Here is a 111471-nt window from a genome sequence, read left to right on the forward strand (position 1 = left end):
ATCGTCTTCTCCCTGTTCGGCGGCGTGGGCACGGTGGTCGGGCCCATTGTCGGCGCGGCCGTGCTGTACACGCTGTACTCGGCCATCGGCATTTCCACGCCGCAGTACTTCCAGCTGGTCTACGGGCTGCTGATCGTGCTGCTGGTGCTGTTCCTGCCCGGAGGCATTTTGTCCTTGTTCAGCCGCAGGGGGATCCGTGTCTTCTGAACCTCTGCTGCGCCTGGAAGGCGTGTACAAGCGTTTCGGCGGCCACGCCGTGCTCAACGACGTGAGCTTCGCCGTGGGGCCCGGCGAGATCGTCGGCCTGGTCGGCCCGAACGGTTCGGGCAAGACCACCACCATCAATGTCATTTCCGGGGTCCACCGCGCCGATGCCGGCGCCGTCGTGTTCGACGGCCGGCCGGTGCACAAACTGCCCACGTTCCGGTTGGCGCGCCTGGGCATCAACCGCACCTTCCAGGTGCCCAAGGTGTTCCGCGACATGACGGTGCGCGAGAACATCGAAGTCGCCGCGCACTTCGGCCGCGCGCATGACGCCGACGTGGGCGCCATCCTGGCCGACATCGACCTCGCCGCGCAGGCCGACCAGCTGGCCGGCTCGCTCACGGTGAACCAGCAGAAGCTGCTGGACCTCGGCCGGGCGCTGGCCACCGGCCCGAAGCTGCTGCTGGTGGACGAGATCGGCGCCGGCTTGAATCCGGCCGAGCTCGGCGGCATCGCCACGCTGCTGCAGAAGCTGGCGGCGCGCGGCATCGCCCTCATCGTGGTCGAGCACCTGCTGGACTTTCTCAACCGCATCACGGCGCGCGTCATCGTGCTCGGCGCCGGTCGCATGCTGTTCGAGGGTCCGCTGGACGCCGCCTCGCGCGACCCCGAGGTCGTCGCGGCCTTCATCGGAGGTTGAGGCCATGAAGCCCACTGCACGGCCGCCCGAAAGTGGGCGAATTCCCTCCGGGAGGGAACGCGCGCAGCGCGAGGGAGCACAGATGATCTCACTGCACGGCCGCCCGAAAGTGGGCGAATTCCCTCCCGGAGGGAACGCGCGCAGCGCGAAGGAACACCCATGAGCCTGCTTTCCCTGCAAGGCGTCGAGTCCGGCTACGGACCGATGCAGATTCTCTGGGGCATCGACCTCGATGTCGCCGCCGGCGAAACCGTGCTGCTGCTGGGCGCCAACAGCGCCGGCAAGACCACCCTGTTGCGCACCATCATCGGCCTGCTGCCGTGCTGGCGCGGCGGCATCCGCTTCGATGGCGAGCGCATCGACACGCTGGCGCCCGATCAGCGCATCCGCCGCGGCATCGCCTTCATGTCCGAACTCGGCGTGTTTCCCACCTTGTCGATCGACGAGAACATCGCGCTCGGCGGCTATTTCCTGCGCGACGCCGAGGTGCGGCGCCGCCGCGAGCGCCTGTTCGAGCTGTTCCCCGATCTGGCCGCGAAGCGGCGCGACGCCGCCGGCTCGCTTTCGGGCGGGCAGCGCAAGATGCTGGGCATCGCCAAGGTGCTGGTGTCCGAGCCCAGGTTGTTGCTGATGGACGAGCCTTCGTCGGGACTGGCGCCGGTGTTCGTCAAACAGGTGATCGAGGTGCTCAAGACCTCCATCGGCAGCGGCACATCGTTGCTGATCGCGGAGCAGAACGTCGCCTTCCTGGCGCTGGCCGACCGGGGTTACCTGATCGACCACGGCAAGGTCAGGCTCTCGGGCACGCGGACCGAACTGGAGTCGAGCGACGCGGTGCGCGAAGCCTACTTCGGGCTTTGACGCCGCCGCGGCCATTTCGGCCGCCGGCCGCGGGGCTTAAGGCAGCAGGCCTTTGAGCTTGTCCTGCAGCCTGTCGCGCAGCTGCTGTTGCGGGTTGGGGCCGAGGCGTTTTTCCAGCTCCTGCCGGGCGCGATTCCTCACCGCGTTCTCGATGGCGCCGCCCGCCGCCTGCGACCACAACACGGCGTACTGCGGCTGGGCGAAGGATCCCGAGATCCGGACCGGAACCGTCAGCCCCTTGAGGGCCGCCGCCCGCTCCCCGCCCTGGCCGGCCAGGGTGCCGACGATGGTGGGGCGCAGCACATAGTCCAGGGTTTGCGCGGGGAGGTCGAAGCGGCCCTTGCCGCTCACGCGCAGCAGCGGGCTTTGCAGGTTCAGGTCGGAACTCGACGCCACGCCTTGCGCAAGCTGGAAGCTCACCGACAGCGACGTGAAGTCGGTCTGCTGCGTGCCGCTCGTCACCGCTTGGCGATCTTGCCTAAGGCGCAGCAGGCTGTTCGCGTCGCGCAGGCTTTGCGCCAGGTTGAAGCCCTTGAGCGCGCCGTTGCGCACCTCGAACTGCGCGGTGCCCGACAGCGCGCGCAGCCATGCCTCGGGGGTCTTGCCCTGGGTGTCCAGTGCAAGCGAGCCATTGGCCGTGCCGAGCAGGAAGTCGCGCCCGCTCAGGGCCTGGATGATGGGCTGGATCTGCAGGTTGCGCGCCGACTGCCTGAGGGTGTAGTGCGCCGTGCCCAGGTTGACGCGCGCGGTGCCGGACAGGCTGCCGCCATAGCCCTGGACCGAGAAGGGGTCGACCGTGACGGCCTTGCGGTCGTCATGCACGCGCATCTGCAACTGGCTCCACTGCATGCCCTTGAAACGCAGACGGCCGATTTGCAGGCGGGCGTCCAGGTCCAGTGCCTGCAGCGCAGAGAGGTCGATGGGTTGGGCCGGGGCCTGGGCTGGCGCCGCAGGTGCGGCGGACTTGGCCGCAGTCGCGGTCGGCGGTCGAGCCACCGTGGCGTGCGTGCCGAGCAGGGCATCGAGGTCGAGCTGGTCGGCGCTCGCGTTCAACGTGATGGCGCCCTTCTGGCTGTTGCCCGCGAGCTTGATGTGCGAGGCGCCGGCAAGTCCCGCCAGGTCGACGCTCGCCGTCGAGCCGGCCAGGGCGTAGGTCATGCTGCCTTGCAGGTCGAGGGGCAGCGGCTTGGCGCCCGGCCGCGCGGCTTGCCAGGTGCCCTGCAGCCTTGCGGCGTCGAGCGTCGCTTCGATCGTTCGCAGGTTCAGGCTCAGATTTCCGCGCAGCTCGGCGTGGACACCGGCGGCGCCGGCTGTCATGCCCTGTTCGACGGCGAGTTGGACGTCGGGCCATTGCAGCTTGTCCATCGCGCCGGAGGTCGCCGGGGCGCTGATCGTCACGCGCGTGGTGCCCGGCGCAGCGCCCAGCAGGGCCTTGGCCTCGAACGCGCCGGCCGCGATGCGGTGGCCGGCCCACGACAGCTGGGGCAGGCTGGCTTCGGCCTGCAGGGGCTGGCCCTTGGCGCCCTGGCCCTGGGCCTTGAGCTCGAAAGCCTGCACCTCGAGCTTGGCCGTGTTCGGGTCGGGGGTCGGCGCGCCCTGCGCCGCGGTGTAGCTCAGGCTGCCCGACACATTGGTCAGCAGTTTCTTGATGCCCAGCACGCTGCCGTCGCTGCGCAGCATGAAGTCTTGCAACGCGAGCGGACCCCGGGGCGTGGCGAGCAGGCGGCCTTTCAGACTGAAGTTGGTATCGAGCTGCGGCTTGGTGAAGACGGCGCGCGCGCTCAGGCGCATCGGACCTGGCGCGGATGCGCCGATTCCGGCCAGTTCCAGGTTCAGTGCCGCAAGGTGGCCGGCGACGCCGGTCTTGGCGTCGTGCAGGGTGATGGTCCCGTCCGTGACGCTCAGGCTGCGCACCAGCAGGTCCAGCGGCGGCGCGGGATTGTCCGACGTGTCTTCGGCCTGCGGCGTGCTCGGCTTGGGCAGCAGGTCATCGAAATTGAAGCGGCCCTGCGCGTCGCGCTGGATGATCACCCGCGGCGCGTCCAGCGCGATGCGGTCGACCACGATCTTGCGCCGAATCAGGGCGAAGAGGTCGAGATGCAGGCGCATGTCTGCGGCTTGTGCGAACAAGGCATCGCTGCCGGGCTCGCTCAGGCGCATGGGCCCGGTTTCGAGTGTGAATGGCGGGAACAGCCGCAGATCGATGGTGCCCGGCAGGGCCAGGGTGCGGTGGTAGCGCTCCTGGACCACATGGATGAGCGCCGACTTGTACTGGTTCGGGTCGAAGGCCAGCAGGATCAGCCCCACGCCTCCCACGACGAGGATGAACAGCGCGACCAGCGCCGCCACGGTGAACTTGATCAGCTTGCCTGTCATGCGCGGCTCCTGCAGGCGAGCCGCGCAGCGTGTCCTCGTGCCTGGTGTGTCATCGTGACCGTGGCGCGCCGCTGTGGGCGGGAGGCGCAAAATGAAGGGTCGTTCCATTCTAGGCACAGGATTCGTGTTCCATGACTTCGCGTACGGATGATGTCGTGATCGCCGGTGGCGGCCTGGTCGGCAAGGCCGTCGCGCTGGCGCTGGCGCAGGCCGGTTTGCGCGTGCTGCTGTGTGGCGCCAGGCCCGCCGCGGCAGCGCCCGCCGAGGGCTACGGCCAGCGCGTGTATGCCATCAATGCGGCCTCCCGCCGGTTTCTGGAAGGCCTGCGCGTGTGGCCGCAGCTGCCGTCCGAACGGATCCAGGCGGTGGAGCGCATGCGGATTGCGGCGGACGGCGCCAAGCTCGAATTCAGCGCTTACGCGCAGGGCGTGGAGGCCCTGGCGTGGATTGCCGAGTCCGACGCGATCGAACGCGCGCTCGATCTCGCCCTGCAGTTCGAGCGCGGCGCCAGCATCGCCACCGCCAGTGTGGAACAGGCGCAACAGGAGGGCGGTCAATGGGACGTGCGGCTTGCCGACGGCGCGCAGGCGCGCGCCGGGTTGCTGCTCGGAGCCGACGGCCGCAACAGCCGCGTGCGTGCTTGGGCCGGGATCGGCGTGCGCAGCAAACCCTATGGTCAGACCGGCATGGTGTGCAATTTGCGCTGCGCGCAGGGGCATGGCGGGGTGGCGTTCCAGGCGTTCACGGCGGAGGGGGTGATCGCCCTGCTGCCCCTGCCTGCGTGGAATGGCGAGCATCAGGTCTCCCTGGTGTGGTCGGCGCCCGCGGACCTGGCCGCGCAACTGCAGGCGGCGGGCGCCGACACCTTGGCGCAGCGGCTGCATACCCACCTCGACGCCTTGGGGGCCGGGCATCTTGCGCCGATCTCGGCCGCGGGCGGGATCGGCGCATGGCCGCTGGTGTTGCAGCGCGCCGACAGCCTGGTGGCCGATGGCGCCGCGCTGCTGGGCGATGCCGGCCACGTCATCCATCCCCTGGCCGGGCATGGCCTCAATCTCGGCCTGCAGGATGCCCAGGCGCTGGCTGCCGTGCTTGCCGGGCGCGGCGCCGCGCAGGCGGTGGGCGACGCGCGCGTGCTGCGGCGTTATGCGCGGGCGCGCGCCGAGCAGGTCCTGGCCCTGGAATGGGTCACGGACGGCCTGCAGCGGCTGTACGCCCCGGGCATGGCCTGGCTCGCTCCACTGCGCGCCTTGGGATTGGCGGGGACCAATCACCTCACGCCCGTCAAGCGCTGGCTGGCCGGCTATGCTTCGGGCTTGGCCGTGGCGCCCTGAATTCCCAGGGCGCGCGTTCGTCCGCGGCAACATCCCCACCCTCAGGAATTCCCATGAAATTTCGCTTCATCGCAGCCCTGCTCGGGCTCGCCGCCAGTCTGGTGCTGGCCACCGCCAGCCAGGCCCAGACCACGGCCGAGGTGCGCAATGCCCTCGCCAAGGTGCTGCCCAACTTCCCTGCATCGGCCAAGATCATCAAGACCCCCTACGCGGGCCTGTACGAAGTGGATATCGGCGACCGTGTGTTCTACACCGACGCCAGCGGCCGCTATTTGTTCGCCGGCGAGATCCTGGACACCAAGACCGGCACCAACATGACCAAGGAGCGCATCACCGAATTGCAGAAGATCAGCTGGAAGGATCTGCCGTTCAAGGATTCGTTCAAGGTCGTCTACGGCAACGGCAAGCGCCAGATCGCCGTGTTCGAGGACCCGTATTGCCCTTACTGCCATCAGCTCGACAAGACCCTGGAGAAGATGAGCAACATGACCGTGCACGTGTTCCTGTTCCCGGTCATCCGTCCCGAGTCCCCGGTCAAGTCGCGCGAAGTCTGGTGCGCGCCCGACCGCAGCAAGGCCTGGCAGGCATGGATGAACGACCAGAAGGATCCGCCCAAGGCTCCGGCCGGCTGCGCGGATCCTCTGAAGGCCAACCTCGCCCTCGGCCAGCGCCTGGGGATCGAGAGCACGCCCACCATGTTCCTGGAGAACGGCCAGCGCATCACCGGGGCGGTCGATGCCGCCGAGATCGAAAAGCGCATGGCGATGAAGTGATCCCGGCGCGTCCCACGCGGGACGCGCATGCGCGGGCTCGCGCTGCGCCCCGCGCCGCGGCCGCGGCGCTTCAGGCGGTGGCGATCTTGCCCGTCTGTTTCAGGAACTGCGCCCAGTCTTCGAGTTCACGCGGTTCGCCGAACAGGTAGCCCTGCATCACGCGCAACCCGAGCGCGTGCAGCGCCTCGGCGTTTTCGTGGGTTTCCACGCCTTCGGCCACGACCTTGATGTCCAGGCGCTGGGCCAGGGCCACCAGCGAACGCACGATTTCCTCGTTGCGCACGTCGCCCTTGAGTTCGGAAGTGAAACCCGACGGGATTTTCAGGTGCGCGGGGCTGAGCCGCTTGAGGTATTCGAACGAGGCATAGCCCTCGCCGAAGTCGTCCATCGCGATCAGGATCCCCGCCTGCTGCAGGGCCGTGATGTTGCGCAGCACGCTGGGAAACACCGGGATGGGCCGGCGTTCGGTGACTTCCATGATGAGCCGGTTGGCCGGCCACTGGTTGCGCTGCAGAACCTGTTCGATGCGGCGCACCAGATCCGGGTCGCCAAGCTGGTCGGCCTCGATGTTGACCGAAATGTAGCCGCGCCAGCCGGTCCAGTTCGACAGCACGCGCGCTTCCGAGACGGCTTCGTCGACCACCCAGAAAAACAGCTCGCTGGTCTGGGTCGGGCTGAGCTGGGGCAGGAAGGTCAAGGGGGAGTGGCGCCTGGGCGCCGTTTCGGCGCGCCAGCGGAACAGCACCTCGAGGCCGAGGATTTCTCCTCCCGGATACTGCACCTGGGGCTGATACACGAGAGACGGCGAGCCTGAGCCGGCATGGCCGGCAATTTCGCTGAACACGTCACGTTCCACAGCTTCCCTCGGTCTGTTTTGATTTTGATGAGGCAGATTAGCATGGAGTCGGCTTCCCCTCCGCGGGGGCGCATGCGGCCACGGATGCCGATATGCGTTTTGCGCGGGGCGCGTCGCCTTGTCCACATCCTGTCCCGCACCATGCCATCAAGCCCTACACCCGTCGCACGCAAGCGCAGTTCATCGGCCCTGCCGGCCCCGACCCCGGATGCGCAAGGCCGGCAGGGGCCGCATTACACCGTGGGCATGGACGACGCGCTCGCGCACCGGTTTTCCATCGAACTCGATCTCGCCTCGCCTGCCCCGCAGGGGCAGGAATTCTGGCTGCCGGTGTGGATTCCCGGAAGCTATCTGGTGCGCGAGTTCTCGCGCCATGTGCTCGCCGTGGAGGCGGCCTGCGCGGGCAAGCCGGTGGCCTTGCGCAAGGTGGCCAAGAACCGTTGGCGCGCGGCGCCCTGCAAAGGGCCGCTGCGTCTGCGCTGGACGGTGTATGCCCACGACGCCTCGGTGCGCACGGCTTTTCTCGACGCCTCGCGCGGCTTCTTCAACCCGTCCAGCCTGCTGCTGGCGGTGGACGGGCAGGAGCAGGCCGCGCACACCCTGCGCATCCTGCCGCCGGCGGCGCAGCCCGCGTGGACGGTCGCCACGACGCTGCCGGGCGTGGACGTGGACGCGCGCGGTTTTGGCCTCTACCGGGCGGACAGCTACGACCGGCTCATCGACCATCCCGTCGAAGTCGGCCGACTGCTGCGTCTGCCGTTTCGCGCCCACGGCGTGCCGCACGAGATGGTCATCGCCCACGCCGACCGCCTGGAAGGCCAGGTCGACACACGGCGGCTGGCGGCCGACCTCAAGCGCATTTGCGAAGCCGAGATGGCCCTGTTCGAGCCGCAGCGGCCGCGGGCTCCATTCAAGCGCTACGCCTTTCTCGTCGCCCCGACCAGCAACGGCTACGGCGGGCTGGAGCATGCCGACAGCACCGCGCTGATCTGTGCCGAAGCGGACCTGCCCCATCCGGCCGACGGCAAGACGCGCAGCGCCGGCTACCGCCAGTTCCTCGGCCTGTGCAGCCACGAGTACTTCCACGCCTGGAACGTCAAGCGCATCCGTCCGCAGGCGTTGACGCCTTACGACCTCGAGCGCGAGAACATGACCAGCCTGCTGTGGCTGTTCGAGGGCTTCACCTCGTATTACGACGACCTCATCCTGCGTCGCGCCGGTCTGCTGGAGCCGCAGCAATACCTGGATCTGCTGGCGCGCGCGATCAACGCCGTGCAGGCCACGCCGGGGCGCCACGTGCAGAGCCTGGCCGACGCCAGTTTCGACGCCTGGATCAAGTTCTACCGCCCCGACGAGAACACGCCCAACGTGACCGTCAGCTACTACGCCCTGGGCGGATTGTTCGCCCTGGCGCTCGACCTGACCCTGCGCATGCGCAGCAAGGCCACGCTCGACGACGTGATGCGCCTGCTGTGGCGCCGCTACGGCCGCGACGATGCGCCCTTGCGCGATCAGGGTTTGGCCGAGGACGCCCTGCCCGCGCTGGTGCGCGAGGTCAGCGGGCTGGACCTGCGCGGCTTTTTCGCGCGCCATGTCGACGGCACCGCGGAACTGCCGCTGCAGCGCCTGCTCGCCGCCATCGGCGTGCGCTGGAGCCACGGCAAAGCGGACGTGCTCACCGGGCTGGGGCTCAGGCTGGACGACGCACAGGGCTGGCCCAAGGTGCGCCAGGTACTGGCCGGATCCTGGTCGCAACAGGCCGGCCTGTCGCCCGGCGACCTGCTGCTCGCCGTGAATGGCGAACGCACCAGCCCCGAGCACCTCAAGCGCCTGCATGCGCGGGCCCGCATGGGCGACCTCTGGCAGGTGCATGCCATGCGCGACGCGCGGCTGGTGCAACTGCAGGCGCCTCTGCCCACGCTCCCGCAGGGCCCGGTGCAACTGGCCCTCGCCGACAAACCGCCAGCGCGCGCGCTGCGCTGGCGCAAGGCTTGGCTTGGCGCGTGAACGGGGCCGTCGCCGTCGCCTGAGGCCGGGTCGGCTCCTATGCTTGAACATTCGAGACACCGAACGAGGAGACTTTCATGACCTACGAAACCCTGCTGACCGAAACCCAGGGCCGGGTTGCGCTCATCCGCCTGAACCGCCCCAAGCAGCTCAATGCCTTGAACGACATCCTGATGGATGAGCTGGGTGCGGCGCTCACCGGGTTCGATGCCGACGACGGCATCGGCTGCATCGTGCTGACCGGCAGCGACAAGGCCTTCGCCGCGGGCGCCGACATCGCCATGATGGCGCAGAAAACCTTCATGGAGGCGTACCGGGGCGACTTCATCACCCGCAACTGGGAGCGCATCGGGACGGTGCGCAAGCCCGTCATCGCCGCGGTGGCGGGCTATGCCTTGGGCGGCGGCTGCGAGCTGGCGATGATGTGCGACTTCATCATCGCCGCCGACAACGCGCGGTTCGGCCAGCCCGAGATCAAGATCGGCATCATCCCGGGCGCGGGCGGCACGCAGCGTCTGCCGCGCGCCGTCGGCAAGAGCAAGGCCATGGACCTGGCGCTGACCGCGCGCACGATGGACGCCGCCGAGGCCGAACGCGCGGGCCTGGTGTCGCGCGTGGTGCCCGCCGACAAGCTGCTGGACGAGGCTCTGGCCGCAGCCCAGGTCATCGCCGGCTACCCGCTGCAGGCGGTGATGATGGTCAAGGAATGCGTCAACCGCGCCTACCAGGCGCCGCTTTCCGAAGGGCTGCTGTTCGAGCGCCGCGGCTTCCACAGCCTGTTCGCCACCCACGACCAGAAGGAGGGGATGGCCGCCTTTCTCGAGAAGCGCGCGCCGCGTTTCGAGCACCGGTGAAGCGGCGGGGATGGGCGCAAAGGGCGCGCGCGGCGGCCGCTTGTGCGGCGGCTTGAATCGGCCTGCACGGCTTGCGTATAATGCCCGATCTTTGGCGCTTTAGCTCAGTTGGTTAGAGCGACGGAATCATAATCCGCAGGTCCGGGGTTCGAGTCCCTGAAGCGCCACCACCATTTTCGATGTCCGGCCGTTGTTCAAACTTTGAGCCGTTCAGGCCGACACGGCCCGAGCCGCAAGACCGCATTCCGGCGCTTGCGGCTTTTTCATGCGCCTCGCACAAGGGGCGCCCTCGCGGAACAGGGATTTCGACATGACCATGCCACCATCCCGCAAGGGGCTCATCCTCGCCGGCGGCTCCGGCACGCGGCTGTATCCCGTGACCCAGGCGGTGAGCAAGCAGCTGCTGCCGGTGTACGACAAGCCGATGATCTACTACCCGCTGTCGGCCCTGATGCTGGCCGGCATGCGCGACGTGCTCATCATCTCCACGCCGCAGGACACGCCGCGCTTCGAGCAGTTGCTGGGCGACGGCAGCCAGTGGGGCATCAACCTCCGCTACGCGGTGCAACCGTCCCCCGACGGCTTGGCGCAGGCCTTCGTCATCGGGCGCGATTTCGTCGGCAATGCGCCCTCCAGCCTGGTGCTGGGCGACAACCTGTTCTGGGGCCACGACTTCCAGGCCCAGCTGCAGCGGGCCAGCGCCCAGGAACGCGGCGCCACCGTGTTCGCCTATCACGTGCACGACCCCGAACGCTACGGCGTGGTCGCGTTCGACGCCACGGGACGCGCCAGCAGCATCGAGGAAAAACCCGTCCAGCCCAAGAGCAGCTACGCCGTCACCGGGCTGTACTTCTACGACCAGCAGGTGCTGGACATCGCCGCCAGCCTCAAGCCTTCGCCGCGCGGCGAACTGGAGATCACCGACGTCAACCGCGTCTACCTGGAACAAGGCAGCCTGCAGGTGCAGACGCTGGGGCGCGGCTATGCTTGGCTGGACACCGGCACTCACGAGTCCCTGCTCGATGCCGGGCAATTCATCGCCACCCTCGAAAAGCGCCAGGGCCTGAAGGTGGCCTGCCTGGAGGAGATCGCCTACCGCCAGGGCTGGATCGGCGCCGAGCAGTTGCTGCGCCTGGCCGAGCCCTTGAAGAAGAACGGCTACGGCCAGTACCTGCTGCGCGTCCTGCAAGAATCCGGAGCCTGAACACCAACCGCAATGCGCCTGCCATGCCCTATACCGTGACGCTCACCGCGCTGCCCGAAGTCCTCATCCTCGAACCCCGCGTGTTCGGCGATGCGCGCGGCTTTTTCTTCGAAAGCTACAACCGGCGCGACTTCGCCGCCGCCACCGGGCTGGACGTGGAGTTCGTGCAGGACAATCATTCGCGCTCGGTGCAAGGGGTGCTGCGCGGCATTCACTACCAGATCGTCCGCCCCCAGGGCAAGCTCGTGCGGGTGGTGTCGGGTGCGGTGTGGGACCTTGCGGTGGATCTGCGCCGCAGCTCCCCGCGCTTTGGCCGCTGGGTGGGCGTGGAGCTTTCCGCCGACAACAAGCGCCAGCTCTGGGTGCCGCCGGGCTTCGGGCATGCTTTCCTCACCTTGAGCGCGTCGGCCGAATTCCTCTACAAGACCACCGACTACTGGTACGCCGAGCACGAGCGCAGCGTGGCGTGGAACGATCCGGCCCTGGCCATCCCCTGGCCGCTGTCGGGGCTGGATCTTCCCGACGGCCAGCCCAAGCTGGCGGGCAAGGACGCGGCGGCGCCGCGCCTGGGCGACGCCGCGGTGTTCGACTGAAGCCGCGGGCGGCGCGAGGCCGGCTCATGCACCCTCGACTGCTAAGATTGCCCGCCAGCGCAGGCGCGTCCTGCATGTTCCGGCCGAACGGCCCCACGCCTCTGGATCCACACCATGAACCGCGTGTCTCGCACTCCGCAACGCAAGCCCGCCCGCCTCGGGCCCGTCCTTGTCCGGCTGGTCTGCGTCCTGGCCTTCGGCTTGTCGGGCCTGGCCCAGGCCCAGCAGCAGCGCCTGTACCCGGCCGGCAGCTTGCAAGGCTGGGCCACGTTTGGCGCCTGGCCCGAGGTCACCATCAACTGCACCCCCTACCGCCTGGGGCCGGGCATACGCGTGCTCGATCCCGAACAGCATGTTCTGCTCACGGGCAAGCTCCCTGGCTTGCAAGCCAGGGTGGTGTTCCAGCGCGATGCAATGGGCCAGATCTTCCGAATCTGGCTCGTGGGGGCCCAGGATGGCGCGCTCGCGACGGTGCCCGTGGCGCCTTCCAATTGCCTGTTCGGCAGTTCCTGATCCCTTCGGCATCCAGTAACCAGTAAGGCTGCGCCGTGGGTGCGGCCTTGGCTCTTCAGGCGCCGCACGCCAGTTTCAAGACCCATGAAAAAACTCTATATCAAAACCTTCGGTTGCCAGATGAACGAGTACGACTCGGCCAAGATGGCCGACGTGCTCGGCGCCGACCAGCACTACGAAGCCGTGCAGAATCCCGAGGACGCCGACCTCATCCTGCTCAACACCTGCTCGATCCGCGAGAAGGCGCAGGACAAGGTCTTCAGCGATCTGGGGCGGCTGCGCGCGCTCAAGGGCGAAAAGCCGGGGCTGCGCATCGGCGTGGCCGGTTGCGTCGCCAGCCAGGAAGGTGCGGCCATCATCGAGCGCGCGCCCTATGTGGACCTCGTCTTCGGTCCGCAGACCCTGCATCGACTGCCCGATCTGCTCGCTGCGCGCGAGCGCACCGGGCGTGCCCAGGTGGACATCAGCTTTCCCGAGATCGAGAAGTTCGACCACCTGCCGCCCGCGCGTGCCGAAGGCGCGACCGCCTTCGTGTCCATCATGGAAGGCTGCAGCAAGTATTGCAGCTACTGCGTGGTGCCGTACACGCGCGGCGAGGAGGTGTCCCGCCCGCTGGAGGATGTGCTCACCGAGGTGGCCGAACTCGCGGCGCAAGGGGTGAAGGAAATCACCCTGCTGGGGCAGAACGTCAACGCCTGGCGCGGCGTGGTGGATGGGCAGCCGGCCGATTTCGCGCTGCTTCTGGAGTACGTCGCCGAGATCCCGGGCGTCGAGCGCCTGCGCTACACGACCAGCCATCCGAACGAATTCACCGAGCGGCTGATCGAGGCCCACGGGCGCATCGCGCAGCTCGTGCCGCATGTCCACCTGCCCGTGCAGCATGGGTCGGACCGCATCCTGGCCGCCATGAAGCGCGGCTACACCGCGTTGCAGTTCAAGCACATCGTGCGTCGCCTGCGCGCCGTGCGGCCGGGCATCAGCATTTCGTCGGACTTCATCGTCGGCTTCCCCGGCGAGACCGATGCCGATTTCGCGCAACTGATGAGGCTGGTCGACGACGTCGGCTTCGACGCCAGCTTCAGCTTCATCTTCAGCGCCCGCCCCGGTACGCCAGCGGCCAGCCTGGCCGACGACACGCCGCAGGAGGTGAAGCTGGCGCGACTGCAAGCTCTGCAGGCGCGCATCGAGGCGCATGCCCAGACCCTCTCGCAGGCCATGGTCGGGACGGTGCAGCGCGTGCTTGTGGAGGGCGTCAGCCGCAAAAGCGCGGCCGAACTGCAGGGGCGCACGGAGAACAACCGCATCGTCAATTTCGCCGCCCCGGCGCGGCTGATCGGCGAGATGGCGGAAGTGCGCATCCTGGCCGCCTTGCCGCACTCGCTGCGTGGCGAGGTGGTGCGGCGCGAGGCCGTTCAGGCAGCGGCCTGACCCCGGCCCCGCTGCGGATCCGGGGTCAAGGGAGCTACTGAATCGCCAGGCGCAGCGCGTCCCAGACGCGCTTGAGGAAGCCGGCTTGCGGCACGGTATTGAGCGCCACCAGCGGATAACTGGCGATGGCCTTACCGTCCAGGGTGACTTGCAGGGTGCCGATCTTCTGCCCCCGCGTGATCGGAGCGACGAGCGGGTCCGGGCGCTGTACCGTGGTCTTGATCTTCGCGCCGGCGCCGCGCGGCACGCTCACGGCCAGGGTCTCGAAGCTGCCGAGTTGGACCTGGTTTGTCGCGCCCTTCCACACATGCGCATCCAGGACCGGCTTGTTTGCCGTGACGACGCGGATGTCGTCGAAATTCTGGAAAGCCCAGTTCAACAGTTTCTCGCTTTCCGAGCCACGGGCGCGTTCCGTCGGCGTGCCCATGACCACGGTCAGCAGCCGCCGCGGGCCATTCGGGAAGTTGCGCTGCGCCGAGGTGATCATGCAATAGCCGGCCTCCTTGGTGTAGCCGGTCTTCATGCCGTCGACCGAGGGGTCGGTGAACAGCAGGCTCACGCGGTTGGGCTGCGTGATGTGGTTGTAGGTGAATTCCTTGACCTTGAAATACCGCGCGTAGTCGGCGGGGAAGTCGCGGATGATGTGCGTGGCGATGATCGACAGATCGTGCGCCGTGGTGTGGTGGCCAGGATCGGGAAGGCCGGTCGGGTCCATGAAATGGGTGCCCTTGAGGCCCCATTCCTGCGCCTGGCGGTTCATCATGCCGACGAAGGCGGATACCGAACCTCCGACCGTTTGCGCCAGGGTCATCGCCGCGTCGTTGCCCGACTGCACGATCATGCCCAGCAGCAGGTCGTTCACCGACACCGGTACGCGCGGGTCGATGAACATGCGCGAGCCGCCGGTGCGCCAGGCCTCGTTGCTTTCGTGCACCATCTGGTTGAGCTTGATCGTGCCGTCCTTCAGCGCCTTGAAGGTGAGGTAGGCGGTCATCAGCTTGGTGAGCGAGGCGGGCGCTTCCTGTTGGTCGGCGTTCTGCTCGGCGAGGATCTGATTGCTGGTCAGGTCCATGACCAGCCAGCTGCGCGCATCCAGCGTGGGCAGCGGCACGGATTCGAGCAAGGCGGCCGTCGGCCCGGTGGGCGTGTTGCCCGGCCCGGTCAGCGTAGGGCTTGCCGAGGATGCGGGGGCCGCAGGGGCGGATGGAGCGGCATGGGCCAGCGGCCCGCAGCCGAGCGCGGCACTGAGTGCCAACACGGCCAGTCGTTGGGGGGTCTTGAACAGCATGGGCATGGGACGTGAGGACAGAGAACGGAACAGGAAAAGGCGGACGGCGCCGGCGCGGATGCCCGCGCCGGCGCGTCTGCATGCACTGCGCACCATAGCAGCGCGCCTGCGCGGGCCAGGTTAAAAATGATTTCGGGTTGGAGTGGCGGCGCGCGGAAACGTTCTCGGTTTCAGCCACGCTTGCCCGGGATGTTTGCAACGAGTCCCGTTGGGGCCGTGGTTCAGGCCGCTTGCTGTGCGCCGTGCCATGTGCAGATGGCGTTCTTGAGCGGCGTGAGCATGCCGTGGAAAAAATGCCCCGCGCCGGGCATGACCAGGATCGGATGTGGCTGCGGACGCGCCCAGTCGAGCACCGCCGCAAGCGGCACCACATCGTCGCGTTCGCCATGGATCGCCAGGGTCCGGCCAGCCAGCGGCTCGCCGTGGGCGTCCAGCAGCGGCGGCACGGGAAAGTTCACCACGGCCGCCCCGACCAAGGTGAGGTGGCCGATTTCAAGCCCGGACTGATGCAGGCGATGCGCGAGATTCGCGGCGACATAGGCGCCAAACGAAAAACCGGCCAATGCCAGCGGGACGCTCCCGGCGGCAATGCCGAGGCGGGCCGCCAGCGCCGAACCGTAGTGCTCCAGCAGCGCGTGCAGGTCCTCGGTTTCCCCGCGCCCGGCGTCATAGACGCCTTCGCTTTGGCCGACGCCGCGAAAATTCGGCCGCACGGCCATGAAGCCCAGTTGCACCCAGGCGCGCGCCAGCGTCTGCGCCACCTTGTTGTCCAGGCTGCCGCCGTGCAGCGGATGGGGATGGGCGACCAGGGCGAGGCCGCGCGGCTCCAGTTCGGGCGGATTGTCCACCGCCACCTCGATCCAGCCGGCCGGGCCGGGTATGCGCTCGCGCAGGGTGTGGCGGTTCATGGCTGGGGCGCGTCGGGCAACAGCAGGCGCTCGACGACTTCGCCGCGCTTGAGATGGCGTTCGACGATTTCGTCGATATCGCTTTTGTCGACATAGGTGTACCAGACGCCTTCGGGGTAGACCACGCAGGCGGGCCCCTCCTCGCAGCGATCCAGGCAGCCGGCGCGGTTCACGCGCACATTGCCGCGGCCCGCGAGGCCGGCGGCCTTCACCGCCTGCTTGCAATGGTCGAATGCCTCCTCGGCCCCGCGCGCCGCGCAGCAGGCGCGGCCTTCCTCGCGCTGGTTGAGGCAGAAGAAAACGTGGTGTTTGTAATAGGTCATGGTGGATTCAATTGTGTGGGCCGGGCCGCGCGATGCGCCCCAGCAGGTAGAGCCCTGTCACATAGGGCCAGAGCCAGCTCAGCCATTGCGGCATGCCGAACATGCGGATGAACAGGCCTTGGCTCCAGGTTTGCAGATTCTGCGCGTAATACGGGTCGGGTCCGGCCTGGTTGACCCACCACAGCCCGCAAAGCAGCGCAGCCAACGCGAGGGCGGCGCAGAGCCGGCGCGGCAAATGGGTCAGCGGCAGGCCCAGGACCAACCCCACGCCCAGGCCTTGGAGGGCGGCCGGCGTGGCCCAGGCCAGCGCGTGTTCGGGCCCGAAGCCGAGCACGGCCGACAGCGTGATGGCGAGCAGTCCGGCAGCGGTGAGCGCCAGGGCGATGCGCGCGCGCGGCGCGGTGGGGCGGCTGATGGACGCGCTGGTCCACAGCACGGCCATCAGCATGGATGCGGCGATCCAAACCTGCTGCGCCGAGCCCATGGGCCGAGGCGTGGACAAGGCCAGGAGGGCGTCGGAATTGAACCATCGGGCAAACGGCGGCGCGATCTGCATCGCATCGGACAGGCTTTGTGACAGGGAGCCGATCACCTGTCCGGTCGCAAAGAGCGCCGGAGGCGGCCACAGCAGCGCCAACGGCCACACCAGCAGCAGCAGCAGGCCGAAGCCGGCATCGCGGGTCAGCCAGCGTTCGCGCAGGTCGCGCGTCTTCTGGCTCAACGCCAGGCGCGGCAGCAGCCAGACCGCGAGCGCGGCGCCGAGCGCGGCGCCCAGGGTGTTGGTGGCCCAGTCCACGTTCGACGACACGCGCACCGGCAGGAACGATTGCAAGGACTCCATGCTGAACGACAGCAGGCTGGAGCCGATCGTGGCAAGCCCCCAGGCGCGCCAGCCGGTCCAGCGCGGCCGCAGGCTGGCGGCGGTCAGCAGGCCGAGCGGAAAATAGCCCGCCGCGTTCGTCAGCATGTCGCCTGCCGTGATGTAGCGCGGCCAATTCGCCGTGACGAAGTCGAACGGGCTCAGTCCCTGCCAGCGCCAGCCCGAAAAAGGGTAGAGGCTGGCATACAGCACCAGCAGCAGATAGGCAGCCAGCGCATAGCGCGAAAATCCCGGAGGCGGACGGTTCACCGCAGCGAATCAAAACGGCTTGATCACCACCAACGGCACGATGATGAACAGGGCGACGGTGGGGATTTCATTGAACCAGCGAAACCACTGATGGCTGCGCGTGTTGCTGCCATTCTCGAACTCGCGCAGGATGCGTTTGCACCAGAGGTGAAACCCGATCAGCCCCAGGACGAGAGCCAGCTTGGCGTGCATCCAGCCATTGCCGGGGCCGTGCAGCCCGACGCCGAAGTACAGCCACAGCACAAGGCCGAAGCCGACCGCGGGCATCATCAGGATGGTCATGAAGCGGTAGAGCTTGCGCGCCATCAGCAGCAGGCGCTGCCGCTCGGCTTCGTTGCCGGGAGCGACCATGGCCAGGTTGACGAAGATCCGCGGCAGGTAGAAAAGGCCGGCGAACCACGAGATGACGAAAATGATATGCAGGGCCTTGACCCACAGAAATCCCATGCGCGCTCCTAGTCGAGTTCCGCCAGTTTAAATTTCGCGGGCTTGCGGCAAAAAAAACCCCGGCGGGGGCGCCGGGGTCAATAGCCTTGAATCAAGGCCCCCGCTCAGGGAGGAGAAGCGGGAGGAGGCGCCTCGCGGCGGCCACCTGCTGATCTTGATTCCCGTAAGCTCGAGAGGTTCCCGTCGCCATCACCACAAGGATGCAAGATTTCATGTCCAGACCCGCATTCCCCGCCCTGCGCATGCGCCGCCTACGGCGCGACGACTTCACGCGGCGCCTCGTGCGCGAACACGCACTCGGCGTCGACGATCTGATCTACCCGGTCTTTATTTTGGATGGTGAAAAACGGCGCGAATCCGTGGCATCGATGCCCGGCGTCGAGCGCCTCAGCCTCGATCTGCTGCTGCCCGTCGCCGAGGATTGCGTCAAGCTCGGCATTCCGGTCATGGCCTTGTTTCCCGTCATCGCGCCGGAGCGCAAGACCGCCGACGGGCGCGAGGCTGCCAACCCCGATGGCCTCGTGCCGCGTGTGGTGCAGGCGCTCAAGCGCGAGTTTCCGGGGCTGGGCGTGCTCACCGACGTCGCCCTCGACCCCTACACCTCCCATGGCCAGGATGGCCTGCTCGACGACAGCGGCTATATCCTCAACGATCCGACCGTCGAGGTTCTGGTGCGCCAGGCGCTGGTGCAGGCCGGGGCCGGGGTGGACATCGTCGCGCCCAGCGACATGATGGACGGCCGCATCGGCGCCATCCGCGACAAGCTCGAGGCCGCGGGACACGTGCACACCCGCATCATGGCCTACAGCGCCAAGTACGCCAGCGCCTTTTACGGACCTTTCCGGGATGCCGTCGGCTCGGCCAGGAATCTGGGCAAGTCCGACAAAAAGGTCTACCAGATGGATCCGGGCAATTCGGATGAGGCCTTGCGCGAAGTGCAACTCGACATCGCCGAAGGGGCCGACATGGTGATGGTCAAGCCCGGCATGCCCTACCTGGACATCGTGCGCCGGGTGAAGGACGCGTTTCGCATGCCGACCTTCGTCTATCAGGTCAGCGGCGAGTACGCCATGCTCAAGGCCGCGGCGCAGAACGGCTGGTTGGACGCAGAGGCCGTGATGATGGAGTCGCTGCTCGGCTTCAAGCGCGCCGGCGCCGACGGCATCCTGACCTACTTCGCACGGGACGCGGCGCGCCTGTTGCGGGCCGGTTGAGCAGGCCGCGCGACTTTGGGGCCCGGCGCGCGGAACCCGCCCGCGCGTTTTGTGTCCGACACGGGCAACCGGCCACGGCGTTGCTAAACCCACACGGAAAACCGCGCTATGTACACGATACGCGTCTGGGACTTGCCTCTGCGCCTGTTCCACTGGTTCTTGGCGTTGTTCATCGTCACGTCCATCGTCACCGGCCTGGTGGGTGGCAACGCCATGCAGTACCACTACTGGAGCGGCTATGCCATTTTGGCGCTGCTCGTGTTCCGGCTGCTATGGGGTTTCGTCGGCGGCCACCATGCGCGTTTCGTCAACTTCGTGCGCCATCCGAGGACGATCATCGCCTATGTGCGCGGCCAGCTCACGGATCCCGCGCATGGCGTGGGGCACAACCCGCTGGGCAGCCTGTCGGTGCTGGCCTTGCTGCTGGCGGCGGCGATGCAGGTGGGGAGCGGCCTGTTCGCCAACGACCAGATTTTCAACGCGGGCCCGCTGGCCAACGATGTGAGCGACCGCACCAGCGCCATCCTGACCTTCTATCACACCACCATCGGCCAACCTCTCATCTATGGCTTGGTCGGCTTGCACGTGGCTGCGATCCTGTATTACGCCGTGGTCCGGCGCAAAAACCTGGTTGCCGCGATGATCACGGGCGACAAGCTGGTGGAGGTCCCTGTGCCCGCGACGCGCGACACCGCCCTGATGCGTCTGCTCGCCGCCGTATTGCTGGCGTTGGGCGTGGCGCTGGCTTGGTGGGTTTCCTCGCTGGGTGCGGTGGGCGGATACTGAGTGCGTCTCGAAGCTCCGGCTTCAATGCCAAAGCGTGATCATCGCGATGGCGATCCACCCCAGCACGAAATTGGTCATCACCAGCGGGTGAATCTGCTGTAGCGCCTTGGCCACCTTGGCCCAGTCCTGTTCGGCGGCGGCGCGTCGTGCGCGCTTGAACGGCGCAAAGTAGATGTGCGCGAACAACGCCATCATGATCAATCCGATGCCGAACATGGCATGCCAGGCCGCAGGCGCGTGCGCAAAGCCCGTCTGCGCCATCACCCACAGGCCGGAAGCCAGCAGCAAGGCGATGCTGATCCATACCAGCGGAAAGAAGCGCTGCAGGCTGGCAAAAATCATGCGCGGACGCAAGGGCGGCTCGAGTACGGCGAAAGCCGCAGGCCGCAGGCTGAGCAAGACGAAGGCCATGCCTCCCATCCAGACAATCGCGCCCAACAGGTGGGCGAAAATCAACAAGCCGTTCATGCAATCTCCCAGGTCTGCGGACAATTCTTTGCGAGCAAGCCCTATTCCAACATGCCTGGCCGGGCGCGGTACGGCAGGGGGCGTTCAGGCGCGATCGATGCTCGAAAACCTTGATGGCCAGCAAAGCAAAGCATGGGCTGTCGAAAAACGCTGAAATCGTGTGAGCCTTCCCTTATACTTCCGCTGTTTAGCCGCCCTTAATTGTTACAACTCAAACACAATAAAACGCAAACGGGCGGCCCAGTCGAGGCCCTGCAGGGTGTGCCGGGCATGCCGCAACTGTTCGTTTCCTTGAATTCCCCTGGTGTGAGACAAGTGCAAGTTTCCGAATCCTGGCAAGACGATGTCGACAGTGTCGAGCGCGAGCCGCTGACGCGACAGCAGGCGCAAGCCTTGCTGTTGGCCAAGCCCGGCGTTTCGGTCTGGCGCGTCGTGGCGCTGCAGGCTGTCGTCGGCCTGGCCGTGGGAATTGCGGCATTTGTCCTGGGCGGCCGGGCGGCGGCCTTGTCGGCGCTGTACGGGGGGGTCGTTGTCATGCTTCCCGCGGCGCTTTTCGCCGGGGCCATGCGTGCCTGGCTGGTGAGGTTGAAGCCGGCTTTTGCGCTGTTTGGCTTCGCCTTGGGCGAGCTGCTGAAAATCGCGCTCACGCTGATTCTTTTCGTGCTGGCCCCGCGCTTGCTGCCCGACCTGCATTGGGTCCCCATGCTGATCGGGCTCGCCGTCACGTTGCAGGTGTATTGGCTGGCCTTGCTGCTGCGCGGCAAGGCGCCCAAGCCCTGAGTCCGTCCTCCACTGTCCGCGATCGTTCAATCGACTGATCTCCCCATGTCCGCAGACCAGAACACCATTACCGCAGGCGAGTACATCATCCATCACCTGACGCAGTGGACCAGCGGTCCGCGCGTCGGCGTGGTGGATTTCGGCATCGTCGATATCGATTCGCTCATTTTCTCCATCGGCCTCGGCTTGATCGCCTGCTTCGTTCTCTGGCGCGTCGCCAAAAGCATGACCAGCGGGGTGCCCGGACGGCTGCAGGCGGCTGTCGAATTCCTGGTCGAGTTCGTCGACGAACAGGCGCGCGGCATCGTGCGCAACGCCAAGTCGCGCGAGTTCGTGACGCCGCTGGCTTTCATCTCGTTCATCTGGATCGTGATGATGAACCTGATGGATCTTCTGCCGGTCGATCTGCTGCCGCGTTTGTGGCAAGGCGCAGGGGCCATGACCGGACACGACCCCGCGCACATGTATCTGCGGGTGGTGCCCACGGCCGACTTGTCGGTCGCCCTCGGCATGTCGGTCACCATCCTGCTGTTGAGCTTGTACTACGGCATCAAGGTCAAGGGCATTGGCGGCTGGGTGCACGAACTGTTCACCGCCCCCTTCGGCAACCATGTCCTGCTGTGGCCGCTGAATTTCGCCATGCAGTTGCTGGAGTACCTGGCCAAGACCCTGTCCCATGGCATGCGACTGTTCGGCAATCTCTACGCCGAGGAGATCCTGTTCATGATCATCGCGCTCATGGGGGCGGCGGGTTTGAGCAGCCTGACGGGCTGGTCGCTGTTTTTCGGCAATATCGTGGCGGGGCTGGCCTGGTCCATTTTCAGCATGCTGATCATCGTGCTGCAAGGCTTCATTTTCATGATGCTCACCTTGGTCTACATCGGCCAAGCGCACGATCATCACTGATTCGATTTTGACTTTTTCTTTTCTTCACTGACTTCCAACTTTCTCAACAGGAGCGCTTCATGGAACACGTTCTCGGTTATGTCGCATTGGCCGCGGGTCTGATCATCGGTCTGGGTGCCAATGGCGCCTGTATCGGCATCGGCATCATGGGTAGCAAGTATCTTGAGTCCGCCGCGCGCCAGCCCGAGCTGATGAACGAATTGCAAACCAAGATGTTCCTGCTGGCCGGCCTGATCGACGCAGCCTTCCTGATCGGTGTTGGTCTGGCCATGATGTTCACGTTCGCCAACCCCTTCGTGCTGAAGTAATTCGCAGCCATCTTCATCCGACTGATTCAACGCAAAGGTTAGCGCCATGCATCTGGACGCAACACTGATTGCGCAGCTCGTGGTGTTCTTGCTGCTGGCGTGGTTCACGGCGAAATTCGTCTGGCCACCCATCACGAGGGCCCTGGACGAGCGCGCCAAAAAAATCGCCGACGGTTTGGCCGCGGCCGATCGCGCCAAAGCCGAGCTTGCCTCGGCCAACCGCGAGGTCGAGCAGGAGCTTGCCCGCTCGCATCACGAAAGCGCGCAGCGATTGGCCGAGGCCGAGCGCCGTGCGCATGCCATGATCGAAGAGGCGCGCAGGAAGGCGGAAGAGGCCGGCGAGAGCATCATTGCTCAAGCCAAGGCGGAGGCCGAGCAGCAGGTCATCAAGGCGCGCGAAGCGCTGCGCGATCAGGTTGCAGGGCTTGCCGTGAAGGGCGCCGAGGCCATTTTGCACCGCGAAATCAACCCGCAAGTGCATGCCGACTTGCTTGCCCGGCTCAAAGCCGAGTTGTGATCGGAGCACGCCATGGCTGAACTCGCCACCATCGCGCGGCCCTATGCCGAAGCCATTTTTGAGGCTGTGCAAACCAAGCCCGCGGCGGACGCGCTGGAGCAGGTTTCCCGCGCGCTTGATGCGCTGGCGCTCGTCGCGCGCGATTCGCAGGTCCGTTCGCTGGCCGGGGACCCGCATCTGTCCATCGAGCGGCTCGAGGAGTTGATGCTTGCCGCGGTGCCGCAACCGGCAGGCACGGCGGTCCGCAACATGCTGCGGGTGGTTCTCGAGAACCGTCGTCTTGCGGCACTGCCCGCCATTGCCGAACAGTTTCATCGACTCAAGGATGCGGCGCAGCAGCGTGCCGAAGCGGTGATCAGCAGCGCGTTTGCGTTGGACCCGGCTCAAATCGACGAGCTCCTGCCCGCGCTTGAGCGCAAGTTCGGCTGCAAGCTCTATCCGCGTGTCGAAATCGACCCCAGTCTGATTGGCGGTATTCGCGTCGCCGTGGGTGACGAAGTGCTTGACACTTCGGTACGCGCGCGGCTGGACTCCATGCGTATCGCGCTCTCCGCCTGAGCTCTCATCGCCCAAGTATCCCGAGGCTACCCATGCAACTCAATCCCGCAGAAATTTCCGAACTCATCAAAAGCCGCATCGAAGGCCTGGGCGCGAACGCCAATGTCAAGAATCAGGGCACCGTCGTCTCCGTTTCCGACGGCATCGTGCGGGTGCACGGCCTGTCCGACGTGATGCAGGGCGAAATGCTCGAATTCCCCGGCAATACCTTCGGCCTCGCGCTCAACCTCGAGCGTGACTCGGTGGGCGCCGTGGTGCTGGGCGACTATGGCCATATCTCCGAAGGCGATACCGTCAAGTGCACCGGGCAGATCCTGTCCGTGCCGGTCGGTCCCGAGTTGATCGGCCGCGTTGTCAATACCCTCGGCCAGCCCATCGATGGCAAGGGCCCGGTCAATACCAAGCTCACCGACATCGTCGAGAAGGTCGCCCCCGGCGTGATCTGGCGCAAGTCCGTGTCGCAGCCGGTGCAAACCGGTATCAAGGCCATCGATGCCATGGTTCCCGTCGGCCGCGGCCAGCGCGAGCTCATCATCGGCGACCGTCAGACCGGCAAGACGGCGGTGGCGGTGGACACCATCATCAGCCAGAAGGGCAAGGACCTGATCTGTATCTACGTCGCCATCGGTCAGAAGGCTTCGACTATCGCCAACGTGGTGCGCAAGCTGACGGAATACGGCGCGATGGACTACACCATCGTGGTTGCCGCCTCGGCTTCGGATTCGGCCGCCATGCAGTACCTGGCGCCCTATGCCGGCTGCACCATGGGCGAATACTTCCGCGACCGTGGCCAAGACGCGCTGGTCATTTATGACGATCTGACCAAGCAAGCTTGGGCCTATCGCCAAATTTCCCTGCTGCTGCGCCGCCCGCCTGGCCGTGAGGCCTACCCCGGCGACGTGTTCTACCTGCACAGCCGCCTGCTCGAGCGCGCGGCCCGCGTGAACGAGGAATACGTCGAGAAGTTCACCAACGGCGAAGTCAAGGGCAAGACCGGTTCGCTGACCGCATTGCCCATCATCGAGACGCAGGCCGGCGACGTGTCCGCCTTCGTGCCGACCAACGTGATTTCCATCACCGACGGCCAGATCTTCCTCGAGACCGATCTGTTCAACGCCGGCGTGCGCCCTGCGATTAACGCCGGCGTTTCCGTGTCCCGCGTCGGCGGCGCGGCCCAGACCAAGGTGATCAAGAAGTTGTCCGGCGGTATTCGTACCGATCTGGCGCAGTATCGCGAATTGGCCGCCTTTGCCCAGTTCGCCTCCGACCTTGACGATGCAACCCGCCGCCAGCTCGAGCGCGGCCGCCGCGTCGTGGAATTGCTCAAGCAGCCGCAATACCAGCCGGTGCAGGTGTGGCAGCTGGCCGCTTCGCTGTACGCGGTGAACAACGGCTATCTCGACGATATCGATGTCAAGCAGCTTCTCGGTTTCGAGAAGGGGCTGCACGCGCATCTGCAGTCCAAATATGCCGCATTGATCGACAGCATCGAGTCCAAGAAGGACCTGGGCAAGGAAGACGAAGCCGTGTTGAAGGAGGCCATCGCCGAGTTCAAGAAGGCCGGGGCTTACTGATTCATTCCACCATTCACCCAAGTCGGTTCATGACCATGTCCCGCAGTCCCGTGGCGTCGTACGCGCGCAACCTCGCGGGCTCGTGGCGGGCGTTCTGACCGAAGGAGATTTCGCATGCCTGGAATGAAAGAAGTTCGCGCCAAGATCAAGAGCGTGCAAAACACGCGCAAGATCACCAAGGCGATGGAAATGGTGGCCGCGTCCAAGATGCGCAAGGCCCAGGAACGCATGCGCGCCGCCCGGCCCTACGCCGAGAAGGTCCGTGCGATCACGACCAATCTGAGCCGAGCCAACCCGGAGTACAGCCACCCGTTCCTGGTGGCGCGCAGCCCGGTGCGTGGTGTGGGCCTGATCCTGATCACGACCGACAAGGGCTTGTGCGGAGGACTCAACACCAACATCCTGCGCGCTGTCACGCAGCACATCAAGGACTGGCAGGGCCAGGGTGTCGCCGTGCAGGGCTGTGCCATCGGCAACAAGGGCCTGCAATACCTCAACCGCCTGGGGATCAATGTCGCCTCGCAGTTGGTGCAGATGGGCGACAAGCCGCATCTCGACAAGCTTGTCGGCCCGGTCAAGGTCCTGCTCGACGCCTACGAGCGCGGCGAGATCGACGCCGTCTATCTCGCCTTCAGCAGTTTCATCAATACGATGAAGCAGCAACCCCTGGTGGAGCAGCTCGTGCCCCTGTCGGCCAAGTCGATGAGCACGACCGAAACCGAACGCAAGCAGCATGGCTGGGACTACATCTACGAACCCGACGCCAAGCCGGTGATCGATGCCCTGCTCGTGCGCTATATCGAGGCGCTGGTGTACCAGGCCGTGACGGAAAACATGGCCTGCGAGCAATCGGCCCGCATGGTGGCCATGAAGTCGGCATCCGACAACGCCAAGACGGTGATCAGCGAACTGCAGCTGGTCTACAACAAGAGTCGCCAGGCTGCCATCACCAAAGAATTGTCTGAAATCGTCGGGGGCGCAGCCGCCGTCTAAGGCGCCGCACCCATTACTGCATATTGGAGAACCAGATGACCACGGCCCAAACCCAAGGCAAGATCGTCCAGTGCATCGGCGCTGTGATCGATATCGAATTCCCGCGCGAGCACATGCCCGCCATCTATGAGGCACTGCGCCTGTCCGACCAGCAGGACATGGGCCTGGCGGAAAAAGGCATCACCTTCGAGGTGCAGCAGCAGATCGGCGACGGCGTGGTGCGCACCATTGCGCTGGGTTCCACCGATGGCCTGCGTCGCGGCATGACCGTCGATGCGACCGGCGCACCCATTACCGTGCCGGTGGGCACCGGGACGCTGGGCCGCATCATGGACGTGCTGGGCCGGCCCATCGACGAGGCGGGTCCGATTCAATGCGACGAGAGGCGCTCCATTCACGCCAAGGCGCCGAAGTTCGACGAACTCTCGCCCTCCGTCGACCTGCTCGAAACCGGCATCAAGGTGATCGATCTCGTCTGCCCGTTTGCCAAAGGCGGCAAGGTCGGCCTGTTCGGCGGCGCCGGCGTGGGCAAGACCGTGAACATGATGGAACTCATCAACAACATCGCCAAGCAGCACAGCGGTTTGTCGGTGTTCGCCGGCGTGGGCGAGCGCACCCGCGAGGGCAACGACTTCTACCATGAGATGGAAGAGTCCAAGGTGCTCGACAAGGTGGCCATGGTCTTCGGGCAGATGAACGAGCCCCCGGGCAACCGCCTGCGCGTGGCGCTGACCGGTCTGACCATGGCCGAGAAATTCCGCGACGACGGCCGCGACATCCTGTTTTTCGTCGACAACATTTACCGCTACACCCTGGCCGGCGTGGAAGTCTCCGCGCTGCTGGGGCGCATGCCATCCGCCGTGGGCTACCAACCGACGCTGGCCGAGGAAATGGGCGTCCTGCAGGAGCGCATCACCTCGACCAAGACGGGCTCCATCACGTCCATTCAGGCCGTTTACGTGCCTGCGGACGACTTGACCGATCCGTCGCCAGCCACCACTTTCAACCACCTCGACGCCACCGTGGTGCTGTCGCGCGACATCGCCTCGCTGGGCATCTACCCCGCGGTGGATCCGCTGGACTCCACCAGCCGCCAGATCGACCCGAACGTCATTGGCGACGAGCACTACACCACGACGCGCGCCGTGCAGGGCATCCTGCAGCGCTACAAGGAACTGCGCGACATCATCGCCATCCTGGGCATGGACGAACTCTCGCCCGAAGACAAGCTCACCGTGGCGCGCGCGCGCAAGATCCAGCGTTTCCTGTCGCAACCTTTCCACGTCGCCGAGGTGTTCACCGGTTCCCCCGGAAAATACGTCCCGCTCAAGGAAACCATCCGCGGTTTCAAGATGATCGTGAACGGCGAATGCGATGCCCTGCCCGAGCAGGCTTTCTACATGGTCGGCACCATCGACGAAGCCTTCGAGAAAGCCAAGAAGCTGAACTGACCGCAGCCCGCCGCGTGCTTGCAAGGTCCTGCATGGCAGGGCTTGCGGCGCGCGGCGGCTGGCACCCGGAGTCACCATGAACACCTTTCAAATCGATGTGGTCAGTGCTGAAGAGCTGATCTATTCCGGGCAGGCCCGTTTCGTCGCCCTGCCGGGTGAGGCAGGCGAGCTCGGCATCCTGGCCGGGCATACGCCCCTGATCACACGCATCAAGCCTGGCGCGGTGCGCATCGAGCGCGCGGACGGCGGCGCAACCGAGGATGACTTTGTCTTTGTCGCCGGCGGTGTGCTCGAAGTGCAGCCCAAGCATGTCACCGTGCTCGCGGACACGGCCATACGCGGCAAGGATCTCGACGAGGCCAAGGCGCAGGAGGCGCTGAAGCTGGCGCAAGAAAACCGTGCGCATGCCAAGGAGGTGCAGGACATCGCCGTGGTCGAAGGCGAACTGGCGATGCTCGCCGCGCAGCTGGCGGCAATCAGGAAACTGCGCAATCGCCCGCATTGATCCGCGCCCTGCGACCATCATCCTGCAAACCCGCTTCGCGCGGGTTTTTTCTTGTCTGGCGACGGGCCTTGGGTGGGTTCGCACACAGGCGGGCTTCACCTCGCGCGGCTGTCTATGTAGTATCGGGCAGCATGCAGACGAGGAAGCGAGCCGGACGCCGATGTACGAAAAGCCTAGAACTGCTGGCTGCCTGAGCGCGATGCGCCACGCCGCCGGAACGGCAATCGCCGGTACCGGGATCCGGCAGCCGGCGCTCGTTGTGACCTTGCTGCTTGGCGCCCTGCTGGCTGGATGCGCCAGCGTGCCGGCGACATCAAGCGATCAAGGCGGCCTGGCATCTGGCAGCGCGGGCTCCGGCTGTCAGGCGCCCGCGCCGAATTTGCGCGCTGCCTACAACCGCAGATATACCGTGCTCGGGCGCAGCTACGCCCCGTTGCGCAGCGCGGATGGTTATGAGGCCGAGGGGGTGGCTTCCTGGTATGGATCGGAGTCGGGCACGACCACCGCCATGGGCACGGCCTTCAGGCCGAAGGCCTTCACCGCCGCAAGCCGCGTATTGCCGTTGCCGACCTGTGTGCAGGTCACGAATTTGAACAACGGGCTCAGCGCCTTGGTCCTGGTCAATGATCGTGGCCCCTTTGTCGAAGACCGCATCATGGACTTGTCCTATGGCGCGGCCAAGGCTCTGGGCATCACCCGCACCGGCACGGCGCGGGTGCGCATCGTCGCGCTGGAGGGCAAGGGGACATCCGACATTCAGGCGAGCCGGCCCAGGATGCCGGCCGGACCCGTTCGGAATGTGTCCATGGCCGCTGCCCGCATGAATCCAGGGAGTCGTACCGACCTGGCCGCACCGGAGCAATTCGCGCCTATGCCGCTAGCTGCGCCGGCCGCCGAGTCGAGCCCCGCGGCCGCGCCGACCTTCGTCGTCCAGCCCCTGCCACCGATGAGCCAGGGGAGTGAGGCGGCCAATCCTGGACAAGCCGCCGACCGGGGCGTGCAGGGGCAGCCGGCGGCAGAAACATCCACCCCCATGCCGATCGAGCAAGGGCCAGGCCTTGCGGGGCAGGCCCCGACAGCGGCCTCACCCTCCTCGGCGAGCCCATGGACAGGGGCGCAAACGTATCTTCAGACGGGCGCTTTCACGATGAAACGGAACGCGGACACGGAACGGCAGAGGCTGCGCGAGGGAGGCATCGAGTCGGTCGAGATCGTGCCCGGGACGATTCGCGGCAAGACCTACTACCGCGTGCTGATCGGTCCGCTACCCCAGCCCACACCCGATGCCGGGCTGCAGCAAAAGCTCACGCGCTTGGGTGTCGGGTCTTACACGGTCGTGCAGGAGTCCCAGCAATGAAGCCAGGCCAGCGAGCTGCTTGGTTCCCGGGCTGGTCAGGCGAATGACAGGCCAGGCATGACGAAGTTGCCTGGCCTGAATGGGGCGATGATGCTTACTTCTTCTTCGCGCTCAGGCATTCCTTCATGAACTTCTTGCGTTCATCGCCTTTGAGTGCCTTGGTCTTGGCATCGGCGTTGCAGGTGACCATTTTTTCCTGTTGAGTCGTCAGTTTCTTGCCTTCATGCGCGGCAGGCATGGCCTTTTTCTCGGCCATCGCGGGTTTGGCGGGTTCGACGCCCTTGGCGCTCAGGCATTCCTTCATAAACTTCTTGCGGGCTTCGCCGTTGAGCGCCTTGGTCTTGGCGTCGGCGTTGCACTGGGTCATTTTGCTGGTTTGCGCAGAGGGCGTCTGCGCGGAAGCCAAGCCTGGCAGGGTGATCGCGGCGCAAGACAGGCCGAGGGCGATGATGAGCTTTTTCATGGACAAGGACTCCGAACAGAAGGGATGAGAACCGGGCCTGGCGCAAACGACGCCGAGCCCCACGACCCGCAATGGGTGTTGCGCATTCGAACACATCCGGTTACAGAAGGGCCGAACTTTTGGCCCGCCTAAAATGGATGGATTTCATCGCAACAATACCCATAATGCGCGAATACATATCCCGGTTGACAGGCGTGCTCTCTGCCGCCGCTGCCCGGCTGGACAACGCGGCGGCGCCTGCTCAACTGGAACGTCCCAAAGCTGCGGGGCACGGTGACTATTCCTGCACGCTTGCCATGCAGCTGGCCCGGAGCCTCAAGCGAAATCCGCGCGATCTCGCGCAGGCCCTGATCGATGCCGTGCGTGCCGATGCGGATGTGGCGGCGGGTTTGGCGGACATCGAGCTGGCAGGCGCCGGATTCATCAACTTCACCTTGACGCCCACGGCGAAGCAGGCGGTGGTTGCCGCAGTGAATCGGGAAGGGGCCGCCTACGGCCGCGCCGGCGCCGGCCAGCGTGGGCAGGTGCTGGTCGAGTTCGTTTCGGCCAACCCCACGGGGCCGCTGCATGTCGGCCACGGCCGCCAGGGCGCCTTGGGCGACACCATTGCCGAATTGCTGGCGACCCAGGGCTGGGCCGTGACGCGCGAGTTCTACTACAACGATGCCGGCGCGCAGATCCAGAATCTCGCGATTTCGGTGCAGGCGCGCGCACGTGGGCTCGCCCCGGGCCACGCGCAGTGGCCCGAAGCCGCATACAACGGCGAATACATCGCCGATATCGCGCGCGACTATCTGGCCGGCGCCACGGTGCAGGCGGCCGATGGCGTCGCGGTGGTCGCCACGGGGGATGTGAACGACCTCGAGGCCATTCGCCGCTTCGCCGTGGCCTATCTGCGCCGCGAGCAGGACATCGACCTCAGGATTTTCGGGATTCGCTACGACAATTTCTACCTCGAATCCAGCCTGTACGCGAGCGGCAGGGTCGAGGAAACCGTGCGGCGGCTTGTCGCCTCGGGGCATACCTACGAGCATGAAGGGGCGCTATGGCTGCGTACCACCGGCTTCGGCGATGACAAGGACCGGGTCATGCGCAAGTCCGATGGCAGCTACACCTATTTCGTTCCCGACGTGGCCTACCACCTGGCCAAATGGGAGCGCGGGTACCGGAACGCCATCAACGTGCAGGGCTCCGATCACCATGGCACGATCGCCCGCGTGCGTGCCGGACTGCAGGCCGTCCATCCAGAGATTCCGAAGACGTTTCCGGCTTACATCCTGCATAAGATGGTGACCGTGATGCGCGGCGGGCAGGAGGTCAAGATCTCCAAGCGCGCCGGCAGCTACGTCACGGTACGCGACCTGATCGAGTGGTCGGGCGGGGTGCGCGATGACATGGATCAAGCCGAGCGTGACGCGGCGCTTCGGCGCGGCCGCGATGCGGTGCGCTTCTTCCTGGTCTCCCGCAAGGCCGATACCGAATTCGTCTTCGACGTGGATCTGGCGCTCGCGCAGAATGACGAAAACCCCGTCTATTACGTGCAATATGCGCATGCCCGCATCTGCTCGGTTCTTGGGCAGTGGACGGAGCGCGAGGGCGGAAACGAGGCGGATCTGGCCGACGCCGACCTCGCCGCGCTGACCCATCCGCGCGAACTCGAACTGATGATGCAGCTCGCCGCCTATCCGGACATGCTGCGGCAGGCGGCGCAGGACCTCACGCCGCATGACGTGGCTTTTTACCTGCGCCAGCTCGCCGGCAGCTTCCATGCCTACTACAACGCCGAGCGTGTCTTGGTGGATGATGCCGCCCTGAAACGGGCGCGTCTCGCGTTGCTGTTGGCGGTGCGTCAGGTGTTGCACAATGCGCTGAGTGTGCTGGGTGTCAGCAGTCCCCAGCGCATGTGACACCTGCCTGCCGGGCGCCAGATGTCCCAGCGGCTTCCTTCACATTCCAGCCACGCCATGCTCCATCACGCAAGCACATCCATCTCGCCACGCCGCGCCCAGCGCGGGGGCACCCTGCTCGGGCTGATCGTCGGCCTGGTCTTCGGCCTGGCCATCGCGCTCGTGGCCGCCATGTACATCACCAAGGCGCCTCTGCCTTTCATGAATCGCTTCCAGGAGCGGCCAAGCGGCGCCGCATCCGGCGCGGCGAACTGGAATCCGAACCAGGGACTGGTCACCGGCGGAACGCCGGCTCCAGCGGCGAGAAGTTCCGAGCCGGGCGCGGTCAGCAGCGCGCCGCTGTCCCCCAAGGCCATCGAGTCGCTGGGTCAACCTCCTTCGGGAGTCGTACAGTCCGGCGGCGCAACGCCGCCGCCCGGCGGCAACACTCCGGCCTCAACGTCTGCCGCAACGGCCAATTTGCAATACATCCTGCAAATTGGCGCCTACAGCAATCGCAACGATGCCGAAAGCCAGCGCGCCAAGGTGGCCTTCACGGGCTTGGAAGCGCACCTCGACGAGCGCATGGTGAACGGCCGCACGCTCTACCGAGTCCGCGTCGGTCCCTATGCATCCCCGGAGCAGGCTGACAAGGCGCAGAAACTCCTGAACGACAACGGAATCGAATCCGCCATCGTCAAGGTTTCGAAGTAGGCCCGGAACAGGACGGCGTCCTCGGCGGCGCCCGATCGAAGCCGAGGTTCGATACACACCACCTCCCCCACATAGAAAGGAAGCACCATGAATCGCTGGTTCGCCCGCACCTCTGCGTTGCTCTTGCTGGGTTTGAGCCTTGCGGCGAGCGCCGCAGGGGCAACCTTCCAGGAAGGCTTTGGCTATACGAAGCTGCCGATCGCGCAACCTGTCGGCCACAAGGGCAAGATCGTCGTGACCGAGTTCTTCTGGTACAACTGCCCGCACTGCTTCGAATTCGAACCGCTGCTCGAGGCTTGGGCGAAAAAGCAGCCGGCCGACGTCGTTCTCGAGCGGGTGCCGGTCGCGTTTGCGCCCCAGTTCGTGCCGCAACAGAAGCTGTACTACGCGCTGAAGGCGCTCGGCAAGGTTGACGCACTGCAAGGCGCCATTTTCAATGCCATCCACGTCCAGCACATTCCGCTGATGACGCCCGATCAGATGGCCAACTGGCTGGCCGGGCGCGGCATTCCCAAGGCGACCTTCATGAACGCCTACAACTCGTTCGGCGTGCAGATGGAGGTCAAGCGCGCCACGCAGATGGTGACCGACTATCAGATCTCCGGCGTGCCCACGATGGCCGTGCAGGGCATGTATACGGCCTCGGCCTCGATGCCCGAGACGCCGACCAACGAGAAGGTGCTCCAGGCCGTGGATGAGCTGGTGCAGCAGGTACGTGCCGGGATGGGGAAGTCGGCCAAATAGTCTTGCAGGCTTGGCCCGCGACGATCCGGGGGCGCAGCCCTTCGGGTTCGCGGCCGGACGAAAACGCCCGCATCGCGCGGGCGTTTTTGCTGGCGTTGCGGTCAAGGCCGTGGAACTCGGGCTGCGGAGCATGGAGCCTGTGCACATGCCTACAATGCGTCGCATGAAAGCAAACTTCATGCCCATGCCTCACAAAAGTGCGCGCACGCTGCTGGCGCTGGCCCTGTGGGCTTCATGCGCCGCGGCCCAGGCCCTGCAGTCGGACAAGGCCCAGCCGATCCATGTCGAAGCCGATGCGATGCGGTACAACGACGTGAAGCAGACCAGCGTCTTCACGGGCAACGTGGTCGTGACCAAGGGCTCGCTCGTCATCCATGCGGCCAAGGTGGATGTGCGACAAGATCCGGACGGTTATGACGAGGCCACGGCCTATGGCAGTCCGGACAAGCTGGCGACCTTCGATCAGGCCCTCGACGCCCAGCCGGGCCAGCCGGTGCCAACCCTGCATGGCAGTGCGACGCAGATCCGTTACGACGGCAGGACCGATGTGCTGACCTTTACCGGCAAGGCGACGCTGGACCGCCTGAGCGACGGCAGGCTGACCGACCGGGCCCAGGGTGACGTCATCACCTACAACGATCTCACGGATATCTTCACCGTGGTTGGCGGCAAGGGCGGGGTCGCGCCCGGCAACCCGACTGGGCGCGTGCGCGTCATGCTTGCGCCGCGCACGGCGCCGCCGGTTGCCAAGGCCTCGGGGCCCGCGCTCAAGGTTTCGCCCAGCATGGAGGCCAAGCCATGAGGCGCCGGCCATCCAGGAGCGCGCTGCGCATCGGCGCGTCCGGAAGGACGTGCCGATGAACGCCGTGCTCCACCCCGTCGAGTCGCTTGCCCAGCCGCAGGCGCAGCCCGCCGGCATGCTGAGCGTGCGGCGCCTGCAAAAGCGCTATGGCGGCCGGATGGTGGTGCGCGACGTGAGCCTGGACGTACGCGGCGGCGAGGTGGTGGGTCTGCTGGGCCCCAACGGGGCCGGCAAGACCACGTCCTTCTACATGATCGTCGGGCTCGTGCGTGCCGACGGCGGCGAAATTCACCTCAACGGCCAGGACATCACGGCGCAGCCGATGTACCGGCGCGCCCGCCTGGGACTGTCCTACCTGCCGCAGGAGGCCTCCATTTTCCGCGGGTTGACGGCCGCCGAGAACGTGCGTGCGGTGCTCGAACTCCAGCGTGACGCCGATGGGCGCGCGCTGAAAAGACCCGAGATCGAGGCGCGGCTCGGCCAATTGCTGCGCGAACTGCATGTCGAGCATCTGGCCGACAGCCCTGCCATCGCGCTGTCGGGCGGCGAGCGAAGGCGCGTGGAGATCGCGCGCGCGCTGGCGACCGATCCCCAGTTCATTCTTCTGGACGAGCCTTTTGCCGGGATCGACCCCATCGCCGTGATCGAAATTCAGCGCATCGTGCAATTTCTCAAGTCGCGCGGGATTGGCGTGCTGATCACCGACCACAACGTGCGCGAGGCCCTGGGCATTTGCGATCATGCCTGCATCATCAGCGAAGGCAGCGTGCTCGCGCTGGGCAGGCCGGACGAGATCGTCAACAACCCCGCGGTACGCAAGGTGTACCTGGGCGAGAGTTTCCGGTTATGAGTCTGACCTGACCATGAAACAAACGCTCAATCTTCGACTGTCCCAGCATCTGGCGCTGACGCCCCAGCTGCAGCAGTCCATTCGCCTGCTGCAGCTCTCGACCCTCGAGTTGCAGCAGGAAGTCGAGCAGATGCTCGAAGCCAACCCCTTCCTGGAGCACGAGGAGGCGGAGCCGGAGCCGGAGGCGGCGTCCGAGGCTCAGGCAACGGCCGAAGTGGCCGAGGCGCGCAAGGAGGCGGCGTCGGACGAGACGCCGGAGCTCAAACTCGACCGGGAAGACTGGCAGGGCGGAGCCGAACAGGGAGACTGGGACGCGGCCCCCGGCGAAACCTGGCAGGGCAGCAACAGCGAGGCCGATGACGACTTCGACCCCCTCGGCCTGGCGCATGTCGGGATCGACTTGCGCGCCCACCTGCGCAGCCAGCTCGCGGGTTTGAGCCTGGGCGAAGGCGACCGCGCCGCTGCGGAAGCCATCATCGATTCGCTCGATGACGACGGCTACCTGCCCGAAGGGCCCGACCAGCTTGCCGCCGAACTCGATGCCACGGCCGACGCCGAGGAGCGCGAGGCTCTGTGCGACGCCTTGCGCATGGGGCTCAAGTTGGTGCAGAGCTTCGACCCCGCCGGGGTGGGCGCCACCACGCTGTCCGAGTGCTTGTGCCTGCAGCTGCGACGCGAGCCGCCGTGCCCGATCCGGGACCTGGCCATGGCGCTGTGCGCGGGTGGGCATATGGACCTTCTGTCCAAGCGCGATTGGCGCCGTCTGGGGCGTCTGCTGCATGCCGACGAGGCCGCTTTGCGCGAGGTGCAGCAACGCATCGCCAAGCTGGACCCGCGCCCGGGGGCGCGCTTTGCGCCGTCCACCGCCCAGGCCGTCACGCCTGACGTCATCGCCCAGCGCAGCGGGCGGCGTTGGCGTGCCGTTCTCAATCCCGAAGTGCTGCCCAAGCTGCGCATCAACGGCCTGTACGCGGATCTGCTGCGGCGTTCGCGCGATGGCGCGGGGCTGTCGGGCCAATTGCAGGAGGCGCGCTGGTTCGTGCGCAACGTGCAACAGCGCTTCGAGACCATCGAGCGCGTGGCCCAGGCCGTCATCGAGCGCCAGCAGAATTTTTTCAACCATGGCGAGCTGGGCATGCGGCCGCTGGTGCTGCGTGAAATCGCCGACGAACTGGGTTTGCACGAGTCCACCATTTCCCGCGTCACCACGCAGAAATACGTGTTGACGCCTTTCGGCACCTTCGAGTTGAAATACTTCTTCGGCTCGGGACTGTCCACCGATACCGGCGGCAACGCCTCGAGCACGGCAGTGCGCGCGCTCATTCGGCAGATGGTGCAGGAGGAAAATCCGGCGGCCCCGCTGTCGGATGGCGAGATCGCCGAACGCCTTTCCGCGCAAGGCATCACCGTGGCGCGGCGCACCGTGGCGAAGTATCGCGACGCCCTGCGCATTCCGCCCACGGCGCAACGCAAGAGCGCGTAGGGGCTGCCGCCTCGCGCGCCCTAGCCCCGATGGCGGCGGATGCGCTGCACGAGCGCCGTGGTTGAGCGCCCCGCGACGAGGGGAATCGCCATCGCGTGCCCGCCCCAGCTGCGTACCAGGGTCGTCTCGGCCAGGGTTTCGATGGCGTAGTCGCCGCCCTTCACGTACAGGTCGGGTCGCACCAGATTGAGCAGGGCGAGCGGCGTGCTCTGGTCGAACAGCACGACAAGATCCACGCTCTCCAGCGCGGCAAGCACCGCGGCGCGGTCGTCCTGCGCATTGAGCGGGCGGTCGGGCCCCTTGCCCAGGGTGCGTGCCGAGGCGTCCGAATTCAAGCCCACGACCAGGCTCGCCCCCTGGGCGCGCGCTTGCGCGAGATAGGTCACATGGCCCCGGTGCAGGATGTCGAACACGCCGTTGGTGAACACCAGCGGACGCGGGAGTAAGGCCAGGGCAGGCGGCAAATCCGTTTGCGCGACGATTTTTTGCAGGAAGGCGGGAGGAGCCGTCGGGGCGTCGACGGTGGAGGCGGGCGTGGAGCGGCTGGACATGTCCGGCATTGTCGCAAAGCTGCGCACGCCGGCCGGCGTGCCTTGGGTGGGCGCGGCGCGTTCACCAAACTTCACGGTTGCATCGCCCGCGAACCGATACCATTTCCCGCATCGCCCCGTTTCCAGCCGTGGGTGCGCAGCGCAAGCCTTTTTCTTATGTCCGATTCCATCTCCAACCGATTCCACGCCCTTCTCGCCCACCTGCGATTCGGCCTCGACCCCATGGTGCCGATGATGCTGATCGCCGCGGCCGTCGGTTTCGCCAGTTCCGTGGCCGTTGAGGGTTTCCGGATGGCCATGTACGCCATCATTCATCTCTACAGCGCGCATGAGCATCTGGTGGCCGCTGCCGCCGGCCTGCCGCTGTGGCAGCGCGCTGCCATTCCGCCGCTCGCGGCAATCGTCGGCGGGCTCATCATGTGGGCCGGGCACCGCTGGATCAAGCGTCCGCGCGGGCCGGAATACATGGAGGCGGTCCGGGTGGGCGATGGCCGGCTGCCGCTGGGGCCGAACCTGGTGCGCACCGTGTCTTCGCTCGTGGCCGTGTCCGGCGGCATCACCATCGGCCGCGAAGGCACGATGATCCAGTTCGCCTCGCTCATCTCGTCCATCATCGGGCGCATTGGCCGCGCCGACGCGGCTCACCAGCGGCTCATCGTCGCCTGCGGCGCCGCCGCCGGCTTCGCCGGGGCCTATCACGCGCCGATCGCCGGGACCCTGTTCGTCGCCGAAATCATTCTCGGCGGCTTGCAGTTGCGCGAGATCGCCGCCGTGCTGGTGGCCGCGGTGATCGGCGAACTCACCACGCAAAGCCTGTTCGCCACCGGGCCGCTGTACCTGGCGCACGCGGTGCCTGCGGTGAGTTTCGTCGATCTGCTCGACGCAGCGCTCCTGGGGCTGCTGGCCGGGTTCATCGGCCCGGCGTTTCTCTGGCTGCTCGACACCTCGCGGCGCAAATACCAGTCGCTGATCGGCTTCCTGCCGTTGCGCATGGGCTTGGCCGGGTTGGTCATCGGCCTGCTTTCTCTGCTCATGCCCGAGGTCTGGGGCAACGGCTACAGCGTGGTGCAGTCTTTTCTCGTCGACCACTGGGCGCTGTCGGCGGTGGCGGGTGTCTTCGTGCTGCGGCTGATCGCCGTCACCGCGGCGAGCGCGGCCGGCATCCCCGGCGGCGTGTTGACGCCGACGTTGGCGCTGGGGGCGGCCATGGGTCTCATGGTCTCGCATTCGTTTCTCGTGCCCGAGGCCAGTCACTCGCAGGCCTTGTGGGCCCTGGTCGGCATGGGCAGCCTGCTGGCGGCCACCACGCACGCGCCGGCGATGTCGGCCATCATGGTGTTCGAGATCACCCGCAACTACAACGTGGTGATGGCCGCCATGCCGGCTTGCGTCATTGCCTCGGTCATCGGCAGCCTGCTGCGCCATCGCTCGGTCTATGCCGAGGCCTTGGGGCTCAAGGAGGGCGAACACAGCACTCTGGGAGTCGTGGAGCGCGCGTTCCCGAGCGCTGGCGAGGAGACGGTGGCAGCTCTTGCGGTGACTGATGCCGGCCCACCCTTGGGCGGCAAGGCTGAGTGACACCGCGGAGGTCCGGCGTAGATCCTGACGCCGCCGCCCTGCGCTTGGGATACCGGTAGACCTTGCCGTCTTGTGAACGGTGTGATCCTCGCTGGTTCGATACAGATCCGATGCGGATCACACGGATCAACTGACTGGGGAATGGGTTTGTCGCCACGTGCGGATGGCTTCGGGCAGACTGGTGAGTTCGCGTGCGATGCGTACACCGTTCGGTGCGCGTCTGAGCGCAGGAGACGAGCCTCCTGCCCAGACCTCAATGGTTTCCGGCAATCGGCTGCGGAGTTCGGCCAGTGCTTCCAGGACTTGCGTCTGGGTGGGTAGTGCGGAAAAGCTCAGCGCCAGCACATCGGCATGGTGTGCCTGTGCGGCAAGCAGCATGCTCGACACCGGCGTTTGCACGCCTAGCGAGACACAGTGGCATCCTTCGAGCGCGAGCATGGCCTCGGCCATGAGCAGCCCCAGCCCATGGGGCTCGTGGGGGATGGTGGTGAGCAGCACGCGTGGGCGCGCCGCCTCGGCTGACTCGGGGCCCGGTACGGCCGAAATGGCGGCGCGCAGCACGCGGTGCAGCGTTTCGGAGAACTGATGCTCTTCGAAGATCTCCAGATCTCCGCGCATCCAAGCCTGGCCAACGTCGGCCACCAGAGGGGCGACGATTTCGGTGACAAAACGCCCCAGGCCCAAACGCATCTGGGCTTGCATCAACTCACGCTTGAGCCGCTCTGCATCATGCTGTTTGACGAGGCGAAGGTAATGCTTCGAGCCTGATTTGAGAGCATCGATTGCGCGCACGGCGGCTGGAGGCGTCGATGCCTGTAGAGATTCGCGTGCCAGTGCCTGGAGTTCTTCTACCGGCCGCGCGACGATGCGACCGGGCCTGTGTCCCGCGGCCATCAGGCGCTTGATCAAGTGCAGTTTTTTCACCTGATCGACTGGATACAGCCGTTCCTGCAGCGCGTCGCGCAAGGGCATCGGAAAGCCGTAGCGCCGTTCCCACACCCTCAGCGTGTCCTTCGGAATGCCGGTGTCGCGCTCAACCGCGGCGATGCTCATGTCGGATAGGGTGGCTGGAGAGGTGCGGTCGTTCATCGAGGAAAGGTGGTCTGGCTTGCATCCAAAACGTTCGCCATGGCGTATGAGGTTTCTGTGCTTGTTTCCCGGTCCCTGGCAGGGATTGCCCCCTATCGTAGGCGGCCATGAAATGGGCTCGGAAAAACCACAATTTTGTCCAGGACAAAATTGGTGTCAGGGTTTTTTGTCTAGGACATCCTGCATCATTTGCAGCCACAAGCATCGCCCTTCCCGGAGTTGTCTCATGCGTCGTCTCAAAATTCTTGCTGTTGTCGTCGCTCTATCCAGCTGGATCGCTTTGGATCTGAATGCGCACGCCACCCCCCCTGTTGCCCAGCCTGCCGCAACGGGCGCATGCCCGTCCCTGTTGAACCAGACATTCCCGCGCTTGCAGGACGACAAGCCCATCGACATGTGTCAGTACGCCGGCAAAGTTGTGCTGGTGGTCAATACAGCGAGCTACTGCGGTTTTACTCCGCAATACAAAGGTTTGGAGGCGCTCTACCGGCAATACGGACCCCAAGGTCTCGTGGTGCTGGGTTTTCCGTCCAATGATTTCAATCAGGAAATGAAGGATCCGGGCAAGATCGCCGCGTTTTGCAGAGACACCTACGACGTCCAATTTCCGATGTTCGCGCCCTCGCACGTGACCGAACCGAAGCCGAACGATTTCTACAAAAAACTGATCATGGCCACGGGTGATCAACCGAAATGGAATTTTTACAAGTATTTGATCGGACGTAATGGGAAGATTGCCGGTGTTTATTCCAGTCTAACCACGCCCGAAAACAAAGACTTCGTCGCAAAGATTCAAGCTCTACTCAAGCAGTAGACGTATCGCAGCGAGTCGCCACATGGCGTGGCGCATCCTGATGCATGCAGCCGAGAAACCGCAGCCGACCGCCCACGACACCCCCCCATGGAGTTGCCCGCAAGGTGCCGCTTCTTGAAAGGACAGCAGATGAACGCCCCTGAACATTTCTTTGCAAGCGAACCCAGAGCATTGCCCGATATTCAGTCCGCCGGCGACCGACGCAACCTGCCGATTCAGCGCGTAGGGGTCAAGGGAGTGCGTCATCCGGTACTCATCCGCACCGTGGATGGCGGCACGCAGCCCAGCGTGGCCACATTCGACATGTTCGTGGCGTTGCCATCCGACGTGAAAGGCACGCACATGTCACGCTTCGTCGAAATTCTCGAAGCCCACGCAGGCGTTCCCCTCGACCCCGCAACGCTGCGTGGCATGTTTGACCGCATGCTTGAGCGGCTGGGCGCCCAACGTGGTGAGATCGCCCTGACGTTCACCTATTTCATGCGCAAGACGGCGCCGGTATCGGGTGTGAGCAGCCTGATGGACTATGAAGCCAGCTTTCATGTGACGGGTCGCGTCGGAGCGCCAGCACAGGTGCACATGGCGTTGCAAGTTCCGGTCACGAGCCTGTGCCCATGCTCGCGCGAGATTTCCAATTACGGTGCGCACAACCAGCGGTCGCACTTGACCCTGAAGATCGAGACCAAGGCCCCGATGCATTTGGATGACATCGTGCGTGTGGCCGAAAGCAGCGCCTCCTGTGAGCTTTGGGGGTTGCTCAAGAGGCCGGATGAGAAGTATGTCACCGAACGCGCCTATGACAACCCCAAGTTTGTCGAGGACCTGGTGCGGGACGTGGCTCTGGCACTGCGGTCGGATGCGCGCGTGGATGCATTCACGGTGGAATCGGAGAACTTCGAGTCGATCCACAACCACTCCGCCTACGCGCGCATCGATTTCGTGCGCGGGGCATGAATCCAGTTGCGTGCGAATCTCGTATGCCTTGGTGTGCACCGGGCTTGCTGCTCTCTCGACAGCGCCACCGGATTTCCATTTCCTCGCTGCTCGAACCGGCACGGCCATGAGAACTTTTCGATTTTCCCGCACCGAAACAACGGCACTGCCCCGACACACGGTTGGCTTGGGAAACCCGGCTTACCTGTCATGGCTGCGTCCCGGCTCCGGCGCTGGGCGGCGTAACCAGATGCACGCCCAGTTTTGCGGGAGTGTGTGATGCGAATCGCCATTGTCGGCACGGGCATTTCAGGCCTCGCTGCAGCCTGGCGCTTAAAGGAGCATGCGCAACTGACCGTATTCGAGGCCGGCAGTCATTTCGGAGGCCACACGCACACGGTGGATGCCACTGTGGGGAGCATGACCTATCCGGTCGACACCGGTTTTCTCGTGCTCAATCGCCGTACCTACCCCGGCCTGCTCAGCCTGTTCACGGAACTGCACATTCCGATTGCCGAGTCTGACATGTCCTTTTCGGTCCAGCGCCTGTATCCCGGTGGGAGGCGCTTGGAGTGGAGCGGAGCCAATCTGAACACTGTGTTCGCCCAGCGCGCGAATCTGCTGCGCCCGCGCTTCTGGCGCATGCTGGGCGACATTCTGCGCTTCAACCGTGAGGCAACAGAGCTGGCCGAGGCGGCTCAGCCCGCTTTGGCGGACACGCGCAGCGTGAGAGATTTTCTGCACGCAGGCCGATACAGCGACGACTTTGCGCATGGATATTTCCTGCCCATGGCGGCCTGCATCTGGTCTTGTCCCACGTCCCAAATGCTCGACTTTCCGGTCGCCACGATGGCGCGGTTTTGTCACAACCACGGTCTGCTGCAGGTGACGAAGCGCCCACAATGGCTGACTGTGCGCGGCGGTGCGCGACAGTATGTCGAGCGCATCGTCACCAGGCTGCCCGATGCGCGTCTGAACACCCCCGTCCGGCGTGTCAAGCGCTTCGACATGGGCGTCGAAGTGTCCACGGACACCGGCACGGAATGGTTCGATCACGTGATTCTCGCCTGCCACAGCGATCAGGCATTGGCCCTTCTGGCTGATGCGAGCCAGACCGAACGCGAGGTCCTTGGCGCCATACGCTACCAGCCTAATCGTGCCGTGTTGCATACAGACACCCATCTGCTGCCGCGAAACCCTAGGGCGTGGGCCGCATGGAATTATGAAAGCGCCATGCCCTCGGAGCGCCATGATCTCGGCAGAACCGTGCAGCCGACCGTCTGTCTGCACTATCTCATCAACAAGTTGCAGCCCGTGCCATTCGACCGGCCTGTCATGGTCACCATGAACCCGGTACGCGAACCCGAGCCGTCGAGCGTTCTGCGTCAAATCGACTATGCACATCCGGTGTTCGACACCGCGGCGGTCGCAGCGCAGTCTCGCATTCCCGAACTGCAGGGCCGACGCCGGACCTTCTATTGCGGCGCATGGTGTGGCTACGGTTTTCATGAAGATGGCCTGAAGGCAGGTTATGCCGCGGCCAATGCCCTGCTTGCCCAGGCCAGTCGGCATGCCCTGGAAAGTCTGCCCTCAATGCAGGCCGAGGTGATGTGATGAGCGAGGCATCGGCCCTGTCGCACGCCGCCATCGCAGGGCCGCCTGCCTGCCGTGGCAAGCCGGCCCTGCCGCAGATTGCCATGGGTATGGTGCATCACACACGGCTGCGCCCGGTCGTCAACCGTTTCGCCTACCGTGTGTTCTTCCTCCTCCTGCCGATGCGCACCCTCGCGCGCGACCCAGGCCTGTTGCCGATCGCGCGCAACCGCGCTGCGGCAGTGAGCTTTCACGACCGCGATCATGGCGATGGCGGGAGCGACAGCCTGGGCTGGCTCCTGGGATTGCTGCACGAACAGGGCATTCGTGATGCCGATGGCGAAATCTGGTTGCAGACTTTTCCACGCGTGCTGGGCTATGTGTTCAACCCGGTGAGCTTCTGGTACTGCCATCAGGCCAGCGGGGAGTTGCGAGCAATTGTTGCCGAGGTCAACAACACGTTCGGTGAGCGGCATTGCTATTTGCTTGAGCCTGGCAATCGGGCACAGACGCTGGCCTGGGGCCAAGAGCTTCGAGCCGCCAAGGTGTTTCATGTCTCCCCGTTTTGCGCAATCGAAGGCGGCTATCGCTTCCGCTTCTTGCGCGCCCAGCATCACGATGGCGAGCGCTTGGTCGCTCGCATCGAACACGACGATTCCAGCGGCCCGCTCGTACTGACCAGCATCAGCGGCTGCCTGCATCCCCTCAGCACGGCGAGCGCGAGGTCCGCCTTGTTCGCCAACCCCATGATGACCTTGGGTGTGATGGCGCGTATCCACTGGCAAGCGTTCAAGCTCTGGCGCAAGCGCGTGCCGTTCCACTTCAAGCCTGCACCACCCGATAACTCCGTGACGCGATGAATCCACGCCCATCTGCCGCCGTTGGCGCGACCCCGAGCCACGAGCTTGGCGATTCCCGCCTGCGCGCGGTGCCGTTTGCAGCGCGCACAGTGCTGGCCTTGTTGCAGCGCCTGCGAGGTGGGCGACTGGAACTGCGGCTCCCCGATGACAAGACCTTGCATTTCGGCGAGCACCAATCCGATTTGCCGCTTGTGCATCTGCACGTGCGTGACTGGGCTGTGTTCTCGGCTGTGCTGCGTCGCGGCGACATCGGTTTTGCCGAGGGTTACTTCGACGGTCAATGGACGACATCCGATCTGCCCGGGCTTCTGGGTTTGCTATTGGCCAATCGCGGCGCGGTGGAGCGCGTCCTGCATGGCAGCGCCTGGGGCACGCTCATGGCTCGCCTGCGCCATGTACTCAACCGCAATTCGCGCAGTGGAAGCCGCTACAACATCCACGTCCACTACGACATCGGCAACGCCTTCTATCAGCTTTGGCTGGATCGGGGCATGACGTATTCCTCCGCCCTGTTCAGCACCTCGGAGCAGAGTTTGGAGGCAGCGCAGCAGGCCAAGTTTGCACGAGTTGCGGCCCAACTCGATTTGCCGGCGGGGAGTCGGGTGCTGGAAATCGGTTGCGGCTGGGGTGGTTTTGCCGAAACTGCCGCGCGCTCCGGGCTTCGCGTGACTGGCATAACCTTGTCCACCGAACAACTGGCCTTCGCCCGCGATCGGTTGCGGGTTGCGGGACTTGCGGAGATGGCGCAGCTGAGCCTGTGCGACTACCGCGACGCGGCTGCAATTGCCCCGACCGAAGGTTACGACGGCATCGCCTCCATCGAGATGTTCGAAGCTGTGGGCGAGGCGTACTGGCCGAGCTTCTTCAAAACCGTGGCGACCCAACTCAAGCCGGGCGGACGCGCCTGCATCCAGACCATCACGATCGACGATGCCATCTTTCCCCAGTACCGCCGGGGGACGGACTTCATCCAGCAGTACATCTTTCCTGGCGGCATCCTGCCAAGCAGATCGGCATTTGTCGCGCAGGCGCGTCAGGCCGGGCTTGAGGTGGCGGACGCCCTGGCCTTCGGCCAGGACTATGCCAGAACGCTTGCGTTGTGGAGGCAGCGTTTCTTGCGGCAGCGTGATGCGGCTCGCGCGCAGGGTTTTGGCGAGCGCTTCCTTTTGTTGTGGGAGTTCTATCTTGCTTATTGCGAGGCCGGATTCGCGCAACGGACTCTCGACGTTGTGCAGTTCACGCTCCGGCACCGACGAGAAGCATGAGCCGAAGATCGAGGCCATGATGCGCGCGATGGACAACCTTCCCTGCGAACGCAGGCGTACACGGCTGCTGCAGGCCGCCAGCGTGGCATTGATGATCGCCACGCCTTGCATCGCGCGCGCTGCCGACTCCGTCGGCCCGCCTTCGGCCTTCGTCGTTCGCGTTTTGGGTGATGCGCGCCTGATCGGCAGTGGTCTGTATCGCTGGTGGGGCTTCGAGGTGTATACGGCAGCACTTTGGGTGGGACCAAGAGGAATCAATCCCGCGCAGCTAACAGACGCCCCGTTCGCACTTGCACTGCGCTACGCCCGCCGTATCAAGGGGCGCGACATTGCCGACATGTCCGACCTTGAAATGCGCAGGCTCGGCATGGGTACTGATGACGAACGGGCGGCGTGGCTGCAGCGCATGCGTGCGATCTTTCCCGATGTGCGCGATGGTGATGTCCTGTGCGGCGTGTTCGATACAGACGCGCCGGGCGGGCCGCAGACAACCTTTCTCTTCAACGACAGGCCCATTGGCCGGATTGCGGGGGATGCCTTTGCCTGCGCATTTTTCTCCATCTGGCTATCCCCCAAGACCACCGCGCCGGCGCTGCGCGCGGCATTGTTGGCGCGAGCCCAGACCATGCCATGAGCGCCGAATCTGGCGGTGCGGCGCGCTTGAACATGTTGGGCGCGAACGCGCAAGGGCGCGTATGGATCAAGTCCTGCGCTACGGTTCAACTCGTGTGCTACGGCGCACCCCAGTTCGCACTGAGCTTCGTCGCTTTGCCGCTCTATGTGTTTCTGCCGGACTACTACGCCACGCGCTTTGGTGTTCCACTCGGCTTTCTCGGTGCCGTGTTGTTGCTGGCGCGTTTGCTTGACGCAGTCATCGACCCGGTCATTGGCCGTTTGGCCGATCACAGGCTGGGGGCGGGTCGGGGCTGGCGATTCATGGCGGTCAGCGGCGTTTTGCTCGCGCTGGGCTTCGCCCTGCTTCTGGGCTTTCCTCTCGTGGTGGTTTACGCGTCACAGCCATACACCTTTACCGCAGTGATGGGCTTGGCGCTGTTGTTGACCTATTCTGGCTACAGCGCCGCCAGCGTGACGCACCAAGCCTGGGGGTCGACGCTCGGTACTGACGAAGCCGAGCGCGTGCGCATTTTCGCCTGGCGCGAGGGGTTGGGCCTGGCCGGGGTGCTGGTGGCCGCCAGCGTGACGCAGCTCGGCGGGGCGCTCGGCTTCACGTTGGTATTTACCGCCAGTCTGTGGATCGGGTTGTGGTTGTTGAGGCGTGCGCCGGCGCCGCGTCAATTCCTCGTGCACGAAACTTTGCATGGTCTGCGAGCCGCATTCGAGCCCCTACGTCACCTTGCCTTCCGCCGTTTGCTATTGGTGTATCTCGCCAGCGGTGTGGCCGCCGCGGTACCTGCAACATTGGTTTTGTTCTTCATCCGCGACCGTATTGGCGCACCCGAACTGGCTGGGTTTTACTTATTGATCTACTTCGCCTGTGGGGCAGCGTTCCTGCCGTTGTGGTTGCGTGTGGCGAAGCGTTGGGGGGCGGCGCCGAGTTGGCTTGTGGGCATGGGGCTCAGCGTGGTCGTGTTCCTGGGAGCCGCACTTCTGCAACCCGGCGATCGCTGGGCTTATGCCGGAATCTGTGCCGCCTCCGGCCTGGCACTGGGTTCGGATCTTGTGCTTCCGCCCGCGCTTCTTGCGGGCCTGATTCGCAACTTGGGCCATGGAGGGCAACTCGAGGGAGCCTACTTCGGGATCTGGGGCATGGCCACCAAGCTGACGTTGGCTCTGGCCGCTGGAGCCGCGCTGCCACTCCTGGCCAGCCTCGGCTATGTGCCTGGCACCCCCGCCACGGGGGTGTTGCCGCCCCTGGTGGTGGCTTATTGCCTACTGCCTTGCATTCTCAAACTGCTGGCGGGGGCCGCTTTGTGGTTCGGCTGGATGCACTGGGCGCGGAGTCCGGCATGTTGATACACCCAATGGAGAATTTCCCCATGAAACGGTTCTGGAGCGCATCGCGTTTTGGCATGGCCGCACTTGCATGTATCGCTTTGCTGGGCGGGTGCGCCAGCGTCACGCCGATGGACTATCGCGGCGAAAAACCCTCGCTGAAACTGGAGCAGTATTTCAACGGCCCACTGACTGCGGATGGCATCGTGTTCAATCGCGCAGGCAAGGTCGTTAAACGTTTCCACGTCGATATGGTGGGCGTCTGGCACGGCGACGAGGGCACGCTGACCGAGAATTTCACTTACAGCAATGGGGCCAAGCAGGTGCGAGTCTGGACGCTCAGGCGTGTGCCTGGTGAACACGGCGAGCGTCGCTACCAGGGTAGCGCAGGTGATGTCGTCGGTACCGCCAGCGGCTATGCCGAGGGCAATGCATTCAACTGGCGCTATACCCTGTTGCTGCCCGTCGGCGGAGCGACCTACCAGGTGCAAATGGACGACTGGATGTACCAGATGGACCAGCATGTGCTGCTGAATCGCACGGTGATGACCAAGTTCGGCTTCGAAGTCGCAAGCATCTTCATCGCTTTTCACAAGCCTTGACGGGGCTCAGCATGCCGCTCAATCCTCGTTTTACCGATTGGTCAGGCAAACGGGTCTGGATCATTGGCGCCTCCAGCGGCATCGGCGCTGCACTCGCACGGGATTTGCTCGCACGCGGTGCCAGGGTCGCGGTATCGTCACGCAGCCAGGACAAGCTCGCCGAGATGGTCGGTGCCCTGGTTCTGTCGCTGGACGTTCGCGATGGCGCTGCGCTGCGGCAGGCCATGACGCGCATCCAAGGTGCGTACGGCGGGCTTGATCTGTTCGTCTATTGCGCGGGTATCTATGCCCCGCAACGCGCGACGGGCTTCGATCTGCCCTCGGCCCTCGCGCACGATGACATCAACTATCGCGGCGTCTTGCACGCGCTCGATGCGGTGCTTCCGGGACTGCTCGCACAACGCAGCGGCCACATCGCACTGGTGTCCAGCGTGGCTGGGTGGCGCGGCTTGCCGCAGGCGCTGGCGTATGGCCCGACCAAGGCTGCGCTGATCAACCTGGCTGAGGTTTTGTACACGGATCTGCGAGCGTCGGGTATAGGCGTGAGCGTGATCAATCCCGGTTTCGTCGATACGCCGCTGACCGTACGCAACGACTTCGCGATGCCCGCTCTGATAACTGCGCAGCAGGCGGCGGGCGCCATCTTGCGAGGGCTGGAGCACGGGCGCTTCGCTATCCATTTTCCAAAGCGGTTCACGCTGTGGTTGCGCTTGTTGCGGCTGCTGCCAGACCCTTTGTATTTCGCCGCCGTGCGCCGCATCACGGGTCTCGGATGAGCACGGCGCATCGCGTTTTCGGAACCTATGCGCCCGCGTCGGATCCGGTGCATGGGGGCCACCAGGCTCTGTCGCGTTTCATCGCCTATTTTGAGACCCTGTCGCGATCCAGCCTCGACGATATCGCTCGTATTTATGCTCCCAACGCCCGTTTCAGGGATCCCTTCAACAATGTGCAGGGCCTGGATGCCGTGCGACGTGTTTTCGTCCACATGTTCGCCGTCACGGAGGCGCCCCGCTTTGTCGTGCTAGACGCCCTGGGCAATACGACCCAGGGCTTCGTGGTCTGGAATTTCAACTTCCGTGGCAAGGGGCGCGCCGCGCGCGACTGGGTCATTCATGGCGCCACCCGGCTCGAATTCGACGCCCAGGGCCTGGTGACCCTGCATCGTGATTACTGGGATGCCGCCGAGGAACTCTACGAGCACTTGTTCATGCTGGGCCCATTCTTGCGCGCAATCAAGAAGCGCTTGCAGGCCGATTGATTTGCCCCGGTGGTGGCTATTTCAACCACCCCTGCGTCTGAGAATCTACGGCGGCAGGGTTTGAGTCCAACATGAGGGCGAGGGCGAAAGGATGGTCGAGGGCCCAGTTTGGCGATGAGGGTCGGGGTCAATCGTGCGACCGAGAACAAATCGACGATGTCATGCCGGACCAAGCGGTTGCTTTGCAGGGTGAGGACATCGAGCATGAACGCATAGCGCCCGGTACGCGGCACACCGGATCTGGGATGCGAATCGGTGGGCGTGGAAGGGTCGGCCACGCACGGTGAGGGCACCGCCCGAGATGGCTGAAAAGCCAGTTCGGATCCATTGGTGTTGAAATGACTGAATTTCGGCGTGAAAAACTGTTCGTTGCCGTATGTTGGCCATGGGCGGCGCGTCTGTTGCGCTGCGGCGAATTCCTCCTGCCCAGGTTCGGCTTGATTTTGGCTGGAGGCCGGCGCACACTGCAATCGCCTTGCTGCCGCGCGTCGGCGCCGTCCGATTGGCGCAGCGGTGGCGGGCAAGCCTCGGAACCGGGCTTCACCCGAACCGTTTTGCTCAACTGTGTAACCAGGAGGGATTTATGAACCTGACCATCAGCGGCCACCACATGGACGTGACGCCAGCCTTGCGCAGCTATGTCGAAGCCAAGCTGCACCGCGTGACGCGACATTTCGATCAGCTGATCAGTGTCAACGTGCTGCTCTCTGTGGAGAAGCAAAAGGAAAAGGAACGCCGCCAGAAGGCTGAATGCAATTTGCAACTCAAAGGCAAGAACATCTTCGCCGAATGTCAGGATCAAGACCTGTACGCCGCCATCGACGAATTGGTGGACAAGCTCGACCGTCAGGTCGTCGAGCACAAAAACCGCACGCGCGCCCACCAGGCCGTGCCGGCAAAGCATCTCGCTTCCTAACGCACCCCGTCCGGCGCCATCGCCTCGGCTTTGAGGTCGGTGGCGCCGGGGGGCTACGCCACGCTCATGATTGCAACTTGGCGTGATTGAACCAAGAATTCATCGTGTCGTCCGCACAAGCCGATACACTCGCAAACTTTCTGATCCCGTATTTTTTTACCCATGAATCAACTGGCCCAGATTCTGCCGCTGGCCCACGTCCAGGTGAACGTGGAGGCCAGCAGCAAGAAGCGCGCATTCGAGTTCGCGGGTCTGCTGTTCGAGAATCACCTGGGACTGGCCCGCGCTGTCGTGACCGATAACCTGTTCGCACGCGAACGCCTTGGTTCCACCGGGTTGGGCCAGGGCGTGGCCATACCGCATGGCCGCATCAAGGGACTCAAACAACCCAGCGCCGCCTTGGTGCGGCTGTCCAGCCCGGTGCCTTTCGAGGCGCCCGACAACCAGCCGGTGCAGCTGCTGGTCTTCCTGTTGGTGCCCGAAGCGGCATCCGGCAAGCATCTGGAAATTCTCTCCACGATCGCCGAGATGCTGTCGGACAACGCCTTCCGTCAGAGTCTGCTGGATGCGCCCGACGCCGCGCACGCCCATCGCCTGGTGCTTGACTGGGCCACGCTGCAGCACGCGGCGTGAGCTTCGCGCGCCTACGCCGCATGGCTTCGATGCATTGACTTGAAGGCCGCCACTCTTTCCGCCGACAGCCTTTTCGAGGCCAACACGGGGCTGCTCAAGTGGCAGTGGCTGGCCGGGCAGAGCAATCCCGAGCGTCGATTCGACGATGCCGCCGTCGAAGGCGCCAGTTCGGGGGCCGACCTGGTTGGCTATCTCAATTACATCCACCCTTACCGGGTCCAAATTCTGGGCTGGCGCGAGGTGCATTACCTGGTTCATGCCGAGGAGGCCGACAGCGCGCGGCGCATTCGTCGCGTGGTCGGCCTGGAGCCGCCGGCATTGGTCATCGCCGACGGGGCGCAGCCGCCGCAGGCGCTGATCGATGCGTCGGAGGAAGCGCGCATTCCGTTGTTCACCACCGCGGAGCCGGCAGCGTTCGTGATCGACGTGCTGCGCGCTTACTTGTCGAAGCTGTTCGCCAATCGCACGACCCTCCACGGCGTGTTCATGGACATTCTCGGCCTGGGGGTGCTCATCACAGGCGAATCGGGCCTGGGCAAGAGCGAACTGGGGCTGGAACTCATCTCGCGCGGTCATGGCCTGGTGGCCGACGATTGCGTGGAGTTTTTGCGCGTGACGCAAAGCACCATCGAGGGCCACTGCCCGCCGCTCCTGCAGAACCTGCTCGAAGTGCGCGGCATCGGCATTCTGGACATCAAGACCATCTTCGGCGAGACCGCCGTGCGCCGCAAGCTGCGCCTGCGTCTCATCGTGCATCTGGTGCGGCGCGACACCCAGGACCAGGACTTCGAGCGCCTGCCCACCGGCAACGTCCGACAAGACGTGTTGGGTGTGGCGATCCGCAAGGTGCTGATCCCCGTCGAGGCTGGGCGCAACCTTGCCGTGCTGGTCGAGGCCGCCGTGCGCAACACGATTCTCCAGTTGCGCGGCATCGACACTTTCAAGGAGTTCCAGGATCGTCAGCGCCTGGCGATGCTGGAGGGCGGGGACGACTGACCGGGGCTGGGGCGGTCGCGTCAGCTGCCGTCGCGTTCGGTCAGAAACGCGCGCGGCTCGGCGGGCCGATGCGGACATGGCTCGCGTTTGCACGTGGCGTACAGCGCCAGCGAGTGCTCCTGCAGCAGGAAGCCATGGTCGGTGGCGATTTTTTTCTGGCGCCGTTCGATTTCCGGATCGACGAATTCCTCGACACGGCCGCAGTCCAGGCAGAGCAGGTGGTCGTGGTGCTTGCCCTCGTTGATCTCGAAAATCGCCTTGCCCGACTCGAAGTGGGTGCGCGACAGGATGCCTGCCTGTTCGAACTGGGTGAGCACACGGTACACCGTTGCCAGGCCGATATCGCGCGAGTTGTCGTTGAGCAACTCGCGGTAGACGTCCTCGGCGGTCATGTGGCGCACGGCACCTTTCTGGAAGATTTCCAGAATTTTCAAGCGCGGCTGCGTGACCTTCAGACCCGTGCTGCGCAGACCCTGGGCGTTGGAAACAGGCATGGGGATAAGGGATGTTTAGAATGAACATCATAGTTCACCCTCCAGGCGGCAGCCAACCGCCAAATCCCTGATGCAAGTCCCTCGTGCCCGTTCCGCGCCATGCGCCTCGCCTGCCCTGCGTGCGGCGTTCCTGGCCTTGGTTTTGCCTGCAGCCCTGGCGCTCGGCGCATGCAGCAACCTGACGCAGCAGCGCGATCTCACGAGCGTGTTCAAGCCTTACCGCATCGACGTGATCCAGGGCAATTTCATCTCCAAGGAAATGGCCGACGCGCTCAAACCCGGCATGAGCAAGGAGCAGGTGCGCGAAATTCTCGGCACCCCGCTGCTGCAGGACATCTTCCACGCCGATCGCTGGGAATACGTGTTCAGTCTGCGCCAGGGCTACCACGCCCCCATCGTGCGCCGCTACACCGTGTTCTTCGACAAGGCTGGCAAGATGGTCCGCGCCGAGGGAGACCCGCTGCCTTCGGAGAACGCTTTCGTCGCCCAGATCAATGCCTTGCGCGAGGGCGGCGGCACGCCGAAGGTGTTGAGCGAGGCGCAGTTGGAGGACGAAATCGCCGCCGCGCAGAAAAAGATGGCGGCGCACAAGCCGGTCGCCGCCGCCTCGGCTTCGCAAGGCCCGTTGCAAGTCGTGGCGCCAGCGGCCGAGATCAGCAAGCTGGAGGCGCTGACCGCGGCGTCCAGCCCATCCGCCGCGGCTTCCGCGCCGGTGCCCGCGGCCAGCGGCGCGCAGCCCTGAAATCCCCGCTGCCGTACGCTTACTGCATATCGTTCACAGCACGGTTTCGTTCCCGCGTATGACTACCGACCCCGCGACCAAACTCCTCCGCATCGCCGTTGCAGGCAGCAGCGGGCGCATGGGCCGCATGCTCGTCGAGGCCATCGCGGCGGCACCGGATTGCCAGCTCGCCGGGGCGCTCGACCGTGCCGAGTCCCCGGCCATCGGTCAAGACGCGGGCGCACCCATGGGGCTGACCACGGGCGTGGCGGTCACCGCCGATCTGGATGCCGGTCTCGGTGGGGCGCAAACGCTCATCGACTTCACGCGTCCCGAGGGGTCGCTGGCGCACCTGCAAGCGTGCCTGCGCCACCGCGTGGCGATGGTCATCGGCACGACGGGATTCGACGCCCAGGGACTGGCCCGCATCCGTGAGGCCTCGCGCACGATCCCCATCGTCATGGCGCCCAATATGAGCGTGGGCGTCAACGTCGTGTTCAAGCTGATCGAGCAGGCGGCCCGCGCCCTTTCCGAGGGGTACGACATCGAAATCATCGAGGCGCACCACCGTCACAAGGTGGATGCGCCATCCGGCACGGCGCTCAAGATGGGCGAGGTGGCGGCGGCAGCCAGCGGCCGCGTCCTGGAGCGCGATGCGGTATGGGCGCGGCACGGCCACACCGGCGAACGCGAGCCGGGATCCATCGGCTTTTCCGTGATCCGCGGTGGCGACATCGTGGGCGACCATACGGTGCTGTTCGCGGGCACTGGCGAACGCATCGAAATCACCCACAAATCCAGCAGTCGCGCCACCTACGCCGCAGGCAGCCTGCGCGCCGCGCGCTTCCTGGCCGACAAGTCGAGCGGGCTGTACGACATGCAAGCCGTGCTCGGCCTCGAGTCCTGAGCGCAGCAAGCCAAGGCCAGCGCGATGGGCGGACTCACTGCATTCTGGGACCAAGGCGACGCCCTGATTCGCGCGGTGGCGCTGCTGCTGTTGGCCATGTCGCTGGCCAGCTGGTTCGTGATCCTGTGGAAATCCGCCATGCTCGGCAACGCCGCGCGTCGCGTGCCGCGCGCCATTGCCGCTTTTTGGGCCGCTCCCGATTTGCTGGCCGCGCCTGCCGCCGCGCGCGCGGCCGATGCGCGCGGCTTGACGGCCAGCCTTGCCGATTGCGTCGTCCGCTTTGCTCCGCAACAGGACGGCCGCGGCGCGGATTGGCAGTCGCGTCCCGACCGGGTGCGGCGCGAGCTGCGCACGGCGTTGAATGCCGCCAGCCGCCAGTTGCATGCCGGCCACGTGCTGCTGGCCAGTGTCGGCAGCACCGCGCCCTTCGTGGGTCTTTTCGGAACCGTCTGGGGCATCTATCACGCCCTCACCACCATTGCCGCCACACGCCAGGTCGGCATCGACAAGGTCGCGGGTCCAGTGGGCGAAACGCTCATCATGACCGCGGCGGGGCTGGCCGTGGCCATCCCCGCCGTGCTTGCCTACAACGCCCTCGGCAAGCGCGCCCGTGCGCTTGATGCCGAGTTGGAAGGCTTTGCGCTGGACCTGATGCATTTGCTCGCTGGCGGGCCGCACGTCAGCGACCGCCATTGCGCGCCATGAGCTTCGGCCGCTTCGATCGCGGGGGCATGGATGCCCCGATGAGCGACATCAACATGACGCCGCTCATCGACGTGATGCTGGTGCTTCTGGTCATCTTCATCATCACGGCGCCGCTGCTCGCCGGTCATATTGCCGTCGATCTTCCCAAGGTGAACACGCCGGCCGCCCAACAGGCGCCGAAAAGTCTCTCGGTGTCCATTCAGAAAGATGGCAGGCTGTATCTGGGGGATCGGCCGACAACGCTTGCGGCGCTCAAGGCGCGCTTCGCCGAGGCCGCCAAGGTGCGTTCCGACACGGAACTGCGCATCCGTGCCGATACCGCTGCGCCCTATGGCGACGTGGCCCGGGTGATGGGCGCGGCGCAGGATTCAGGGCTGACCCGCATCGGCCTGATCACACAGCCCGCGGGGGCGGCGTCGGGTGTTGTCGCACGGTAAGGTTCCGCGCGAGGTTGCTACCAACGGCTGGCTGCCGCTGCACTGGGGCATGGCGCCGAAGCAGGGCGGGTTTTGTTGAACTCAGGCTATCGGCCGTGACCTGGTTCAGCATGTCAGCACATGGCCATGTAGGACATCGAGGCTGGATGCTCACCCAGATTTGCGACAATGCCGGTTTGTGCGAAGTCTTGCGCATCCATTCCTTCAATCCCTTGAACGGATCGACCCCATGAATTTGATCTCCCTCGCGCACGCCCAAGCGGCTGCCCCCCAAGCCGGTCCCGAGTCCACGCTGGTGAGCCTGCTGCCCATCGTGGTGATGTTCGTCATCCTCTACTTCGTGATGATCCGCCCCCAGATGCGGCGCCAGAAGGAAGTCAAGGCCATGATCGAGGCCCTGGCCAAAGGCGACGAGGTGGTGACCACCGGCGGCCTCGTGGGCCGCGTCGCCAAGGTCGGGGACAACTATATCCAGCTGGAAATCGCAGACAAGCTCGAAGTGCAGGTGCAGCGCTCGGCGGTGAGCATGGTGCTGCCCAAAGGCACCATCAAGAGCGCCTGAATTCCGCGTCCATCCAAGTCGTGACGGTGCGCGCACGCGCCGCTCGCCCCCGCAGAAGCCGCCGGCCGGCCTCCGTCGCCTGAGTCCACCATGAACCGTTACCCGCTGTGGAAATACCTCATCATGGCCGTCGTGCTGGTGGTGGGGTTTGTGTATGCACTGCCGAATTTCTTCGGCGAGGCGCCCGCCGTGCAGGTCAGTTCGGCGCACCCGGGACGCGATCTGCCCAATGAGGCCTTGCTGGCCAAGGGCTTGCAGGCGCTGAAAGCTGCGGGGCTGGAGTCTCCCGTGCGCAGCTTCATCAGCGGCCCGACGCTGAACTACAGTTTTGCCAGCACCGAAGTGCAACTCAAGGCGCGCGACGTACTCGCGCACGCGCTCAATCCCAACCGTGACGACCCGAACTACGTGGTCGCCGTCAATCTGCTGAGCCTGTCGCCGGCTTGGCTCACCGCCTTGCATGCGATGCCCATGTACCTGGGTCTCGATTTGCGCGGTGGCGTGCATTTCCTGCTGCAGGTCGACATGCAGGCCGCCATCCAGAAAAAACTGGATTCGATCGCGGGCGAATTGAAAACATCTCTGCGCGACAAGGACGTGCGCTACAGCGAACTGCATCGGGTGGGCGACGAGGTCCAGATCGATTTCCGCGATCCCGAGATGCTCAAGGCGGCGCAGCCGATCGTCAAGGAGATCGCGGGAGATTCCATCGTCACCAATGCCACATCGCCGGCCGGAGGTTCCATCCGCATCAAGCTCAGTCCGCAGACCATCCAGCAGACCGAGGACTATGCGATCAAGCAGAACATCACCACCCTGCACAACCGCATCAACGAACTCGGCGTGGCCGAGCCCGTCATCCAGCAGCAGGGCAGCGATCGCGTCGTGGTCGAGCTTCCTGGCATTCAGGACACGGCGCGCGCCAAGGACATCCTGGGGCGCACGGCGTCGCTGGAGGTGCGCTTGGTGGACGACAGCCCGGAAGCCCAGGCGGCGCTGGCGGGCAGCGGTCCGGTGCCGTCCGGCGACCAGAAGCTGTATGACCGCGCGGGCAATCCCCTGATGGTGAAGAAGGACGTGCTGCTCACCGGCGAAAATCTCACCGATGCGCAGACTGGTTTCGACCCGCAGAACAACGAACCCGCCGTCTTTCTCACGCTCGATTCGAGAGGGTCGCGCATTTTCCGCGACGTCACCCGCGCCAACGTCGGCAAGCGTATTGCGATGGTGTTGATCGACCGCCACCGCGCCGAGGTCGTGACCGCGCCGGTGGTGCGTGGCGAAATCGCCGGCGGCCGCGTGCAGATCTCGGGCAACATGACCGTGCCGGAAGCCAACGATATCGCCTTGCTGCTGCGCGCCGGAGCGCTGGCGGCGCCGATGCAGATCATCGAGGAACGCACCATCGGCCCGAGCCTGGGCCAACAGAACATCGCGCAGGGCTTTCACTCGGTGACCTGGGGTTTCATCGCCATCGTCGTCTTCATGTGCGTCTACTACATGTTGTTCGGCGCGTTTTCCTCCATTGCCCTGGCGGTGAATTTGCTGCTGCTGGTGGCGTTGCTGTCGATGCTGCAAGCCACGCTCACCCTGCCCGGCATCGCCGCCATGGCGTTGGCGCTGGGCATGGCCATCGACTCGAACGTGCTGATCAACGAGCGCGTGCGTGAGGAGCTGCGCAACGGCGCCTCTCCCCAGGCGGCCATCTCCGCCGGCTACGAGCGCGCCTGGGCCACGATTCTCGACTCCAACGTCACCACGCTGATCGCGGGCCTGGCGCTGCTCATCTTCGGTTCGGGCGCGGTACGCGGCTTTGCCATCGTTCACGTGCTGGGCATCCTCACCTCGATGTTCTCCGCGGTGTTCTTCTCCCGTGGCCTGGTCAATCTCTGGTACGGGCGCCGACGTCGTTTGCAGAGCATTTCCATCGGCCAGATCTGGAAGCCGGAAGCCGCTGCGGCCAAGGCCTCGGCGAAACAATCGGCCAAGCGCTGAAGCCCACCCTCACTGGAGCCACAGATGGAATTCTTCCGCATCCGGCGCGACATCCCTTTCATGCGCTTCGCACCGGTTTTCAACGTCATCTCGGCACTGCTGTTCGTGGCCGCCGTGTTCTTCCTCGTCACGCGCGGGTTGCATCTGTCGATCGAATTCACCGGCGGCACGGTGATGGAAGTGGGCTACCCGCAACCGGCCAATCTCGACGCCATCCGCGGCGCGGTGTCCAAGCTGGGCTACGGCGACGCGCAGGTGCAGACCTTCGGCAACGCGCAGGACGTGGTGATTCGCCTGCCGCTGCGCCTGGGCGAGACCAGCGTGCAGCAGAGCGACAAGGTCATGGCGGCGCTCAAGACGTCCGACGCGCAGGCGCAGCTGCGGCGCACCGAATACGTCGGCCCGCAGGTCGGCTCGGAACTGGCCACCGACGGCGTCAAAGCCCTGGTTTTCGTGATCGTCGGCATCATGCTGTATTTGGCGTTCCGGTTTGAATGGAAATTCTCCATCGCCGCCATCGTGGCCAATCTTCACGACGTCATCATCGTGCTCGGCTTTTTCGCCTTGTTCCAGTGGGAATTTTCGCTGCCGGTGCTGGCGGCCGTGCTTGCCGTGCTTGGTTACTCGGTGAACGAGTCGGTGGTGATTTTCGACCGGGTGCGCGAGAATTTCCGCAAGTACCGCAAATACACCACGGTGCAGGTGATCGACAGCGCCATCACCAATACCACCAGCCGCACCATCATCACGCACGGTTCGACGCTGGCCATGGCGTTCTCGATGTTTCTTTTCGGCGGCCCAGCCCTGCATTTCTTCGCCTTGGCCCTGATCATCGGCATTTCGATGAGCATCTACAGCTCGGTGTTCGTGGCGGCAGCGATCGCCATGTGGCTGGGCGTGAGGCGCGAGGACATGCTCAAATCCGGGCCCGGACGCCCCAAGAATCCGAACGACCCCAACGCTGGCGCGGTGGTGTAGGCGCGGATGCACCGCGATGTCGAAATGAAAAAGGCCGCTCGACAGCGGCCTTTTTCATTCATGCCAGGCGCGCGCTTCAGTGAAAGCCGAAGGTCGCCGTGCTTCCGCTGTTGATCGCCTGGTAGGCCGTGGTGTAGTCGGCCGACACCGGGGACGCCGTGAGATGCCAGGTGAGCAGGTTGTTGGCGTTGGGGTCATCCGTCGAACCGGGCGGGGCGACAAGGTATTTTTGGACGCCGAGAAGCGCCATGTTGTAGGCGTCGCCAGCCTGCGGCGCGGTGTTGATGTTCAAGCCGCCGAGCTGGAACTGGGTGGCCACATTGGCCGAGGCCGCCGCGTAGTTCGCCGTCGTCAAGCCGCCCGACATGCCCTGGGCAATCGCCGTGGCCACGGTGGTCAGCGGCGTCACCACCGCGGAAACCGTGCCGCCACCGCCAATGTTCGCCACGGCTTGCAGGCTGGCATTGGTGCTGGCCAGATTGACCAGCGAGCTGCCGGCCTGGGATGCGGCATTGGTATAGGTGCCGCCCGAGATCTGGATCAGCACCGGCCCGTAATAACTGCTGAGATTGACTGAGAAGGTGCCGTCCGCAGCGGTGGGGATGCAGCCGATCGTCAGCAGCGTTCCGGTGTTGGCTGGGGGTGATACGGCCGTGTTGAGCGGATTGCCTTGACCGCCGGTGATGGCGTAGATGCAGACGTTTCCATTGCCATTGCCGCTGACCGGCTGGCCTGCGCCCATCAGCACCTGGCCGCTCAGGATCGAGCCCTCGTATTTGCTGCTGGTGCCGCCGCCGCATGCGGCAAGCAGCAGACTCAGGGGGAGCACGGCGCCCAGGGCGACACGGCTGTGATTCCAAGGCATGAGAGGTGTTCTCCAGTGGATGGCGGTCAGCGGGTGCGCGGCTTGCGCGGCGCGCGCATGGGTGAATGGCGCGTCAATGCACGACCCGGTCGTCGGCCTCGACGAAGAGTTCGTCGAGGATGAGTGCGTCGGGCTCTTCGTCGAGGCGCCAGAACACCATGAGCAGGATGGTCTTGAGTTGCTCGAGCGGCAGTTGCTTGATGCCTGTGGCCAGGGCGCGCTCGACGACGATTTCGCGCAGATGCGGCTTGAGCGTTCCCGCCGATTCGAGGAAGTTCAGATATCCGACGGCGTCAACGCCCAGGCAGTCGAGTTCCTGGGCCGCGTAAAGGCGGATCGAGTCCGCGCTCGGCGTGCCCAGGGTATGGCTGCCGGCAACCGCCTGGTCGAGCCCACGCAGCCAGTCGAGGGCATCGCTGATTTCGTCGTTCTCGAAACCCGCGGCGCTCAGCTTGCGCGACAGCTGGCCGGGTTCCGGGCAGGCTTCCGGGTGCCAGTAGGTTTCGTACACGTACATGAGGATATCGAACATGGACCCATTTTATGCATAAGCCTGTGTCGATCACGGCGCAGGGGCGGACGCCGCCCGGACGCCTTCAGGCGGCTCGCTTCAAGCGCGTTCGATGCGCTGGAAGCGGGCTCCCGGAAGCCGAGCCACGCGGCCTTGCAATTCCAGCGCAAGAAGCTGCTCGCCCAGCCATTGCGCGCTTCGGCCGGTGCGCGCCGCCAGTTCGTCGAAGCTCATGATGGCGTAGCCGAGGGCGTCGAGAAGTTCCTGGGCTGCCGGCGATGCTGGCTCGATGGCGTCGGGCTTGTCCTCTCGGGCCCCACGCGGGTGGTCGGATTTTGGATCTGCGGGGGCGTTCCATCCCAGTTCATCGAGCACGTCATCCACGCACTCCACGAGTTTGGCGCCCTCCCGCAGCAGGCGATGGCAGCCGCGCGACAGCGGATTGTGAATCGAGCCGGGGATGGCGAACACCTCGCGTCCCTGTTCCGCAGCCAGTCGGGCCGTGATGAGCGAGCCGGAATGCACCGCGGCTTCTGTCACCAGCACGCCCCGGCTCAGGCCGCTGATGATGCGGTTGCGGCGTGGGAAATGACTGCGTGCCGGCGGCGTGCCGAGGGGGAATTCGGACAGCAGCAGGCCCTGTTCGGCGATGCGGTGCGCGAGTGCGCGGTGGCTGGCGGGGTAGACGCGGTCGCAGCCCGTGCCAAGGACGGCGATCGTCGCGCCGCCGGACGGTGTCGTGACCATGGCCTGCAGCGCGCCTTCATGCGCCTGCGCGTCGATGCCGCGGGCAAATCCCGAAACCACGGTCACGCCCGCATTCGCCAGCGCCATGGCGAAGGCATGCGCGTCACGTGCGCCCTGGGCCGACGGGTTGCGGGCGCCCACGATGGCGAGAGTGCGCGGACGCGAGAGCAGCTCCAGGCGACCGCTGGCGTACAACAAGGGCGGTGGATCGGCGGTCTGCAGCAGGAGCGCAGGGTAGCTGGAGTCGGCCAGGCTCAACACATGGCGCGCAGGTTCGGCCAGCCAGTCGCGCGTGCGCGCGATGAGGTCGTTCAAATCGCGGCTGGGTGTCGCGCGCAGCGCCTGAGCGACAACAGGGGAAACCACCCGTTCAAGCGCGAGAACGCTCTGGGCCAACACCTCCTCGGGGAGGCCGAACGCAGCGAGCAGGCGCCGAGCCGTCTCGCTGCCAACGCCAGGGGTTTCGAGCAGGCGCAGCCAGGCTGCGAGCTCGTCCACCTGCATGGCCGCGGCCTGAAGCTAGGTTCGCAGCCGACCGTCAGGGCTGGATGACGTGGTCGGCCACCTGGACGGGTTCGCTGGATTCCAGCACGAGCCCATAGGCGATGTGATGGAACGTGCGAAACACCATGAGCAGACCGATGCGGCGCGCGGGGATCTGGATCATCGGCTTGTCTTCCAGCGTCGTGTCGCGCACCTCGCGCGGGCCTTGCATGATGGCCAGCACGTCGCCGCGCTCCAAGCCATTTTCCGCGCCGCGGTTCAGAGCGACGACGCTGTTCTTGCCGGCGAGTTGCATGTCGCCGTAGATGGAGATGATTTGCCCGTCGATGGCGCTTGCCGGGGCGTGCGGGGTGAAGTTGAGGTATTGGCGCGGTGTTGTGGCGATCAGGCGGTCGCCCACGCCCATTTCTCGCAAGGTGGACAGCACCTTGAACGTGGACACGCCATCCTTGCCCTGTGGCGGGCTGACCAATTCCACGGAGCCCAGGTATTCCGACTCGTAAGCGATGATCTTCTTGGTCGTCGGATCGTGCAGCGGGCGCGCCGGGCGATACACGTCGAAACGCGTGGACGCGCCCAGCGCGCCGCGCACGTAAGCGCGATCCCCGGGGGTGAGCATGACGCGGCCGGGGGCCAGCGCCACGATGCGCGGGGACTTGTCCAACGCGTCGGGCTCGATGATCAGCGGCCTGGTGAGGAAGGGGTCGATCAACGCCGGGTTCAGCGTGGGAATGCCCGACGGGGGCAGGTTCTCGGCAATCACGCTGGGTTCGAGCTTGACCGTGGGGATGCCGTTGTCACCCTGGGCGTTCTCCAGGCTCAAGCGGGCACGGCCATTGGCGACGGTGAGCACCAGCACCTGCCCTGGGAAGATCCAGTGCGGATTGCGGATCTGGGCCATGTTCATGCCCCAGAGTTGCGGCCAGTTCCAGGGCTTGGTCAGGTACATGCCGGAAATAGCCCACAGCGTGTCGCCGCGTTTGATGGTGTAGCGCGGCGGGGCATTGGCCGAGAGCTCGGCGACGGGGATGCCCTGCTGGGCCGCTTGTTCGGCCTCGGCGCGCTGCTGGGGAGCTACGGGATAGTCGGGCAAGCCCCCGAGGGACGGCGCGGATGCGGAGGCAACCGTTGCCGCAGGTTGCCCCAGCGCCGATCCGGCCCACAGCAGGAGGACCGTTGCGGCAACATGGTTGATGAGCTTGCATTGCATGAATCCGCCCCCAGTAAGAAAATATAGGTGTCCGCGAATGCGGCTTGCCAATTGCAGCATGGCAGCTTCGCTTGCGTAGCCCCATGTGTGCGCCGGTGCGGCGCAAAACCTCAAAGCCTTGTTACATTGTCCGCATAAGGTCGCTTCGCTGCAATGAAAAATGCAGTTTGCGGGCCCCGGCAGTTGCATGAATGCTGCGTATGGGCGCACGCCTTCGGCAGCCGGGCCCTGACTGGCCCTGGAGTTCTTGATGTCCCAGCTCACGATTCTTCAATATCCAGACCCCCGCCTGTACAAGGTGGCCAAACCCGTCGCCGTGGTGGACGAGCGGGTGCGTGGCTTGCTGGCCGACCTGTTCGAGACCATGTATGCGGCCAAGGGCGTCGGTTTGGCTGCCACGCAGGCCGATATTCACGAGCGCATCATCGTCGCCGACGTGTCCGAGGAGCGCGACCACCCGCTCGTGCTGATCAACCCCGAGATCGTGTCGCGTAGTCCGGATCTGAAGGAATGGGAAGAAGGTTGCCTGTCGGTGCCGGGCATCTACGACAAGGTCACCCGGCCCGACCGCATACGCGTGCGCGCACTCGACGCCAAGGGCGAGGCGTTCGAACTGGAGGCCGACGGCCTGCTGTCGGTCTGCATCCAGCACGAGATGGACCATCTCGAGGGCAAGGTCTTCGTCGACTACCTTTCACCGCTCAAGCGCAACCGCATCAAATCCAAGATGCTCAAGCGCCAGCGCGAAGCGGCTTGACCGGCTCGTGAGCCGGTCAAGCCGCACTTCACAAGCTCCGGGCTTGAATTCTCCGTTTGCTCCCGTTGTGGCTGCCGCCGGGTTGCGCGTGGCTTTTGCCGGTACGCCCGAATTCGCTGCGGTGGCTTTGCGCGACCTGCTCGCCGCGGGCGTTACCGTGCCGCTGGTTCTGACCCAGCCGGACCGGCCCGCCGGACGGGGCTTGCATTTGCAGCCCAGCGCGGTCAAACAGGTCGCGCTCCAGCATGGTCTGCCGCTGATGCAGCCGCGCGGATTGCGCCTGGACGGGCGCTGGGCCGAGGATGCCGCGGCGGCGCGTTCCGCCCTGTCGCTGGCGGCGCCCGACGTGCTGGTGGTGGCGGCTTACGGCTTGATCCTGCCGCACTGGGTGCTGGACCTGCCGCGCCTAGGCTGCGTCAACATCCATGCCTCGCTGCTGCCGCGCTGGCGTGGCGCGGCGCCGATCCACCGCGCCATCGAAGCCGGCGACACGCAAACCGGCATCAGCATCATGCGCATGGACGCCGGGCTGGACACCGGCCCCGTCTACCGCATGCAGGACATCCCGATCGCACCGGACGAGACGACGCCCAGCCTGCACGACAAACTCGCCGTCCTGGGTGGAAAGCTCGTGCTGCAGACCTTGGCCGATTTGGCAGCGGGAGTCGCCGAACCCACGGCGCAGCCGGCGGAAGGCGCGACTTACGCGGCCAAGATCGACAAGCGCGAGACCTGGTTGGACTGGTCGCTGCCTGCGGCGGACTTGGAGCGGCGTATCCGCGCCTTCAACCCCGCGCCCGGAGCCCAAGCCCGCTTGGGCGATTTGACGCTGAAAATCCGCGCGGCCAGGGTCGGGCGGACGGTGCACGTTGCTCAGCCGCCCGGAACCCTGCTGGCAGCACAAGCGCAGGGCGTCGAGGTGGCCTGCGGCCAAGGCAGCAGCCTGTGTCTGACGCATCTGCAAAGGCCGGGCGGAAAGCCCATGGACGCCGGCGCATTTTTGCGCAGCCAGCCCTTGACGCCCGGCCAGCGCTTCGCCTCCGGATTTCCTGCCGAGACGGATTGAAATCGGATAGCCTGGCACGCACATGAACTTTTGTGCTGGGGCACAATCTACCCCACATTGTTTCTAAACGTAAACGGGTGAATTCCATGTTCAATCTGTTCAAGACAGCCATGCTCATGGCGGCGATCACGGCGCTGTTCATGGTGGTCGGCTCATTGGTCGGCGGCAGGCAGGGGATGATGCTGGCCCTGTTGCTCGCTCTCGGCATGAATGTCTTCAGCTACTGGTTTTCGGACAAATTGGTGCTGCGCATGTACAACGCGCAGCAGGTCGACGAACACAGCGCGCCGCAGTTCTACCGCATGGTGCAGGACTTGGCGCAGCGCGCCGGCCTGCCGATGCCGCGCGTCTATGTGATTGAGGAAGACGCGCCGAACGCCTTCGCCACCGGGCGCAACCCCGAGCATGCCGCCGTGGCCGCGACCACCGGAATCATGCGCGTGCTCAGCGAACGCGAATTGCGCGGCGTGATGGCGCACGAGCTGACGCATGTGAAGCACCGCGACATCCTGATCTCCACGATCAGTGCGACGATGGCCGGAGCGATCTCGGCATTGGCGAATTTCGCGATGTTCTTCGGCGGGCGCGATGAAAACGGCCGCCCGAGCAATCCGGTGGCCGGCATCGCCGTGGCGCTCCTGGCGCCGCTGGCCGCCAGCCTCATCCAGATGGCCATCTCGCGCGCCCGCGAGTTCGAGGCCGACCGGGGCGGCGCCGAGATCTCGGGCGACCCCGAAGCGCTGGCGACGGCGCTGCGCAAGATCGAAGCGGTGGCGCGCGGCGTGCCCTTCCAGGCCGTCGAGGAGCATCCGGCCACGGCGCAGATGATGATTCTCAACCCGCTTTCCGGCGGCGGGATCTCCAAGTTGTTTTCAACCCATCCGCCCACGGACGAGCGCGTTGCGCAACTCATGCAAATCGCGCAGTCCATGCGTCGCGGGGCGCAGTACCCAGGCCTGCGGAGCTGAGTCGGCCCGGGCGGCAGCAAAGGCGGCGTTTCCCGCCGCCTTTCTCAACGCCTGGGTTCGAAGATGCCTTCGAGCGCGCTGTCGATGATGAGGCCAGCCAGGCTGTACAGCAGCGAGCCGATGACGGCCGCGCCGAAGCTGCGCACGTGAAAGCCATCGGTCAGCCCGGAGGCGGCGTAAAACATCAGGGCGTTGATGACAAAGAAGAACAGCCCCAGGGTCAGCACGGTGATGGGCAGGGTCAGGATGAACAGCACCGGGCGCACCAGCGCGTTGAGCAGCCCGATGATCAGCGCCGCCCACATCGCCGCCGCGAAGCCCGCCAGCTGGACGCCGCTGTAGAGGTAGGCCACGGCCAGCAAGGCGGTGGCCGAAAGCAGCCATTTGGCGATGAGTTTGAGCATGGCGGCTCGCTCCTTCGGCACCGCTCAGCCGGCGCGGCCGATGCGGCGCGCCAGTTCGGCCGCCTTGCCCGTGTAGCTGGCGGGGGTGAGCGCGAGAAGCCTGGCCTTGTCGGCCTCGGGCAGAGGCAGTGCGGCGATGAACTCGCGCAGCAACTCGCGGGTGATGGCTTTGCCGCGGGTGAGCTCCTTGAGTTGCTCATAAGGATTCGGCAGGCCGTGTCGACGCATCACGGTCTGCACCGGCTCGGCCAGGACCTCCCAGGCCTCGTCGAGGTCGTCGGCCATGCGGTGGGGATTCGGCTCGAGCTTGTCCAGCCCGCGCTGCAAGCTGTCGTAAGCCAGCAGGCCGTATCCCAGCGCCACGCCCATATTGCGCAGCACCGTGGAATCGGTGAGATCGCGCTGAAAGCGGGAGACGGGCAGCTTGTCGCTTAGGTGGTGCAGCATGGCGTTGGCCAGGCCGAGATTGCCTTCGGAGTTTTCAAAGTCGATGGGGTTGACCTTGTGCGGCATGGTCGACGAGCCGATCTCTCCGGCCCGGGTGGCCTGCTTGAAATAGCCCCAGGAGATATAGCCCCAGATGTCGCGGTTGAGGTCGATCAGGATGGTGTTCAGCCGCGCGACGGCGTCGAACAACTCGGCCATGGCATCGTGCGGCTCGATTTGAATCGTGTAGGGATTGAAGCGCAAGTGCAGCTGTTGTTCCACGACTTGTCGGGCCAGGGCCTCCCAGTCCACGTCCGGGTAGGCCGCCAGGTGCGCGTTGTAGTTGCCGACGGCGCCGTTCATCTTGGCCGAGAGTTCGACGGCGGCGAACTGCGCGATGGCGCGCTCGAGGCGCGCGGCCACATTCGCCACTTCCTTGCCCAGCGTCGTCGGGCTGGCCGGCTGGCCGTGGGTGCGCGAGAGCATCGACGTGTCGGCCAGGTCGTGCGCCAGGCGTTTGAGCCGCTCCAGAATGGCGCGCAGGGCCGGCAGCAGGACTTGCTCGCGTGCCCCATTGAGCATCAGGCCATGCGCGGTGTTGTTGATGTCTTCCGAGGTGCAGGCGAAATGCACGAATTCGCTGCTCCTGGCGAGTTCGGGCCAGGCATTGAGCCGCTCCTTGATCCAGTATTCCACGGCCTTCACGTCGTGGTTCGTGACGCGCTCGATGGCCTTGATGGCCTGGGCGTCGGCCTCGGTGAAATGTGCCGCGAGCTCGCGGAGCTCGGCCTGCACGGTGGGGGCCATGGCGGGGAGTTCGGGCAGGCCGGCTTGCGACAGCGCGATCAGCCATTCAATTTCCACCTGAACCCTGCAACGCATTAAGGCGTATTCGGAGAGGTGATGCCGCAGGGCATCGACCTTGGTCGCATAGCGTCCGTCAAGCGGGGACAGCGCCAGAATGGAGGACAGGGCTGTAGACGTCGAGGTATGGTTCACGGTGTTCATCCGCGCATTGTAGAAAGGCGCAGCGTCCGTCCGAGGCGTGCATGGCGCCATGCGGGGCCGCACGGCATGCAGGGGTCGGCATTTATACTGAGCTCCCAAAAATCTTGACTTCACGCTCATGAAACTCATCGGGTCGCGCACCAGCCCCTACGTCCGCAAAGTTCGCATCGTGCTGGCGGAAAAAAAGATCGAATACAAGTTCGTCGAAGAAAACGTCTGGGATCCTTCGACACGCATCCAGGAATCCAACCCTCTGGGCAAAGTGCCCTGCCTGGTGATGGAAGACGGCGGCGTCATTTACGACTCGCGCGTCATCGTCGAGTACCTCGATACCCTGACGCCGGTGGGCAAGCTGATTCCCGGAAGCGGGCGCGAGCGTGCCGAAGTGCGCACCTGGGAGGCGCTGGCCGATGGCACGATGGATGCGGCATCGACCGCGCGTCTGGAGCAGACCTGGCCGGGCCGCACCGAGGCGCAGCGCAGCCAGGCCTGGATCGATCGCCAGCTTGGCAAAGTCTCCGCCGCGCTCAAGGCCATGTCCGTGGGCCTGGGTGAAGCGTCTTGGCTGTGCGGCAACCATCTGACGCTGGCCGACATCGCGGTGGGCACCGCGCTGGGCTATGTGGAATTCCGTTTTCCGACGATTGCCTGGAAGACCGACTACCCCAACCTGGCCAAGCTGTACCACAAGCTGGAGCAGCGGCCGTCCTTCCAGGACACGGCGCCGCCAGCCGCCTGAGGCAAGCGCGTTCGGCAAGACCGGCCGGGCGCTGCGGCGTTCGGCTGTTCAGCCGGCGGGGTCCCGCGGCGCGGTGGCGATGCGGCCGTGCAGCCCTTGCAGCGCGTGGCGCGCCGAGGCCAGGCGTATGTCTTGCCGGTCGCCTGGCCAGACAACAGACTCGGCTTCGGCGACGTGTCCTTCGCCATCCCGCCAAGCCCAGCCGAACCACACCAGTCCGACCGGCTTGTCGGCGGTTCCGCCACCTGGGCCTGCGATGCCGGTGATGGCCAGCGCGGCCTGGACTGGAGCGCGCGCCAGGACGCCCCGGGCCATGGCCGTCGCCACCTCGCGGCTGACCGCGCCGTGCGTGTCGAGCAGGGCCTGCGGTAGGCCCAGCAATTCGATCTTGGCGCGATTGCTGTAGGTGACCAGGCCGCGTTCGAACCAGTCGCTCGATCCGGCAATGCTGGTGACGGCCGCCGCCACCAGCCCGCCCGTGCACGACTCGGCGCAGCCGAGCATCCAGCCGCGGCGCATCAGTGCCGTGCGCAAGGCGAGCGCGGCCTCCACGACCGACCGCCAATCCGACTCAAACGCCATGCCCGAACCCCCCCAGCAGCGCGAGCCGCGCGCCGAACAGGACACCCAGGGTCAGCAGGGCGGCGACGAGGTCGTCGAACATGATGCCGACGCCCCCCTTGATGTGCTTGTCGGCCCAGCCCACCGGGCCGCGCTTGACCGCATCGAACAGACGAAACAGCGCGAACCCGGCCGCCTGCAGCCACCACGCCGCCGGCGCACCCGGGGCCGATTGCAGCAACCAGAGCACCAGCCAGATGGCGATGATCTCGTCCCACACCACCGCAGACGGGTCGTCGGTCCGCAAGGCGCGCGCCGTGCGCCCGCAGGCCCAGCCGCCGAGCATCAAGCCGCCGAGCAGCAGTGCGGCCCAGCCGAAGTTCGACAGCCAAGGCGCGAGCAGCAGATAGCCGGCCCAGCCCAGGAGGCTGCCAGCCGTGCCGGGGGCGATGGGCGACAGACCTGCGCCGAAGCCCAAGGCGAGCAAGTGCACGGGGTTTTTCAAGGCGAAACGCCAGTCGGCGCGGACCGCTGCGTTTGTGGGGGGTGGAGGGCTCATGGCGTGCGGAAATGGTCGAAGGCGGTGAAATGTTGGGCGATGGACAGGCCGTGCGCGTCCAGCAGCGTCAGGCCGGCCGTGGCGGTGATGTGTCCGATGGCCGCCACGGGCGTGCCTGCGGCCTCGGCGGCGGCCACCACGTCCGCGTGGCGCCCGGGCGGCGCCGTGAACAGCAGTTCGTAATCGTCACCGCCGGCAAGCTGGCAGGCACGGCGGCGCGTCTCGGGCTGGGCGGCAAGCGCCGCGCTGGACGGGATGGCGTCGGCATGCAGCAGCGCACCCACGCCGCTGGCCTCGAGCACATGGCCGAGGTCGCCGAGCAGGCCGTCGGAAACGTCGATCGCGCTGGTGGCGATGCCGCGCAAGCCAAGCCCCAGGCTCACGCGCGGCGTGGGCTGGTCCATGCGCGCCTCCAGCGCCGCCAGCGTATCGCCGGGCAGTGTCCATTCGCCCCGGCGATGGCCCAGCGCCAGGCGCGCGTCGCCGGGGGTGCCGCTGACCCACAACTCGTCGCCCGCACATGCCCCGCCGCGGCGCAAGGCGAGACCCGGGCGGACCAGGCCCATGACCGTGATGCACACATTCAGAGGCCCCTTCGTCGTATCTCCGCCCACGAGTTCGATGTCATGGGCGTCCGCCAAGGCGAACAGTCCGGCGCTGAAGCCGGCAAGCCAGGCGGCGTCGGCGGCCGGAAGGGCCAGCGCCAGCGTGAACGCCAGCGGCTGCGCCCCCATGGCGGCGAGGTCCGACAGGTTCACCGCCAGCGCCTTGTGGCCAAGCTTGAACGGATCGGCTCCCGGCAGGAAATGCCGGCCCTCGACCAGCATGTCGGTCGAGACGGCCAGCTGCCAGCCGGGCGGGATGTCCAGCAGGGCGCAGTCATCCCCCACGCCGAGCACAGCGCGGCGCGGGGGACGGGTGAAATAGCGGGCGATGAGATCGAATTCGCCGAGGGATGCAGCCATATTCCCATTGTCGCCGCTTGCGTGCATGCCGGTGCGCGCCCCCATGTCGCGGTCATCGGCCCGGCAGGCTCCTAGAATGAATCGCGCCCATCAAAACGCGCTTCATCAAAACCTAGGCGCGCCCTCTCGATCGCCATAGCGGAGACTCACATGTCCACCCCCGATGCCAAGGCTGCGCTGCGTCGCGCAGCCTTGGAGTACCACGAATTTCCCCGCCCCGGGAAAATCAGCGTCACGCCGACCAAACAACTCTCCAACCAGCGCGATCTGGCGCTGGCCTACTCGCCCGGCGTTGCCGCGGCGTGCGAGGACATCGTGGCCAACCCGACCAACGCCGCCCGCTTCACGGCGCGCAGCAATCTGGTGGGCGTCATCACCAATGGCACGGCGGTGCTGGGCCTGGGCGACATCGGTCCGCTGGCGGCCAAGCCGGTCATGGAAGGCAAGGCGGTGCTGTTCAAGAAGTTCGCCAATATCGACGTGTTCGATATCGAGATCAGCGAGAAGGATCCGGCCAAGCTCATCGACATCATCGCCGCGCTGGAGCCCACCTTCGGCGGCATCAATCTCGAGGACATCAAGGCCCCGGAGTGTTTCCAGGTCGAGCGCACCCTGCGCGAGCGCATGCGCATCCCGGTGTTTCACGACGACCAGCACGGCACGGCCATCATCGTCGGCGCGGCGGTGCTCAACGGGCTCAAGGTCGTCGGCAAACGGATCGAGGACGTCAAGCTGGTGTGCTCGGGCGCGGGCGCGGCGGCGCTCGCCTGCCTGCGCCTGCTGGAGCACCTCGGGTTGTCGCGGCAGCATATCTGGGTCAGCGACCTGGCGGGCGTCGTCTGGGAAGGGCGCACCGAACTGATGGATCCTGACAAGGCGCGCTATGCGCAAGCCACCGATGCGCGCAGACTGAGCGACATCATCGACGATGCCGACATCTTCCTCGGCTTGTCCGCCGGCGGGGTGCTCAAGCCGGACATGGTCGCGCGCATGGCGCCGCGGCCCTTGATCCTGGCGCTTGCCAACCCGACTCCGGAGATCCTGCCCGAGGAGGTCAAGGCCGTGCGCGACGACGCCGTGATCGCCACTGGACGCTCCGATTACCCGAACCAGGTCAACAACGTCCTGTGTTTTCCCTACATCTTCCGTGGCGCGTTGGACTGCGGCGCCACGACCATCACCACCGAGATGGAAGTCGCCGCGGTGCGCGCCATCGCCGAGCTGGCGCAGATGGAGCAAAGCGATGTCGTGGCGGCGGCCTATGGAGGGCAGGAGATCAGTTTTGGCCCGAACTACCTGATTCCCAGGCCCTTCGACCCGCGTCTCATCCTCCACATCGCCCCGGCGGTGGCCAAGGCGGCCGCCGACAGCGGCGTGGCGACGCGGCCGGTCGCCGATCTGGAGGCCTACCGCGACCAGCTGCAGCAGTTCGTGTACCAGTCGGGCGCGATGATGCGGCCGATTTTCTCCATCGCCAAGCACGCGCAGAAAAAGCGCATCGTCTATGCCGAAGGCGAGGACGAGCGGGTCCTGCGCGCGGTGCGGGTCGTTGTGGACGAGCATTTGGCGCGGCCCATCCTGGTGGGGCGCCCGGCGGTCATTGCCCAGCGTGTGGACCGCTTCGGCCTGCGCCTGCAGCAGGGGCGCGACTACGAGGTGGTCAACACCGACCACGACGAGCGCTACCGCGAGTTCTGGCAGACCTACCAGCGGCTTGCCGGACGCAAGGGCGTGACACCGCCTTTCGCCAAGATCGAGATGCGCCGCCGCCTGACGTTGATCAGCGCGATGATGCTGCACAAGGGCGAGGCCGACGGGATGATCTGCGGTACCTGGGGCAATACCCACCTGCATCTGCACTACATCGACCAGGTGATCGGCAAGCGCCCTGGAGCCAAGGTCTACGCGGCGATGAATGGACTGATCCTGCCGGGACGCCAGGTCATGCTGGTCGACACCCACATCAATCTTGACCCGAGCGCGGAGGACTTGGCCGAGATCACCCTGATGGCGGCCGAGGAAATGCGCAGGTTCGGCATCGCGCCGAAGGTCGCGCTTCTGTCGCATTCGAATTTCGGCTCCAGCAATGCTCCGAGCGCGCTGAAGATGCGGCAGACCTTGGAATTGCTCCATCAACGCGCCGCGGATCTCGAGGTCGATGGTGAAATGCACGGCGATTGCGCTTTCGATCCGTCATTGCGTTCGAGCCTGCTGCCGGAAACCACCCTCTCGGGTGAGGCCAACCTGCTCGTGTTCCCGGGTCTGGATGCCGCCAACATTGCCTATAACCTGCTCAAGGCGACAGGCAGCAACAACGTGGCCATCGGGCCCATCCTGTTGGGCGCGGCGCAGCCGGTGAACATCCTCACGGCGTCCAGTACGGTTCGCCGCATCGTGAATGTGACGGCGCTGACGGTGATGGATGCCAATTCCACGCGTTAAGCGCTTGGATCTCGGACGACAACGGGGCGAAGGCCCCGTTTTTAGGTTTCCTGTGATGAGTGTACGCTTACTTCAGTTGCCCTTGCTGCACAAAAAATAGGCGCAATTCTTGCTTTCGGCGCGCGATTCCAATACGCTTCGGATTTGGCGCGCGCCGTTGTGCGCCTCAAAAGCGCATCCAGTCTGGCGCATCGGCAGGCGTGATACGGCTTGGTGCCGAGGCGGGGATGTTCTGACCTAGGCAGACTGATGCGCTATATCCATCCTCGCAGAACGTGATTTCAGCGGGTTTTTGCAAAATCGCAAAATCTTATTCCGTGTCAAGGCTCGTAGCCCGCATCAGCCGATTCTTCATGCCGGGCCCGCGTGCCGCCTGGACACTTGCGTTGTGCTCGGTCTTGCTCCTTGCGCAGTCGTTCGAAGTCGCAGGCATGCGTGCGGCATGGGCGCGGGAGCGGCCAGCACGCATTGCGCCGACGATTCCGGCAGAACAACTGCCTGCCCAGGCCCGGCAGACGTTGCGCTTGATTCGGCAGGGCGGGCCTTTTCCATATGCTAAAGACGGCATCGTCTTCGGGAACTATGAACACATCTTGCCGCAACGACGGCGCGGCTATTACCGCGAATACACCGTGCCCACTCCAGGAAGCCGCAATCGGGGGGCGCAACGCATTGTCTGCGGGGGGCCGAAGCGCGCCCCCGATCTCTGTTACTACACCCATGATCACTACGCAAGTTTCCAATCCATCGCTCAGTGAGGCCGAGGGCGGGGTCAATCTGAAGGCCCTGCGCCCGAACATCGTGCAGTCGATTCGCGCGTTCCGCGTGCCTGCGCTGCAGGCCGCCGCGCAGGATGCCGGGCAGCATTTTCTCTACGCGAATCTGGCGCAGGCCACGACCAAGCAGGAGGTGCTGGAAATCGTGGCGCGATCCTTCCTGTTTCCGAAGCATTTCGGCAAGAATTTCGATGCGCTGCGCGATTGCCTGACCGACATGATCGCAGGAGCCGGACGACAGCCCGGCTTTGTCATCGTGCTGGAGCAGTTGCCCATGACCCAGCGTTTCGACAAGGAGGCGCGGGAGACCCTGCTGGACGTTTTCCGCGATGCCGCGGACTTCTGGTACGAACAGGGCGTCGATTTCAGGGTTTTCTATTCTTTTCTGTGACCCGCACGCTTGCCCGGGAGGCGTTGCGGGGCGAAGATGAACCGGGTTATCCCATCGCTGGCGCGGCAGGTCGCGTCCAGCCGGCGCCATGGTATGGCGTATGGGTTGCCGAAGCGGCTTAGGTGGCGGGAGGTTCTTGCCGTGAGATTGCGGGCAGCTCCAGGGCCAGACTCACATAGTCCTGTACGCTGACTTCCTCGGCGCGGCGCTGCAGGTCGAAAGCGCCACCATAGCCTTGGGCTTGCAGCCAGGGTTCGAGCGCATGGCGCAGCAGTTTGCGACGCTGCGCGAACGCCGCGGCTGTCAACGCCTTCAGGCGCGCAGGGTCCAGGCCCAGCAAGGCATGTTCGGGGCGTGGCAGCATGCGCACCACGGCGGAGTCGACGCGCGGCGGCGGCGAGAACGAATCCGGCCCGACGTCCAAAATATTCCACATGCGGTAGCGCCACTGCAGCATGACCGACATGCGGCCATAGTCGGCGCAGGCCGGTGCCGCGACCATGCGCGCGACGACCTCCTTCTGCAGCATGAAGTGCTGATCCTGGACATGCGCGGCGGCATCCATCAAGTGAAACAGCAGCGGGCTGGAGATGTTGTAGGGCAGATTCCCGAAGATGCGCAGCCCGCTGCCGAGGCTTGCCACATCGAAAGCCAGTGCGTCGGATTCGATGACGCGCACACGTTCGGGTTCGCGCGAGCGCCAGCGGGCGGCCAGGTCGCGGTCGAGTTCCACCACGGTGAGCCGGCCGGCGCGGTCGAGCATAGGCCAGGTCAGCGCGCCGAGTCCGGGACCGATTTCCACCAGCGGCTGTCCGGGGCGTGGATCAACCGCGGCCACGATCTCGGCAATCACGCCGGTGTCCGTGAGGAAGTGCTGCCCGAAGCGCTTGCGTGCGGTATGGCCCCCGATGCGTGTGGGGCCGCGCGAAGCGCGCTGGCGCGTGGCATCCATGGGGAGTCGGACAGGCAGTGGTGGGAATGAGCCGCCGCGCGGCTTAGGAGTCCGCGCTCGGAATGCGCACGTAGGTACGGGCGCGCACGTCCTTGACGAGTTCGTCGAAGTCCTTCGCCTCCTTTTGCTGCAGCAAGATGTTGCGCGCCACGGCCCGCTCCTGCGCGGGGGCCAGCGCATGTTCGCGGCGGTCGACCAACTGGAGCAGGACGACCTTGCCCGGCAAAGTGATGGGTTGCGAGACCTGGCCGGGGTTGAGGCGGTTGAGTGCGGCATCGAGCGCGGGCGGCAACTCGCCCGGCAGGATCCAGCCGAGATCGCCGCCCTTTTTCGCGGAGGTGACGTCTTGCGAGAGTTCGCGTGCCTTGGCCGAGAATTGCACCTCGCCCTTCTCCACGGCTTGACGAATGCCGTCGAGTTCCTTGACCGCGCTTTCCTGCGCCTTGCCGCCGCTTGCTTTGAGCACGATCTCACGCACCTGGCTTTGCATGGCTGTGGCCGCCGGCGTCTGGGCGCCTTGCTCGGCAACCAGCTTGAGGATGTGAAACCCGGCAGGGCTGCGGATCACGGCGCTGATCTCGCCGGGCGTGAGCCCGCGTATGGCGTCGATGAACAAACGCGGCCACTGGTTCGCGGGGCGCACGCCAAGATTGCCCCCGTCCTTGGCTTCCGGTCCCTGGGAGTATTCGGCAGCCAGTTTGGCGAAATCGCGCCCCTGCCTGAGCTTGGCCAGCGCTGCATCGATGCGCGCCCTGGCCTCGCTCACCTGCTCCGCGCTGGGCTGACTGGGCAGCGGGACAAAGATCTGGGCGAGTTGAATCTGGGTTTGCGCGGACAGGGGCTGCTTGGCCTGGTTGGCGAGGAAATCGTCCACTTCCTGGTCGCTGATCTTGATGCGCGAGGCCACATCGCGCTCGCGCAGGCGGCCGATCAGGATTTCGCGCTTGATCTGTTCTTTGTAGTCGCTCCAGCCCAGCCCTTGGGACGTGACCTGCTGGCGAAACTGCTCCGGCGTGAGCTTGTAGCCGGCAGCCACCTGCGCGATGGCGCGGTCGACCGTGTCGTTGGAGACGGTGATGCCATTCTCCTGGGCATACTGCGCCAGCGCCAGTTGGTCGATGAGCTGGTTCAGGAGTTCGGCACGCAACTGCGCCAGGGGCGGCATCTGCGCGCCTTGCCGGCGGATTTGTTCTTCGGCGGCGCGCAAGCGCAGCTGGATGTCGTACTGCGTGATGACCTGGCTGCCGACCACGGCCGCGATGCCGTCACTGTCCGGCTGAGGCCGTGTCTGCGGCAAGGCTTCGGCAGGCGTGGCTGGCAGCTGCGGGGTTTGCAGCAGGGGGGACGCGGCGCCCGACGGGCCGGGGCCGGTTTTCAGCCCCAGCCCCTGGGCGCCGGCGGAACCGCAGGCCAGGGCTGTGGCCAGGATGGCCGCGCCGCGCAGAAATCGATTACTCATAGTTGACGTAGCGGCTGGGTGGGGCCGTGGGTTGGTGCAGCAGTTGGTATCCGGGAATATTTTGCTTGAAGGCCGACAACGGATTGTTGCCCAGACGCGAGAAGCCCACGAGTTCGAGTTGGAACATCAGGCGCGTGGACGCGGTGGTCGGTGTCAGCGAATTGCGCTGCAGGCCGATGGTGCCGACCCAGCAGCCGCCGTCGTACTCGAAGCCGATCAGGCCGTCGTTGAAGCGCTTGTCCAGAATGCTGTAGTTGACCTGGCCCACCGAATACCAGCGGTTGCTGAGTTTCCACTGCCAGGCGGTATTGACGTATTTCAGTGGAATCTGCGTGGACGTGGCGTTCTGCAACTGGTAGGACAGGCTCAAGGACTTGAGCGGCGCGGGGTTCCATTGCACGCCGAACGCGGCCTGCACGAGCTGCCGATTGCGTGGACTGTAATCCACCGCGGCATTGGTGCTCCAGCGCGGGTCGAGCGACACGCTGGCCAGGGCGAACGTGTCGTTGAGCCCGGCGGGAACCGGAGTTCCGCTGAGGGTGACGCGTTGCTCGCGCAACAGCACGCGCTGGGCGACGGTCAGGCGCGCATATTCGGCGCCGCTCGTGCTGTCGAGGAAGCGCGTGGTGACGCCGCCGGTGACGTTGTTGGCATCGGCGATGCGGTCGTTGCCCGAGAACACATTGTCGACATAGATCGTGGACAGGTTCAGGTCCAGCGGGGCGCTGTCGAAATTGGGCAGGAACTGCTGATTCTGATAGGGGGTGTAGACGTAATAGAGGCGCGGCTCCAGGGTCTGCGTGACGTTGTGGCCGAACAAACGCGTGGCGCGCTCGAACACCAGACCGGAATCCAGGCTGAAGGTGGGCAGGCTGCGGGTGGCCGTGGTGGCGCCATTGGCCATGGCCGTATCGGTGCTGTAGAACGTGCTGTTGAAGGACAGCTTGGGCGTGATGAAGCCCTCCGGGGCGATGAAAGGCCGGCTCACGCTGGGGTTGACATAGAACCGGTCGCCCGAGATCAGGCCGGGTGTCGAATTGGTGAAGCGTGCCGCAGCGGCCTGCAGTTGCCACTGCAGGCCGGTGTAATTGCTGCTGCGCCATTGTCCATACAGCTGGGGCCGGATGTTGTATGGCACGCCGATGGGGGCGGCCGCGCTCTGCAGTGTTTGCCAGGTGTTGAAGCTGGCCTGCAGCGAGCCGTTCGCCTGGCTCCAGGTGACGGAGCCCTGTTGCGGCAGGATGCGGTTGCCGCCGATCACCGGATCGACGCCGCCGAAGTCCTGCCACCAGTTGTTGTCCGACACCCGCTGCAAGTTCAGGCCGTAACTCACGCTGGGCGCCAATGAGCCGTTCTGCTGGAACACGGCGGCCCAGCGCTGGCTGCCGGCGGCGCCCCGGTCGGAAGGCATGTAGTCGAGATAGCTGCGGCCGGAAAAGCTCGGCTGCAACCAGCGCAGTTCGGCGCTGCCCATGAAGCCGCGGCGCAGCAGCAGGCGCGGGGTGAGGGTGGCGTCGTAGTTGGGCGCGATGTTCCAGTAATAGGGTTGTGCGTAGTCGAGTCCGTTCTGGCTGTCGATGCCGATGGTGGGCGGCAGAAAGCCTGACTTGCGCGCGTCGCTGAGCGGGAAGCTGGCGTAGGGCAGCGGCAGGATGGTGGCGCCTTTGAACACCACGCGCGCGTCCTTGGCCACGCCGGTGTTGTCGGCAAAGTCCAGATCCAGGTGCGTGGCTTGCAGAAACCAGTCCACCGGGCTCGCCGTACAGGTGGTGTAGGTGGCGTTTTCGGCGGTGACCTGGTTGCGGTTGAGAAACGTCACCACCGCGGCTTGCCCATGCCCCTGGGTCCGGTTGAAAAAATAGTGCGCGTCCGGCATCCGCCCGGCGTAGGTATCGAGGTTGAACTGCAGGCTGGGGCCGCTGAAGACGTTGCCGTCGCGCACGATGCGCACGTCGCCTTGCGCGTCGACTTCGTTGCGCACCAAATCGTCGTGCAGGCGGTCGGCCTTGAGCACCACGCTGTGCTTGCGGATTTCCACATGCCCCCGCGCGTTGACCTCGATGTCGGTTTGACCCGAGAGCTGGTCGGCCCAGATGAACAGGGGTTCGCGCAGCTGGGCCGCAGGCGAGAGCCGCTCGGCCAAACCCATGCTGGGTTGCAGCAGCAACGGGCTTGCCGCCTGGGAGGCGGCTTGTTGTTGGGCCCAGGCCGGTGCGCCGTCTGCCAGGGCCATGCCCAGCGCCGCCGCGAGCAGCCGCAGACGCAGGCGGCGCGGCAGGCGGGGATGGGGCTGCGAGGGAATGGGCACTGGGCGGGGTCGGGTGGGGCTGGCGTGTGCGTTTCGGTCCAAGGGGCCGAACGCGGCAGGCCGGGGTTGGGGCGAAGCGGCCCGCTGCGGCAGCCTCACCCTAAAATCCTCGCGGATTATAGGAAGCCCTTCCATCAAGCCGCGTCAGGCGCGCAAGCCATGCCCAATCCGCTCACCCCGCAACACCCGGCCGCTTCCGCGGATTCCCGCATGGAGGCTTTGCGCGCCTGGCTGGCCATAGCGCCCGGCGGGCTGCGGGCCGATGCCTCCAGCCTCCAGCCCGCCTCGAGCGATGCGAGCTTCCGGCGCTATTTCCGCGTTCATGCGGTGGCGCCGCAGCAGACCAGCTGGATCGTGATGGACGCCCCGCCTGCGAAGGAGGACATCGGTCCGTTCATGCACGTGGCGGCATTGCTGCGCGCAGGGGGAATCTCGGCGCCGCAGGTGCTGGCCAGCGAGGCCCGGCAGGGTTTCATCTTGCTCTCGGATCTGGGTTCCACCACGTATCTCCAAGCGTTACAGGACGCGCGCGCGGCCGGCGACCTGCCGCGCTGCCACGGCTTGATGCTGGACGCCCTCGCCGCGCTGGTGCGTCTGCAGGGGATTCGGGCCGCAGACCTGCCGGCCTACGACGCCCAGCGCCTGCGCACCGAGCTGGAGCTGTTTTCGCAGTGGTATGTGGCGCGGCATCTGGGCGTCGAGATGACCGCCCAGGAGCAAGCCGGGCTGTCCCAAGTGTTCGAGACCCTGCTGGCCAACAACCTTGCCCAGCCCTGCGTGCTGGTGCACCGCGACTATCACAGCCGCAACCTGATGCTGCTCGATGCCGGGCGGGAGCACGGCAATCCCGGCGTGCTGGATTTTCAGGATGCGGTGATCGGCCCCGTCACCTACGACCTGGCCTCGCTGCTGCGCGATGCCTACATCGCCTGGCCCGAGGAGCAGCAGCTCGACTGGGCCATTCGTTACTGGGAGCGCGCACGTGCCGCCGGCCTGCCGGTGGGGGACGACTTCGGCACGTTCTACCGCGACTTCGAATGGATGGGGCTGCAGCGCCACCTCAAGGTTCTGGGCATCTTCGCCCGCCTGGCACATCGCGACGGCAAGACCGGCTATTTGGGGGACCTGCCTGTCGTGCTCGCCTATGCGCGCGGGGTGGCTGCGCGCTACCGCGACTTCAATCCGCTGCTGCGCCTGCTCGACAGATTGCAGGGCGTGGTGCCGCAGGCGGCGTACACGTTCTGATGCGTGCGCTCATCCTTGCCGCAGGACGCGGCCAGCGCATGCGGCCGCTCACCGACCACACGCCCAAACCGCTGCTGCAACTGGCCGGCAAGCCCATCATCGTCTGGCAGATCGAGCGCCTGCGCGAGGCCGGCATCGTCGAGCTCGTCATCAACCTTGGCTGGCTGGGTTCGAGCATTCCGGCAGTCCTGGGTGACGGCAGCGGCCTTGGCGTGCGCATCGCCTACTCGGCGGAGCCGCAGGAAGCGTATGAAACCGGCGGCGGCATCGCCACCGCGCTGCCCCTGCTGAGCGCCGGCGAGCGCGCGCCGTTCGCTGTGGTGAGCGGCGACATCTACACCGGTTTCGACTACGCGCGCCTGCACCAGGCCGCCGCGCGCATCGCCGCCGAGCCGCAGGCGACCTCGGCGCATTTCGTGCTCACCGACAACCCGGCCCACCACCCCGGTGGCGATATGGCGTTGGACGCGGCGGGCCGCGTGCGGCGCGCGGGCGCCTTGCTGAACTACGGCAACATCGGCGTGTTCCACCCCGATTTGTTCGTCTCCCAGCCGGCACGCCAAGCTTGGAAGCTCTTTCCCTGGATGTATGGCGAAGTCGACGCCGGGCGGGTGAGCGGCGAGCACTTTCGCGGCCCCTGGCACAACCTGGGCACGCCTGAGCAACTGGCCGCGCTGGATGCTTCGCTGCGCGCGCCGGGGCCGGTCTGTGCCAATTCCTCCAGCGCGCCAAGGGCGCAGAAATAGCGTGAACAGGCCCTAAACTGCAGGCTCAAGCTCCCGCAACCATGAACGCTCCCGACACCCACCTTCTGGCGCGCTGCGCCGCGCGCCGGCGCAGCCTGGCCGCGCAGATGGCGCAGGCCGGCGGCGGGTTGGCCATCGTGCCCACCGCGCCCGAGGTCATGCGCAATCGCGACGCCGACTACCCCTATCGGCACGACAGCTATTTCTATTACCTGACGGGCTTTACCGAGCCGCAAGGCCTCCTGGCCGTGGCCGTGGAGGCGGACGGGACGATGCACAGCACGCTGTTCTGCCGCCCCAAAGATGTCGAACGCGAAATCTGGGACGGTTTTCGCTACGGGCCGGATGCCGCGCGCGACGCGTTCGGGGTCGATGCCGCGCTGTCCATCGCGCAGCTCGACGCCGAATTGCCGCGGCTGATGGCCGATCGAGCGGCGATCTGGTGGCCGTTCGCCACACACAGCGGGTTCGAGACGCGCGTCGAGGGTTGGCTGTCGGCCGTGCGCGGCCAGGCCCGCGCCGGTCGGCGCGCGCCATCCGCGCAGTACGACCTGTGCGCCGCGCTCGACGAGATGCGCCTGTTCAAGGACGACTACGAGCTGTCGGTGCTGCGCCGCGCCGCCGCCATTTCCGCCGACGGGCACCGCCGCGCGATGCAGGCGGCTGCGCGCGGCACCCGCCAACCCCCGCCCGAGGGCCTGCGCGAATACCACCTCGAGGCTGAACTGCTGCGCGCCTTTCGCGCCGGCGGCGCGCAATCGCCGGCCTACGGCAGCATCGTCGCCGCCGGGGCCAACGCCTGCGTGCTGCATTACCGCGCCGACCGCGCCGCGGTGCGCGCGGACGACCTGGTGTTGATCGACGCTGCCTGCGAGCTCGACGGTTACGCCAGCGACATCACCCGCACCTTTCCCGCCGGCGGTCGTTTCAGCGGGCCGCAGCGCCAGCTCTACGACATCGTGCTGGAGGCCCAGCTCGCCGCGCTGGCCGCCACGCGCGCAGGCGTGCGCTTCAACGGCCCGCACGACGCGGCGCTGCGCATCCTGGCCCAGGGGCTGCTGGACGTCGGGCTGATTTCCCGCGACGTGGCGCCCGACGTGGACGCGGTGATCGCCACCGGCGCCTATCGCCGTTTTTACATGCACCGCACCAGCCACTGGATGGGCATGGACGTGCACGACTGCGGCGACTACGCCGAGCCCGGCGAGGCGCCCGAGACCCTGCCCGACGGCACCCGCCGGCCGCCGGCGCGCATCCTGCGCCCCGGCATGGTGCTGACCATCGAGCCCGGGCTGTACGTGCGCGCCGCCGACGACATTCCGGCCGCGTTCCACGACATCGGCATTCGCATCGAAGACGACGTCGCGGTGCGCGAGACCGACTGCGAGGTGCTCACGCACGCCGCGCCCAAGCTGGTCGCCGAGATCGAGAGCCTGATGCGCGACTGACGGCCGGCCGTTCGCATTCGCATCCGCAGCCTTCCGATCCCGTGGTTCCCGCCATGCCAGCCGCGCATTCGAACACCATGCCGTCGCGTATCGCCATCGTCGGCGCCGGGCCAGTCGGCCTGAGTCTGGCGCTGCAACTGCGCCGACTGGGCGCCGCGGTCGAGATCGACCTTTTCGACGCCCAGCCCGACGCCGCGGCCGCGCTTGCCGACCCGCGCGTGCTGGCCTTGTCCGAAGGCAGCCGGCAGCTGCTCGCCGCGACGGGGGCCTGGCCGCAGCAGGACGCCACCTCCATCACGCGCATCCATATCTCGCAGCTCGCCCCCGGGCTGGCCGCGCTGCCGCGCGTGCTGTTGCAGGCGCGGGACAGTGATTTGCCCGCGCTGGGCTACACCCTGCGCTACGGCCAGCTTCTGGCCGCGCTGCAGGCGGCGGCCCGGCGTGCCGGCATCACGGTGCAATACGGGCGCGCCGTGCAAGTCGAGGGCGACGCGGACGGCGCGCATCTGGTGGACGAGCCCGGCCGGCGCTACGGCCTTGCCGTTCTCGCCGAGGGCGGCGCGTTCCACACCCAGGCGCCGCGCGCCTTGCGCCGCGACTACGCGCAAGAGGCGCTGGTGGGGCGCGTGCGCTGCGACCGGCCGCATGGCGGCCTGGCCGTCGAGCGCTTCACCGCCGGCGGCCCGGTGGCGCTGCTGCCGCTGGGGGCGGACTATGCCTTGGTGTGGTGTGCGCCGCCCGCCGAGGCCGCTGCGATCGCCCATCTGGACCAAGCCCGGCAGAAAGCCGCCCTGCAGGCCTTGCTGCCGGCCGTATGCGGCCGTGTGGCCGAGTTGCAGATCGCCGGAAGCTATCCGCTTGGCCTCAACGCCGAGCTGCGTACCCGGCGCGGCCGCGTCGTGCAGCTTGGCAACGCGGCCCAGACCCTGCATCCCGTGGCCGGTCAAGGTTTGAACCTGGGCCTGCGCGATGCGGCAACCCTGGCGCAATGGCTCGCCGCGCCGTGCGTGGCCGCATCGCTCGGCGCGGCTGGCGATGCATGGCTGCGCGGCTACGACAGCAAGCGCCTGCCTGACCGCATCGCCCTGCTCGGGCTCACCGATCTGCTGGCGCGCGGCTTCACCTGGCAGGCGCCGGGCGCCTCGCTGGCGCGCGCCGCCGCCTTGGCCGCGCTGGCCGGTCTGCCGCCGCTGCGCAGCCATCTGCAAAACCGCATGGTGTTCGGCTGGCGCCGCTGATGCAGGCCCGCGCCCAGCGCGCGGGATAGGCGGTGGCGGCTTGAGCGCGCGGCGGAGAAGGGCTAGGATGTGCATGTCCTGCACATGTCGAGGAGCGTTGTCCATGGCATCCATCACCGAACGCATTCCCGTTCTCGTCACACCCAAGGAAAAAACCCGCATCGCCAGCAAGGCCCGCCAGGCTGGCGTGTCGATGGGGGAATATCTGCGCCGCGCCGCGGCCTCGTTCACCCCGGCCGACGACGACGAGCTCCTCGAAGGCATGATCGCGCAGATGGCCAAGACCACGGCGCAGGCCGATGCCGCCATCGACGCGGCCCTGGCCCATGTGCGGGCGTCAGAGAAGCGTATCGCCGCCATGGAAGCGCACGCCCGGGAGCCGCATTGACATGGGCGTGACCGACAAGATGTGGGACGCCCTGACCACGGTCATCAAGATGAACGACAAGATCGAGCGTCTGGCCGGCACGGTCAAGTCGCAGCAGGACAGGATCGAACAACTGACCGAGCGCGTCATCCGGCTCGAAACCGCGCTCGAAATCGCCCTGGCCACGCGCGGCACGCGCAGGCTGGAACACAAGGCCTGACCCGATCCGGCCGAGACTCGTTGGCATGGCGCGCATGGGCGCCGGGGTCCTTCCGCACGCGCGCGAGCGTGCGCCGGCACGCTTGCTGGCCGGCGCTCAGCGCAGCAGGCGGTGCTCCAGGGCGGGCAGGCTGGTGCGATGGTGGGCGATGCGGGCGGGGTCGAGGTCCGCGCTCACCACGCCCTCGCCTTCGGCCTGCATCGCCACCACCTCGCCCCAGGGGTCGACGATCATGCTGTGGCCCCAGGTGCGGCGCCCGTTCTCGTGCCGGCCGCCTTGCGCGCTGGCGATGACATAGGCCAGGTTCTCGATGGCGCGGGCGCGCAGCAGCACCTCCCAGTGTTTCTCGCCGGTGGTGTGGGTGAACGCGGCGGGGACGAGGAAGGCATCGCACGGCGCGGGGTTCGACAGGGCGCGGTACAGCTCGGGAAAGCGCAGGTCGTAGCAGATGGACAGGCCCACGCGCAGCCCCTCGCAGGCGAACGCCGCGGGGTGGCTGCCGGGCATGATGCTTTCGCTCTCGGCGTAGCGCTCCTGTCCGCGCTGGAAGGCGAACAGATGCATCTTGTCGTAGCGCGCCACCTGCCGGCCCTGCGGGTCGAACACCAGGGTGGTGTTGAGCACGCGGCCGGGGTCGGGGCACTCCAGGGGCAGCGAGCCGCCGGCCAGCCACAGGCCGTGGCGGCGCGCGGCATCGGCCAGGAAGCCCTGGATCGGACCGTTGCCGGGACGTTCGCGCACGCCCACCTTGTCGGTGTCGGACGCACCCATCAGGCAGAAATACTCGGGGAGCACGGCGAGCCGCGCTCCCCGGCGGGCGGCCTCGGCCACAAGCGCGTCGGCGCGGGCGAGATTGTCGTCCACGCGGGGGGACGACACCATCTGGATAGCGGCTACTTGCATGGAAGCTCCCATGGTGGTGATGATGCGCGCTTCATGGCGCGGCGGGTTGCGCCGGCGGCTCGCCGGGGCGGCGGTCCGCCGGCGCATGGGGCGTGTTCGCCGTGCCTTTGGCGTCCTTGTCGCCATCGACCTCGCGCACGTCGGGTTTGGCCCAGGTTCCGGTGACGCGGTAGCCGTAGGTGAAGGCCTTCATCAGCGGTTTGCGCGCGATGAGCTGGGCGATGAAGGTGCCCAGGCCCACGGCCGGGTTGATGAGAGCATAGGCCAGCGAGGCCGAGCCGGCGTTGATCTCGGGCACGACGACCACGTAGAGGTTTTGCGTTTCCCGCGCGAGGTTGGCCTCGCCGTCGATGAACACCGTGGCGGCCACGCCGCTCATCTTGAAATTGTGGGTGGTGGCCACCCCGTCCTGCACCTGCACGTCGGCGTTCACCTTATCGAAGACGAAACCGGATTCGAACAGGTCGCTGAAATTGAACAGCAGACGACGCGGCAGGCTCTGCAGGCTGAGCACGCCGAGCAATTTGGCGATGCCGGGATCGGCCTTGAGGAACTGGCCCTTGCCCAGATCCAGGCTGAACTGGCCCGACAAGGTGGGGTAGTCGGGCGACAGCGGCGAACCGATCCACGACACCGTGCCTTGCATGGAACCCCGGCCGCCCTTGAGCAGGCCTGGCTTGCCCAGGCGCGCGAGCAGGCCGCCGGCGTCCTGGATCGCCAGCTTGAACCCGATCGAGGTGCGGCGCGGCGCGAGGGCGCTGGTGTTCGCGGCTTGCGCGCCGGTGGCGACCCAGTCGCCGCTGCCGGTGAGGTTGGCGTCGGGGGAGTCCAGCGCGAAACGGTCGAGCCGCCATTCCTTGACGCCGTCGCGGTCGCGGTTGGTGGCCTGCACCTCCAGTCGGCTGAACAGATGGCCATGCAGATCGACGTCGTCGGCAACCACGTTGAGGGCCGGCATGCTCTTGGGCTGCTGCTCCAGCAGGCGCTCGACGTCAGGATCGGCATTTTTCGGCAGGCTCAGGCGCGACAGGCGCGCGGTCACGCTCCCCGGCGCCTCGCCCTGCCCCATCTGCCACGCCACATAGCCTGCCATCTGCTTGCTGTCCAGGTTGGCCTGCCACAGGGCGTTGCTGCGCGTGGCGCCCAGAACCACGTCGTCGAAGACGCGGTCGGACACCGTCAGCCGGCCCACACGCAGCGACAGCGCCTGGGGCAGATAGCCCGACAGATCCGTCGCCGACACCTGGCCCGAGACTGCCGCGCGCGCGCTGTTCGAGCCGCGCAGGGCGCGCTGCCAGGCGTCCACGTCCAGCACGGGCAGGTAGACGTTGGCCTGCACACCCCGCGCGGGTTGCGGCAGCTCGGCCTGCGGCCCGAGGGCGATGCCGCCGCTTTGCAGCACGCCGCCCTGCGGCGCGAGCAGGCGCACGAAGCGCGCGCGCAGGTCGCCGCCCAGATCGATGCGCCAGACGCTTTGCGCCGGGCCCGTTGCCGCGGGCGAGAAGGTTTGGCTGAAATTCAGCGTGTCGGTCGCCTCGGCCGGTTTGCCCAGCGGCGGAGGCAGGGCGATCGCCATGCCTGCCAGGCTGCTTTGCAGCTGGATCTGCGGCTGTTCGCCCTGCGCGGTGGGCGCCATGGTGATGGTGGCGGTGTAGCGCGCCTGGCCATGCAGATGGCGCAGCAGTTCGGCCCATTGGGCCAGGCGCGGCGTCGTCTGGAGCGCTTGTGACGTCACGGCGCCTGTCGCGGTCAAGGCGAGGGGCTGGGTGCCCGTCTGACCGCCGCTCAGCTGGAGCGCGCCTCCCAGCCAATTCTGCGCCGAGAGCTGCAATTTGAAGCCGGTGTTGCTGAAGTCGACGCGGCCGCGCACGCCGTCGAACGCAGGCAGGCCGGGCATGTAGTCGATCTGATTGCCCACCAGGTCGAGCTGCCCTTTCACCCTGGACTGCTTCAGGTCGTGCAGCGGCAGGCTCAGCGTGAGGCCCAGCCGCAAGGGGCCACTGGCCTGCGTTTGAGTCAGGGCGTGGCCGAGCATGGCGTCGAGCGGGCTTTCGCGCAGATAGCGCAGCGCGTCGTCAGCCGGTGTCTGGACCTGGCCGCTGGCCGTCAGCACGGGCTTGGAGAAATCGGGCAGGAACAGGTTGACATGCTGCAAGCTGGCGCCGAACACGCGGGCCGACGCGCCCACCACCTGCATGCTGCGGCCGGTGAATTCGAGCAGGCCGTCGATATGGGTGAATTCGGGCCAGACGGCATTGGCATGCACGGTGCCGGCGGCGGCCTGCTCCCCCTTGGGCAGGATGTGCAGAGGCGCGGCGTTGAACACGCCGCCCTCGACGCGCGCCTTGACCGAGAACGTTCCCTTGCTGCCGGGCTTGACGAACGGAAAGCTGGCCAGCGGCCCCTGCACGGCGAAATGCACGTCGTGCGAGCTGCCGCCGGCGATGGCCGTGCGCAGGAAATCGCGCGTCGCCTCGGGTATGCCTCGCGGCAGGTAGGCGGGCACCGCGCGCGCGTCGGCGCGGGTGAGTTGGGCGGTGAGGTCCAGCAGTCCGGGCCCCTGGGCCTGCGTGGTGTAGCGCACGCTGGCGCTCCCGGCCGCGTCCGGGGTCGCCAGCTGCAGCCGTGAGGTCTGGACGTTCCACTGCCCGTCCTGCTGGCGGGCCCAGCTCAGGCGGCTGGTGAACAGCTGCACGGCAAAGCTCGGCGCCTCGAACACATGCGGCAGGGCGATGCTGCCGTTTTGCATCACGAGCTGTGCCGCGCCGCCGGTCTGGTCGGCCTGGATCGTGCCGTCCAGGTTCTGCAGGCCGGGAAGATCCAGGGGCAGGGCGCCCGCCTCGGCGGCCGACGCCGGCCGGACCGGCGGCGCGGCAGGACCGATTGCCTCGCCAGCCGTCGCAGCGGGTGCCGCCGGGCTGTTCCAGCCCAGCCCGGTGAAGGACGCTTTCAGACTGTAGACGGCGGGCAGGGCGCTGGCCGGCGCGCCGGCCGGGTTTTGCCAGCTCGCCTGCAGTTGGTCGATGTGCCCCTTGGGTTGCAGTTGCGTCAGGCGCGTGCGCCAGATGGCGGGCAGCGGGATGTGCTGCGCCGCGTCCGAAAGCGCGGTCAGGTTCAGGGGGCCGGTCGTCAGGCTGCCGCTGGCGCCCTTGCCTGGCGGGTGCAGCAGGCGCAGATGGGCGTCGACGGCCGGGAAAACCAGCCCGTCCGCCATGGTGAACTGCAGCGACTGCAGGGACAGATCCAAGCCGCCGTCGAGCGGCGCGGCGCTGATGCGCCCGCGGACCTGGGTCAGCGCCAGCGGCGGCAGTGCCGGGTCGAGTTGCGCCTGGGCATCGCGCAGGGACAGGTCGGCGGTGACCCGTTCCAGCTTGTACTGCGCGCCGACATTCGCCCAGGCTTGCAGAGCGCCCGTGCCGGCTTGAACCTGAGCCGGCACGGGCAGGTATTGCGCGAGCCGTCCGAGGTCCACGCGCGACCCCTGCACCCACAGGGTGCCGTGCCAGCGCGCGAAATCCGCGGCGTGCCGCGAAAGCAGGGGCTGGCGGAAATCGGCACGCAGCGCAAAGGGCGCGGCCAGCGCCGCGGGAGGCGTGGCGGTCAGCGCGGCACGGTGGCTGAGCAAGGTGTTGCGCAACTCGAAATTGACATCGCGCAGCACCAGTGGAGGCGTGCCATGGCTCTGGTCGGTCCAGGTGATCTGGCTGCGCTGGATCAGGACCTGGTCCTGCTCGAACAGCCAATCGGCAAAGCGCTGTCCGGCGTCGCCGCTCGGCGCGTTCAGGTCGATGCGGATGCCGCCGATGTCCAGATGGTTCGCGTCAGGGCGGACGATACTCAGTTGCGCACCGCGAACCACCAGCTGCTCGAAGCTCAACTGCAGGCGCGGCAAGCTTTTCCAGGAAGGCAGGGCTTCCACGGCGGCAAACCGCAGCGCCGGCTGCCCCTGCGGGTTGTCGATCACCAGGCCGCGCAGCGACAGCGTCGGCAGCAGGCCGTTCCATCGGCTATGCACGGCCTCGATGTGGACCGGCAAGCCGAGCGCGCGGGTGCTGACTTGCTCCATCCAGGGAACGAGCGCCTGGGCATTGGGGAGTACCGCATAGCGCAGCGTCAGCAGTCCCACGGCCAGCAGCAGATAGCTGATCACCACCAGGGCAATGGCGGCTTCCAGCAGGCGTGTGGCCAGTTTGAGGGAGATATGCAGTGCGGACACGGGGTCGGGCGGGGATTCTGGCAACGTCGCCGCCGTGGCGCGGCGGGGATCGCCACGAGGGCTCCATGGTAGCCAAGGCACGGCACCGGAGTTTGTGGTTTCGGGCCGAAACCCGCGCGAAGTCATGTGACTTTCCGCAACATCCATGCGCTCGGACAAGACCCGGCGGCTGCGCGGCGCGCAAGCCTGCAATATGCTGCCATCCGTCAAGCATTTCGCTTGGGATGGGCGTCGCCGCCCGATTCGCTGATGCAGCTCGCCGAGTTTTCCCGCTTTCACCGCCGCCATGTCGCGCGTCTGGACGACGTGCTCGCCTTGTGGCCTCCGGGCCTGCCGACCCGGAGCGGCATCGACGCCGCCGTCGGCGCCCTGCAAGCGACCCATTCCCTGCCCGTCGCATTGCGCCGTGTGCGCAATGGGCTGATGTTGCGCCTCATCGAGCAGGACGTTCTCGAAGGTGCGCCGCTGCAGGATGTGTGCCGCTGCATCAGCGACATGGCGGAAAGCGCCATCGCCCATGCCTTGCAGCTGGCCGCCGCCGAACTGGAGGCCCGCCACGGCGTTCCCCGCACGGCGGAAGGGGCGGCGGCGCAGTTCCTGGTGGTCGGTATGGGCAAGCTTGGCGGTGCCGAGCTCAATGTGTCGTCCGACATCGACCTGGTCTTCGTGTACGACCAGGACGGCGAGACCGACGGCGCTGCGCCGGTGTCGAATTTCGACTACTTCGCGCAGATGGTGCGCCGCATCGTCCCCCTGCTCTCGGACATGACCGCCGATGGTTTCGTGTTCCGCGTCGACACCCGGTTGCGGCCCAATGGCGACAGCGGGCCGCAGGTGGTCAGCCTGGCCATGCTCGAGGAATATTTCCAGGTGCAGGGGCGCGAGTGGGAGCGTTTCGCCTGGCTGAAGAGCCGCGTGGTCTCGCCGCTGCCGAGCAGCCAGGCGCAGGTTGCGGAGCACGCCCTGGAGGCCGTGGTCGAGCCTTTCGTCTGGCGTCGTTACCTGGATTTCGCCATGCTCGAGGCCCTGCGCGGCCTGCACCGGCAGATCCGCGCCGAGGCGACCAAGCGCGCCGTGGCGCGGCCCGAGCGCGCCAACGACGTCAAGCTCGGACGCGGCGGAATCCGCGAAATCGAATTCATCGTGCAACTGCTGCAGATCGTCCGCGGCGGGCGCATGCCGCAGATTCGCAGCCGCAGCACGCTGCAGGCGCTGCAGTTGTTGGCCGAAGCCGGGCTGCTGCCGGCGGATACCGCCGCGAAGCTGGCCGAGAGCTATGTCTTTCTGCGCCGGCTGGAGCACCGCATCCAGTACCTGGACGATGCGCAGACGCACAGCCTGCCTGGCGACGACGCCGACCTCGAACATCTGGCCCAGGCCATGGGCCCGGCGCTGCTGGCGGCGCATCCCCAGGTCAAGCGCGCCACCTGTGCGCTGCTGCGCGAACTGGATGCGGTGCGGGAGTTCGTTGCCGGCGAGTTCGACGCCTTGTTGCACGCCGGCCCGCGCTGCCTGGGCTGCAAGAAACCGGCCGCGTCGATCGAGGAGTTGCGCCACAACCTGGCCAAAGCCGGATTCGCGGGCGAAGCCAGCCACGCGCGCCTGAAGGCCATGGAGCAGTCGCCGCGCTACGCCGCGCTGACCGAAGCCGGGCGCACGCGCATGCTGCGGGTGATCGAACGCGGCATCGCTCTCGCTGCCAACAGCCGGGACCCCGACCTGACGCTGTCACGCCTGCTCGACGTGCTGGAGGCGATCGGGCGGCGCGAAACCTATCTGGCGTTTTTCGCCGAGCAGCCCCAGGCGCTGTTGCGGCTAGTCGGCGTTCTCGAAGCCTCGCGCTGGGCGGCGGACTACATCAAGCGCAATCCGATGGTGGTGGACGAACTGCTCGACGCGCCCCACGAGCGCTTCAGCGCGCAGTCCTGCATCGATTACTGCGCCTCGCAACGCGCGCGCCTGCTCAAGCGCGCCACCTGGGATGCCGGCGAGGGGCTGGACATCCTGCGCCGCGCCTTTCACACCGAGCTGTTCCGCATTCTGGTGCGCGACCTGGGCGGGCAGCTCAGCGTGGAGCAGGTGGCCGACGAACTCTCGGCTCTGGCCGACGCCGTCATCGGCCAAGCCATCCAGTGGTGCTGGGCCGACATGCCCAGGCGCCATCGCGAACGGCCTGCCTTCGCCGTCATCGCCTACGGCAAACTTGGCGGCAAGGAGCTGGGCTATGGCAGCGACCTGGATCTGGTGTTCCTGTTCGACGATCCCGATCCCGACGCCCTCGAGCGCTACGCCGCTTTCGCGCGCAAGCTGGTGTGGTGGCTCACCGCGGCGACTCCGGCGGGCGGCCTGTTCGAGATCGACACACGCCTGCGACCCAACGGCAACGCCGGTCTGCTGGTGACCTCGCTGGAAGCGTTCGGGCAATACCAGCTCGGCCGTGGCAGCAACACGGCCTGGACCTGGGAGCACCAGGCCCTGACCCGTGCCCGCTTCTGCGCCGGGGATGCCGCGATCGGCCAGCGTTTCGAGGCCATCCGCGAACAGGCGCTGCGCATGCCGCGCGACGCCTCGGCGCTGCGCGAGGAGATTCTCGCCATGCGCCGCAAGGTCCGCGAGGGCCACCCCAACCGCACCGCCTTGTTCGACATCAAGCACGACGAAGGCGGCATGGTGGACGTGGAATTCGCCGTGCAGGCCCTGGTGCTGGCCCATGCCTCCAAACATGCGGAACTCGCGGCGGACATCGGCAATATCGCGTTGCTGCAAAACGCCGAACAGCAGGGTCTTCTGCCCGTCGGCATCGGTCGCGGCGCGGCCGATGCCTACCGCCGTTTGCGCAAGCTGCAGCACCAGGCCCGCATGGAGGGCGCCTCGCAGGCGGCGCATATCGCCCCCGAATCGGTCGCAGCCGAGCGCGCCGCCGTGCGCGCCTTGACCGAGGCGGTGTTCGGCGCGCCGTCCCAGGCTTGCGCTGGGTCCGGCGGCGCGCCGGAACGCCGCCTGGGGGCGGCCCACGGCTGACGCCCCGGCGCGTGCCTGACGCCACCCGCAGCCCGATCCGCGATCCTCCGCGCCATGCGTTCCATCCGCGATTGCGCGCCGGTCGCTTTTGCGCTGGGTCTGTTTCTGCTCGCTCTCGCCGCCGACCCCTGGGTGGGCGCGCTGCAATACAGCCGTCCGCTGGTCGTGCAGGGGCAGTGGTGGCGCCTGCTGACAGGCGGCTTCGTGCACCTGGGCGCGCTACACGCCGCGGTGAACGCGTCGGCGGCCGGCTTGTTGCTGGCGCTGGCGCGGCGCTTTACCCTCGGCTGCGAGCTGGTGCGCAATGTGCTTCTCGGCGCCGTGCTGGTCAATGTCCTGCTGTTCGTGTTCAGCCGCGATGTCGGCTTCGCCGCCGGCTTGTCCGGTGCGCTGCACGCCGCAGCGGTGGCGCTCGGGCTGCGCTTGCTGTTTTCGGACCATTCCGAGATCGATGCCGCCGGCAGGCGCATGGCGCGCGGCATCGGGGGCCTGCTGCTGGCTCTCATCGGTCTCAAGCTGTACGCCGAGCATGGCTGGCGTACGCCCATCGCGCTCGAACGCTGGTGGGCGTTTCCCGTCGTGGTGGCAGCGCACCTGGCCGGAGCCGCGGCCGGCGTCGTGTTGGCGGCGTGGCCCTGGTGCGGGCCGCGGCCGGCGCAGAAATGGCGTGAACAGACCCTAGTTCCGGCTGCGGCGCCCACCCCGGAGCGCGACGAGAACGAGTCCGCCGAGTGCCAGGAGTTCGAGCGGATCGGCCGCGCTGCCGCCGCCGGACGACCCGGCCGGCGCGGTGACCACGACCTGCGTTTGGGAGGTGGAGCTGTGCCCGGCGCTGTCGGTGACGGTGAGGCTGAAGCCATAGGTCGCGGGCGCGGGTGCGATGAACGTCGCCGTGGCGGCATTGGCCCCGCTCAGCGTCACGGCTGGGCCGGCTGTTTGGGCCCATTGGTAGGTCGCGAGGCTGGCGCCGGGCGAGGGGCTGCTTCCCGCTGACGAAAGCGTGACGCTGGCCCCGGTTAGGGGCGATGCGGGAGTGGCCGAGATGACCGCCACCGGGTCGACCGCGTTCTGCACCGCGACCGCGGCGTCCAACAGTCCGGCGCCGCAGGTGGCGGTGGTGCAGTTGCAGTTCTGCGCGGCCGGGGAGGTGCTGGGGTTGTTGGGGTCGCCCGACTGCGCGCTGGTGTCGCAAGTGGCCAGCCCGTTGACGGCCGGGAAGGGCCTTGCGCTGTTTTCCATCAGCGCGAGCAGCGAAGCCGGGGTGAGTTGCGGATTGCGCGCCAGCATCAGGGACGCCACGCCCGACACCATCGGGGCGGCGAAGCTGGTGCCTTGCTCGATGCGCAGGACATTACTCGACGGCGTGGTGGCGCCGCTGTTGGACAACGAGATCAGTCCCGGGTCGGTGTTGTAGGCGCTCAGGTCGCCGCCCGGCGCCATCAGGCTGATGCCATCGCCATAATCCGAATAAGTGGCCTTGCCGCCGTTCTGGTTGGCGGCGCCGACCGCGGCCACGCCCTGGCAGTTGGCCGGCACGCCGATGGTGCCGGATTCGTTGCCCGCCGCCGTGACGACCAGCGCGCCGCGCGCCGTGGCGTCGTCGATCGCGCTTTGCAGCGCGCTGCCGCAGGGCGCCGTGCCGCCGAAGCTGATGTTGACGACCCGCGCCGGATTCGGGTTCGCCGGCGCTCCCGGCACGCTCATGCCGACCGCCCAGCGGATGCCGTCGATGACGTCCGACAGCAGTGCGCCGCACTTGCCCGCCACGCGCACCGGAAGGATCTTGCTGCCCCAGCTGATGCCGGCGATGTTCTGGCCGTCGTTGCCCATCGCGGCGATCTCGCCGGCGATGAAGGTGCCGTGCCAGGAGCTGTCGCTCACCGGGCAGCCGTAGTACGGGCCATTGACGTTGGCCGACTCGGCGCTGGTGACCCAGTCGCCGAGGTCGGCCGGGTTGGCGTTGCGCCCGAGCGGATTGGTCTGCGCGTCCACCGTGCTGATCATGTCGTAGCCCGGCAGGATCTGGTTCTGCAGGTCGGGCCAGCCGGACAGGATGCCGGTGTCGAGCACGGCCACGGTGGCGCCGCCGGTGGTGCTGTCCCAGGCGCGTTCGGCATTGATCGCCGCGGCGCCGGCGAGCGTGGGATTCTGCAGATCCCACTGGTTGTCTTGGCCGGTTCCGAACGTTCCATTGCTGTAGGGAACCTGGCCCTGGCACACGGCCGTGTAGCAGGGGTCGTTCGGCACCAGTTGCAGGTGCAGGCGGATGTTGGGTTCGGCGTCGGCCACGCCGGGCTGGGCGCGCAGCGCGGTGAGCGCCGAACGCAGCTGCGCCGGCGTGCTACCGGTGGGCAGCTGAAGGACCTGCGCTCCGCCCGACATGGGGATGGCCTTGTCCACGGCAACGCCGGCCGCCGCGGCCAGGCTCATCAGACGGTTGCCGGCCGCCGCGGGCGAAAGACGCTGCGTGCTGCCCGGCGATGCCGGGGCCATCTGCACGATGATCTGCGGGACGAAGCCAGGCGGCGCGGCCTGCGCGGCGACCGCTCCAGCGATGGATGCCATGCACGCGGCGGCGACAAGCATGAGGCGCATGAGGCGCAAGACGGTTTTTTGGGTGCGCATGGTGGAGGTCTTGGTTTGCGCCGCGTCGGCGAGCAATCATCTTACTCACCGTTTGTGCTGCGGCCGGTGACGTTGTCGCCGGTCGACAACGCTTGGTGTGGGCCGAACGGATTGAGCGCGTCCGCAGCATCGGCGCAGGGCGAACGGCGCATGGCCCGCCCGGTGGCCTGCTTGGGGGCTACGATGTGCGCATGAACAGTCTTGCCGCCCTGCGCCGTCACACCGCCATCGTCGCCGACACCGCCGAATTCCTTCAACTGCCGCGGCTCCAGCCTCGGGACGCCACCACCAACCCGAGTCTGGTGTTGCGCGCGGTGCGTCAGCCCGAGTACGCGCATCTGCTGCTTGAGCGCGACATCCGTGACGCGGCGCAAGCCGACGTCGATGCGGCCATGGACCGGCTGCTGGTGCGCTTCGGCTGCGAAATCCTCGCGCACATTCCGGGGCGCGTGTCGACCGAGGTGGACGCCCGGCTGTCGCACGATACGGCGGCCACCGTGGCGCGGGCGCGCCGCCTCGTCGCGCTGTACGCCGCGCAGGGCGTGGGCCGCGAGCGCGTGCTGATCAAGATCGCCGCCACCTGGGACGGCATCGAGGCCGCGAAGCGGCTGGCGGGCGACGGCATCGCCTGCAACATGACCTTGCTGTTTTCGTTCGAGCAGGCGCGCGCATGCGCCGCGGCGGGGGTGCAGCTCATCTCGCCTTTTGTCGGTCGCATCACGGACTGGCAGCGCCAGCAGGCGGGAGATGCATGGGACGCGCAGGCCATGCGCGGCCCGAACGACCCCGGCGTGCGGGCCCTGCTGCGCATCTGGCGGTTCTACAAGTCGCGCGGCATCGCCACCGAGGTCATGGGTGCGAGCTTCCGCGACACGGCGCAGATCACCGCCCTGGCCGGGTGCGACCTGCTGACCATCGCTCCGGCCTTGCTCGACGCGCTGGCGCAAAGCGACGCGCCCATGCCGCGCCGACTCGATCCGGCCCAGGCCGGCGCCCCCGAGGACGACGCGCCGCTGGCCCTGTCGCAGGCGGCCTTCGAGGACGCGCTGGCCGCCGACGCGATGTGCCGCAGCAAGCTGGCCGAGGGCATCGCCCTGTTCAGCGCCGACACGGTCGCTTTGCTCGCGCTGCTCCAGGGCTGAGCCGGCGCGGATTCGAGCGTCCATGCCGCGCCTTTATCTTTCGGGCCCGTTGGTCGCGGGCATGGTCGACTTGCCGCCCGCCGCCGTTCGCCACGCCCGGGCGCTGCGCCTGCGCGCGGGCGATGCCTTGGTCCTGTTCGACGGCAGCGGCGGCGAATGGGAGGCGCGACTGGTCAACCCGCCGCCCGCAGCGCGGGTCGAGATCCTGCGCCACCTGCCGGTCGAGCGCGAACTGTCCCCCGCCGTGACCTTGGCCGTGGGCATGCCGGCGAACGAACGCATGGATTGGCTGGTGGAAAAAGCCACCGAGCTGGGCGCGGCCGCCGTGCAGCCGCTGATGACATCCCGCACCGTGCTGCGCCTGGAAGGCGAGCGCGCCGTGCGCCGCGCCGCGCATTGGCAGGCCATCGCGCAGGCCGCCTGCGAGCAGTGCGGACGCAACCGCATCCCGGCGGTTCACGCCGCGGCAGGCCTCGAGGCCTGGCTTGCTTCCTTGCCGCCACAGGCCGGCACCGTGGCGCGGTGTGTCTTGTCCGCGCCGGGCCAGGGCCAGGCCTTGTCTTTCGCCGCGTGGGTCGGGGCGGCCGCGGGCTGGAGCGCGCTCACCGTTTTGAGCGGCCCCGAGGGCGGCTTGAGCCCGGAAGAAACGAGCCTGGCCGTGCGTGCCGGGTTCGTCCCGGTCAGTCTGGGGCCGCGGGTTTTGCGCGCCGAGACGGCGCCGCTGGCGTTGCTCGGGGCTTGGGCTGCCCTGTCGACGGGGTCTTGACGCGCGGCGCCGGCATCGCCTTCGCCGGTTTCGCGTCCCCGGCGGAGCCGGCCGCGGCGAGCGCGGCGACGGGGCTGAGCGGCTGGAGACTGCCGAATTCCTGCGCGAGGTAAGCCTCTCCGTGCTCGAGCACGAAATAGCGGAAGGCTTCGGCCGAAGGCGAGAGCATCTTGCTGGACGTATTGACCACGTGCCAGCGCCGAATCAGGGGCAGCCCTTCCACGTCCGGCACGCCGATGAGCCCGTTGCGCAGTTCCATGCCGATGCTGTGCAGCGAGAGGAAGCTCACGCCCATGCCCGACATCACGGCCTGCTTGATGGTTTCGTTGCTGGCCAGTTCCATCGCGATGCGGACTTCCACGCGATGCTCGCGCAGGTATTCCTCCATGGCCGTGCGCGTGCCCGAGCCGGATTCGCGGATGATGAAGCTGAAGTTGGACAGGGTCGTGGCCGCGCACTGCGCGCTGCCCATCAGCGGATGGTCGGGGGCGCAAATCACCCCGAGCGGGTGCGCGGCGAAGGGTTCGGCCCGGGTGGCGATCTCGCGCGGCGGGCGGCCCATGATGGCCAGATCGAGCTCGTTGCGCTGCATCTGCGACACGAGCTGTTCGCGGTTGCCGACCACCAGCCGAACCTCGATATTCGGATGCTCCTCGCGAAACAGCTTGAGCAGGCGGGGCACGAAATACTTGGCTGTGCTGACCATGCCGATGGTCAGCCGCCCCGACTGCAGGCCGCGGAATCGCGCCAGCGCGTCCTCGGCGTCCTTCAGGGTTGACAGCATGCGCCGCGCGTACACCAGCAGGTATTCTCCGGTGACGGTCAGGCTGACGGACTTGCCGCTGCGCTCGAACAGCGGCAGCCCGACCTGGGTTTCCAGGTCGCGAATCTGCATCGAGATGGCAGGCGGTGTCAGGTGCAGTTCTTTGGCGGCCTTGCCAAAATTCAGGTGCCGCGCCGCGGCCACGAACACGCGCAATTGGCGCAGGGTGACATTTTTCATCAGACTTTCTGAATCGACAATCAAGAAATTGTGAATTTACCTTAATTGAGTCGTGACTTATATTTGTAGGCAAGAGAGTTGCACCTGAATTCGGTGTTGATTCACCAAACTGATTGGGGCAGTCGCCAGGCGAAAAGGCGGCGTCCGCATGGTTGTGAACGGGCTCTGAGGGAAACCGATGAGCTTTTACCGCAGTCGCAGTGTTCTGTTCATGCGAGTCTCCGTTAATTCTGGCTGCGGGCTTTTTCAAGCGTCCTGGATCGAGGTCAGGGAGTCCAGGTTTTTTGAAAAAGCTGTTCGGGGCCGGCCTTTGCGGCGCATGTCAGTCGGCCCGATCCTGCCGTCTACGGCGCCAGCGATGCGGTGCAACGGCGCCCCACACAATCGGCGCAACGATCCCCCGGCGGACGATTGCATCCGAAGCAGGTTGCGTTGACAGACCCCGGCAGGACCCGCCCGAACGGCGCCCTCCTGGGTCAGGCAGCGCAGCAACTCTGCCCTCGTGGCGGGATCCGCCACCCGAGAATTTCGAACCTGGAGACTCACCATGCAGCAAGGCCGCACCACCATTTCCAAATTTCTCATCGAGCAACTGCGCGGTGCGGAAGACCAGGCCGATTTGGCCGCCTTGTTGATCGACGTGACGGCCGCCGTCAAGTCGATCGCTTCGATGACGGCCAAGGGTGCGCTGGGAGGCTTCCTCGGCTCGCTGGGGACCGAGAACGTGCAAGGTGAGACCCAGAAGAAGCTCGACGTGCTCTCCAACGACGCGATGATCCAGGCCTGCGAATGGGGTGGTCTGGTGGCCGGCATGGCCTCCGAGGAAATGGATGATCCCTACACCTTGCCCAAGGAATTCGAACGCGGCCCTTACCTGCTGGTGTTCGATCCGCTCGATGGTTCGTCCAACATCGACGTGAACGTCTCGGTGGGCACGATCTTTTCCGTGCTGCGCCACACCAAGATCGGCGATCCCGCCACGGCCGACTACCTGCGTCCGGGCGTGGAGCAGGTGGCGGCCGGCTATGCCATCTACGGCCCGGCCACGATGATGGTCCTCACCGTGGGCAAGGGCACCCACGGCTTCACGCTGGACCGCGAAATCGGCAATTTCATCCTCACGCACCCGGACCTCAAGATTCCCGAGGACACCAGCGAGTTCGCCATCAATGCCAGCAACGAGCGCTTCTGGGAGCCGCCCGTGCAGCGCTATGTCGCCGAATGCAAGGCCGGCAAGACCGGGGACCGCGGCCGCGACTTCAACATGCGCTGGATCGCCTCGATGGTGGCCGACGTGCACCGCATTCTGATGCGTGGCGGCATCTTCATGTATCCCAAGGACACCAAGGATCTGAGCAAGCCCGGCCGCCTGCGCCTGATGTACGAAGCCAATCCGATCGGTTTCATCGTCGAGCAGGCCGGCGGCGCCGCGTCCACCGGACGCGCCCGGATCATGTCCGTGCCGCCGACCTCGCTGCACCAGCGCGTGCCGGTGATGCTGGGTTCGAAGAACGAAATCGAGCGGCTCGAGCGCTATCACCGGGAATACGATAGCGGCGAGGACAAGCCGTTCGTGTCGCCGCTGTTCAAAGATCGTTCCCTATACAGCGACGATGCGCGGGCCTGACCGGCGCGTCGTCCGTCTCATTCCCAGTCGTTTCGTCGCGCCGCAGCGGGCCCAGGTTCGCTGCGGCGGCCATCCGGTTTTCCATCTCGCACCTTCACGCCATGTCAGCCAAACACCCCATCATTGCCATCACGGGTTCGTCGGGAGCCGGCACCACCACGGTGATGCGCAGTTTCCAGCACATCTTTCGTCGCGAAAAACTCACCGCGCAAATCGTCGAGGGCGACTCCTTCCACAAGTACAACCGCATGGACATGCGCGAGGAGATGAAAAAGCAGGAGGCCTCCGGCAACCGCAATTTCAGCCACTTCGGCCCCGAGGCCAACCTGCTGGGCGAACTCGAGAACGTGTTCAAGGCCTATGGCGCCACTGGCGGCGGCAAGGTGCGCAAATACATCCATGACGATGCCGAGGCCGCCGAGCACGGCGTCCCTCCGGGCAACTTCACCGACTGGAAGGATATCGCGCCGGGTTCGGACCTGATGTTCTACGAAGGGCTGCACGGCGGCTATGCGGACGACAAGATCAATGTCGCGGCGCAGGTCGACCTGCTCGTGGGCGTGGTGCCCATCATCAATCTCGAGTGGATCCAGAAGCTGCATCGCGACCAGATCCAGCGCGGCTATTCGCAGGAGGCGGTGATGGACACCATCCTGCGCCGCATGCCCGATTACGTGCATCACATCACGCCGCAGTTCTCCCGCACGCATGTCAACTTCCAGCGCGTGCCGACGGTGGATACCTCCAACCCCTTCATCGCCAAGGACATCCCCAGCCTGGACGAGAGCATGGTGGTGATCCGCTTCGCCGATCCGCACGGCATCGATTTCCCCTACCTCGTGTCCATGCTGCACGACTCCTGGATGACGCGGCCGAACACCCTGGTCGTGCCCGGCGGCAAGATGGGCCTCGCGATGCAGCTCATCTTCACTCCCATGATCCTGCGCCTGATGGACATCAAGCGCCGTGCCGGCTGATCCGGTCCCAGGTTGCAGAAGCCGCCACGCCCACATTGCGAGGATGAAACCATGAACGCGCACAACGAACTGTTTCCCGTCATCGATCCCACCCAGCGCCGCCGCCTGGCCAACGCCATCCGCTTTCTCGCCATCGATGGCGTGGAAGCCGCGAAGTGCGGCCATCCCGGCGCCCCCATGGGCATGGCCGACATCGCCGAGGTGCTGTGGCGCAACCACCTGCACCACAACCCGGCCAATCCGCACTGGGCCGACCGCGACCGTTTCGTGCTGTCCAACGGCCACGGTTCGATGCTGATCTATGCCCTGCTCCACCTCACCGGCTACGACCTCCCCATCGAGGAGCTCAAGCGCTTCCGCCAGCTGCACAGCAAGACGCCTGGACACCCCGAGGTCGGCTACACCCCCGGCGTCGAAACCACCACCGGCCCGCTCGGTCAGGGCCTGGCCAACGCCGTCGGCATGGCCTTGGCCGAGCAGATGCTGGCGCGCAAGTTCAACCAGCCCGGCCACGAAATCGTCAACCACCACACCTATGTGTTCCTGGGCGACGGCTGCCTGATGGAAGGCATCAGCCACGAGGTTTGCTCGCTGGCCGGCACGCTCAAGCTCAACAAGCTGATCTGCTATTACGACGACAACGGCATCTCGATCGATGGCCATGTCGAGCATTGGTTCACCGACAACACCGTGCTGCGCTTCCAGTCCTACGGATGGAACGTGATCGGCCCGATCGACGGCCACGACGCGCAGGCGGTGGAGCGCGCTACGGCCGAGGCCAAGACCAGCGGCGACAAGCCCACGCTCATCATCTGCCAGACCACGATCGGCTGGGGTTCGCCCCACAAGGCCGGCACGCACGACGTGCATGGCTCGGCGCTGGGTAGCGCCGAAGCCGAGGCCACGCGCAAGGCGCTGGGCTGGGAGTACGGGCCGTTCGAGGTTCCGCAGGACATCTACGACGCCTGGAACGCCAAGGCGCGCGGCGCCAAGCTGGAGGCCGCCTGGAACGAGCGCTTCGCCGCTTACGAGAAGGTGCACCCGGCGCTGGCGGCCGAATTCAAGCGCCGCATGGCGGGCGACCTGCCCGCCAACTGGGGCGAAACGGTGCAGGCGCTCTACGCCAAGGCGCGCGCCGTCTCGGCCGCCACCGCCACGCGCAAGGCTTCGCAAATCGCCCTCGAAACCCTGGTTCCGGCGCTGCCCGGCATGTTCGGCGGCTCGGCCGACCTCACCGGCTCCAATCTCACCGCGGTCAAGGACTCCAAGCCCTGGGCCAACGCCAAGGCCGGCGAGGTGGTGAACTACCTGTCGTACGGGGTGCGCGAATTCGGCATGGCCGCGATGATGAACGGCATGGCGCTGCACATGGGCTTCCTGCCCTATGGCGGCACCTTCCTGATGTTCTCGGACTACTCCCGCAACGCCGTGCGCATGAGCGCGCTGATGAAGCAGCGCGTGGTGCATGTGTTCTCGCACGACTCCATCGGCCTGGGCGAAGACGGGCCGACCCACCAGGCCGTCGAGCAGACCCCCAGCCTGCGCCTCATCCCCAACCTCGACGTCTGGCGTCCGGCGGACGTGCTCGAAACCGCGGTGGCCTGGAAATGCGCGGTCGAGCGCAAGACCGGACCCAGCGCCCTGCTGCTGTCGCGCCAGAATCTTCCGGCCACGCAGCACCGCGAAGGTGTCGAGGCACAGATGGCGCGCGGCGGCTATGTGCTGGCCGATGCCGAGGGCGGCAAGCCGCAGGTCGTGCTGATCTCCACCGGTTCCGAGGTCGAGATCGCGCTGAAGGCGCAGAAACTGCTGGCCGAGGCGGGCGTGTCCGCGCGCGTCGTGTCCATGCCCTGCACCAACGTCTTCGATCGCCAGGACGAGGCCTATCGCAACACCGTGCTGCCGCTGTTCGTGCCGCGCGTCGCCGTCGAAGCCGCCCAGCCCGATTTCTGGCGCAAGTATGTCGGCCTGTCCGGCGGCGTGGTCGGCATCGCCACGTTCGGCGAGTCGGCGCCGATCGCGGATCTGTACAAGCACTTCAAGATCACAGCCGAGCACACCGCCGAGGTGGCGCAGGCCGTGCTGCGCATGCACGCCGCGCGCCACGAGGCCGAGGACGGCAACGTCGTGCGGTCGATGAACTGAACCTGCATCGCGTCAGACAGCCATGTTCGATCTCGTGATGTTCGACCTCGACGGCACGCTGGTGCAAACGGCGCCGGAGATCGCCGATGCCGTCAACGATCTGCTGCGCGAGCAGGGGCTTCCCGAGGTGGGTGAGGATCTGATCTCCACCTGGATCGGCCACGGCACGCGCGAGCTGATGACCCAGGCCTATGCGTTCTCGGCGCAGATCGCGGTCGACACCGTGCGCCGCGCCGGCACCATGGACAAGCTGATGCCGCGTTTCACCGTGTTCTACGAACAGCGCTGCGGCACGCGCAGCAGGCTCTACCCCTGCGTGCTGGAAAGCCTGCGCGCGCTGCGCCAGGCCCAGGTCCGCATGGCCGTGGTCACCAACAAGGAGCAGCGCTTCACCACCACCGTGCTGATGGCCCACCAGATCCGCCATTTCTTCGACATGGTGATCGCCGGCGACACCTTGGCGGCGAAGAAACCGGACCCGCTGCCGGTGCGCTATTGCCTGGATGCGCTGAAGGTGCCCGCCGCGCGCGCCCTCTTCGTCGGCGATTCGCAGATCGACGTGGACACTGCGCGCGCCGCGGGCGTGCCGATCTGGGCGGTGCCGTATGGTTACAACCTCGGCCACCCCATCGCGCAGGCCCGTCCGGATCGCATCATTCCCACCATCGCCGCCGTGGCCGAGGCCGTCGCGGCCGGCGCGCCGCACGCGTGCACGGCCTGAGCCGGCGGCGGATCCCCTTCCACCATCCCCACCATCCACCATCAAGCAAGGAGTGATTTCCATGACTATTCGCGTTGCCATCAATGGTTTCGGCCGCATCGGACGCATGGCGTTCCGCGCCGTCGCGAAGGAAGCCGAGTTCAGCGACATTGAAATCGTCGGCATCAACGATCTGCTCGAACCCGACTATCTCGCCTACATGCTGCAGTACGACTCGGTGCATGGACGATTCAAGGGCGATGTCGGCGTCGAGGGCAATCACCTGGTGGTCAACGGCAAGAAAATCCGCCTCACCGCCGAACGCGATCCGTCCGCGCTCAAGTGGGGCGACGTCGGCGCCGACGTCGTGATCGAGGCCACCGGCTTCTTCCTGACCCTGGACACCTGCCAGAAGCACATCGACGCGGGCGCCAAGAAGGTCGTGCAATCGGCGCCGTCGAAGGACGAAACGCCCATGTTCGTCTACGGCGTGAACCACGCCAAGTACGCCGGCGAGCGCATCGTCTCCGCCGCTTCGTGCACCACCAACTGTCTCGCGCCGGTGGCCAAGGTGCTGAACGACAACTTCGGCATCAAGCGCGGTCTCATGAGCACCGTGCATGCCGCCACGGCGACGCAAAAGACCGTGGACGGTCCTTCCAGCAAGGACTGGCGCGGTGGCCGCGGCATCCTCGAAAACATCATTCCCTCATCCACCGGCGCGGCCAAGGCCGTGGGCAAGGTCATTCCCGAACTGAACAAGAAGCTCACCGGCATGGCTTTTCGCGTGCCGACCTCGGACGTATCCGTGGTCGACCTGACGGCCGAACTGGTGAAAGAGGCGTCGTACGAAGACATCTGCAAGGCCATGAAGGCGGCTTCCGAGGGCCCGCTCAAAGGCGTGCTCGGCTATACCGACGAGAAGGTGGTGTCCACCGATTTCCGCGGCTGCTCGACGCCCTCGGTGTTCGATGCCGAGGCCGGCATCGCGCTCGATTCGACCTTCGTCAAGGTCGTCTCGTGGTACGACAACGAATACGGCTACACCTGCAACATGATGCGCTTCGTCAAGCACGTCGCCACCCACTAAGAAGGCCTTGCCGCCGCTGCGCGCCGCCTGCGCGCGGCGGCGCTTCGCCACACGAGGAGCAGCCTGATGCATATCCTGACCTTCGAAGAAATCTGCAAACGCGGCTTCGCGCAGGACAAGCGCGTGTTCATCCGCGCCGACCTGAACGTGCCGCTCAACGAGCAGGGTGAAATCACCGAGGACACGCGCGTGCGCGCCTCGGTGCCCGCCATCGAGATGGCCCTCAACGCCGGCGCCGCCGTGATGCTCACTTCGCATCTGGGCCGTCCCACCGAAGGCGAGTTCAAGCCCGAGGATTCGCTGGCCCCGGTCGCCAAGCGCTTGTCCGAGCTGCTTGGCCGCCCCGTTCCCCTGGTGAGCCACTGGGTGGACGGCGGATTCCAGGTTCGCCCCGGCGAGGTGGTGCTGCTGGAGAACTGCCGTCTGAACAAGGGCGAGAAAAAGAACGACGACGCGCTGGCCCAGAAAATGGCCAAGCTCGCCGACATCTTCGTGCACGACGCCTTCGGCACCGCGCACCGTGCCGAGGCCAGCACCTTCGGCATCGCCAAATACACGTCCGTCGCGTGCGCCGGCCCGCTGCTCGCCGCCGAGATCGACGCCGTCAACCGCGCGTTGGCCGAACCCAGGCGCCCGCTGGTGGCCATCGTCGCGGGTTCCAAGGTGTCGACCAAGCTCACCATCCTGCAGAGCCTGGCCGACAAGGTGGACGGCCTCATCGTCGGCGGCGGCATCGCCAATACCTTCATGCTGGCCGCCGGCCTGCCCATCGGCAAGAGCCTGGCCGAGCCGGATCTGGTGGCCGATGCCCGCAAGGTGATGGACAAGATGAAGGCGCGCGGCGCCGAAGTGCCCATCCCCGAGGACGTTGTCGTGGCCAAGGCGTTCAGTCCCACGGCGCAGGCCACGGTGAAGGAGGCGAAGGACGTCGCGGCCGATGACCTCATTCTGGACATCGGCCCGAGGACCGCCGCCAAGCTGGCCGAAAAGCTCAAGGCGGCCGGAACCATCGTCTGGAATGGCCCGGTCGGCGTGTTCGAGTTCGACGCCTTCTCCAAAGGCACCGAAACCCTGGCGCGCGCCATTGCCGAAAGCCCCGGCTTCTCCATCGCCGGCGGCGGCGACACCCTGGCGGCGATCGCCAAATATGGCATCGCCGACAAAATCGGCTATATCTCCACGGGAGGCGGCGCCTTCCTGGAAGTGCTGGAAGGCAAGACCCTCCCGGCGTTCGACATCCTGCAGCAGCGCGCGCGCATGCCGCTGTCCTAAAGTTCAGCCAACCTCTTTTCTTCCGGAGTCCGACATGGCCCTCATTTCCCTGCGTCAACTGCTCGACCATGCCGCCGAGCACAGCTACGGCGTTCCCGCCTTCAACGTCAACAACCTCGAGCAGATGCGCGCCATCATGGAAGCCGCCGACGAGACTGACTCGCCGGTCATCGTGCAGGCCTCGGCCGGCGCGCGCAAATACGCCGGCGCCCCCTTCCTGCGCCATCTCATCCTGGCGGCGATCGAGGAGTTTCCCCATATCCCCGTCGTCATGCACCAGGACCACGGCACCAGTCCCGCCGTGTGCCAGCGCTCGATCCAGCTCGGCTTCTCGTCGGTGATGATGGACGGCTCGCTCGGCGAGGACGGCAAGACGCCGACCACTTACGAGTACAACGTCGACGTCACCCGCCGCACGGTGGAGATGTCGCACGCCTGCGGCGTGTCGGTCGAAGGCGAGCTGGGCTGCCTGGGCTCCCTCGAGACCGGCCAGGCCGGCGAGGAAGACGGCATCGGCGCCGAGGGCACGCTGGACCACAGCCAGCTGCTCACCGACCCCGAGGAAGCGGCCGACTTCGTGAAGAAGACGCACGTGGACGCGCTGGCCATCGCCATCGGCACCAGCCATGGCGCCTACAAATTCACCCGTCCCCCGACCGGCGACATCCTCGCCATCGGCCGCATCAAGGAAATCCATGCCCGCATTCCCAACACCCACCTGGTGATGCACGGCTCGTCCTCGGTGCCGCAGGAATGGCTCAAGATCATCAACGAGTACGGCGGCGACATGGGCGAGACCTATGGCGTGCCGGTCGAGGAGATCGTCGAAGGCATCAAGCACGGCGTGCGCAAGGTCAACATCGACACCGATCTGCGCATGGCCTCCACCGGCGCCACCCGCAAATTCCTCGCCGAGAACAAGAGGGAGTTCGACCCGCGCAAATTCCTCATCGCTTCCACCAAGGCCATGAAGGACATCTGCAAGGCGCGCTACGTCGCGTTCGGCACCGCGGGCCATGCCTCCAAGATCAAACCGATCAATCTGGAAGCCATGGTCAAGCGCTACGACAAGGGCGAACTCGATCCGAAAATCAACTGATCGCGTCCCAATCCCGTCTCGACCCGATCCCCGGCGCCCGCCGGGGTTTTCGTCTGCGTCGTCGAATTCGACCCAGCCATTCAGGAGCTATCGTCATGGCCGCAACAGCCGACCCCTTGCAGCGCGGGTTCCAAGCGCCCGGATTTTCGTTGCCCGGCATCGACGGGCGCAACACGAGCCTGGAGGATGTGCGCGGGCCCAGGGGCACCCTGGTGATGTTCATCTGCAACCACTGCCCCTATGTCCAGGCGGTCGCCGCGCGCATCAAACGCGACACCGAGGCGCTGCGCGCGTTCGGCGTGCACACGGTGGCGATCAACAGCAACGACGCCAACGCCTACCCCGAGGATTCATTCGACAACATGAAGATCTTCGCGCAAAAGCATGGCTTCGACTTCCCCTATCTGTACGATGAAACCCAGCAGGTGGCGAAGGCCTACGGTGCGGTTTGCACCCCGGATTTCTTCGGTTTCAACGCCGACCTGAAACTCGAATACCGCGGCCAACTCGACGCCTCGCGCAAGCAATCGGCTCCCGCGGACGCGCGGCGCGACCTGTTCGAGGCGATGCGTCAGATCGCCGAAACCGGCCGCGGTCCGGACGAGCAATACCCGAGCATCGGTTGCTCCATCAAGTGGAAGGACGCGGCCTGAGAGCCGGCCTATGGCCTTGTTCGCGCGGCGAGCAAGGCTGGCGGCGCCGCCGCGGGTTCACGGCGATTCGGCGGCGTGGCGCCCATCCAACTCAGGAAACTTCATGTCAGGACTGAAAGCTCTCATTTTCGACGTCGACGGCACGCTTGCCGAAACCGAGCGCGACGGCCACCGCATCGCCTTTAATCAGGCCTTCGCCGACGCCGGGCTGGCCTGGCACTGGGACGTGGAAACCTATGGCCGCCTGCTTGCCGTCACCGGCGGCAAGGAGCGCATGCTGCACTATTGGCAAGGACTGGACGCCGAGGCGGCGTCAGGCCCGCAAGCCCGCGCCCTCGTTGCCGAACTGCACCGGCTCAAAACCACGCATTACGTGCGCCTGGTGGCCGAGGGCGGCATTCAGTTGCGCCCGGGTGTGGCCAGGCTGCTGCAGCAGGCTCGAGAGGCGGGCTTGCGCCTGGCCATCGCGACCACCACGACGCCGGACAACGTCGAAGCCCTGCTGCATGCCACGCTCGGTTCAAGCGGCATGGCCATGTTCGAGTGCATCGGCGCGGGCGACGCCGTGCCGCGCAAGAAACCCGACCCGGGCATTTACGCCTGGGTGCTGGAGCGGATGCGGCTCGCACCTTCTCAGTGTCTGGCCTTCGAGGATTCCACCAACGGCTGGAAAGCCGCGGATGCCGCGGGTCTGCGCACCGTGGTCACCACGGGAGCCTACACGGCGCGCGACATGTTCCCCGGGGCGCTGGCGCAGCTCGACGGGCTCGGCGATGCAGACCATCCGGCGCAGGGCCGCGTGATGGGGCAAGCCTGGAGCGGGGTGGTCGACATTCCGACGCTGCGCGAATGGGCCTCCCCGGGCAAGCCCGGCGCGGATGCAGAAATGGCGTGAACAGGCCCTAGCCGATCACGCTGACGGACTCGGGCGGCAGCATGATCGGCGACTGCGCGCCGACGCTCACGCGCTGCCGCAGCCGGGCGCCGGCCGCGCCGGCGGAGCGTTTCAGCCAGGCTTGCTGCAGCGCGGGCTTGGCGCTGGCCCAATGGCCGAGATCGACTCGGATGGGTTTGGCGCCGAGGTTGACCAGCAGCACGCGACTGCCCTGGGGGCCGATGAAGCTGCCGCCCTGCAGGGGGGCGCCAGCGGTGGCTGCGGGGAAGGCCCCGTCGATGCCCGGAAAACGCAATTTCTCGTAGTCCAGTGCGCCGACGTAGGCGGCCTTCAAGAAGTGGCGGGCGGCGACAACCGCTGCGCAGGGCGAGGCCGGGCCGGCGCTCCAATGCGCCGTGCTGCACAGGGCTTCAGTCCCGGTCCGCGCGTGCTTGACCTGCTGCAGGTCGATCGCGCGCAGCACCCTCGCGAGCTGACGCAGCTGCGCCGCCCACGACTGCGCCAGTCCGGCGCGTGTCGTGGTCTGGGTTTGCAGCAGCAGGGCCTGCGCGTCGCGCTGCCGCGGCAGCGCCCGCATCACGTCGTCCGGCCCCGCGCCGGTGAATGCGGCGGGTGGCGCGGCCTGCGCCGTGACCGTGGCGGCGCAGGCGGCGATGACGAGCGGCTGGAGAAAGACGCGGACCTTGGGGTTCGGCATGATGGTCGGAGGCGGCATAAACCCAGTCTGAATCAGGTCGCCCGAGGAAATTCCCCTGGCCCGCGGGGCTTTTGGTGTCGGGCTGTAAACGGGCCGCGCCGCACCCGCGCCGGCTCGGGGCCTGGGGATCGCGTCCGCTTCAGCCGGCGGCCAGCAACACCAGGCGCGCTCCGTGCGCGCTGGCGGCCGGCTGAGGCGACACCGCCTGGGCCATCGCCAGGGCGAGGTGGCGCACGGCCTCCCAGGGCTGATGCGGGACGCCTGCGGGGCGCAAGCCCTTGACGGCACGATCGCATTCGGCGGCGCGCAGCAGCAGACCCTCCAGCAGGGGCAGATTCAGGCGTGGCAGCGCGCGCTGCAGCAGCTTTTCCTTCGGCCCCCAGATGCGATTGGCGCGCGCCAGCGTGGCGAAGCTCTCCCCGGCATCGAGCCCCTGGCGCAGGCGCAGCCAGGCGCGCGTTTCCTCGGCCAAGGACCAATGCGCCAACACTGGGGCCACGCCTTCGCCTTGCAGGCCGTCGAGCATGCGCACGAGGCGGGCGATGTCGCCGGCCAGCAGCGCCTCGCCCAGGCGGAACACGCCGTAGCGCGCCGCGTCCTGCACCAGGTCTTCGACTTGCGCGGGATCGAGTTCACCCGGATCCAGCAGCAACGCGAGTTTTTCCACTTCCTGATGCGCGGCGAGCAGATTGCCCTCGGTGCGCGCCACCAGCAGATCCAGGCAGGCCTGTCCTGCAGGACCGGCGGCGATGCGCAGGCCGTGGCGCGCCAGGCGTGCGCGCATCCAGGCGCCGAGCTGTTCGGGTTCCACGGTGTCCACGCGCACCGCCGTGCCTGCCTCGGCGAGGCGGGAGAACCAGTCGGATTTCTGCGCGGCGGCGTCCAGCCTGGGCAGCAGCACGAGGACCAGCACGTCGCTGGAGGCCTCCTGCGCCAGCGCCGCCAGGGCCTGGGCGCCGTCGCGTCCGGGTTTGCCGGTGGGGATGCGGACCTCGATCAGCTTGCGTTCGCCGAACAGGCTCATCTCGCGGCTTTGGGCCAGCAGTTCGTCCCAGTCGAAACCGCGCTCGACTTGATGCTGCTCCCGCACCCCGTAGCCCGCCGCCTGCGCCGCGGCGCGAATGGCGTCCACCGCCTCGTTCACCAGCAGCAGTTCGTCGCCAAAGACCATATAGGGCCCGCGCAGGCCGGAATCCAGCCGGGCTTGGAGTTGGTCGGCGCGAATCAGCATGGGCGCGGACTTGGAGCGTCGAACATCAGGGCGCCGCCGGCGCGGGGGCCGAGGCGGCCGGCCGCGCGGCCGCCATCTGGAACATGATGCGGTTGACCAAATCCTGGCGCATGCCGCGGTAGAGCAAGTCGGCCTCGTTGGCCTTGGCCAGTGTCGCCGCGGTGCTGTAGCTCAGGCTGCTGGTCTGGGTGATCGAGGTCGGCGGAATGAGCATCTGCCCCGAGGGCGTCGCGAGCTGGAACTGCACGGTTTCGCGCAACTGGTACTGCGCCACCGTGCCGTCGGCGTTGTAGGCCAGCGGCACCTGGGTCGGGCTGTCGGCGAGCAGGGTGAAGACGGCCTGCGCCAGCTTCGGATCGGCCACGATGCGGGTCGAGGTGGTGGAAGCGATCTGGCGCTTGAGGTCGATCAGGAAAGGTCCGTCCGGCCCCTGCACCGCCAGGCTCGAGAACGCCAGATTGGTGGAGCCGCGCAGGTGGAACCCGCAGCCTGTCAGTGCCAGGGCGATCAGCAGGGCGAGGGCGAGGCCGCAGCGGTGTCGCATCATGCGCGTATTGTCGCTGGATGGGGGCGGGCCGTCTTCACACCACCACATTGACGAGGCGTCCGGGGACGACCACCACCTTTTTCGCGGGCCTGCCTTCGGCATGCTTGGCGAACTCGGGGCTGGCCAGCGCGGCGGCCTCGATGGCGGCCTTGTCCGCCGTGGCCGGAACCTTCAGCGCGCCCCGCAGCTTGCCGTTGACCTGCAGCACGAGTTCGACTTCATCTTGGATCAACGCGGCCTTGTCCACCTGGGGCCAGGGCGCATCGAGCAAATCACCGAGCTTGGTGGCGTAGCCGAGTTCCTGCCACAACGCGTGGGCGATATGGGGGGTGGCTGGGTAGAGCACGCGCAGGAGGATGCCGTAGCCTTCGCGCAGAACGGCAGGCATTCCGGCGCAGCGCGGAGCCGCGCTTTCGAGCGCATTGAGCAATTTCATCGCGCCGGACACCACGGTGTTGTATTGCATGCGGCCGTAGTCGAAGCTCACTTGCTGCAGGATCTGATGGACTTCGCGGCGCACGGTGCGAGCATCGTCGCTCACGTCGTTGCGATGGTCATCGGCCCATTCATGCAGCTTGGCGCCCAAGGCCCATACGCGCCGCAGGAAGCGGTGCGCGCCCTCCACGGCAGCGTCGTTCCATTCCAGCGTGGCTTCGGGCGGAGCGGCGAACATGGTGAACAGGCGCGCGGTGTCGGCGCCGTAGCGATCGATCAGGTCCTGCGGATCGACGCCGTTGTTCTTGCTTTTGCTCATGGTGCCGACGCCGCCATAGTCCACGGCGGAGCCGTCGCTTTTCAGCTTCGCGCCCACGATCTTGCCCTGCGCGTCGAGCACGTTGTCCACCTCGTGCGGCCAGAAGTATTCGATCCCGCCCTGCGCGGTTTTGCGCGAATAGATGTGGTTGAGCACCATGCCTTGCGTGAGCAGGCGTTTGAACGGCTCGTCGGCCTTCACCAGCCCGAGGTCGCGCATCACCTTGGTCCAGAAGCGGGCGTACAGCAAGTGCAGGATGGCGTGCTCGATGCCGCCGATGTACTGGTCCATCGGCATCCAGTAATCGGTGCGCGCGTCGACCATCGCGCCGTGGTTGTCGGCGCAGGTGTAGCGCATGAAATACCAGGACGAGTCGACGAAGGTGTCCATGGTGTCGGTCTCGCGCCGCGCCGGCTTGCCGCATTGCGGGCAGGGCACGTTGACGAATTCCGCGCACTTGAGCAGCGGGTTGCCGCTGCCGTCGGGGATGAGATTTTCCGGCAGCACCACCGGCAGGTCCTTTTCAGGCACGGGAACCGTGCCGCAGGCGTCGCAGTGGATGACGGGAATCGGCGTGCCCCAGTAGCGCTGGCGCGATATGCCCCAGTCGCGCAGGCGCCAAGTGGTCTTCTTTTCGCCCAGGCCCTTCGCGGCGAGCAGTTCGGCCACCTTGTCGACGGCGGACTTGTAGGGCAGGCCGTCGAGCATGGCGGAGTGGGTGCAGACGCCGCGCTGCTTGTCGCCGTACCAGTCGGCCCAGGTTTCCGATGAGAAGGCTTCGCCCTCGATGGCAACGACCTGGCGAATGGCCAGGCCGTATTTGCGCGCAAAAGCGAAGTCGCGCTCGTCGTGCGCCGGCACGCCCATCACCGCGCCGTCGCCATAGCTCATCAGCACGTAGTTGCCGACCCACACCGGCACGGGCTCGCCCGTGAGCGGATGCTCGACGCTCAAGCCCGTGGGCATGCCTTCCTTGTCCTTCAGGGCGAGTTCGGCCTCGGTGGTGCCGCCCTGCTGGCAGCGCGCGATGAAGGCGGCGAGTGCCGGGTTGTCTTGCGCGGCATGCGCGGCGAGCGGATGCTCGGGGGCCACGGCGCAGAAAGTCACGCCCATGATGGTGTCGGCGCGGGTGGTGAACACGTACAAGCGGCCGTCCTGAATCAGCCTGCCCCGGGCGTCGCGAATGGCGTGCGGGAAGGCGAAGCGCACGCCTTCGCTCTTGCCGA

At 66.3% G+C, this 111471-nt stretch carries 107 protein-coding genes, 1 tRNA gene and 1 pseudogene (1 of these 109 cut by a window edge); 77 read left to right on the top strand and 32 right to left on the bottom strand.

Annotated elements, in window-relative coordinates; genetic code table 11:
• The 3 genes from THIARS_RS03780 to THIARS_RS03790 all read left to right on the top strand — a co-directional run.
• Window positions 1-207 carry the 3' end of a branched-chain amino acid ABC transporter permease gene (locus THIARS_RS03780; RefSeq protein ID WP_245845480.1) on the top strand. It extends 729 nt beyond the left edge of the window, so only the last 207 of its 936 coding nucleotides appear in the window; its start codon lies off the left edge, out of view; it ends in the stop codon at window positions 205-207.
• Window positions 197-904 (top strand): ABC transporter ATP-binding protein, encoded by a 708-nt coding sequence (locus THIARS_RS03785; protein ID WP_094159540.1) that lies wholly within the window; start codon window positions 197-199, stop codon window positions 902-904. The genes THIARS_RS03780 and THIARS_RS03785 overlap by 11 nt, the downstream gene beginning before the upstream one ends.
• Window positions 905-1063: 159 nt before the next feature.
• Window positions 1064-1765, top strand: coding sequence for an ABC transporter ATP-binding protein (locus THIARS_RS03790; RefSeq protein ID WP_094159541.1), 702 nt, complete (start codon window positions 1064-1066; stop codon window positions 1763-1765).
• Between the two features lie 36 nt (window positions 1766-1801).
• Here the strand turns inward: THIARS_RS03790 and THIARS_RS03795 are convergent, their stop codons facing one another.
• Window positions 1802-4141, bottom strand: coding sequence for an AsmA family protein (locus THIARS_RS03795; RefSeq protein WP_186436561.1), 2340 nt, complete (start codon window positions 4139-4141; stop codon window positions 1802-1804).
• Window positions 4142-4272: 131 nt separating this feature from the next.
• On the opposite strand from THIARS_RS03795, the gene THIARS_RS03800 reads away from it, so the two are divergent.
• Window positions 4273-5475: an FAD-dependent monooxygenase gene (locus tag THIARS_RS03800; protein WP_094159543.1), complete on the top strand. Its 1203-nt coding sequence runs from the start codon at window positions 4273-4275 to the stop codon at window positions 5473-5475.
• A gap of 53 nt (window positions 5476-5528) precedes the next feature.
• Window positions 5529-6248 carry a DsbC family protein gene (locus THIARS_RS03805; RefSeq protein WP_094159544.1) on the top strand — a complete coding sequence of 240 codons (720 nt, stop codon included), beginning with the start codon at window positions 5529-5531 and terminating at the stop codon, window positions 6246-6248.
• A 70-nt stretch (window positions 6249-6318) separates the two neighbouring features.
• Here THIARS_RS03805 and THIARS_RS03810 read toward each other — a convergent pair whose 3' ends face one another.
• A complete protein-coding gene (locus THIARS_RS03810) occupies window positions 6319-7092 on the bottom strand; it encodes an EAL domain-containing protein (RefSeq protein WP_245845482.1) in 774 nt (257 codons plus the stop codon).
• A gap of 153 nt (window positions 7093-7245) precedes the next feature.
• Between THIARS_RS03810 and THIARS_RS03815 the strand changes: the two genes are divergently transcribed.
• The 7 genes from THIARS_RS03815 to miaB all read left to right on the top strand — a co-directional run bounded on the left by THIARS_RS03815 (window position 7246) and on the right by miaB (window position 13703).
• Window positions 7246-9111, top strand: a complete 1866-nt coding sequence (locus THIARS_RS03815) for a M61 family metallopeptidase (protein ID WP_094159546.1) — start codon at window positions 7246-7248, stop codon at window positions 9109-9111.
• Window positions 9112-9188: 77 nt separating this feature from the next.
• Window positions 9189-9965, top strand: a complete 777-nt coding sequence (locus THIARS_RS03820; protein WP_094159547.1) for an enoyl-CoA hydratase — start codon at window positions 9189-9191, stop codon at window positions 9963-9965.
• A gap of 93 nt (window positions 9966-10058) precedes the next feature.
• Window positions 10059-10135: transfer RNA gene (locus tag THIARS_RS03825), tRNA-Met, on the top strand.
• 146 nt (window positions 10136-10281) lie between these two features.
• On the top strand, window positions 10282-11169 hold the full coding sequence (gene rfbA, locus THIARS_RS03830) for a glucose-1-phosphate thymidylyltransferase RfbA (protein WP_094160612.1): 888 nt from the start codon (window positions 10282-10284) through the stop codon (window positions 11167-11169).
• Window positions 11170-11192: 23 nt separating this feature from the next.
• Window positions 11193-11762: a dTDP-4-dehydrorhamnose 3,5-epimerase gene (gene rfbC, locus THIARS_RS03835; RefSeq protein WP_094159548.1), complete on the top strand. Its 570-nt coding sequence runs from the start codon at window positions 11193-11195 to the stop codon at window positions 11760-11762.
• 114 nt (window positions 11763-11876) lie between these two features.
• The gene (locus THIARS_RS03840) at window positions 11877-12275 is read left to right on the top strand and encodes a hypothetical protein (RefSeq protein WP_094159549.1); all 399 of its coding nucleotides are present in this window, start codon (window positions 11877-11879) and stop codon (window positions 12273-12275) included.
• A gap of 84 nt (window positions 12276-12359) precedes the next feature.
• The gene (miaB, locus tag THIARS_RS03845; RefSeq protein ID WP_094159550.1) at window positions 12360-13703 is read left to right on the top strand and encodes a tRNA (N6-isopentenyl adenosine(37)-C2)-methylthiotransferase MiaB; all 1344 of its coding nucleotides are present in this window, start codon (window positions 12360-12362) and stop codon (window positions 13701-13703) included.
• A gap of 34 nt (window positions 13704-13737) precedes the next feature.
• On the opposite strand, the gene THIARS_RS03850 is transcribed toward miaB, so the two are convergent.
• The 5 genes from THIARS_RS03850 to THIARS_RS03870 all read right to left on the bottom strand — a co-directional run bounded on the left by THIARS_RS03850 (window position 13738) and on the right by THIARS_RS03870 (window position 17798).
• Window positions 13738-14997, bottom strand: coding sequence for a D-alanyl-D-alanine carboxypeptidase family protein (locus tag THIARS_RS03850; RefSeq protein ID WP_186436562.1), 1260 nt, complete (start codon window positions 14995-14997; stop codon window positions 13738-13740).
• A 215-nt stretch (window positions 14998-15212) separates the two neighbouring features.
• Window positions 15213-15899 carry an alpha/beta hydrolase gene (locus THIARS_RS03855; protein WP_094159551.1) on the bottom strand — a complete coding sequence of 229 codons (687 nt, stop codon included), beginning with the start codon at window positions 15897-15899 and terminating at the stop codon, window positions 15213-15215.
• Window positions 15896-16222, bottom strand: coding sequence for a (2Fe-2S) ferredoxin domain-containing protein (locus tag THIARS_RS03860; RefSeq protein WP_094159552.1), 327 nt, complete (start codon window positions 16220-16222; stop codon window positions 15896-15898). The genes THIARS_RS03855 and THIARS_RS03860 overlap by 4 nt, the downstream gene beginning before the upstream one ends.
• A 7-nt stretch (window positions 16223-16229) precedes the next feature.
• Window positions 16230-17351, bottom strand: a complete 1122-nt coding sequence (locus THIARS_RS03865; RefSeq protein ID WP_094159553.1) for a VanZ family protein — start codon at window positions 17349-17351, stop codon at window positions 16230-16232.
• A gap of 9 nt (window positions 17352-17360) precedes the next feature.
• The gene (locus THIARS_RS03870) at window positions 17361-17798 is read right to left on the bottom strand and encodes a CopD family protein (protein WP_094159554.1); all 438 of its coding nucleotides are present in this window, start codon (window positions 17796-17798) and stop codon (window positions 17361-17363) included.
• A gap of 212 nt (window positions 17799-18010) precedes the next feature.
• Between THIARS_RS03870 and hemB the strand changes: the two genes are divergently transcribed.
• Window positions 18011-19012 (top strand): porphobilinogen synthase, encoded by a 1002-nt coding sequence (hemB, locus tag THIARS_RS03875; protein ID WP_425444220.1) that lies wholly within the window; start codon window positions 18011-18013, stop codon window positions 19010-19012.
• A gap of 108 nt (window positions 19013-19120) precedes the next feature.
• Window positions 19121-19798 (top strand): cytochrome b/b6 domain-containing protein, encoded by a 678-nt coding sequence (locus tag THIARS_RS03880; RefSeq protein ID WP_094159556.1) that lies wholly within the window; start codon window positions 19121-19123, stop codon window positions 19796-19798.
• A 21-nt stretch (window positions 19799-19819) separates the two neighbouring features.
• Here the strand turns inward: THIARS_RS03880 and THIARS_RS03885 are convergent, their stop codons facing one another.
• Window positions 19820-20266, bottom strand: a complete 447-nt coding sequence (locus tag THIARS_RS03885) for a CopD family protein (protein WP_094159557.1) — start codon at window positions 20264-20266, stop codon at window positions 19820-19822.
• Between the two features lie 315 nt (window positions 20267-20581).
• Between THIARS_RS03885 and THIARS_RS03890 the strand changes: the two genes are divergently transcribed.
• The 10 genes from THIARS_RS03890 to THIARS_RS18540 all read left to right on the top strand — a co-directional run bounded on the left by THIARS_RS03890 (window position 20582) and on the right by THIARS_RS18540 (window position 29215).
• The gene (locus tag THIARS_RS03890) at window positions 20582-21046 is read left to right on the top strand and encodes an ATP synthase subunit I (protein ID WP_186436563.1); all 465 of its coding nucleotides are present in this window, start codon (window positions 20582-20584) and stop codon (window positions 21044-21046) included.
• Window positions 21047-21091: 45 nt separating this feature from the next.
• Window positions 21092-21952 (top strand): F0F1 ATP synthase subunit A, encoded by an 861-nt coding sequence (gene atpB / locus THIARS_RS03895; protein WP_094159559.1) that lies wholly within the window; start codon window positions 21092-21094, stop codon window positions 21950-21952.
• Between the two features lie 59 nt (window positions 21953-22011).
• On the top strand, window positions 22012-22260 hold the full coding sequence (gene atpE / locus THIARS_RS03900; protein WP_013107156.1) for a F0F1 ATP synthase subunit C: 249 nt from the start codon (window positions 22012-22014) through the stop codon (window positions 22258-22260).
• A 46-nt stretch (window positions 22261-22306) separates the two neighbouring features.
• Window positions 22307-22777, top strand: a complete 471-nt coding sequence (locus tag THIARS_RS03905; protein WP_094159560.1) for a F0F1 ATP synthase subunit B — start codon at window positions 22307-22309, stop codon at window positions 22775-22777.
• Between the two features lie 12 nt (window positions 22778-22789).
• Window positions 22790-23335 (top strand): F0F1 ATP synthase subunit delta, encoded by a 546-nt coding sequence (locus THIARS_RS03910; protein ID WP_094159561.1) that lies wholly within the window; start codon window positions 22790-22792, stop codon window positions 23333-23335.
• A 32-nt stretch (window positions 23336-23367) separates the two neighbouring features.
• Window positions 23368-24909: a F0F1 ATP synthase subunit alpha gene (gene atpA, locus THIARS_RS03915; RefSeq protein ID WP_094159562.1), complete on the top strand. Its 1542-nt coding sequence runs from the start codon at window positions 23368-23370 to the stop codon at window positions 24907-24909.
• A gap of 114 nt (window positions 24910-25023) precedes the next feature.
• Window positions 25024-25902, top strand: coding sequence for a F0F1 ATP synthase subunit gamma (gene atpG / locus THIARS_RS03920; protein ID WP_094159563.1), 879 nt, complete (start codon window positions 25024-25026; stop codon window positions 25900-25902).
• Between the two features lie 35 nt (window positions 25903-25937).
• Window positions 25938-27353, top strand: a complete 1416-nt coding sequence (gene atpD, locus THIARS_RS03925; protein WP_094159564.1) for a F0F1 ATP synthase subunit beta — start codon at window positions 25938-25940, stop codon at window positions 27351-27353.
• A gap of 76 nt (window positions 27354-27429) precedes the next feature.
• Window positions 27430-27858: a F0F1 ATP synthase subunit epsilon gene (locus THIARS_RS03930; protein WP_094159565.1), complete on the top strand. Its 429-nt coding sequence runs from the start codon at window positions 27430-27432 to the stop codon at window positions 27856-27858.
• Between the two features lie 199 nt (window positions 27859-28057).
• Window positions 28058-29215 (top strand): septal ring lytic transglycosylase RlpA family protein, encoded by a 1158-nt coding sequence (locus THIARS_RS18540; RefSeq protein WP_186436564.1) that lies wholly within the window; start codon window positions 28058-28060, stop codon window positions 29213-29215.
• 94 nt (window positions 29216-29309) lie between these two features.
• Here the strand turns inward: THIARS_RS18540 and THIARS_RS03940 are convergent, their stop codons facing one another.
• Window positions 29310-29678 (bottom strand): PsiF family protein, encoded by a 369-nt coding sequence (locus tag THIARS_RS03940; RefSeq protein WP_094159566.1) that lies wholly within the window; start codon window positions 29676-29678, stop codon window positions 29310-29312.
• Window positions 29679-29842: 164 nt separating this feature from the next.
• Between THIARS_RS03940 and argS the strand changes: the two genes are divergently transcribed.
• The 6 genes from argS (at window position 29843) to THIARS_RS03970 (ending at window position 36157) form a co-directional block, all read left to right on the top strand.
• Window positions 29843-31585, top strand: coding sequence for an arginine--tRNA ligase (gene argS, locus THIARS_RS03945; RefSeq protein WP_094159567.1), 1743 nt, complete (start codon window positions 29843-29845; stop codon window positions 31583-31585).
• Between the two features lie 57 nt (window positions 31586-31642).
• Window positions 31643-32278: an SPOR domain-containing protein gene (locus THIARS_RS03950; RefSeq protein WP_094159568.1), complete on the top strand. Its 636-nt coding sequence runs from the start codon at window positions 31643-31645 to the stop codon at window positions 32276-32278.
• Between the two features lie 87 nt (window positions 32279-32365).
• Window positions 32366-33022: a thiol:disulfide interchange protein DsbA/DsbL gene (locus THIARS_RS03955; protein WP_094159569.1), complete on the top strand. Its 657-nt coding sequence runs from the start codon at window positions 32366-32368 to the stop codon at window positions 33020-33022.
• A gap of 184 nt (window positions 33023-33206) precedes the next feature.
• On the top strand, window positions 33207-33824 hold the full coding sequence (lptA, locus tag THIARS_RS03960) for a lipopolysaccharide transport periplasmic protein LptA (RefSeq protein ID WP_245845486.1): 618 nt from the start codon (window positions 33207-33209) through the stop codon (window positions 33822-33824).
• A 115-nt stretch (window positions 33825-33939) separates the two neighbouring features.
• Window positions 33940-34674, top strand: coding sequence for an LPS export ABC transporter ATP-binding protein (gene lptB / locus THIARS_RS03965; protein WP_245845744.1), 735 nt, complete (start codon window positions 33940-33942; stop codon window positions 34672-34674).
• A gap of 13 nt (window positions 34675-34687) precedes the next feature.
• Complete coding sequence (locus tag THIARS_RS03970) at window positions 34688-36157, top strand: RNA polymerase factor sigma-54 (protein ID WP_094159571.1); 1470 nt, start codon at window positions 34688-34690, stop codon at window positions 36155-36157.
• Window positions 36158-36177: 20 nt separating this feature from the next.
• Here THIARS_RS03970 and rfaE2 read toward each other — a convergent pair whose 3' ends face one another.
• Window positions 36178-36708 carry a D-glycero-beta-D-manno-heptose 1-phosphate adenylyltransferase gene (gene rfaE2, locus THIARS_RS03975; protein ID WP_094160615.1) on the bottom strand — a complete coding sequence of 177 codons (531 nt, stop codon included), beginning with the start codon at window positions 36706-36708 and terminating at the stop codon, window positions 36178-36180.
• Window positions 36709-36864: 156 nt separating this feature from the next.
• Here rfaE2 and THIARS_RS03980 point away from each other — a divergent pair, with 156 nt between their 5' ends.
• Window positions 36865-38286 carry a chloride channel protein gene (locus THIARS_RS03980; protein WP_094159572.1) on the top strand — a complete coding sequence of 474 codons (1422 nt, stop codon included), beginning with the start codon at window positions 36865-36867 and terminating at the stop codon, window positions 38284-38286.
• A 126-nt stretch (window positions 38287-38412) separates the two neighbouring features.
• Here THIARS_RS03980 and THIARS_RS03985 read toward each other — a convergent pair whose 3' ends face one another.
• A complete protein-coding gene (locus THIARS_RS03985; protein WP_094159573.1) occupies window positions 38413-39375 on the bottom strand; it encodes a MerR family transcriptional regulator in 963 nt (320 codons plus the stop codon).
• Window positions 39376-39601: 226 nt separating this feature from the next.
• On the opposite strand from THIARS_RS03985, the gene THIARS_RS03990 reads away from it, so the two are divergent.
• The 13 genes from THIARS_RS03990 (at window position 39602) to hprK (ending at window position 51201) form a co-directional block, all read left to right on the top strand.
• Window positions 39602-40189, top strand: a complete 588-nt coding sequence (locus THIARS_RS03990; RefSeq protein ID WP_094159574.1) for a glutathione peroxidase — start codon at window positions 39602-39604, stop codon at window positions 40187-40189.
• A gap of 129 nt (window positions 40190-40318) precedes the next feature.
• A complete protein-coding gene (gene folE2, locus THIARS_RS03995; RefSeq protein ID WP_094159575.1) occupies window positions 40319-41143 on the top strand; it encodes a GTP cyclohydrolase FolE2 in 825 nt (274 codons plus the stop codon).
• A 258-nt stretch (window positions 41144-41401) separates the two neighbouring features.
• Window positions 41402-42736 (top strand): NAD(P)/FAD-dependent oxidoreductase, encoded by a 1335-nt coding sequence (locus THIARS_RS04000; RefSeq protein WP_186436565.1) that lies wholly within the window; start codon window positions 41402-41404, stop codon window positions 42734-42736.
• Entirely contained in the window at window positions 42736-43575 is an 840-nt protein-coding gene (locus THIARS_RS04005) for a DUF1365 domain-containing protein (protein WP_425444221.1), read from the top strand. The genes THIARS_RS04000 and THIARS_RS04005 overlap by 1 nt, the downstream gene beginning before the upstream one ends.
• Window positions 43572-44840, top strand: coding sequence for an SAM-dependent methyltransferase (locus tag THIARS_RS04010; protein ID WP_094159577.1), 1269 nt, complete (start codon window positions 43572-43574; stop codon window positions 44838-44840). Before THIARS_RS04005 ends, THIARS_RS04010 begins: the two co-directional genes overlap by 4 nt.
• A 16-nt stretch (window positions 44841-44856) precedes the next feature.
• Window positions 44857-45474 carry a chalcone isomerase family protein gene (locus THIARS_RS04015; protein WP_094159578.1) on the top strand — a complete coding sequence of 206 codons (618 nt, stop codon included), beginning with the start codon at window positions 44857-44859 and terminating at the stop codon, window positions 45472-45474.
• A complete protein-coding gene (locus tag THIARS_RS04020; protein ID WP_245845488.1) occupies window positions 45471-46814 on the top strand; it encodes an MFS transporter in 1344 nt (447 codons plus the stop codon). The genes THIARS_RS04015 and THIARS_RS04020 overlap by 4 nt, the downstream gene beginning before the upstream one ends.
• A 56-nt stretch (window positions 46815-46870) precedes the next feature.
• Window positions 46871-47395, top strand: a complete 525-nt coding sequence (locus THIARS_RS04025) for a DUF3833 domain-containing protein (RefSeq protein WP_245845491.1) — start codon at window positions 46871-46873, stop codon at window positions 47393-47395.
• Window positions 47396-47406: 11 nt separating this feature from the next.
• Window positions 47407-48171, top strand: a complete 765-nt coding sequence (locus tag THIARS_RS04030) for an SDR family NAD(P)-dependent oxidoreductase (RefSeq protein ID WP_094159579.1) — start codon at window positions 47407-47409, stop codon at window positions 48169-48171.
• Window positions 48168-48656 carry a nuclear transport factor 2 family protein gene (locus THIARS_RS04035; protein WP_094159580.1) on the top strand — a complete coding sequence of 163 codons (489 nt, stop codon included), beginning with the start codon at window positions 48168-48170 and terminating at the stop codon, window positions 48654-48656. The genes THIARS_RS04030 and THIARS_RS04035 overlap by 4 nt, the downstream gene beginning before the upstream one ends.
• A 583-nt stretch (window positions 48657-49239) precedes the next feature.
• On the top strand, window positions 49240-49572 hold the full coding sequence (gene hpf / locus THIARS_RS04040; protein WP_094159581.1) for a ribosome hibernation-promoting factor, HPF/YfiA family: 333 nt from the start codon (window positions 49240-49242) through the stop codon (window positions 49570-49572).
• A 162-nt stretch (window positions 49573-49734) separates the two neighbouring features.
• The gene (locus THIARS_RS04045) at window positions 49735-50205 is read left to right on the top strand and encodes a PTS sugar transporter subunit IIA (RefSeq protein WP_094159582.1); all 471 of its coding nucleotides are present in this window, start codon (window positions 49735-49737) and stop codon (window positions 50203-50205) included.
• A 39-nt stretch (window positions 50206-50244) separates the two neighbouring features.
• On the top strand, window positions 50245-51201 hold the full coding sequence (gene hprK, locus THIARS_RS04050; RefSeq protein WP_094159583.1) for an HPr(Ser) kinase/phosphatase: 957 nt from the start codon (window positions 50245-50247) through the stop codon (window positions 51199-51201).
• A 20-nt stretch (window positions 51202-51221) separates the two neighbouring features.
• Here hprK and fur read toward each other — a convergent pair whose 3' ends face one another.
• Window positions 51222-51695 (bottom strand): ferric iron uptake transcriptional regulator, encoded by a 474-nt coding sequence (fur, locus tag THIARS_RS04055; protein WP_094159584.1) that lies wholly within the window; start codon window positions 51693-51695, stop codon window positions 51222-51224.
• A 70-nt stretch (window positions 51696-51765) separates the two neighbouring features.
• Here fur and THIARS_RS04060 point away from each other — a divergent pair, with 70 nt between their 5' ends.
• The 7 genes from THIARS_RS04060 to secF all read left to right on the top strand — a co-directional run bounded on the left by THIARS_RS04060 (window position 51766) and on the right by secF (window position 58000).
• Window positions 51766-52437, top strand: a complete 672-nt coding sequence (locus tag THIARS_RS04060; RefSeq protein WP_094159585.1) for an outer membrane protein assembly factor BamE — start codon at window positions 51766-51768, stop codon at window positions 52435-52437.
• 58 nt (window positions 52438-52495) lie between these two features.
• The gene (gene dapB / locus THIARS_RS04065; RefSeq protein WP_094159586.1) at window positions 52496-53323 is read left to right on the top strand and encodes a 4-hydroxy-tetrahydrodipicolinate reductase; all 828 of its coding nucleotides are present in this window, start codon (window positions 52496-52498) and stop codon (window positions 53321-53323) included.
• A 24-nt stretch (window positions 53324-53347) separates the two neighbouring features.
• Window positions 53348-54028 (top strand): MotA/TolQ/ExbB proton channel family protein, encoded by a 681-nt coding sequence (locus THIARS_RS04070; protein WP_094159587.1) that lies wholly within the window; start codon window positions 53348-53350, stop codon window positions 54026-54028.
• Window positions 54025-54465: an ExbD/TolR family protein gene (locus THIARS_RS04075; protein WP_094159588.1), complete on the top strand. Its 441-nt coding sequence runs from the start codon at window positions 54025-54027 to the stop codon at window positions 54463-54465. Before THIARS_RS04070 ends, THIARS_RS04075 begins: the two co-directional genes overlap by 4 nt.
• Window positions 54466-54694: 229 nt before the next feature.
• Complete coding sequence (gene yajC, locus THIARS_RS04080; protein WP_094159589.1) at window positions 54695-55027, top strand: preprotein translocase subunit YajC; 333 nt, start codon at window positions 54695-54697, stop codon at window positions 55025-55027.
• A gap of 90 nt (window positions 55028-55117) precedes the next feature.
• Window positions 55118-57022: a protein translocase subunit SecD gene (gene secD, locus THIARS_RS04085; RefSeq protein WP_094159590.1), complete on the top strand. Its 1905-nt coding sequence runs from the start codon at window positions 55118-55120 to the stop codon at window positions 57020-57022.
• Between the two features lie 24 nt (window positions 57023-57046).
• A complete protein-coding gene (gene secF / locus THIARS_RS04090; RefSeq protein WP_094159591.1) occupies window positions 57047-58000 on the top strand; it encodes a protein translocase subunit SecF in 954 nt (317 codons plus the stop codon).
• A 76-nt stretch (window positions 58001-58076) separates the two neighbouring features.
• On the opposite strand, the gene THIARS_RS04095 is transcribed toward secF, so the two are convergent.
• The 4 genes from THIARS_RS04095 to THIARS_RS04110 form a co-directional block, all read right to left on the bottom strand.
• On the bottom strand, window positions 58077-58865 hold the full coding sequence (locus THIARS_RS04095) for a hypothetical protein (RefSeq protein ID WP_094159592.1): 789 nt from the start codon (window positions 58863-58865) through the stop codon (window positions 58077-58079).
• Window positions 58866-58938: 73 nt separating this feature from the next.
• Window positions 58939-59397: a Smg family protein gene (locus tag THIARS_RS04100; RefSeq protein WP_094159593.1), complete on the bottom strand. Its 459-nt coding sequence runs from the start codon at window positions 59395-59397 to the stop codon at window positions 58939-58941.
• 78 nt (window positions 59398-59475) lie between these two features.
• Entirely contained in the window at window positions 59476-60627 is a 1152-nt protein-coding gene (gene dprA / locus THIARS_RS04105; RefSeq protein WP_094159594.1) for a DNA-processing protein DprA, read from the bottom strand.
• A gap of 34 nt (window positions 60628-60661) precedes the next feature.
• On the bottom strand, window positions 60662-61897 hold the full coding sequence (locus THIARS_RS04110) for a LysM peptidoglycan-binding domain-containing protein (protein WP_245845493.1): 1236 nt from the start codon (window positions 61895-61897) through the stop codon (window positions 60662-60664).
• Between the two features lie 190 nt (window positions 61898-62087).
• Between THIARS_RS04110 and def the strand changes: the two genes are divergently transcribed.
• From def to htpX, 3 genes are all read left to right on the top strand, one after another.
• Window positions 62088-62594, top strand: coding sequence for a peptide deformylase (def, locus tag THIARS_RS04115; RefSeq protein WP_094159596.1), 507 nt, complete (start codon window positions 62088-62090; stop codon window positions 62592-62594).
• Window positions 62595-62676: 82 nt separating this feature from the next.
• Window positions 62677-63660, top strand: a complete 984-nt coding sequence (gene fmt / locus THIARS_RS04120; RefSeq protein ID WP_094160619.1) for a methionyl-tRNA formyltransferase — start codon at window positions 62677-62679, stop codon at window positions 63658-63660.
• Between the two features lie 86 nt (window positions 63661-63746).
• Window positions 63747-64628, top strand: a complete 882-nt coding sequence (gene htpX, locus THIARS_RS04125) for a zinc metalloprotease HtpX (RefSeq protein ID WP_094159597.1) — start codon at window positions 63747-63749, stop codon at window positions 64626-64628.
• A gap of 44 nt (window positions 64629-64672) precedes the next feature.
• Here the strand turns inward: htpX and THIARS_RS04130 are convergent, their stop codons facing one another.
• Window positions 64673-65032, bottom strand: a complete 360-nt coding sequence (locus tag THIARS_RS04130) for a phage holin family protein (RefSeq protein WP_094160620.1) — start codon at window positions 65030-65032, stop codon at window positions 64673-64675.
• Between the two features lie 24 nt (window positions 65033-65056).
• Window positions 65057-66466: an adenylosuccinate lyase gene (purB, locus tag THIARS_RS04135; RefSeq protein ID WP_094159598.1), complete on the bottom strand. Its 1410-nt coding sequence runs from the start codon at window positions 66464-66466 to the stop codon at window positions 65057-65059.
• Window positions 66467-66584: 118 nt separating this feature from the next.
• On the opposite strand from purB, the gene THIARS_RS04140 reads away from it, so the two are divergent.
• Window positions 66585-67205, top strand: a complete 621-nt coding sequence (locus THIARS_RS04140) for a glutathione S-transferase N-terminal domain-containing protein (protein ID WP_094159599.1) — start codon at window positions 66585-66587, stop codon at window positions 67203-67205.
• Window positions 67206-67253: 48 nt separating this feature from the next.
• Here the strand turns inward: THIARS_RS04140 and THIARS_RS04145 are convergent, their stop codons facing one another.
• Genes THIARS_RS04145 through thiL form a run of 3 tightly spaced genes read right to left on the bottom strand, consistent with a single transcriptional unit; the run spans window position 67254 to window position 69290 of the window.
• The gene (locus tag THIARS_RS04145; protein WP_094159600.1) at window positions 67254-67787 is read right to left on the bottom strand and encodes a CinA family protein; all 534 of its coding nucleotides are present in this window, start codon (window positions 67785-67787) and stop codon (window positions 67254-67256) included.
• On the bottom strand, window positions 67777-68325 hold the full coding sequence (locus THIARS_RS04150) for a phosphatidylglycerophosphatase A family protein (protein ID WP_094159601.1): 549 nt from the start codon (window positions 68323-68325) through the stop codon (window positions 67777-67779). Before THIARS_RS04150 ends, THIARS_RS04145 begins: the two co-directional genes overlap by 11 nt.
• Complete coding sequence (gene thiL / locus THIARS_RS04155) at window positions 68322-69290, bottom strand: thiamine-phosphate kinase (RefSeq protein ID WP_094160621.1); 969 nt, start codon at window positions 69288-69290, stop codon at window positions 68322-68324. The genes THIARS_RS04150 and thiL overlap by 4 nt, the downstream gene beginning before the upstream one ends.
• 150 nt (window positions 69291-69440) lie before the next feature.
• On the opposite strand from thiL, the gene THIARS_RS04160 reads away from it, so the two are divergent.
• The 3 genes from THIARS_RS04160 to THIARS_RS04170 all read left to right on the top strand — a co-directional run bounded on the left by THIARS_RS04160 (window position 69441) and on the right by THIARS_RS04170 (window position 72899).
• The gene (locus THIARS_RS04160; protein ID WP_094159602.1) at window positions 69441-71732 is read left to right on the top strand and encodes an NADP-dependent malic enzyme; all 2292 of its coding nucleotides are present in this window, start codon (window positions 69441-69443) and stop codon (window positions 71730-71732) included.
• A gap of 431 nt (window positions 71733-72163) precedes the next feature.
• The gene (locus THIARS_RS04165) at window positions 72164-72490 is read left to right on the top strand and encodes a guanyl-specific ribonuclease (protein ID WP_245845495.1); all 327 of its coding nucleotides are present in this window, start codon (window positions 72164-72166) and stop codon (window positions 72488-72490) included.
• A complete protein-coding gene (locus THIARS_RS04170; protein WP_425444235.1) occupies window positions 72387-72899 on the top strand; it encodes a barstar family protein in 513 nt (170 codons plus the stop codon). Before THIARS_RS04165 ends, THIARS_RS04170 begins: the two co-directional genes overlap by 104 nt.
• Before the next feature lie 118 nt (window positions 72900-73017).
• Here THIARS_RS04170 and rsmA read toward each other — a convergent pair whose 3' ends face one another.
• The 3 genes from rsmA to THIARS_RS04185 are packed head-to-tail and all read right to left on the bottom strand — an operon-like array spanning window position 73018 to window position 77618.
• Window positions 73018-73851, bottom strand: a complete 834-nt coding sequence (gene rsmA, locus THIARS_RS04175; RefSeq protein WP_094159605.1) for a 16S rRNA (adenine(1518)-N(6)/adenine(1519)-N(6))-dimethyltransferase RsmA — start codon at window positions 73849-73851, stop codon at window positions 73018-73020.
• 43 nt (window positions 73852-73894) lie between these two features.
• Window positions 73895-75310: a peptidylprolyl isomerase gene (locus THIARS_RS04180; protein WP_245845496.1), complete on the bottom strand. Its 1416-nt coding sequence runs from the start codon at window positions 75308-75310 to the stop codon at window positions 73895-73897.
• Window positions 75303-77618 (bottom strand): LPS-assembly protein LptD, encoded by a 2316-nt coding sequence (locus tag THIARS_RS04185; RefSeq protein ID WP_245845502.1) that lies wholly within the window; start codon window positions 77616-77618, stop codon window positions 75303-75305. Before THIARS_RS04185 ends, THIARS_RS04180 begins: the two co-directional genes overlap by 8 nt.
• A gap of 159 nt (window positions 77619-77777) precedes the next feature.
• Here THIARS_RS04185 and THIARS_RS04190 point away from each other — a divergent pair, with 159 nt between their 5' ends.
• The 6 genes from THIARS_RS04190 to THIARS_RS04215 all read left to right on the top strand — a co-directional run bounded on the left by THIARS_RS04190 (window position 77778) and on the right by THIARS_RS04215 (window position 82882).
• Window positions 77778-78863 (top strand): aminoglycoside phosphotransferase family protein, encoded by a 1086-nt coding sequence (locus THIARS_RS04190; RefSeq protein WP_094159606.1) that lies wholly within the window; start codon window positions 77778-77780, stop codon window positions 78861-78863.
• The gene (murU, locus tag THIARS_RS04195) at window positions 78863-79609 is read left to right on the top strand and encodes an N-acetylmuramate alpha-1-phosphate uridylyltransferase MurU (RefSeq protein ID WP_094159607.1); all 747 of its coding nucleotides are present in this window, start codon (window positions 78863-78865) and stop codon (window positions 79607-79609) included. Before THIARS_RS04190 ends, murU begins: the two co-directional genes overlap by 1 nt.
• A 41-nt stretch (window positions 79610-79650) precedes the next feature.
• The gene (locus tag THIARS_RS04200) at window positions 79651-81057 is read left to right on the top strand and encodes an aminopeptidase P N-terminal domain-containing protein (protein ID WP_094159608.1); all 1407 of its coding nucleotides are present in this window, start codon (window positions 79651-79653) and stop codon (window positions 81055-81057) included.
• A 77-nt stretch (window positions 81058-81134) separates the two neighbouring features.
• Window positions 81135-82295: an FAD-dependent monooxygenase gene (locus THIARS_RS04205; RefSeq protein ID WP_245845504.1), complete on the top strand. Its 1161-nt coding sequence runs from the start codon at window positions 81135-81137 to the stop codon at window positions 82293-82295.
• 103 nt (window positions 82296-82398) lie between these two features.
• Window positions 82399-82683, top strand: a complete 285-nt coding sequence (locus THIARS_RS04210) for a plasmid mobilization protein (RefSeq protein ID WP_094159610.1) — start codon at window positions 82399-82401, stop codon at window positions 82681-82683.
• A 1-nt stretch (window position 82684) separates the two neighbouring features.
• Complete coding sequence (locus THIARS_RS04215) at window positions 82685-82882, top strand: hypothetical protein (protein WP_094159611.1); 198 nt, start codon at window positions 82685-82687, stop codon at window positions 82880-82882.
• A 96-nt stretch (window positions 82883-82978) separates the two neighbouring features.
• On the opposite strand, the gene THIARS_RS04220 is transcribed toward THIARS_RS04215, so the two are convergent.
• Both THIARS_RS04220 and THIARS_RS04225 read right to left on the bottom strand, forming a co-directional pair.
• Complete coding sequence (locus THIARS_RS04220; protein WP_425444222.1) at window positions 82979-83872, bottom strand: carbon-nitrogen hydrolase family protein; 894 nt, start codon at window positions 83870-83872, stop codon at window positions 82979-82981.
• A complete protein-coding gene (locus tag THIARS_RS04225) occupies window positions 83817-88001 on the bottom strand; it encodes a YhdP family protein (RefSeq protein WP_186436566.1) in 4185 nt (1394 codons plus the stop codon). The genes THIARS_RS04220 and THIARS_RS04225 overlap by 56 nt, the downstream gene beginning before the upstream one ends.
• 249 nt (window positions 88002-88250) lie before the next feature.
• On the opposite strand from THIARS_RS04225, the gene glnE reads away from it, so the two are divergent.
• Entirely contained in the window at window positions 88251-91022 is a 2772-nt protein-coding gene (gene glnE, locus THIARS_RS04230; protein ID WP_094159613.1) for a bifunctional [glutamate--ammonia ligase]-adenylyl-L-tyrosine phosphorylase/[glutamate--ammonia-ligase] adenylyltransferase, read from the top strand.
• 54 nt (window positions 91023-91076) lie between these two features.
• Window positions 91077-91592, top strand: a pseudogene (locus tag THIARS_RS19235) (rhomboid family intramembrane serine protease); the annotation flags it as partial.
• A 108-nt stretch (window positions 91593-91700) separates the two neighbouring features.
• Here THIARS_RS19235 and THIARS_RS04240 read toward each other — a convergent pair.
• Window positions 91701-93647 carry a S8 family peptidase gene (locus tag THIARS_RS04240; protein ID WP_141202332.1) on the bottom strand — a complete coding sequence of 649 codons (1947 nt, stop codon included), beginning with the start codon at window positions 93645-93647 and terminating at the stop codon, window positions 91701-91703.
• Between the two features lie 191 nt (window positions 93648-93838).
• On the opposite strand from THIARS_RS04240, the gene THIARS_RS04245 reads away from it, so the two are divergent.
• Both THIARS_RS04245 and THIARS_RS04250 read left to right on the top strand, forming a co-directional pair.
• Entirely contained in the window at window positions 93839-94789 is a 951-nt protein-coding gene (locus THIARS_RS04245; RefSeq protein ID WP_094160625.1) for a transaldolase, read from the top strand.
• A gap of 22 nt (window positions 94790-94811) precedes the next feature.
• Window positions 94812-95555: a 16S rRNA (uracil(1498)-N(3))-methyltransferase gene (locus THIARS_RS04250; RefSeq protein ID WP_094159616.1), complete on the top strand. Its 744-nt coding sequence runs from the start codon at window positions 94812-94814 to the stop codon at window positions 95553-95555.
• Here THIARS_RS04250 and THIARS_RS04255 read toward each other — a convergent pair.
• Window positions 95470-96558, bottom strand: a complete 1089-nt coding sequence (locus THIARS_RS04255; RefSeq protein WP_094159617.1) for a LysR family transcriptional regulator — start codon at window positions 96556-96558, stop codon at window positions 95470-95472. The genes THIARS_RS04250 and THIARS_RS04255 overlap by 86 nt on opposite strands.
• Window positions 96559-97105: 547 nt before the next feature.
• Between THIARS_RS04255 and THIARS_RS04260 the strand changes: the two genes are divergently transcribed.
• The 9 genes from THIARS_RS04260 to THIARS_RS04300 all read left to right on the top strand — a co-directional run bounded on the left by THIARS_RS04260 (window position 97106) and on the right by THIARS_RS04300 (window position 107016).
• Window positions 97106-98185, top strand: a complete 1080-nt coding sequence (locus THIARS_RS04260; RefSeq protein ID WP_094159618.1) for a class 1 fructose-bisphosphatase — start codon at window positions 97106-97108, stop codon at window positions 98183-98185.
• A 101-nt stretch (window positions 98186-98286) separates the two neighbouring features.
• A complete protein-coding gene (locus tag THIARS_RS04265; protein ID WP_094159619.1) occupies window positions 98287-99162 on the top strand; it encodes a phosphoribulokinase in 876 nt (291 codons plus the stop codon).
• Between the two features lie 51 nt (window positions 99163-99213).
• Window positions 99214-101307 (top strand): transketolase, encoded by a 2094-nt coding sequence (gene tkt / locus THIARS_RS04270; RefSeq protein WP_094159620.1) that lies wholly within the window; start codon window positions 99214-99216, stop codon window positions 101305-101307.
• Between the two features lie 22 nt (window positions 101308-101329).
• Window positions 101330-102028: a phosphoglycolate phosphatase gene (gph, locus tag THIARS_RS04275; RefSeq protein ID WP_094159621.1), complete on the top strand. Its 699-nt coding sequence runs from the start codon at window positions 101330-101332 to the stop codon at window positions 102026-102028.
• Between the two features lie 61 nt (window positions 102029-102089).
• On the top strand, window positions 102090-103097 hold the full coding sequence (gene gap, locus THIARS_RS04280) for a type I glyceraldehyde-3-phosphate dehydrogenase (protein WP_094159622.1): 1008 nt from the start codon (window positions 102090-102092) through the stop codon (window positions 103095-103097).
• 66 nt (window positions 103098-103163) lie between these two features.
• Window positions 103164-104369, top strand: a complete 1206-nt coding sequence (locus THIARS_RS04285) for a phosphoglycerate kinase (protein ID WP_094159623.1) — start codon at window positions 103164-103166, stop codon at window positions 104367-104369.
• 34 nt (window positions 104370-104403) lie between these two features.
• Complete coding sequence (fba, locus tag THIARS_RS04290; RefSeq protein WP_094159624.1) at window positions 104404-105468, top strand: class II fructose-bisphosphate aldolase; 1065 nt, start codon at window positions 104404-104406, stop codon at window positions 105466-105468.
• A gap of 95 nt (window positions 105469-105563) precedes the next feature.
• The gene (locus tag THIARS_RS04295) at window positions 105564-106121 is read left to right on the top strand and encodes a thioredoxin family protein (protein WP_094159625.1); all 558 of its coding nucleotides are present in this window, start codon (window positions 105564-105566) and stop codon (window positions 106119-106121) included.
• A gap of 103 nt (window positions 106122-106224) precedes the next feature.
• Window positions 106225-107016: an HAD family hydrolase gene (locus THIARS_RS04300; RefSeq protein WP_094159626.1), complete on the top strand. Its 792-nt coding sequence runs from the start codon at window positions 106225-106227 to the stop codon at window positions 107014-107016.
• A gap of 7 nt (window positions 107017-107023) precedes the next feature.
• Here the strand turns inward: THIARS_RS04300 and THIARS_RS04305 are convergent, their stop codons facing one another.
• The 4 genes from THIARS_RS04305 to leuS form a co-directional block, all read right to left on the bottom strand.
• Entirely contained in the window at window positions 107024-107731 is a 708-nt protein-coding gene (locus tag THIARS_RS04305; RefSeq protein WP_094159627.1) for a hypothetical protein, read from the bottom strand.
• 121 nt (window positions 107732-107852) lie between these two features.
• Window positions 107853-108944, bottom strand: coding sequence for a DNA polymerase III subunit delta (gene holA / locus THIARS_RS04310; RefSeq protein ID WP_094159628.1), 1092 nt, complete (start codon window positions 108942-108944; stop codon window positions 107853-107855).
• Between the two features lie 25 nt (window positions 108945-108969).
• Window positions 108970-109491, bottom strand: coding sequence for an LPS-assembly lipoprotein LptE (locus THIARS_RS04315; protein WP_245845506.1), 522 nt, complete (start codon window positions 109489-109491; stop codon window positions 108970-108972).
• 34 nt (window positions 109492-109525) lie between these two features.
• Window positions 109526-111471: leucine--tRNA ligase (leuS, locus tag THIARS_RS04320; protein WP_094159629.1), on the bottom strand; the 1946-nt coding region annotated here is incomplete at its 5' end.

The sequence above is a fragment of the Thiomonas delicata genome (assembly GCF_900088825.1).
Classification (GTDB): Bacteria; Pseudomonadota; Gammaproteobacteria; order Burkholderiales; family Burkholderiaceae_C; genus Thiomonas_A; species Thiomonas_A delicata.

Bases quoted from the DNA above. Each gene is read 5' to 3' on its own strand.
- thiL (WP_094160621.1), bottom strand. From the start codon at position 69,290: ATGGCTGCATCCCTCGGCGAATTCGATCTCATCGCCCGCTATTTCACC.
- THIARS_RS04130 (WP_094160620.1), bottom strand. From the start codon at position 65,032: ATGCTCAAACTCATCGCCAAATGGCTGCTTTCGGCCACCGCCTTGCTG.
- glnE (WP_094159613.1), top strand. From the start codon at position 88,251: ATGCAGCTCGCCGAGTTTTCCCGCTTTCACCGCCGCCATGTCGCGCGT.
- THIARS_RS18540 (WP_186436564.1), top strand. From the start codon at position 28,058: ATGCGCCACGCCGCCGGAACGGCAATCGCCGGTACCGGGATCCGGCAG.
- atpA (WP_094159562.1), top strand. From the start codon at position 23,368: ATGCAACTCAATCCCGCAGAAATTTCCGAACTCATCAAAAGCCGCATC.
- THIARS_RS03955 (WP_094159569.1), top strand. From the start codon at position 32,366: ATGAATCGCTGGTTCGCCCGCACCTCTGCGTTGCTCTTGCTGGGTTTG.
- hemB (WP_425444220.1), top strand. From the start codon at position 18,011: ATGTCCAGACCCGCATTCCCCGCCCTGCGCATGCGCCGCCTACGGCGC.
- THIARS_RS04000 (WP_186436565.1), top strand. From the start codon at position 41,402: ATGCGAATCGCCATTGTCGGCACGGGCATTTCAGGCCTCGCTGCAGCC.
- THIARS_RS03980 (WP_094159572.1), top strand. From the start codon at position 36,865: ATGTCCGATTCCATCTCCAACCGATTCCACGCCCTTCTCGCCCACCTG.
- htpX (WP_094159597.1), top strand. From the start codon at position 63,747: ATGTTCAATCTGTTCAAGACAGCCATGCTCATGGCGGCGATCACGGCG.
- THIARS_RS04100 (WP_094159593.1), bottom strand. From the start codon at position 59,397: ATGTTCGATATCCTCATGTACGTGTACGAAACCTACTGGCACCCGGAA.
- THIARS_RS03820 (WP_094159547.1), top strand. From the start codon at position 9,189: ATGACCTACGAAACCCTGCTGACCGAAACCCAGGGCCGGGTTGCGCTC.
- THIARS_RS04045 (WP_094159582.1), top strand. From the start codon at position 49,735: ATGAATCAACTGGCCCAGATTCTGCCGCTGGCCCACGTCCAGGTGAAC.
- THIARS_RS04255 (WP_094159617.1), bottom strand. From the start codon at position 96,558: ATGAAAAATGTCACCCTGCGCCAATTGCGCGTGTTCGTGGCCGCGGCG.
- THIARS_RS04025 (WP_245845491.1), top strand. From the start codon at position 46,871: ATGGCCGCACTTGCATGTATCGCTTTGCTGGGCGGGTGCGCCAGCGTC.
- THIARS_RS03905 (WP_094159560.1), top strand. From the start codon at position 22,307: ATGCATCTGGACGCAACACTGATTGCGCAGCTCGTGGTGTTCTTGCTG.
- THIARS_RS03795 (WP_186436561.1), bottom strand. From the start codon at position 4,141: ATGACAGGCAAGCTGATCAAGTTCACCGTGGCGGCGCTGGTCGCGCTG.
- dprA (WP_094159594.1), bottom strand. From the start codon at position 60,627: ATGCAGGTGGACGAGCTCGCAGCCTGGCTGCGCCTGCTCGAAACCCCT.
- THIARS_RS04145 (WP_094159600.1), bottom strand. From the start codon at position 67,787: ATGGCGTTTGAGTCGGATTGGCGGTCGGTCGTGGAGGCCGCGCTCGCC.
- THIARS_RS04260 (WP_094159618.1), top strand. From the start codon at position 97,106: ATGCAGCAAGGCCGCACCACCATTTCCAAATTTCTCATCGAGCAACTG.
- THIARS_RS03855 (WP_094159551.1), bottom strand. From the start codon at position 15,899: ATGAACCGCCACACCCTGCGCGAGCGCATACCCGGCCCGGCCGGCTGG.
- THIARS_RS03880 (WP_094159556.1), top strand. From the start codon at position 19,121: ATGTACACGATACGCGTCTGGGACTTGCCTCTGCGCCTGTTCCACTGG.
- THIARS_RS04200 (WP_094159608.1), top strand. From the start codon at position 79,651: ATGAACGCTCCCGACACCCACCTTCTGGCGCGCTGCGCCGCGCGCCGG.
- THIARS_RS04095 (WP_094159592.1), bottom strand. From the start codon at position 58,865: ATGCCTTGGAATCACAGCCGTGTCGCCCTGGGCGCCGTGCTCCCCCTG.
- dapB (WP_094159586.1), top strand. From the start codon at position 52,496: ATGACTACCGACCCCGCGACCAAACTCCTCCGCATCGCCGTTGCAGGC.
- THIARS_RS03885 (WP_094159557.1), bottom strand. From the start codon at position 20,266: ATGAACGGCTTGTTGATTTTCGCCCACCTGTTGGGCGCGATTGTCTGG.
- rfaE2 (WP_094160615.1), bottom strand. From the start codon at position 36,708: ATGTCCAGCCGCTCCACGCCCGCCTCCACCGTCGACGCCCCGACGGCT.
- THIARS_RS04075 (WP_094159588.1), top strand. From the start codon at position 54,025: ATGAGCTTCGGCCGCTTCGATCGCGGGGGCATGGATGCCCCGATGAGC.
- hpf (WP_094159581.1), top strand. From the start codon at position 49,240: ATGAACCTGACCATCAGCGGCCACCACATGGACGTGACGCCAGCCTTG.
- THIARS_RS03815 (WP_094159546.1), top strand. From the start codon at position 7,246: ATGCCATCAAGCCCTACACCCGTCGCACGCAAGCGCAGTTCATCGGCC.
- THIARS_RS04180 (WP_245845496.1), bottom strand. From the start codon at position 75,310: ATGAGTAATCGATTTCTGCGCGGCGCGGCCATCCTGGCCACAGCCCTG.
- murU (WP_094159607.1), top strand. From the start codon at position 78,863: ATGCGTGCGCTCATCCTTGCCGCAGGACGCGGCCAGCGCATGCGGCCG.
- THIARS_RS04005 (WP_425444221.1), top strand. From the start codon at position 42,736: ATGAGCGAGGCATCGGCCCTGTCGCACGCCGCCATCGCAGGGCCGCCT.
- gph (WP_094159621.1), top strand. From the start codon at position 101,330: ATGTTCGATCTCGTGATGTTCGACCTCGACGGCACGCTGGTGCAAACG.
- argS (WP_094159567.1), top strand. From the start codon at position 29,843: ATGCGCGAATACATATCCCGGTTGACAGGCGTGCTCTCTGCCGCCGCT.
- THIARS_RS04305 (WP_094159627.1), bottom strand. From the start codon at position 107,731: ATGCCGCCTCCGACCATCATGCCGAACCCCAAGGTCCGCGTCTTTCTC.
- THIARS_RS04210 (WP_094159610.1), top strand. From the start codon at position 82,399: ATGGCATCCATCACCGAACGCATTCCCGTTCTCGTCACACCCAAGGAA.
- THIARS_RS03805 (WP_094159544.1), top strand. From the start codon at position 5,529: ATGAAATTTCGCTTCATCGCAGCCCTGCTCGGGCTCGCCGCCAGTCTG.
- THIARS_RS04315 (WP_245845506.1), bottom strand. From the start codon at position 109,491: ATGATGCGACACCGCTGCGGCCTCGCCCTCGCCCTGCTGATCGCCCTG.
- THIARS_RS03800 (WP_094159543.1), top strand. From the start codon at position 4,273: ATGACTTCGCGTACGGATGATGTCGTGATCGCCGGTGGCGGCCTGGTC.
- THIARS_RS04220 (WP_425444222.1), bottom strand. From the start codon at position 83,872: ATGCGCCGGCGGACCGCCGCCCCGGCGAGCCGCCGGCGCAACCCGCCG.
- THIARS_RS04070 (WP_094159587.1), top strand. From the start codon at position 53,348: ATGGGCGGACTCACTGCATTCTGGGACCAAGGCGACGCCCTGATTCGC.
- THIARS_RS04245 (WP_094160625.1), top strand. From the start codon at position 93,839: ATGAACAGTCTTGCCGCCCTGCGCCGTCACACCGCCATCGTCGCCGAC.
- THIARS_RS03850 (WP_186436562.1), bottom strand. From the start codon at position 14,997: ATGCCCATGCTGTTCAAGACCCCCCAACGACTGGCCGTGTTGGCACTC.
- THIARS_RS03950 (WP_094159568.1), top strand. From the start codon at position 31,643: ATGCTCCATCACGCAAGCACATCCATCTCGCCACGCCGCGCCCAGCGC.
- atpG (WP_094159563.1), top strand. From the start codon at position 25,024: ATGCCTGGAATGAAAGAAGTTCGCGCCAAGATCAAGAGCGTGCAAAAC.
- THIARS_RS04250 (WP_094159616.1), top strand. From the start codon at position 94,812: ATGCCGCGCCTTTATCTTTCGGGCCCGTTGGTCGCGGGCATGGTCGAC.
- THIARS_RS04035 (WP_094159580.1), top strand. From the start codon at position 48,168: ATGAGCACGGCGCATCGCGTTTTCGGAACCTATGCGCCCGCGTCGGAT.
- THIARS_RS03860 (WP_094159552.1), bottom strand. From the start codon at position 16,222: ATGACCTATTACAAACACCACGTTTTCTTCTGCCTCAACCAGCGCGAG.
- THIARS_RS03985 (WP_094159573.1), bottom strand. From the start codon at position 39,375: ATGAACGACCGCACCTCTCCAGCCACCCTATCCGACATGAGCATCGCC.
- THIARS_RS04205 (WP_245845504.1), top strand. From the start codon at position 81,135: ATGCCGTCGCGTATCGCCATCGTCGGCGCCGGGCCAGTCGGCCTGAGT.
- rfbC (WP_094159548.1), top strand. From the start codon at position 11,193: ATGCCCTATACCGTGACGCTCACCGCGCTGCCCGAAGTCCTCATCCTC.
- THIARS_RS04265 (WP_094159619.1), top strand. From the start codon at position 98,287: ATGTCAGCCAAACACCCCATCATTGCCATCACGGGTTCGTCGGGAGCC.
- THIARS_RS04140 (WP_094159599.1), top strand. From the start codon at position 66,585: ATGAAACTCATCGGGTCGCGCACCAGCCCCTACGTCCGCAAAGTTCGC.
- atpE (WP_013107156.1), top strand. From the start codon at position 22,012: ATGGAACACGTTCTCGGTTATGTCGCATTGGCCGCGGGTCTGATCATC.
- miaB (WP_094159550.1), top strand. From the start codon at position 12,360: ATGAAAAAACTCTATATCAAAACCTTCGGTTGCCAGATGAACGAGTAC.
- THIARS_RS04285 (WP_094159623.1), top strand. From the start codon at position 103,164: ATGCATATCCTGACCTTCGAAGAAATCTGCAAACGCGGCTTCGCGCAG.
- fur (WP_094159584.1), bottom strand. From the start codon at position 51,695: ATGCCTGTTTCCAACGCCCAGGGTCTGCGCAGCACGGGTCTGAAGGTC.
- rsmA (WP_094159605.1), bottom strand. From the start codon at position 73,851: ATGGATGCCACGCGCCAGCGCGCTTCGCGCGGCCCCACACGCATCGGG.
- THIARS_RS04010 (WP_094159577.1), top strand. From the start codon at position 43,572: ATGAATCCACGCCCATCTGCCGCCGTTGGCGCGACCCCGAGCCACGAG.
- THIARS_RS03970 (WP_094159571.1), top strand. From the start codon at position 34,688: ATGAAACAAACGCTCAATCTTCGACTGTCCCAGCATCTGGCGCTGACG.
- tkt (WP_094159620.1), top strand. From the start codon at position 99,214: ATGAACGCGCACAACGAACTGTTTCCCGTCATCGATCCCACCCAGCGC.
- THIARS_RS03870 (WP_094159554.1), bottom strand. From the start codon at position 17,798: ATGGGATTTCTGTGGGTCAAGGCCCTGCATATCATTTTCGTCATCTCG.
- THIARS_RS04015 (WP_094159578.1), top strand. From the start codon at position 44,857: ATGATGCGCGCGATGGACAACCTTCCCTGCGAACGCAGGCGTACACGG.
- def (WP_094159596.1), top strand. From the start codon at position 62,088: ATGTCCCAGCTCACGATTCTTCAATATCCAGACCCCCGCCTGTACAAG.
- folE2 (WP_094159575.1), top strand. From the start codon at position 40,319: ATGAACGCCCCTGAACATTTCTTTGCAAGCGAACCCAGAGCATTGCCC.
- THIARS_RS03940 (WP_094159566.1), bottom strand. From the start codon at position 29,678: ATGAAAAAGCTCATCATCGCCCTCGGCCTGTCTTGCGCCGCGATCACC.
- purB (WP_094159598.1), bottom strand. From the start codon at position 66,466: ATGAACACCGTGAACCATACCTCGACGTCTACAGCCCTGTCCTCCATT.
- THIARS_RS04300 (WP_094159626.1), top strand. From the start codon at position 106,225: ATGTCAGGACTGAAAGCTCTCATTTTCGACGTCGACGGCACGCTTGCC.
- fba (WP_094159624.1), top strand. From the start codon at position 104,404: ATGGCCCTCATTTCCCTGCGTCAACTGCTCGACCATGCCGCCGAGCAC.
- THIARS_RS04160 (WP_094159602.1), top strand. From the start codon at position 69,441: ATGTCCACCCCCGATGCCAAGGCTGCGCTGCGTCGCGCAGCCTTGGAG.
- THIARS_RS04295 (WP_094159625.1), top strand. From the start codon at position 105,564: ATGGCCGCAACAGCCGACCCCTTGCAGCGCGGGTTCCAAGCGCCCGGA.
- THIARS_RS04020 (WP_245845488.1), top strand. From the start codon at position 45,471: ATGAGCGCCGAATCTGGCGGTGCGGCGCGCTTGAACATGTTGGGCGCG.
- THIARS_RS04060 (WP_094159585.1), top strand. From the start codon at position 51,766: ATGCAAGTCCCTCGTGCCCGTTCCGCGCCATGCGCCTCGCCTGCCCTG.
- THIARS_RS04030 (WP_094159579.1), top strand. From the start codon at position 47,407: ATGCCGCTCAATCCTCGTTTTACCGATTGGTCAGGCAAACGGGTCTGG.
- THIARS_RS03990 (WP_094159574.1), top strand. From the start codon at position 39,602: ATGCGTCGTCTCAAAATTCTTGCTGTTGTCGTCGCTCTATCCAGCTGG.
- THIARS_RS04215 (WP_094159611.1), top strand. From the start codon at position 82,685: ATGGGCGTGACCGACAAGATGTGGGACGCCCTGACCACGGTCATCAAG.
- THIARS_RS04165 (WP_245845495.1), top strand. From the start codon at position 72,164: ATGCGTGCGGCATGGGCGCGGGAGCGGCCAGCACGCATTGCGCCGACG.
- atpD (WP_094159564.1), top strand. From the start codon at position 25,938: ATGACCACGGCCCAAACCCAAGGCAAGATCGTCCAGTGCATCGGCGCT.
- lptB (WP_245845744.1), top strand. From the start codon at position 33,940: ATGCTGAGCGTGCGGCGCCTGCAAAAGCGCTATGGCGGCCGGATGGTG.
- THIARS_RS04110 (WP_245845493.1), bottom strand. From the start codon at position 61,897: ATGCTGCAATTGGCAAGCCGCATTCGCGGACACCTATATTTTCTTACT.
- THIARS_RS04150 (WP_094159601.1), bottom strand. From the start codon at position 68,325: ATGAGCCCTCCACCCCCCACAAACGCAGCGGTCCGCGCCGACTGGCGT.
- THIARS_RS03910 (WP_094159561.1), top strand. From the start codon at position 22,790: ATGGCTGAACTCGCCACCATCGCGCGGCCCTATGCCGAAGCCATTTTT.
- lptA (WP_245845486.1), top strand. From the start codon at position 33,207: ATGCCTCACAAAAGTGCGCGCACGCTGCTGGCGCTGGCCCTGTGGGCT.
- THIARS_RS03840 (WP_094159549.1), top strand. From the start codon at position 11,877: ATGAACCGCGTGTCTCGCACTCCGCAACGCAAGCCCGCCCGCCTCGGG.
- atpB (WP_094159559.1), top strand. From the start codon at position 21,092: ATGTCCGCAGACCAGAACACCATTACCGCAGGCGAGTACATCATCCAT.
- gap (WP_094159622.1), top strand. From the start codon at position 102,090: ATGACTATTCGCGTTGCCATCAATGGTTTCGGCCGCATCGGACGCATG.
- THIARS_RS04190 (WP_094159606.1), top strand. From the start codon at position 77,778: ATGCCCAATCCGCTCACCCCGCAACACCCGGCCGCTTCCGCGGATTCC.
- secD (WP_094159590.1), top strand. From the start codon at position 55,118: ATGAACCGTTACCCGCTGTGGAAATACCTCATCATGGCCGTCGTGCTG.
- secF (WP_094159591.1), top strand. From the start codon at position 57,047: ATGGAATTCTTCCGCATCCGGCGCGACATCCCTTTCATGCGCTTCGCA.
- THIARS_RS04240 (WP_141202332.1), bottom strand. From the start codon at position 93,647: ATGCGCACCCAAAAAACCGTCTTGCGCCTCATGCGCCTCATGCTTGTC.
- holA (WP_094159628.1), bottom strand. From the start codon at position 108,944: ATGCTGATTCGCGCCGACCAACTCCAAGCCCGGCTGGATTCCGGCCTG.
- THIARS_RS03790 (WP_094159541.1), top strand. From the start codon at position 1,064: ATGAGCCTGCTTTCCCTGCAAGGCGTCGAGTCCGGCTACGGACCGATG.
- rfbA (WP_094160612.1), top strand. From the start codon at position 10,282: ATGCCACCATCCCGCAAGGGGCTCATCCTCGCCGGCGGCTCCGGCACG.
- yajC (WP_094159589.1), top strand. From the start codon at position 54,695: ATGAATTTGATCTCCCTCGCGCACGCCCAAGCGGCTGCCCCCCAAGCC.
- THIARS_RS03930 (WP_094159565.1), top strand. From the start codon at position 27,430: ATGAACACCTTTCAAATCGATGTGGTCAGTGCTGAAGAGCTGATCTAT.